This is a genomic window from Aeromicrobium sp. YIM 150415 (genome assembly GCF_016918125.1).
GTDB classification, from domain to species: domain Bacteria; phylum Actinomycetota; class Actinomycetes; order Propionibacteriales; family Nocardioidaceae; genus Aeromicrobium; species Aeromicrobium piscarium.
Map to the genome: position 1 here is coordinate 224,033 of NZ_JAERWM010000010.1, position 113,714 is coordinate 337,746.

Sequence of the window (113,714 nt, forward strand, 5' to 3'; positions counted from 1 at the left end):
CAGCACGAGCATGAGGCCGGCGACTAGCGCCGGGGCGAGGGATCGGGCGATGAGCGCGAGGCCGTGTCCGAGCAGACCGATGAGCACGAGATAGAGGACCGCGCCACCCAATGACTGTGCCTCGTCGGTCCCGATCCGCAGCTCCGCGCCCGTCGCGACGCCGGCGACCAGCCCGGCGGCCAGACTCGTCGCAGCGGTGATCAGCGACGCGCCGGCCGCGACGGCGACCTTGGCCAGAACCAGGGTCCCGCGCCGCGGGACGGCGAGCAGTGTCGTGCACCGCTGACGGCCGGCGTACTCCTGCGCCACCGGCCAGATCCCCATCACCAGCACGCCGACCTGCGCGAAGCGCACCGTCTGCGTGGTGATGTCCACCGCCGAGGAGCTCGCATCGGGCGTCGCCGCGAACGCCGCCGCGAGCAAGGCGACGGCGCCGAGGGTGATGAGGAGTGTCCAGACCGCGGCCGGCAGAGTCCGCAGCTTGACCACTTCCGCACCGACCGCCCTCATGCCGCCACCGCCTGAAAGAAAAACACACTAGGCCGAAGGCGGCATGAGAGACCATTCATCGGTCGCTCGCTGCGCTCGCTCATGCGTCCCGCCGGTTCATTACGATGCCGGCGACGGCGAGCAGGCCGAGCGCCCAGGCCGTCATCACTAACGTTCCCGGCACCATCGCCAGCTGGGCATCGTCGATCGACTGTCCGATGCCGTAGCTCAGGAGGCGGAAGCCGGACGTGTCGGGCAGCCAGAAGGCGAGATCGGTGACGCGGCTCAGCAAGAAGGACGGCGGCAGTACAGCGCTGTTGACGATGAAGAAGACCAGCGGGATGACGCCGTTGCGCGTCAGGACGGTGACCGCGAGAGCCATGATCGAGATGAGGAGCCAGTAGACGACTACGGCGCCCGCGCGGCGCAGCCCCTCGTCGAAGGCGACAGGCGGGCCGGCGGAATCGCCCAACAGCGCGGCGGCGACACCGAGGCAGACCCCGATCGCGATCGCGGCCGATGGCACGACGACGACCACCATCGCGACCGCCTTGGCGACGAGCAGCCGCGTCCGCGAGCCGATCGCGATGAGCGTCGTCGGTATCTGCCGGCCGCCGCCCGCGTCAGGGCTGTTGGCCGTGTACTCGCTGCCGACCAGGACGACCGCGACGACCACCGACCCGACCACGCCGAGCGGTGCACCGTAGAACGCGACATCGAAGGCAGAGTCGGTGGCGTCGTCACCACGCGCCGAGAGCGCGTTCAGCACGGTGAGGGCCACCATGCTCAGCACCATGACGCCGCAGCCCACCAAGGTCGCGGGCAGGGTCACGGCCTTGTGGAGCTCGGCCCGGAGCGCACGGATCATCGCATTCCCTCCGATCCACCGGTGAGCGCGAAGAAGGCGTCCTCCAGGTTCTCGTAGCCTCGCGTCACGTCGGCGAGGGGGCCCCAGGCGACGACCCGGCCACCGGCGATCACCACCAGATCGTCGGCGATGCCCGCGACCTCGCTCATCAGGTGGCTGGACAGCAGCACCGTCCCACCGTCGTCGGCGTGTCCGCGCAACAGGCCGCGGATCCAGCGGATTCCCTCCGGGTCCAGACCGTTCACGGGCTCGTCGAGCACGAGCGCCTCGGGCTCACCGAGCAGCGCCGCCGCCAGACCGAGGCGTTGACCCATGCCGAGCGAGAAACGGCCCACACGCGTCCGTGCGGCGTCGGCGAGCCCGACCTGCTCGAGCACCTCGTCGACGCGGCGCGGGTCGATGCCTCCGGCACGCGCGATCCACGCGAGGTGGTGGCGTGCCCGACGCGAGCGATGGGCGCCGGAGCCGTCGAGCATCGCCCCGATCACGCGGGCCGGATCGGCCAGCTCCCGATAGGGCCGGCCCGCGACGAGCGCCCGGCCGCCGTCGGGACGATCGAGGCCCAGAAGGACGCGCAGGGTGGACGACTTGCCGGCGCCATTGGGGCCGAGGAACGCGGTCACCCGCCCCGGACGGGCTTCGAGGTCGACGCGATCCAGGACGGTGCGCGCTCCGTGGCGTTTGACGAGGTGCTCGATCTGCAGCATCTCTCCATCCCAGCGCGTCGGGACCCGTACCGTCATCGGTCCGACGACCGGACCTGGTGGCGGGGCGTCGGACCACGGTCTCTCGGACCCAGGTCCGATGTCAGGGGTCGGTGCGCGACCTAGAATCAGGCGCGTGGACTCCGCCGACCGGCCGACCTGGCGCTCGCGGGCCTGGCCGGCCGCCCTCGGCACCTTGGGCTTGCTGACCGCCGGCCTGCTCCTGGTCGGTGTGGACAGCAGGGCGGGTGCCGTAACGGTGGCGCTGGTGGCATTCGCCGCCTCCGCGGTCGTCCTGGCATGGGCCCTCATCGCGACTCGTCGCCAGCGCCGGGCCTATGAGGACCGGCTGACCGCGTGGGCACACGAGCGGGCGGCCGCGGCCGAGCGGCTGCGCATCGCCCGTGACCTGCACGATCTCGCGTCCCACGGCCTCGGCCTGATGACCGTGCGTGCGGCCTCCGCGCGCGGACTCGAGGGGCCGGAGGGCGAACACGAACGGGCGCGGGCATTGGCCGATATCGAGCAGGCGGGACACGAAGCGACGACCGAGCTCCGGCGGATGCTGGCGGTGCTCCGCTCCCCCGGCGATGTGGCGCCGTTGCGCCCCGCGGCCACCCTGGCCGACTTACCCGAGCTGATCGAGGGGGCACGGGCATCGGGTGTCCGGGCGCAGCTGGAACCGACGGATGTGGGCCGCGTATCGGCCGGCGTCCAAATAGCGCTATGCGCCGTGGTGCGTGAGGCTCTCGCCAACAGTGCCCGGCACGCGGGGCCGACGACCGCGACCGTCGAAGTGCGCCGCGAGGGTGCCGACATCGTCGCGACCGTGTGCGACGAGGGGCCCGCCGCGGGATGGGTGCCGCACCGAGGGGCCGGGCACGGGCTCACCGGACTGCGCGAACGGGTCGCGGCTCTCGGCGGGCTGCTGATTGCACGGGAGGACGGCGGGGGCTTTCTCGTCACGGCGCGGATCCCCGACAGTCCCGGGCGGACATCGTGACCGCGTCGGTACGGGTGCTCGTCGTCGACGATCAGGCCCTGCTGCGGCACAGCCTGCGCCTGATCGTCGACGGCGCGGACGACCTCGCCGTGGTCGGCGAGGCGGCGACGGGCGAGGAAGCCGTGGTCGAGGCGAGGACGTCGCGGCCCGATGTCGTCCTGATGGACCTGCGAATGCCCGGTGTCGACGGGATCGAGGCGACACGGCGAATCCGGGCCGACCCCGATCTGGACGGGACGCGGGTGCTGGTGCTGAGCATGTTCGAGCTGGACGAGTACGTCAGCGGAGCATTGCGCGCCGGTGCGAGCGGCTTCGTGCTGAAGGACTCCGGACCGGCTCAGCTCGTCGATGCGATCCGCCGGACCCACGACGGGGAGTCGCTGTTCGCGCCGGCGATCCTCGCGCGGATCGTCGGCCACTACCTCGACCGGCCGGCAGCGAGCATCCAGCGAGACCTGCCGGCCGTGACCACGCGCGAGACCGAGGTGCTCACCCTCGTGGCACGCGGCCTGTCCAATGACGAGATCGCCGCCGAGCTGACGATCTCGATCAAGACGGTCAAGACCCATATCGGCAGCCTGTTGTCCAAGCTCGGCGCACGGGACCGCGCGCAACTGGTGATCGCGGCCTACGAGCACGGGCTCGCCGGGGGCTGAGCGTCAGCGCAGCGGCACGAAGCTGAACGTGCCGTGGCGGGTGACGTCGACGTCGCCCTCACGACGCCTCACCCGGAGCATGTCCGCGCCGACGGGTACCACCATCACGCCGTCCTCGGCCAGTTGGCCCACGAGGGTGGACGGCAGCTCGCGCGCGGTGGCGGAGACGAGGATGCGGTCGTAGGGGGCCAGGTCGGGTGCGCCGAGCACCCCGGCCTCGGGCTGGCGGATGCTCGTCCACTCCATGGCGTATCGGACGAGGTTCTCCGAGCCGAAGCGGACCAGCTCCGGTTCGAGCTCGACACCGACGACGAGCCCATCGGGTCCGGCGAGACATCCGAGCAGCGCGGTGGTCCATCCCGATCCGCTGCCGACATCGAGCACGCGGTGACCGGGGCGGACATCCAGAAGCTCCAGCATCACCCGCACGGTGTAGGGCTGGGAGTTGGTCTGCCCCTGACCGATGGCGATGGGTTCGTCACGGCCGGCGTCATCGCGCCGGTCAGGTGGCAGGAAGTCCGCCCGATCGACCTCGGCGAACACCCGGTCGATAGCCGAGTCCTCCATGTCGCGAGCCTACGCGCCCGCGGATCAGATGTGGCCGCTTGTGGCCCGGTCTGCGGCCCCCGGACGGGCCATAGGCGGCCACATATCGAGGGCAGATCCCCAGCCGCCCGGATACCGAGACGATCTCGACATCCGGACTCCTGGCATGAGACCCGCTGGATGTGGCCGGTTGTGGCCCGTCTCGCCGAGGCAAAACGGGCCACAACCGGCCAAAAGCTGGACTCGGAGGGTCAGGCGTTGGTCTGCTGGCCGCGACGCCAGCGAATGCCGGACTCGACGAAGTCGTCGATCTCGCCGTCGAGCACGGCCTGGGTGTTACCGGTCTCGTGCTCGGTACGCAGATCCTTGACCATCTGATACGGGTTGAGCACATAGTTGCGCATCTGGTCGCCCCACGAAGCGGCGACGTCGCCGCGCAGCTCATCGAGCTGGGCACGCTCCTCGGCCTTCTTGAGCGCGAGCAGCTTGGCCTTCAAGATGACCATCGCGCTGGCCTTGTTCTGCAGCTGCGACTTCTCGTTCTGGCAGCTCACCACCACGCCGGTGGGGATATGGGTGAGGCGGACCGCGGAGTCGGTCGTGTTGACGCTCTGCCCGCCCGGACCGCTGGAACGGTAGACGTCGACGCGGATCTCCTCATCGGGGATGTCGATGTCGTCGGTGGCCTCCAGCACCGGCACGACCTCGACCGCCGCGAACGAGGTCTGCCGGCGGCCCTGATTGTCGAACGGGGAGATGCGCACGAGGCGATGCGTGCCGGCCTCGACCGACAGCGTGCCGTAGGCATAAGGCGCCTTGATGGCGAAGGTCGTGGACTTGAGCCCCGCCTCTTCGGCATAGGAGGTGTCATAGATCTCGACCGGATAGTCGTGGCGCTCGGCCCAGCGCACGTACATGCGCTGCAACATCTCCGCGAAGTCGGCGGCGTCGACACCACCGGCACCGGACCGGATCGTCACGAGAGCCTCGCGCTCGTCGAACTCACCGGAGAGCAGGGTGCGCACCTCAAGGCTCTCGATCGCGCTGGCAAGTCGGTTGATCTCCGCCTCCGCCTCCGCACGCGAATCGGCATCCCCCTCCTCGGCCGCGAGTTCGAGGAGCACCTCCACGTCCTCGAGCCGCTGCCGCAGGGAGGTGGTGCGCTCGAGTTCGGCCTGGAGGACGGACAACCGCCCGGTGACTCGTTGTGCATTGGCCTGGTCGTCCCACAGGTCCGGCGCGCCGACCTGCTCCTGCAGTTCGGCGATCTCGGCGCGGATCGCATCGAGATCGAGCACCTTCTCGATCGACGCCATGGTCGCGTCGAGATGCTTCAGACGTTCGGACAGATCAGGAAGAGCCACCCTGGCAGGTTATCGCCTGGCGTGAACCCGCAGCCACTCACGTGGCTTCGGAAGGTCACGGACCGGCGAAGCGTAACTGCGCCGTCGATTCGGCGGCGATGTCCACCTCTCCGTTCCATCCCGGTGGGCGGAGAGGGAGCACATAGCGGCGATCGAGACGGACGGTCACCATGTCGCCCTGCACCACCACGTCCACTCCGGTGTCGAAGGGGACCACCGATCGCGTCAATGCCGATGCCTCACGCAGATCGAGAACGATCGTGGATCCGGCATCCCCACCGAGATACAGCTGATCACGCGCCAGCCCATCGGCCGCGGTGAGCGCCGCCCTGTCAGCGAGGTTCATCAGATCGCGCCGTTCCAGGAACGCGGCCGAGGCGTTGACGACCACGACGGTCAGCAGACCGAGCACCAGCAGCAGGCCGATGGCCAGGACCGTGGTGTTGCCCTCATCGCGCCTCATGGTGCCCCGCGATAGGTGCCGAACGGTTCGGTGTGGGTCGAGCTGATGTCGATACCGGCGAGCGAGCTCCCCCAGGCATCGGGAACCAAGGGCAGCGGCTGCCGCGTCGTCACGACCACCTCGACGCGCCCACCCGGCTCGAAGCACGCCGGAACACAGCGCAGTTCGATCTCCGGCCGCACGTCGACCCCGAAGTCTCGCCAGGTCAGATCCGCCGCGCGATGAGCCAGCTGGTGGGCGGTCGACTCGTCAGGCGCCTGGACGAACGCTCGCGTCGCCGCAGCACTCGCAGTGGAGGCGGCATACGCCGTCCGCTGGGTGTCGAAGACCGCCACGACGGCATAGACGAAGGGGACCAACAACAGCACCACGAGCCAGGTCAGCTCGATGGTCGCGCTCCCCCGCTCCGTCACGGCTCTCCCTGGATGACGGCGTGACCGGTCACCGTGACCGGGACACCCGGGCCGGCCACGCCGAGCGGCGGGACTTCCGCGTGCATCGTGACCTCGACGACGGGGAGCCCGTCGAGCGTGGTGCGAGTCGCAGCGATGTCCTCGGCGAAGCGCGCCGCCAGCGTCGTGTCGGCGAGACGTCGCGCACTCTGCTCGGCATCGGCGACACTGGCTCCGAGCGGCGCCCCGGCACGAGCTCCTTCGGTGGCTGCCGCGGTCAACGTCGAGCGCACATGCGCGACCAAGGCGAGCTGGACGATGCCGATCGCGATCGGCAGTACCAATGCGAGCGCCAGGACGAACTCCGGCACCGCGGCACCGCGCTCACGCGTCATCCCCCGACGGCGCTCAGAGCGCTGTCGAGCATCGCACTGAGCCGCGGCCCGGCGATCGCCGTCAGCGCCGCCACCAAGCCCGCGGTCATGATCGTGACCATGACCCAGCCGGGCACGTCCCCCTGCTCATCGCGGGGCCGGTCGATCCATCGTCGCAGCATCATTCTTCCTCTCTTCGGGGTCAGAAACCGGATGTCAGGGTGAGGCTGACCCACCCGGGGTAGAAGGCGAAGATCACGGTGACGGGCAGGACGAGGAAGACGACCGGGATCATCATCGTGATCTCCCGCCGGCCCGCGGACTCCACGAGCGCGCGTCGCCCGGCATCGCGGACATCGGCGGACTGCGCATGCAGCACGTCCACCAGCGGTGTGCCGCGTTCTACCGCGACGGCCATCGCCTCGGCGAATCGCGCGATGCTCGGAACCCCCGTCCGGCGCCCGAGCGCGGTGAAGGCCTCCGGTACCGGCGTGCCCGAACGTATGTCGGCGAGGAGTCGCGCGAACTCGTCTCCGAGTGGACCGCGCAGCCGCGCGCCGACCCGTTCGACCGCGGCCCGTGGGCTCTCCCCCGCCGCGACGGCCAGGGCGAGCAGATCAGCCGCGACGGGGAACTCCCGCACGAGCCGTTGCTCTCGGTCCCGGACCTGGGCGGTCAGTCGTTGATCGCAGCCGAAGACTCCAGCCAGGCCGCCGGCGAGGCAGAGCACGAGCAGCGGCGCCAGGGTCGCCCCGCGCGCGGACGCCGCCAGCGCGACGGCGAAGGCCACGCCGAAGCCGGCCAACCCCCACTGGGCCTGCCGCATACGGAAGTCCTCGAGATCACCCCGATCCCCCGCACGCACGAGCCTCCTGGAGACGCTCGCCCCGCTGCCGACGATCTCGCCCACCGCGGTCGTGCTCGCGCGCCAGATCGACGTCAGTCGAGGACCGAGGGACTCCACCGCAGGATCGTGCACCCGTAGATCGCGCACATAGGGCCCGACACGTGCCATCAGCGCCGGACGACGGTTCTCGCGCCACGCCACGACCACCAGGACGAGCCCCATGCTGAGCAGCAGGCCGATGACCGCGCCGATCATGCGAGCACCCGGTCTTCCAAGGGGAGCCGGCCGGCGCGCAGCATCAATCGGTAGGCCACCAGACAGCTGAACGCGCCACCGACGAGCACGGCGACGCCCATCGGCTCCCCGAACCGCCCGATCACCTCGCGCTGGCCGCTCATGAACACGAGGACCAGCCATGGAGCGGCGACGGCCAACCTGGCACCGGAGACGGTCCACGATTGACGCGCCTCCAGCTCTCCCCGAGTGCGCTGATCATCGCGGATATATCCCGCGAGTGAGCGGAGCATTCGTCCGAGGTCTCCCCCACCGACCTCGCGGGCGAGTCGGAGCGCCTCGACGACACGATCACCCGTCGGGTCCGCCAAACGGCCCTTGAGCAACTCGAGGCTCTCCACGAAGCGGCCGGAGGACTGATAGTCGCGGGCGAAGGCCGCGAACGGTTCGCGCAGCGGTTCGGGACCGTGCTCGGCCAGGCTGATGACCGACTCAGGAAGCGACATGCCCGCGCGCACCGCTGATGCCAGCTGGTCCACCGCGTCCGGCCAGGCCTGAGCCTGCTCGCGGCGCCGGCGCCGCTCCACGCCGTGGACGATCGTCACCGGCAACACCGCGGCGGCGAGACCGGCTATCGCACCGATCACCAGGACACCGGTGATCGCCGTGACCAGCAGCCCGCTGATCAGCCCGAGCAACGTCCCCACGCCGAGCCAGGTCCAGGGCACTCGTCGGGAACGCGATCGCCGCCGGGTGGCCGCCCCGGGGTCGCTCGCCGTGAGGATGAGCAACAGCCCGATCCCGGCGGTGAAGCCGATCAGTGCACCCATGCCGGCTCCTCGCGTGTTCGTCGGCCCGCCATCGCGTCGTACACCGTCTCGGTCTCGATCACGTCTCCCTCGATCCGGCCGGTGACACGGATGACCTCGCGCACGGCTCGGCGACCGTCCGCGGCGATGGCGGTGTGGACCACGAGATCCACGCACGAGGCGACGGTGGGCACCACGAACCGCGCGGAGATGTTCTCACCGGCGAGCAACGGCAGCGTGCACAGCTTGGTCAGCGCCTGCAGCGCGGAGCTGGCGTGGACGGTGGCCATGCCCGGCAGGCCGGCGTTGAGCGCCAGCAGCAGGTCGAGGGCCTCCGCGGCGCGCACCTCGCCCACGATGATCCGGCTCGGCCGCATCCGCAGAGCCTCTTTGACCAGGGTGCGCAGCGTGATCTCCCCGGTGCCCTCGAGGCCGGCCTGGCGCGTCTGCAGCGCCACCCAGTCCGGGTGAGCGCAGCGCAGTTCGAAGACCTCTTCCACCGAGATCAGTCGCTGGCTTCCCGGGATCGTGCCGGCCAGACAGTTCACCAGGGTGGTCTTGCCGGCTTGGGTGCCGCCGGAGACGACGATGTTGTTGCCGTCCAGGACCGCCTCGCGCAGCAGCGCGGCGAGCTCGGTGTCGATCGTGCCGAGCGAGATGAGGTCTTCGAGTGAGGATGCCTTGGTGACGAACTTGCGGATGTTGACGGCGGTGAAGTCGCGCGCAATGCCGCTCAAGGCGACGTGCAGACGATGCCCGCCGGGCAACATCGCGTCGACGAAAGGCTGACTCAGATCGAGCCGGCGCCCGGTGCTCGAGAGCATCCGCTCGACCAGCTCCCGCACACGCTCGGCGGTGAGCCGGACCGATGTCAACTCGTGTCGGCCGTCGCGAGCGATGAAGACGCGATCCGGTTCGTTGATCCAGATCTCCTCGACGTCGTCGTCATCGAAGAACCGCTGCAGCGGGCCGAAACCGGCCGCATCGGCCACCAGCTGCCCGACCACCACGTCGGGGTCGTCCAGCGAACGAACGGCACCGGTGAGACTCCGGGCCTCGTGCTCCGCCACCACATCGGCAGCCGCCGCACGCACCGCCTCGATGTCATCGGCCGGATCGATACGCCGCTCGCGCACGAGACGACGCACCTGTTGCGCCAAAGCCTGATCCACGGCCCCTTCACCCCCGATGAGAAACGGACCCTCGTGGCCGATCTTGCACGAGATGGTCCGCTTCGGGAAGACCCCACCGCCAGAATGTGGACAACCTCGACGCTCACCGCTTCGCGCCGGCGGGGGGAGACCGGAGGAGCTCAGGTCCAGAGCGTGATGGCGGCGACGATGCCCGCCGCCACCACCCCGGCTCGCAGCAGCGGTGCTGGCATTCGGCGCGCGATCCGCGCACCCGCGTACCCGCCGAAGATCGAGCCGACGGCCAGCAATGCCACCACCGCCCAGTCGATATCGGCCACCACCACGAAGACCGCTCCCGCGACCACATTCGAGGCCATGACCGATGTCGTCCGCAGAGCACCGATGATCCGCAAGTCGATGTCCAGCCCGATCGCGAGGACGGCGATCATCATGACGCCGGCCCCGGCGCCGAAGTAGCCGCCGTAGACACCCGTGAGCACGACGAACACGGTGGTCAGCGGAGAGAGCCGGACTCGAGCGGGCCGGTTCTCTCCCTCGGGATGGCGTGCCGCGAGCCAGCGCGAGATCCGCGGCTGCACTCCCACCAATAGACAGGTGCCGAGGATCAGCCATGGCGCCACCCACTCGAAGACGCTGGACGGCAGACCGAGCAGCAGCGCGGCACCGATACTCCCCGCGAGCCCGGTCAGGACGACCACCCGCACCGCCAGGCCACGCACCTGGCGCAGTTCCTCGCGGTATCCGATGACCCCGCCGGCGCCAGCCGGGATCAGGCCCACCGTGTTGGTCGTATTGGCGACCACCGGGGGAAGTCCGACCGCGAGCAGGATCGGGAAGCTCAGCAGCGACGCGACCCCGACCGATGAGCTGAGGATTCCGGCACCGAACCCGGCCGCGAGAACGAGCGCGATCTCGGCGGCACCCATCGCACCCTCCTCACACATCCTATTGGCTAGGCCACTGAACCACCCTCAGGCTGTTCTCGACAACCCCCGCACCGGCACGACGAGTCGGACGCTCGGCATCGAGAGCTCAGTCGAGCATGCCCTGGCATGCCACGGCTGCGGCAGTGGGGTCGCCGGCGATGATCGCCTCGGCGACGGCATCGAGGGCGCGCAGCAAGTCCGGAGACGCCTGCGGCGCGGGCGCCTGCTCGCTCATCATGTCGTCCAGATCGGCCAACAGCGGCGCATCGGCGAGCTTGCGGATACTCCGCATGGTGTGCTCGAAGGACCGCGGCCGCCCGTCATCGGCCAGCATCGCCAACCGTAGAGAGGACTGCGGGTTCACGGCAGCTGATCTTGCCATTCCAGCTAGAATCGCCTCCCGCGCGACCACGACTTCACGGACCGGACGGCCCTCGAGCCGCACCCCGCTCCCCGCGTCGGGGCTGGCCGGGGCAGGGTCACGCACCATCGCACCCACCCCGTGGCGGACCTCGACGCGACCTCGGGTCTCCAGCGCCGCGAGCGCCTGCGAGACCGTCGCACGGCTGACGCCGAGCTCCTGAGCCAACTGACGCTCCGGAGGAAGACGGTCGCCGCCGACCAGCCCCTGAGCCTCGATGAAGTCCGAGATATGGGCCGCCAGGCTCTCGTACAGGCGTTCGCGACGGACCGGCGAGAGACGGTTGACGGGGTTCTTTGCCACGGCTCCATCATAGATACTTCAGTGGCCGAGTTGCCAAGTGGCCTAGCCACTTGTCATAGTAGACGCCGTTCGCCGTATGACACCGGTCACACGAACCCGATCTGATCCCAACCCTCTGAGAGAAGTCCCATGTCTCACGCACTCATCGCGTTGACGGTTCTCGCCATCGTCTTCCTGGTCGCGACCATCCGCGGCGTCAACATGGGCGCCTTGGCGCTCGTTGCCTCTTTCGTCGTCGGCCTCAGCGTCTACGGCTCCACGACCGATGACGTATTGGCCGGTTTCCCCGCTGACCTCTTCGTGATCCTCGTCGGCGTCACCTATCTGTTCGCGCTGGCCAAGAACAACGGCACCGTGGACTGGCTCGTGCACGGTGCCGTACGCGCGGTCGGAGGGAGGGTGGCGCTCGTCCCCTGGGCCATGTTCACCGTCTGCGCACTCGTCACCGCGATCGGCGCCGTGAGCCCCGCAGCAGTCGCCATCGTGGCCCCCGTGGCGATGGGCTTCGCGCTCCGCTACGAGATCCATCCGGTCATGATGGGCATGATGGTCGTCCAGGGCGCTACCGCCGGCAGCTTCTCCCCCATCGGCATCTTCGGCTCCATCACCAACGGCGTGGTCGACTCCAACGGCCTCCCCGGCAGCCCCGCCTTCCTGTTCGTCGCGACCTTCCTCGCCGCGACGCTGATCGCCGTGATCACCTATCTGGCCTTCGGCGGGCGCGAACTCATCTCCCGGGGCCGTGAACAGGCCACGGTCAACGCGATGGGCGCCGAGGCGGAGGCCGCGAGTCACGAGGCGACGCGTCCCGGCCCGTCGGGCACACCGCACTCGGCGGTCGAAGCCGGCCGCAGCGTCTCCTCCGACGAGTCGGTCGAGGTCGACTTCCGGCTCAACCCGCAGCGGATCGTCACGCTCCTCGGCCTCGTCGCACTCATGGTGGGCGCCCTCGGCTTCGACCTCGATGTCGGCTTCACCGCGCTGACCATCGCGGTCGTCCTGACCCTGGTCTATCCGAAGTCCGCCAAGGGCGCCGTCGAGAAGATCAGCTGGGGCACCGTGCTGCTGATCGGCGGCATCGTCACCTATGTCACGCTGCTGCAGAACCAGGGCGTGGTCGACTGGCTCGGCGACCGTGTGGCCGATGTCGGCAGCCCGCTGGTCGCCGCACTGCTCATCTGCCTCATCGGTGCCGTCGTCTCGGCCTTCGCCTCGACCACCGGCATCATCGGTGCTCTCATCCCCTTGGCCGTGCCCTTCCTGCTCACCGATCAGGTCAACGCGATCGCTCTGATCGCCGCGCTCGGCATCGCGAGCTCGGTCGTCGACTGCAGCCCTTTCTCCACCAATGGCGCACTCGTGGTCGCCAATGCCGAGCCGCGCGATCGCGACATGGTGTTCAAGCGCCTCATGCAGTGGGGCATGTCGATCGTCGTCGTCGCACCTGCGGTCGCCTGGGCCGTTCTCGTGCTGCCCACAGCCTAGGAGGAGCTTCACAGCCGACTCACAACCAACGCATGGCCGGGTGCCACGTCCGGGGGAGATCGTGAGCGCATCAACGCACTCACCTGGCCGGACGGCACCCGGCGGCGCATCCGCGCCGTAGACGACGAAAGAGAACCTGACCCGGCCGCTGGGCACAGGGCCCAGACTTCCGCGGCGCCGCTCCCCGTCAATCCACCGCGCTCCCGTACTAACCTGGCGCAGGCCCCGTGCCCGCACGTACGCGATGCAGCCGGAGTGCGAGGTGGATCTCCAGGACCCGGTCCACGTCCTGCCAGTCGGTGCCGAGGAGCCAACCGACGCGTTCCAGCCGCTGCTGCACCGTGTTGCGGTGGACGTTCAACATCACGGCGGCCTGCTGCAGACTCCGCCCGGAGTCGAGATAGGCCTCCAGCGTCGCCACCAAGACGGTGCCCCGCCGCGCGTCATAGTCGAGGACCGGCTCCAGCACCGAGCCCGCGTAAGCGCTCAGCGAGGAGCCACCGTTCGTGCTCAGCAAGGATCCGATGAAGCCCAGCGATCCTGGTGTTCCCCAGCGGCGGCGGGCGGCGAGACGCTGTACCGCTGTCAGGCAGTCGCTCGCCTCCGCATAGGCCGCGACGAGCCCGTCCGGAGAGGACGCGACGGTACTCCCGCCGACGCGCGGGGCCTCGGGCCCAGCCTCGGCCAGCGCGGTCCACAAGGACTCGGCGACCGCCTCCGGCGAGGTCGACTCCGGACACGGGACGACGACGGTGAGCTGATGGACCGGCCGGCCGGCTCCGGCGAGCCCACCCAGCCTCCGGGCGAACCGCTGAGCCGCACGCAGGAACCCGGCGGCATTCGCGGTGGACTCGGCCCGCAGTACGACACACGGTGTTCGCACGTCCAGCCCGAACCGGCCAGCTCGTGCGACCGCGCGCGCCCCACGCTCACCCCCGGCCACGAGATCGTCGACGACCTCTCCGGCGACCCTCAGCTCGCCCTCGAAGATCGACCGATCCAGCAGGATCCTCAGCGCGCACACCATCGCGGCGCGTTCGAGCGTGCGTTCCTCCAGCGGGTTCAGGTCCGCGCCGGGCTCTCGGGCCGGTCTCACCAGGACGAGAGACCCGAGCACCTCACCACTCGCGACCACCGGGGCCAGCCAGCATCGCGTGTCACCCTCCCCCCAGCGCCTCAGGCGGCCTCCGGGCTCGGACGCCTCTCGCTCGACACGCGGAAGGCTGGCGGCCAGTTCCTCCGGCCCGCCGGCCAATATCGCTCCCTCGGCATCGCGGATGAGCACGCTTCCGCCGATGAGCGAGCACACCGCCTCGGCCACCGATTCCACGTCCGCTCCCTCGAGGAGCAACCGCATCATCCGGTCGTGTGCCGCACTCGACCATTCGAGGAGGTCGTTGTTGTCTCGCACGACGACATTGGCGTGCTGGAGCTCGGCCAGCGCTGTCTCTCGTTCGTCACGCACCTGCGCGCCGCTGAGCGCGAGAGCCGCGAAGGACGCCAGTGCGTTCAGCGTGCCCAAGTGCTCGGTCGAGATCGTCGTCGGGGACCGGTAGCTCGCGACGAGCACGCCGATCACCGTCTCACCTCGGAACAGCGGCGCGCCCACGAGCGTGCGGAGTCGCTCGGCTCCCACCGAATCGTCACCGGTGGGGTCGTGCGTGATGCGAGGATCGACCATGTAGTCCTCGGAGACATACGCGCTCCTGGTCGTCGCGACCAAGCCCGTGATGCCCGACCCGGACGCGGTCCGCTGACGCCGGAACGCCTCGGTGAAGGCACCCACGCACGTGCGGGTGGTGGCCATGCCGTCCTCCCCCAGGATGTTCAGATGGGCGACATCGCAACGCAGCTGCTCGCGTGCCGCCCGCGCGATGACGTCGAGGAGCTCGTCGACGGCCGACACGTTCAGCAACTGCTCGGATGTCCTCACGAGGGCCCGCAGCCCGTCCTCCCGATCACGGCGGGCCGCCGCTTTCCAGGTCAGCTCCGTCACCTCCTGACGCAGGTCCCCGATGGGCTCGCCGATGCGCCGCAGCTCCCGCTCCGCCTCGTCGAGGGCGGGCCCGGGATCGTCGAGACCCTCTACCGCGTTCAGCAGCCGACCGATAGCACCGGCGAGTGACCCAGAGCACATATCGAGGGATTAGATCATGGCCTTGAAGACATGTACACGGTCTCGACGCTTCGGCTTAACTTCTGTGCCATGCCCTCAGCGCCCCAGCCACTCTCGGACATCCGCATCATCGACCTGACACGTGCCCTGGCGGGCCCTTTCTGCACGACCCTGCTGGCCGATCTCGGAGCGGATGTCATCAAGGTCGAGTCCCTCGGCGGCGACATGATCCGGAGCTGGGGACCCTATGACGGCGATATCAGCCTCTACCACCTGTCGGTCAACAGGAACAAGCGCTCGATCGCCGTCGACCTGCACTCCGAGGACGGACGGGAGCTGTTGCACGACCTGGTGCGCGATGCCGACGTGCTGGTCGAGAACTTCCGACCGGGTGTCCTCGACGATTTGGGCTTCGGACCGTCGAGTGTCGCTCGCGACTACCCGGACCTCGTCGTCGCGAGTGTGAGCGGCTTCGGCCCCCGAGGACCACTGCGCGACGATCCCTGCTTCGACCAGATCGCCCAGGGCATGGCCGGCCTGATGTCGGTCACCGGCACCCCGGACGGCGAGCCGATGCGCTCCGGCCTCCCGATCGCCGACCTCCTCTCCGGGATGTTCACCGCGATCGGGGTCGCCGGCGCGCTCTTCGGACGCGAACGCGGTGGCGGTGGCTCACGCGTCGAGACCTCGCTGCTGGAGAGCGTCCTCGGCGTCATGACCTTCCAGGCGCAGCGCTACCTCAATCTCGGCGAGATCCCGCCACGGGTCGGGAACGAACATCCGGTCATCGCGCCCTACGGCGCGTTCCGCACCGAAGACGCCCCGGTCAACCTCGCGGTGGCCACCGACGGGCAGTGGAAGCGGCTCTGCGAGATCCTCCAAGAGCCCTCCCTGCTCACCGACCCGCGATTCGCCGACGGCCGCTCGCGCAGCGCGAATCGCCACGCTCTGAAAGAGGTGATCGAGCAGCGGCTGACCGGGCATCCCAGCGCCCACTGGCTCGAACGCTTCCGTACAGCCGAACTGCCGGCCGGTCCGATCCACGATCTGGCGGGGGTCTTCGACGACATCCAGATCCAGGCCCTCGAGATGGTGGCCGACTTCGACCATCCGCATCTCGGGCCGTCCCGCACGTTGCGCGGTCCCTGGCGGATCGACGACGTCCCCATGTGGATCCGGCGCCCCGCCCCTGGATTCGGCGAGCACACCGTCGAGGTGCTCACCGAGTTCGGGCTGTCCCCCGAGCGCATCGACGCTCTGCTCGCCTCCGACAGGGTGCGAGCCGGCGAACAGGTGAGCGGGCGGGCCGCCCGATGACGGCCACGAAGCCCGTGCGCGGCACCGTCCAGGACGGTATCGGCGTCGTCGTCCTGGACCGCGCGGGGAAGCACAACGCCCTCACCACGGACATGTGGAATCAGCTGCCGACTCTGCTCACCGAGCTGGTCGACCACGGGGCAGCGTGCATCGTGATCACGGGGGCGAACGGCTCCTTCTCCGCCGGGGCCGACCTGCGCGAGGTCTACCGTGCCACCCAGAGCCGTCACGAGGCCGAAGCCTTCTGTCAGGCCGTCGTCGGAGCGCTCACGGCGATCGCGAGCTGCCCGGTTCCCACCATCGCCCGGCTGAGCGGGATCGCCTCGGGCGGCGGCGCCGAGATCGCTCTCGCGGCAGACCTGCGCATCGCCGACGACACCGCGCGGTTCCAGCTACCTCTCGCCGGTCTGGGGGTCGTACCCGACCACTTCACCTACGAGCGCTTGGCGAAACTCGTCGGCAGCTCGACGGCCCGCTACCTTCTTCTCACCGCCGAGACCCTCGACGCGGCGGATTGCCTTCGCACCGGCATCGCCCACGAGGTCACGGCCCCCGAGGAGCTCGACCGCCGCATCGATCGCCTCACGGCACGGTTACGTCACCATTCGGCGTTCGCGCTCACCGGCATCAAGCAGATGGCCCTCGGCCACGAGCTTCGCGACGACCTGCCGCGGCTCTCGGCGCCCATGATCGAGTCGTTCATGGCCGGCGATGTCGCCCGCGGCGCCCAAGCATTCCTCAACTAGCGCCACCCGAGCCCAACCAGGAGACATCATGCGTAGATACACACCATCGGCGATCGTGACGGCGGCCGTCGTGAGCCTCGGGCTCACTCTGGGCGCCTGCGGAAGCGGTGGCGCGGGCGGGTCGGACACCGTCAAGCTCCGGCTGTCGCATCAGTGGCCCGAGGACGACTTCCGAGCCGAACTGGCCAACCGCTTCGCCGAGGAGGCCGCGGAGGAGACCGGCGGTGCCGTCGAGATCACGGTCTACCCGAATGCCAGCCTGATCGGCGCCAACGAGCAGTTCGAGGCGCTGTCCACCGGAGCGATCGACATGTCGGTGTTCCCGCTTTCCTACGCTTCCGGACAGGCGCCGGAGTTCGACATCACGATGATGCCCGGCCTGGTCCGCGACCACGCGCAGGCACGCACGTGGCCCGACTCGCCCATCGGCGAACGGGTCGAGAGCCTCGCGGACGAGCGCGGCGTCCAGATCCTCACCTGGGTCTGGAACTCCGGGGCCTTCGCCACCAAGGGCGATCCGATCGTCACGCCGGACGATATCCGTCGGGGCATGGTGATGCGCGGCGCCGGCACCTCGACCGAGACGGTGCTGCGGGCGGCCGGCGCGGGTGTCTCCAGCCTCCCCTCCAATGAGATCTACAGCGCGATGCAGACCGGCGTCCTGGACGGCGTGACCACCTCGGCGTCGTCGACGGTCTCGTTCAACCTGCAAGAGCAGATCGACTCCTACACGGCGCCGACCGATCACAGCATCTGGTTCATCATGGAGCCGCTGATCATCAGCAACGGCGCCTGGGACAAGCTCACCCCCGAGCAGCAGTCGGCGCTCGAATCGGTCGGCAATTCACTGCAGGAGTTCGCCTTCGACGCCTCCGAGGAGGACGACCGGCAGGCCAGCGAGACGCTCGAAGAGGCCGGCGTTGAAGTGGTGGAGATGGACGCGGCCGCCTTCGAACAGTGGCGTGATCTGAGCGAGCAGAGCGCCTGGGCCGACTTCGCGCAGAAGGTCCCCGCAGGCCAGGAACTGCTCGACCTCGCCCTACAGGCCGGAGAAGACCAGTGAACCCGCGCCCGGAGGAGAGCCCCTCGCCCGCGGCGACGAAGCGCTCGCCCCTGCGCTGGATCTCCGTGCTCACCGACGGCACCGGGTATCTCAGCGCTATCGCGCTCATCGTCGCGACCGGCGCGGTGCTCCACGGCGTCATCATGCGCTACTTCTTCAAGGCGCCCACGCTGTGGCAGACGGAGGCGGCCACCTATCTGCTGATCCTCGTCGCCTTCATCGGCAGCGCCTACGGTCTCAAGCACCGTGCCCACGTGGGCGTGGATCTCTTCGTCGAACTGCTGGAACCGCGCAAGCGTCTGATCGCACGTGTCACGACAGCGGTGCTCTCGGTCGCCGTCATCGCCATCGTCGCCGTCACCGCGACATCGATGTGGTGGCACGCCGCCGCGAACGGACACCACGCCACCACGAGCTGGGGACCTCCGTTGGGCGTCGTCTACGCGATCCTCCCGCTCGGCATGCTCCTCCTCGCGCTCGAATACGTCCGTCAGATCGTCGACGCCATCGACTGCCTGCGCCGGGGCGAGCCCGAGGCCGCCGAACTCGTGCGGCGCTCCGCCGGCCACTAGATCCCACCCAACCACTAAGGATTTCCAGATGGATCAGTCTCTCCTGCACGGGGCCGTCGTCGGCATCATCGCCATCGTCCTGTTCATGACGGGCATGCCGATCGCCTTCGCGCTCGGGCTGACCGCCCTGATCGCCATCGTCCTCTACCTCGACGCCTCACAGCTGGACCTCTTCGGCTCGTTCGTCTTCGAATCGCTGAACGACTTCGGTCTGCTGGCGATCCCGCTCTTCGTGCTGATGGGCAATCTCTTCGGCGGATCGAAAGCGAGCCGGCGCCTCTTCGAGGCCGGCGAGGTGTGGCTGTCGAGAATCCGCGGGGGGATCGGAATGAGCAGCGTCCTCGCCTCCTCGGTATTCGCTGCGCTGACCGGGTCGAGCCCCGCCACCGCAGCGGCCATCGGCCGCGTCGCCGTGCCCGAGATGCTCAAGCGCGGCTACTCGGGCCGGATCGCGGCCGGCGCGATCGCCGCGGGCGGAACGCTCGGCATCCTCATCCCGCCGAGTGTGACCCTGATCCTCTACGGCGTCGCCTCAGGACAGTCGATCGGCCAACTCTTCGCCGCCGGCATCATCCCGGGCATCGTGATCACGATGCTGTTCTGCGTGTGGCTGTACATCGCGAAGTCCCTCGACGACGCACGGCAGCGGAAGTTCGCGCTGGCGACCGTCGGGGGCGGCACGGACGCCGGCCCGCCCCCAGCGGACACCCAGCTCCCCGAGGTCAGCTACTCGTGGAAGGAACGATTCGTCAGCCTCGGCCGCATCATGCCGGTGCTCGCCTTGATCCTCGCGGTCCTCGTCGTCCTGTACGCGGGCATCGCGACCCCCAGCGAGGCCGCCGCGGTCGGCGTCGTGCTGGTCCTGCTGCTCGTCGTCGTGGGCTATCGGGGCCTGACCCCGCGGCAGTTCCGCTCGGTGCTGCTGGAGACCACCAACCAGTCCACGATGATCCTGCTCATCACCGCGTTCTCGGCGGTCATCGCCACGGTCCTCAGCTTCATGGCGGTGCCTCAGGCCCTGGCCCAGTGGGTGACCGGCCTGGACATGAACAAATGGCTGGTGCTCCTGGCGATCAACCTCTTCCTCCTCGTCCTCGGCCTGTTCCTCCCCCCGGTGTCGATCATCGTCATGGTGACGCCCATCATCTTCCCGCTCATCGTCGGGCTCGAGTTCGATCCGATCTGGTTCGGCATCATCATGACGATCAACATGGAGATCGGGCTCATCACGCCACCGGTCGGGCTCAACCTCTTCGTCCTGAAAGGCGTCGCCCCGCAGATCCCCCTCAAGGAGATCCTCATCGGCGCGCTCCCCTATGTCGGTGTCCTGGCCCTCTCGATCCTGTTGTTCACCGTGTTTCCCGGGATCGTGACCTGGCTGCCGCAGCTGCTGTATTGACGCCGCGCGCGCCCCTACCGGGTGATCATCACCGTGTGGTTCTCACATGAGTGACGATCACCCGGTAGGTTCGAATCATCGTCCAGACGAAGGAGTGACCGATGGCTCAGAAGCAGTCCATCCTCGGCCGCGTCGCCCAACTGACCCGCGCCAACATCAACGCGCTGATCGACCGGGCCGAAGACCCCGAGAAGATGCTGGATCAGATGATCCGCGACTACACGAACTCGATCGCGGAGGCCGAGAAGGCCGTCGCGGAGACCATCGGCAACCTGCGTCTCGCCGAGTCCGACCACGCCGAGGACGTGCGGGACGCCAAAGACTGGGGTGCCAAGGCCCTCGCCGCCTCGCAGAAGGCCGACGCGCTGCGTTCCAGCGGGCAGGACGGCGAGGCCTCCCGCTTCGACAACCTCGCCAAGGTCGCACTCGGCAAGCAGATCCAGCACGAGACCGAGGCCAAGCAGGCGGCCCCGATGATCGAGTCGCAGAACGAGGTCGTCGAGAAGCTCAAGACCGGTCTGGTGCAGATGCGCGGCAAGCTCGGCGAATTGCAGGTCAAGCGCGATCAGCTCGTCGCTCGCCAGAAGACCGCGCAAGCTCAGGCGCAGGTGCAGTCGGCAGTTCAGTCGATCGATATCTTGGATCCCACGAGCGAACTGTCGCGATTCGAGGACAAGGTGCGCCGGGTGGAGGCCCAGGTCGCCGGACAGGCCGAGCTCGCGTCCTCGAGCATCGACGCACAGTTCGAGGAACTCGAGCTGGACACCACCCAGCTCGAGGTCGAGGCACGACTGGCCGAACTCAAGCAGCTCGGCGCCGGATCGAGCACCCCGCAGAGCTCCCTCACCAGTCAACCGGACGAAACGGAGAACCCCGCATGAAGCTCAGCGAGAGCTACACCTATCCCGCTGCCATCGAGGAGGTCTATGCGCTGATCGTCGACCCCTCGTTCCGCGAATCCGGCTGTGAGGCCCAGGGATCGACGGACTACGACGTCAACGTCGTAGCCGACGGCGGCGGGCACACCGTCACGATCAAGCGCACCATGCCGGCCGATGACATGCCCGAGTTCGTCAAGAAGCTGACCGGCAACTCCGTCAAGGTCGTCCAGACCGAGGCCTGGGGCCCGGCGGATTCCGCCGGTGGGCGCTCGGCCGATGTGAAGGTCGAGATCCTCGGCCAACCCGCCCAGATGAAGGGCACCGCGACCCTCAACGGCAGCGGGGACGCCACCGAGTTCGTCGTCGATGGCGATGTCAAGGTGTCCATCCCGCTCGTCGGCAAGAAGATCGAACCGGTCGTCGGCAAGGCGATCGTCAAGGCCTTGGAGACCGACGTGGAGCTCGGCACCGCTCGGCTCTGACCCGTCCGGGCCGCAGCCAGGCCGGACGATCTTCGTGGCGTGTCACGCGACCCCCTCCGCGTGGCACGCCACCATCATGTCCGGCGCCTGCGCTCAGGCGAAGTGGCGATGCCCCGTCGAGCCGGTGTAGGGCTCCCCGTCGACGGTGACACCCTCGCCCGCGAAAGCGGCGCCGATGACGGTCCAGCCGGCCGGAACCTTCGCATCGCCGGGGAAGGTGGCGACCAGCGCGAAGTCCTCGCCCCCGCCCAGGACGAAGCCGAGCGGATCGAGACCACCCAGCGCGCTCGCCAGCGTCGCCACGGCCTCCGGGATGTCGAGACGCTCGGCCTGGATATCGATCGCCACGCCGCTGGACCGGGAGATGTGCTCGAGATCGGCCAAGAGACCGTCACTCACGTCGATCATCGACGTGGCTCCGGCAGCAGCCGCCGCCGGACCGGCGGCATACGGCGGGGAGGGCCGCCGATGCCCGTCGACGGCCACCTTGGGCGACCGGAAACCGCGGCTGAGCGCGGCATAACCGGCCGCCGACAGTCCGAGGGTGCCCGCGTACGCCACCACGTCCCCGGCGCGCGCTCCCCCTCGCGTGACCGGACGCTCAGCATCACCGAATGCCGTGACCGAGATGACCACCTGATCGGCGGCCGACACATCTCCACCGACCAGATGGGCGCCGACCGTGGCGCACTCGGTCTCGAAACCCACCACCATGTCGTCGGCCCACTGGGCGGGAAGATCCGCCGGAGCCGCGAAGGCCATGGTCAGCGCCGTGGCCACGCCACCCATGGCGTTGATGTCCGAGAGATTGGCGGCCGCCGCCTTGTGGCCGATGTCCAGGGCCGACGACCAGTCACGACGGAAATGACGGCCCTCGATGAGGATGTCGGTGCTCACGACGAAGGTCCCGTCGGCGGTCGCCACGTGCGCGGCGTCGTCACCGGGGCCGAGCAAGACGTACTCACTCGACCCGATCGACCTCGTCACTCGGTCGATGAGTCCGAACTCCCCGATGGCGGCGATGGTCTGATCGTCGTTGCTCACGCCTTGATTGTCCCAGCCGAGAGGGGCGCGACTGAGCCGTTTGCGATAGCGTGTCGTGGCGGTCTCATAGGAGGGAATACCGATGGCTGTTCAGGCGTACATCCTCGTTCAGACTGAGGTCGGCAGGGCGGCGGAGGTCGCCCGCGCGATCGCCGATGTCGACGGCGTCGTCGTGGCAGACGATGTCACCGGTCCCTACGACGTCATCGCTCGGATCGAAGGACCCAGCGTGGACGAGCTCGGCGCGCTGGTGATCTCGCACATCCAGAAGGTCCCCGGCATCACCCGGACACTCACCTGCCCGGTCGTGCGGATCTAGGTCGACCTCAGCGCAGGCCCGTGCTCCGGCCGAGCGCGAGCGCGAGGAGTCGCTCCACCAGCTCCGGGTACGCGATCCCGCTGGCTTCCCAGGCCTTCGGGAACATCGAGTAGGGCGTGAACCCGGGCATCGTATTGATCTCGTTGATGACCAGGCCTCCGTCGACGGAGTCGGTCAGGAAGAAGTCCACCCGCGCCAGCCCTTCCCCGCCGATCGCGTCGAAGGCCTGCAGGGCGTACGCCCGGATCCGATCGCGTTGCGTGGTGCTGATCTCCGCGGGGATGACGTTCTGGCTGGTGCCGTCGAGGTACTTGGCCTCGAAGTCGTAGTAGGTGTGGCCGATGCTGTCGTCGACGACGATCTCGCCGACCTCGCTCGCGATCGGCATGCCGCCGAGATCCTGGATCACCGCGCACTCGACCTCGCGCTTGTGGCGGGCGGCGGCCTCCACGATCACCTTGGGATCGAGCTTGCGCGCCCCCTCGACGGCATCCTCCAGGTGGCCCCAATCGCTCACCATGGTCACGCCCGAGCTCGACCCTGCCCGCGCCGGCTTCACGAACACGGGCAGCCCGAGGGCGTGGACCCGAGCGACGGTGCGCTCACGCTTGGCATCCCACTCCCACGGCTGGATCGTGACATAGGGCAACTGCGGGAGTCCGGCCGCGGAGAACACCGTCTTGGTGAAGGGCTTGTCCATCGCCACGGCGCTCGCGAGAACGCCAGCGCCGACGTAGGGCACGCCCGCCATCTCCAGCATGCCCTGGATGGTGCCGTCCTCGCCCCAGGGTCCGTGCAGCAGCGGGAAGACGACGTCCACCTCGTGCTGCAACCGATCCCACGAGAAATCGGGCCGATCATCGCGGACATAGGGCAGCGTGCCGGAGGGGAGGTCATCCCAGACCCCGGTCTCCTCGACCCAGTGCCCCGTAGGCGTGATCCCCACGGGAAGCACCTCGTAGCGGGACGAGTCGATCACCGCCATCACCTCACGGGCGGTCGAGCACGAAACCCCGTGCTCACTGGAACGCCCACCGAACACCACTGCCACGCGCACACGCTCTGTACCGGTCATCGAACAGCACACTACCGGTGCGAGGAGAATGGACCCATGACGCCACGCGACCTCTCCCCCGCCTCCATCGCCGTGTCCGCCGGACGGCCCCACGCCCCAGGGGACCCGCTCAGCGCCCCCATCACGCTCGCGAGCGCGCTGGTGCCCGGCGGCGACGCGGAGTACGCGCGCGCCGGGAACCCGGTCTGGGCGCCGCTCGAGACCATCGTCGGCGAGCTCGAGGGCGGGGACGCGCTGGCCTTCGCCTCCGGCATCGCGGCCTCTGCCGCGGTCTTCTCCCTCGTTCCCGCCGGCGGTGTGGTCGTCGCCCCGACACATGGCTACTACGGAACGACGCACCAGCTCCGCCAGCGCGGTGACGTGGAGGTCAGGCTCGTCGACGTGTCGGACACACCCTCCACCGTCGATGCGATGCGCGGCGCCACTCACGTGTGGCTGGAATCGCCGACCAACCCGGCGATGGAGGTCGCCGATCTGCCGACATTGATCGCCGCGGCCCACGATGCCGGGGCCCTCGTCGCGGTCGACAACACCTTCCGGACCCCGCTACGCGAACGCCCCTTGGAGCTCGGCGCCGATATCGTGACCCACTCGGCATCGAAACTGCTCGCGGGGCACAGCGACGTGATCTTGGGCCTCACCATCAGCCGTGACCCCGAGTTGTACGCCGCGCTGCGCGCGCATCGTCACGATCATGGGGCCATCCCGGGAGCCCTCGAGGCCTGGTTGACGACGCGGGGCCTGCGCACGCTGGCGGTGCGCCTGGATCGTGCCGAGAGCAACGCCCGCGAGTTGGCCGAACGGCTGACGGCGAGCCCCCTCGTCGACGAGGTCCGCTATCCCGGGTTCGGCACGATCATCGGCCTGGTGCTCGACGACGATCAGCGCGCTCAGCGAGCGACCGAGTCGAGCCGGCTGGTGCGCTATGCCACGAGCCTCGGCGGTGTCGAATCCACGTGGGAACGCAGACGGCGTCATGCGAACGAGGCTCCCTCGATCCCGGCCGGTCTCATCCGTCTGTCGGTCGGCATCGAGGATGTCGAGGATCTCTGGTCCGATATCGAGGCCGCCCTGGCCTGATCGTGGTCAGGAACGTCGTGACAGCGTGATCGCCGCGACGACGAGGAGCAGGCCCGCGACCGTCAGCAGAGCCGCGAGCAACCGGTGGACGGATCCGGTGATGAGCAGCAGGCCGCCCATCACGATGACGGCGAGCCCCAGCACCGCGCGCCCGAGCCGCAGCGGCGTCACCGGATCTCGGGTTTCGCCTCACGGCTGATGAGCGCGGCGACGAGCTCGTCGGGGGTCATCTCGTCGTTGACCAGTGTTCGCACGTGCTCGACGATCGGCATGTCGACGCCGTGCAGGCTCGCCAGCTCCGCGATCGAGGTGCACGACTTGGCGCCCTCGGCGACCTGCCGGGTCTGCTCGGCGACCTGAGCGGCACTCATGCCCTCGCCGAGCTTCTGCCCGAAGGTGCGATTGCGGGACAACGGCGACGAGCAGGTGGCGACGAGGTCGCCGAGACCGGCCAGGCCCGCGAAGGTCATCGGATCCGCGCCCATCCGCACGCCGAGCCGGGTGGTCTCGGCGAGACCGCGCGTGATGACCGATGCCTTGGAGTTGTCTCCGTAACCGAGACCATCGCAGACGCCGACCGCGAGCGCGATGACGTTCTTGGTGGCGCCGGAGAGCTCGGAGCCGATCACATCGGTATTGGTATAGGGACGGAAGGACTCGGTGTGGCACCACTTCTGCAGGAACCCGGCCACCCCGGCGTCCTCGCAGGCGACGACACTGGCCGCGGGCTCGCGGCGAGCGATCTCCTTGGCCAGGTTCGGCCCGGTGACGACGGCGATCCGTTCAGGACCGGCGCCGGTGATCTCGGCGATCACCTCGGTCATGCGTTTGTGCGTGCCGAGCTCGACGCCTTTCATGAGACTCACCAGCACGGCGTCGTCGCGCAGCATCGGCGCCCATCGCGTCAGGTTCTCGCGCAACTGCTGCGAGGGCACGGCGAGAACCACCACCTGTGCGTCGCGGAGGATCTCAGCCTCGTCGTGTGAGGCGACGACGGTCTCCGGCAACTGGATGCCCGGGAGGTAGTCCGGGTTCTCGTGCGTGCGGTTGATCGCCTCGCAGAGCTCCTCGCGACGGCCCCAGAGGCGCACCTCGTTTCCGGCGTCGGCGACGACGATCGAGAAGGCGGTGCCCCAGGAACCAGCACCCATCACAGCGGTCGTCACCATCAGCGCTCCTCCTCGGGGCGGTATCCGGTGCGCGGCGCACCGAGTGTGTGAATGTCGATGCGTGGGCCGGTGGGGCGTTCGCCGCGAACCTCGGCCAACAGGTCGGTGAGCGCGTCCATCAGACGCCCGGTTGCCGCGACGATCTGTGCCTCGTTCGGGTCAGCGCCCAGATCGTCGAGGTCGACCGGCTCTCCGACCAGCACACGATAGGTCCGTCGCGGGAAGAGTCGTAGGCGCTTGTCGTAGGGAAACAGGATGTCCTGAGGCCCCCATTGCACGATGGGTACGAGGGGTCGTCCCGTGGCGAGCGCCACGCGGACCGCGCCCGTTCGCCCGCTCATCGGCCACACCTCGGGATCACGGGTCATCGTGCCCTCGGGATAGATCGTGACGATGCCGCCGGCCGCCACTGCGTCAACGGCGGCCCGCATCGACTCCGCGGCCCCTTCGGTGCCCCGGTACACCGGGATCTGCTGGGTATTGAGCAGAATCCTCCGGAGCACCGGGACACGGAAGAGCGGATCTTTGGCCAGATAGCGCGGTACGATCCCGTGATCGACCATCCAGTGCCCGAACAGCACCGGGTCGGTCCACGAGAGGTGGTTGGCCGCGATCACATAGCCGGGTTCTGGAAGGCGCTCGGCTCCACGCCAGTCTCGTTTGGTGAGGACCATCAACAAGGGCCTCAGGATCCACACGACGACGCGCAGCGTACGCGGCATGGAACGAGCGGCCATGCCCCGAGACTACCGGTCGCGGACCGGAGCCGGGATCACCCCAGCTCGCGCGTCACCGCCGATAGAGCGTCGTGCAGCAGGATCGCGGCATCCTCGTGAACCAAGAGGCCGTTCTCGCCGGTCTCTGCCGGCTCGATGGCGACCCAGGTGGATGGGGAGTCGAAGTGGCGGATCCGGCGCACGATCAGACCGTCGGCATCGGGCACCGGCGGTTGCTCCATATCGGCCTGCGTGCCGATGATCGCCGGGAAATCGGCGAGGATCTGCTCGTGGTACCGGGCTTCCGGCGGGTCATCGGGTGCGTGCGCCTTCTCGCACCAGAGCGGGAAATGCTGGGATGGGGGTAGGGACGACATGGCTGCTTCCTCCGTCTGCGGGCTGGGTGTGGTTGACCATAGGACGGTGGACAGACAGATCGCGTCATCATCGCGTGGTTGTCCACACCCGAGCAGGTACCTCTTAAACATTGTCTTCTATACAAGGTACAACCTCGCGATGACGCAGACGCAGGAGGGGCCGCCCAGCGCACTGCTGGACGGCCCCTCATCTGCGAAAACGCCTAGAGCGTCGCGGGTTTGAAGCTGAGCCGACGGCCCTCGTAGGTGACGATGTCGTCTTCATGGGACAACGTGATCGCGATATCGTCGAGGCCCTCGAGCAGACGCCACCGCGTGTAGTCGTCGATCGTGAAGGAGTCCTCGATCCGGTCCGGCCCCTCCCCCGCGCTCACCGTGCGCGCCTCGAGATCGACGCTCACCGAAGCGCCCGGGTTGGCCTCGAGGTAGTCCCACAGCGCCGCGACGACCTTGTCGTCGACCTGCGCGGCGAGCAGACCGGCCTTGCCGGAGTTGCCACGGAAGATGTCACCGAAGCGCGGACTGATGACCACCTTGAAGCCGTAGTTCTGCAGCGCCCAGACGGCGTGCTCCCGCGAGGAGCCCGTGCCGAAGTCGGGGCCGGCCACCAGCACCGTCGCGTCGCGGTAGACATCCTGGTTGAGCACGAACTCCGGGTCGCTGCGCCAGGCGGCGAAGAGCCCGTCCTCGAAGCCCGTGCGGGTGACGCGCTTGAGATAGACCGCGGGGATGATCTGGTCGGTGTCGACATTCGAGCGCCGCAGCGGGGCGCCGACACCGGTGTGCTGGGTGAACTTCTCCATGCTCAGGCTCCTGCCTTCTCCAGATCGGCGGGGCTGGCCAGGTGGCCGAGGACCCCGGTGGCGACGGCGACATCCGGCGAGACCAGGTGAGTACGCCCGCCCTTGCCCTGACGGCCCTCGAAGTTGCGGTTGGACGTCGATGCACTGCGCTCACCCGGTGTCAGCTGATCGGGATTCATGCCCAGGCACATCGAGCAGCCGGCACCACGCCATTCGGCTCCGGCATCCTTGAAGACGACGTCCAGGCCCTCCTCCTCGGCCTGCAGACGCACCCGCACCGAGCCGGGCACCACGAGCACGCGAGTGTCGTCGGCGACCTTATGGCCCTTGATGAGCTCGGCGGCGCGACGCAGATCCGAGATCCGGCCATTGGTGCACGAGCCGATGAAGACGGTGTCGACCTTGATGTCGCGCATCGGCGTTCCCGCCTCGAGCCCCATGTAGCGCAGCGCGCTCTCGGCAGCCTCGCGCTGGGTCGGATCGTCGAAGTCGGCCGGGCTGGGCACCGCATCCGACAGCGGCACGCCCTGGCCCGGATTGGTTCCCCATGTCACGAACGGGGTCACCTGCGCGGCGTCGAGCGTCACGACCTTGTCGAAGTGGGCATCGTCATCGGTGACGAGACTGCGCCAGTACTCGACCGCCGCGTCCCACTGCTCGCCCTCGGGAGCGTGCGGGCGGCCCTTGATGTACTCGAAGGTCGTCTCATCGGGGGCGATGAGACCGGCCTTGGCGCCCCACTCGATCGACATATTGCAGACCGTCATGCGCTCTTCCATCGTCAGCGCGCGGATGGCCTCTCCGCGGTACTCGACGATATAGCCCTGCCCGCCGCCGGTGGTCTCCTGCGCGATGAGCGCGAGGATCAGATCCTTGGCGGTGGATCCCTCGGGCAGCTGTCCGGTCACCTCGACGGCCATCATCTTCGGCTTGGCCTGCGGGAGGGTCTGCGTCGCCAGCACATGCTCGACTTCGCTCGTGCCGATGCCGAAGGCGATCGATCCGAAGGCACCGTGCGTGGAGGTGTGCGAGTCGCCGCAGACGATCGTCATGCCCGGCTGCGTCAACCCGAGCTGCGGGCCGACCACGTGGACGATGCCCTGCTCGATGTCGCCCATCGGGTGCAGCCGCACGCCGAACTCCGACGCGTTGCGCCGCAGGGTCTCGACCTGAGTCCGCGAGACCGGGTCCGCGATCGGCTTGTCGAGGTCGGTCGTGGGGATATTGTGGTCCTCGGTGGCGAGGGTGAGCTCGGGGTGACGAACCACGCGCCCGGAGAGGCGGAGCCCGTCGAACGCCTGAGGGCTGGTCACCTCGTGCAGGAGGTGGAGGTCGATGAAGAGCAGGTCGGGCTCTCCCGTCGCCTGGCGGACGACGTGGTCGTCCCAGATCTTCTCAGCGAGTGTCTTCGACATGTGGTGCCTTCCGGATTACTGACTTGCGTCTCAACATGCGATACGGCAGTATCAAGTCATGGACAACTCTAGCGGAGTCGGCGTTCTGGATAAAGCGGCACTCGTGCTGGCCGCCCTGGAACCCGGGCCCGCCACCCTCGCCGGCCTCGTCGCCGCCACGGGACTGGCTCGCCCGACCGCCCATCGCCTCGCGGTAGCGCTCGAGCACCATCGCCTCGTCGCCCGCGACATGCAGGGACGGTTCATCCTCGGACCCCGACTCGGCGAGCTGGCGGCGGCCGCCGGCGAGGATCGCCTGCTCGCCGCTGCCGGGCCCGTCCTCGCCCGTCTCCGTGACATCACCGGCGAGTCCGCCCAGCTGTTCCGCCGGCAGGGCGACTTCCGCGTCTGTGTCGCCGCTGCCGATCGCCCCACCGGCCTGCGCGACTCGATACCGGTGGGTGGGCAGCTGACGATGGCTGCCGGCTCGGCGGCGCAGATCCTCCTCGCCTGGGAGGATCCCGAGCGCATGAACAAGGGCCTCCTCAAGGCCACCTTCGCGGCCTCGGAGCTGTCAGCCGTCCGCCGGCGCGGCTGGGCCCAGAGCGTCGGTGAGCGCGAGCCGGGCGTCGGCTCGGTCTCTGCGCCGGTCCGCTCCCCCTCCGGCAAGGTCGTCGCGGCGGTGTCGGTCTCCGGCCCCCTCGAACGCCTGACCCGCCAACCCGGCCGCATGCACGCCCCGGCCGTGGTCGCCGCCGCCGAGCGACTGTCGCAGAACCTCCGGCGCTGAGCAGTGAGCCTCAGGCCGCGAGGTCGTCGGCCAGCACCACCCTGAGGTAGGCATCGTTCGCGTAGTGCGGGGGCCAGGCGGCGACGCCCCGCCGACGCAGCTCGTCGTCGAGGAGACGCAGCCATGCGCTCTCCTCGGGCCGCATCGGTCCTCGTCCCGGCCGGGTCCACAGCACCGCGATGCTGCCCCGCGGCACGAGCCGGTGGTTCACCGCGGCCAGCACGTCGACGATCTCATCGATGACGTGCTGCTGCGGCATCGGGGCTAGTCCGTCGATCGTGGTCAGCTGAGGCTGCGCCACTCCCCGCTCGTCGATCGCGAGGAAGCTCAGCTGGGCGGAGGGAACCTCGAGGGTCTTACGCACGGCGCGCCAGTAACGAGTGATATCGGCCTCGGTCTGCAACAGTCTCATGGCCACACCCTCGCCCGGAGGCGCGGATCCGTCGAGACCGCCGTCCACAGGCCCCGGTGGCCGAGGCGGCGGTGAGACAGCGGCCGTCTCACACGCACGAACGGACGCCATCCCACCGGAGAACGGCCGGGAATGGACGCTCACTCACCGCCCGGACACATCGCGTGGTCGGCGCCGACCGGTGTCACCGCTTCCCTGATCGATCAGGGCCTCAGAACAGCGCCGGACGCTCCAGCTCCAGCAGTGTCCGCTTACGCTCGATGCCACCCGCGTACCCGGTCAGCTTCCCGCTCGCGCCGATGACGCGATGGCACGGCACGACGATCGGGATCGGGTTCGAGCCGTTGGCAGCGCCGACGGCCCGCGACACCACCGGCAGATAGCCGAGACGGGCGGCGACCTCGCCGTAGCTCGCGGTCTCGCCATAAGGGATCTTGCGCAGCTCGTTCCAGACCTTCTGCTGGAACTCCGTGCCATCATTCGCGAGCGGCAGATCGAAGTCGCGTCGATCACCCGCGAAGTACTCGTTCAGCTGCTCCTCGGCGCGATCGAGGAGATCGTCGTCGATGCGCCGGCCGCGCGGGGTCGCGTCGAACTCGATGCGCGTCAACAACCCGGCCGATGTGTGCAACCGCAGCCCGCCGATCGGTGAGTCCATCCATCGGGTGCTCATGAGTCCATCCTCTCGTCGGTGATGCTCTGCCACAGGTGCAGGGCGGCATAGGAACGCCAGGGCCGCCAGTAGTCGGTTCTCTCCTCGGTCAGCCCGTGCGCCGCCAGGGCGCGGCGCAACACCAGGTCGGTGATGGGCAGGATGTCGGGATCGCTGAGGGCGCGCATGACGATGTAATCCGCGGTCCACGGGCCGACACCCGGCACCTCCAGCAGCCTGCGCCTCGCATCGGCACGATCGACGCCGGTGTCCAGCACGAGCTCGCCTGCCACGAAGGACCGCGCGACCGCCACCAGCGCACGGGCGCGCGACCGCGGCATCGAGAAGCCGGTCTCCGGCGCGTCCACGACACTCTGCGGCGACGGGAACGCGTGACTCAGGCCGAGCTCGGCCGCCATCGGCAGATCGACGGCGGATCCGTGTTTCCGGGCCATCTCGCCCAGCACCGTCCGCGCGCCCGCGACGGAGACCTGCTGGCCGACGATCGCCCGGACCGCGACCTCGAAACCGTCGACCTGGCCGGGCAGCCGCAGCCCGGGGTGGCGATCGACCAGCAGCGCCAGCACCGGGTCGGAGGTGAGCGCGTCGTCGATGGTCGTGGGATCGGCATCGAGGTCGAGCAGACGGCGGCAGCGGTGCACGGCCGTCTGGGTGTCGGCGAGGTCGGTCAGCTCCAACCGAGCCTGCACGGCATCGTCGTGGAGAGTCAGGTCGACGACAGCCGGCCCGTGCGGAAGACTCACGATCCGCGCATAGCGACGTTCCTCCACTCGCTCGACGCCGGCGATCGCCCGGGCGCCGAGGAAAGCGGTGAGAGCCCCGGCCGCGAAGGGCCGCCGCACCGCGAGCCGGATCTCGAGGCGTCCACCCCCGCGAGAAGCACCTCGCCTCAGATCCCGGGGAGCGAGCGCATACGCCGTTCGCATCGTGTCGTTGAACTGCCGAACCGACCCGAAACCGGCGGCGAACGCGATGTCGGCCAGGGGCAGGTCGGTGGACTCGATGAGGGTGCGAGCGAGATGAGCGCGGTTGCTACGAGCGACCGAGAGCGGTCCGACACCGAGCTCGTCGACGAGGGTGCGATGCACCTGCCGCTCGCTGTAGCCGAGTCGTCGCGCCAACCCCGTCACGCCCTCACGCTCGACGACTCCGTCGGCGATCAGGCGCATCGTCCTGGCAGCCAGATCGCCGCGCAGATTCCATTCCGGGGAACCGGGCGTCACATCCGGCCGGCACCTGCGGCACGCGCGATAGCCGGCGGCCTGAGCCGAGGCCGGATCGCGGTAGAAGGTGACATTCTCCCGCTTGGGAGTGACGGCGGGACATGAAGGACGACAGAAGATGCCCGTGGTGCGCACCGCGGTGAAGAAGACGCCGTCGAATCGCGCATCGCGGGCCTGCACGGCGCGGTAGCGGTCGTCATCGGTCATGATCCCATCATGCGCCCCCGCACAGAGGATTTCTGGCGGGAATCAGACATCACCGTCAGCGTGCTGCGGTCCACGAACGACTCGACCCCCGGCCGATGAGGACCGGGGGTCGATCGCTGGTAGCCCCGACGGGATTCGAACCCGCGCTACCGCCTTGAGAGGGCGGCGTGCTAGGCCGCTACACAACGGGGCCAGCGAGGGAAGACTCTACCAGGCGGGCCGAGCAGACAGACACGGGACCTCCTGGCGAGTGGTGCGATCGCGACCGCGAGTGGTACAGATTCGCCCCTCGATGAGCGTTCGGAGGGCGAATCTGCACCACTCGCGGCCCAGCACCGGCACTGAAATGAGAAACTCCCGAACCTGCGATGCAGGTCCGGGAGTCTTCGATGTCTGGAGACATCGCACTGGTAGCCCCGACGGGATTCGAACCCGCGCTACCGCCTTGAGAGGGCGGCGTGCTAGGCCGCTACACAACGGGGCCAGCAGGAGAAGACTCTACCAGCCCGCTGCCGCACCCTTGTCACCCACCCTCGAGCGACCTGCGCGGCGCCAGCACCGCTCCGATGACGGCGACCGCCGCCGCTACCCCGAATGCCGTCGGCAGGCCGGCGAGCTGGGCGACGAGACCGATCAGCGGCGCACCGAGGGCCTGCCCGAGAGCGAAAACGAGAAAGGACAGCCCGACCCCGGCGGCGGGCGTCCGCCCGTAGATCCGACTGCCCCAGATCAGCACGATCCCCGTGAGAGCGATGTAGGCCGCGCCGAACACCGCCAACATCGCCCACGCGCCAGCGATCTCGGGCCAGGCGGCGAGCAGACCGGTCGTCGCGGCCAGAAGCACGGCGACGAACTGCCACGCCCGGCGCAGACCCAGCCGTCCGATGGCATCGCCCGCTGCAGCTCCCGCAAGGCCACAGGCTCCGAGGAGAATCCACGCGACGAGCGAGAAACGTTCGCTCTGCCCGCCTTCGGTCACGAGCATCTCCCGCCCGAAGGTCCAGATCGCCGAGCTGGACAGCCCCATGGTCGCGGCCGCCACGAGCAGGTGCGCGCCACCAGACGGCAGCAGGGGCCGCGGAAGCATCTCCCGCGGCATCGGTTCGCGCGGGGCCGGAGTGCGGACGACGACGGCGGCCCAGATGGTGGCGACAGCGCACATCACCGCGAAGGCGAGCCATCCGATCCGCCATTGGTCCCGGACCAGCAAGGCGACGGGGCCCGCGACAGCGACTCCGGCTCCTGTGCCGGCGTTGACGACGGCTTGGATCCGGTCACGATCCTTCGCCGGCACGGCGTGGGCGACGGCATGCGCCAAAGGAGGTGAGGCGACGCCGGTGCTCGCCCCCGCAACGATCACGCCGACGGCGAGCATCACGCCATGAGGCGCCACCGCGACCAATGCGGTTCCCACCGTGGCCAGGCCGCCGGCGACCGCCACGAGCGGCCGCGACCCCCAGCGTGGGATCAGCACGGTGGTGACGGCGATCGCCACGCAGTAGGAGACATAGGAGCCCGCGGCGATCACGCCGATGACCGTGGCGGTGAGAGCGAATTCGTCCCGGAACGCGGGCACGAAGAGGCCGTAGGCGAAGCGCGCCAGTCCGTAGCAGACGGCGATCAGCGACACCCCCGCCCCGGCCAGGCGCAGGGTCTGGACCTTGGCGGAAGGCGCCCCTTCGTCGAGCGTCGTCACCTCGACGTGAACTTTACAGATCTGTGAACCATGGGTGTCACTGTAGGTACACTGATCGGTGAAGTCAACCGAGAGGGGCGATCATGTCCGCAACGCAGAGTGCACCCGATCCCCTACGCCCGCCTGCCCTGACGCCCGGCGCCACTCGCCTCCTCGATGTCGCCTCGGGCCTGTTCTACGAACGCGGCATCCACGCCATCGGCGTCGACACGATCGCCGAGGAGTCCGGCATCACCAAGCGCACTCTGTATGACCGGTTCGGCTCCAAGGACGGCCTGGTCGTCGCCTATCTGCAAGCCCGACACGCACGCTGGTGGGAACTGCTCGTGCAACGCGTTGACCACGCCGACCGCCCCCGGGCGCTCACCGTCTTCGATGCCTACGTAGCCGACGAGCTCTCCTCTCACCGCGGCTGCGCCTTCCTCAACGCCGCCGGCGAGCTGTCTGTCGACCACCCCGCTCATCGCGTCATCAGGGCCCACAAGCACGCCGTCCGTCATCTGCTGGCCGAGCTGCTGCGCGCCGAGGCATCGAGCGACGCCGATCGCGAGTCCGTCGACACCACGGCCGACCATCTCTTCCTCCTCCTCGAGGGCGCCATCGTCCAGCGTGGGCTCACCGGCGACACCTCCCCCGTCCTTCGAGCCCGTGCGATCGCCGCAGATCTCCTCACCTGACTCCGGGACGGAGCTGGAGCCCGAGGGCCAGCACCGCCACGAGCGCGACCGCCGAGATGGCGATCGGCAACGACGCGACCGTGGCAACGCCGCCGATGGCCGGGCTCAGAGCGATCGTCGCGGTCCGCATCGTCCAACCGATCCAGGTGACACCCGCGTGTGGCCGCAGACCCGGCAGAGCGTCGGCGCGAGCGAAGGCCAGAGGAACGGTGATCGCACACCCGAGGCCCGCTAGGGCCAGGCCGACCAGCGTCAACCAGGCTCCCGGTGACCATGCGGCCGACGTCAGCCCCCCGGCCACCGCGGCGAGGCTGGTGATCAGGGCGGCGCGGTGGCCGACGCGATCGATGAAACGATCACCCAGCAGCCGCCCGATGAACTGAGCGGTGAGCAGCACGCTCAGGCCGATGCCCGCGGACGATGCCGGCACATCGCGCTCGGTGGACAACAGAACCGCCGACCAGTTGTTGCCGACGTCCTCGACCGATATCCCTGCCAGCGCCACCAAGGCCAGCGGTGCCAGCAGCACCATGGCGTGCCGCCCCAGCGGACCGGGCTCCGCCTCCTCCGTGGACGTTCGGCGCGCCTCGGGAAGGAAGAGGCGTGCAGCCGCTGCCATCGCGATCACGCAAAGCGCACCCCACGCCGTGAGGTGGAGCGTCAACGGCACGCCGGCCGATGCCGCGGCGGTGCCCACGACTCCACCGATGGCCGCGCCGATGCTCCACCCTGCGTGCATGGACGTCAACACCGAACGTCCGTAGACCTCCTGCACGCGCAGGCCCTGTGCGTTCTGTGCGACATCGACCACGGCATCACCGAACCCGGCGAGGATCAGCCCGGCCACGAAGACCCCTGCGCTCCCGACCGCCACGCCGGAGCCGGCCACCACGAGCGCCAGCGCGATCCACGCGGTGCCGATCGCGGTCGTCCACCTCATCCCCAGGCGACGCAGCACCACGCCGGGGAGGTGAAATGCCCCTGCCGCACCGATCGTGAACCCCACGACCACGATCCCGAAGACCGCGGCGCTGAGTCCGAGGTCGTCCTTCACCTCGGCGTATCGCGCCAGCAGGGTCGCCGGGAGGGCTCCGTTCGTGGCGAAGGCGACCATCGCCGCGGCACGGGCACGACGAGGAGTGGCGGAATGTTGCACATCGAGCACTCTTGCCGTGGAATCGAACATGTGCAACGTGCGAATCGGCTCAAAACGATCGCCAACGCGGTCCGCGTCCCCGGCGGTGCCCGCGTCGGCGACCTGGCGCGGGCCACCGGCACGTCGCCGATGACCATCCGGCGCGACCTCGCCGAGCTGGAACGCCAGGGCGTGCTGCGCCGTACCCACGGCGGAGCGGTGAGCCTGCCCACGCGCGGCAGCCGCCTGCCGTTCGCGGTCCGCCTCGGCGGACATCTGGAGCAGAAGCAGTCGATCGCCACCGCCACCGTGGAGCTGATCCCCGATGGCTCCAGCGTGATCGTCGACGCCGGCACCACCTGCTCCGCCGTGGCCCACGCGCTGGCCGGACGCGACATCACCGCCCTGGCGCTGTCGGTACCCGTCGCCGCCGCCCTGGGCGAACGGCCAGGCGCTCGCATCGTCACGCCCGGTGGCCAGCTCGACAGCGATGAGCTGGCGTGGTCGGGGCACCGCGCTGTTCGCGAGGTGATCGACTTCCGCGCCGATGTCGCCGTACTCGGGGTCTGCGCATGGGACGAGGCCGGCGGTCTGACCGCATCGTCCCTGCACGATGCCGAGGTGAAGAAGGCACTCCTAGGGTCGGCTCGCCGGACGATCGCGGTGACCACGCCAGAGGCGATCGGCACCTCGGCGACCTTCACCGTGTGCCCGACCGGCCAGGTCGACACCCCCGTGACCACCCCGCTCCCCCAGGAGATGCGCGCCTGGATCACCGTGGCCGGCGTGGAGATCCTGGAGGTCGAGTCACCGGCTCCGTCACGACCCGGTGAGGAATGAGCCCGGTATCGAGCACATCCGTTCGCTCGCGTTGAGGTGCGGGGGCGACGAGGGATGTGACTCGGCGGTTGCCACGACAACCGCGGAAGCACATCTTTCGTCGGAGCCCAGACGGACGATGTGCTTTCAGGGCGGCTATGGCAACCACCGAAGCACATCGTCCGTCCTGGACCGGGTCGGTCGGACGCTGGTCATCGCCGAGAGACCGGGCGGATCGTGGTCAGGAAGACCGCGGTGAGGATGGCGAGAGCGGCGCCGGAGAGGAACATCCAGGACGCACCGCCTCCGAGGCCGCCGATGAGAGTGCCGAGGCCGATACCGACATAGATCCCCGAGGAGTTCAAGGCGACCACCAACGAGGCGTCCTCGGGTGCCGCGGCCATCAGGCGGTGCTGCTGTGGCGGGGTCTGGCACCAGGTACTCGCACCCCACACCCAGGTCAGCAGGGCGACGAGGATCACCGGGCTCGCCCCGGTCAGCACCAGCGCACCGAGCGCGAGCAAGGTGCCGGCCATCGCTGTGTATCCCGTCAGCAGCACGGCGGTGCCGCCGAAGCGATCGGTGAGCCGCCCCGAGGACTGCGCGCCGACGATCGCGCCCACGCCGTAGAGGAAGAGCATCTGCTGGACCGCCCCGCCCGTGACGTCCAGCGCCGCGAAGACCGGCACCGCATAGGCGTAGGCCGTGTACGCCGCGGCCATGCCCAGGACGGTGACCGGCAGGATCAGGCGCACCGATGGGACGCGCAGCACCGCCAGCCGCGTGCCGAGCGGCACGCGCGGACCACCGGGCAACCGCGGCAGGAGCACCATCAGTCCGGCCGCGACCAGCAGACACAGACCGGCGACCAGGCCGAGGGCCGGACGCCAGCCCATGACCCGCGAGGCGAGACCACCCAACGGCACGCCGACGGCGGTCGCGACCGTCAGCCCGCTGACGACGAGGGCGAGTGCCCGCCCGCGCCGCTCCGCCGGCACGAGGGACGACGCGGCCACTCCCGCGTTCGGGGTGTAGGCCGCCGCTCCCGCAGCGGCGAGCACCCGCGATGCCAACAACGCCACGAAGCCCGGCGCGAGCGCGGAACCGAGATTGGCGATCCCGAGCACGAGAAGCGCGGTCACCAGCAGCCGGCGCCGGGGAACCGTGGCCGTGACGGCGGCGAGCACCGGCGAGAGCAGTGCGTAGCCGATCGCGAACACCGTGACCGACAAGCCGGCCGTCGACGTGGAGACATCGAGGTCGTCTGCCAGCTCCGGCAGGAAGCCCGCGACGACGAACGCATCGGTGCCGACCGCGAAGGTGCCGAGCGCCAACAGCGGCACCGGTCCGCCACTCGACGCGGAGGAGCCACGGCCGAGCTTTAATGGGATGTTCAATATCCCGATTCTCCCTTCGCGGAGCCCACCGGGGATGTGGGTATCAGGTGTTCAGAGGCTCACGCGACGCGCTGGACGAATCGCCGGGCCCGCTGCGCCGCGGCCGGTGGAGCAGCGGCCAGCAGATCGGCCACGGTCTGACCGGCGAGCTCGCGCCGCCAGGCCAGCTCCGCCTTGCGCATCGCGACGGAGATGCCGCAAGGATGAGCGAACTCGCCGGCCTCGGCGAGCGTCCCGGCCCCGCGACGACGCACCTCGGTGCAGCGGAACGGGTCGACCCCGCCCTCGATCGCCGCGACGACGTCCATCAGCGTGATCGCCTCGGGCTCGCGGGCGAGGCGATAGCCGCCCCGCGCGCCCGGCTCCGAGGCGAGGATGCCCGCCTTGGCGAGCGGCTGGAGCTGCTTCTTCAGATACTGCGGCGGCAGCTCGAAGACCTCGGCGAGCCGGCCCACCGGCAGCGGCGCGAGGTCATCGAGCCAGGACAGGACCAGACAGCAGTGCAGTCCCCACTCGACCCCCTCGCTCATCCGCATGATCGGGATATTACACCTCCCGATTAAAGTGGCGAGCCCGAGGTGGCTACGAAGGATGTGCTTCTGCGGTTGCTATGGCAACCACCGAGGCACATCCTTCGTAGCCCGTCCCCGAGGCGGTGAGACAGCGTCCACCCGCACCGGCAGACGGACGCACACCCACCGCTCCACGGGAGTCGAGCGGAGCACCGTTATCGCAACTGGTGCAGCACGAGGGTCGCGAGGCCGAGGCACAGGAACACCATGAGCACACCGAGGATGAACACATAGGCCACACGCGCTCGGCCGGGACGGTAGTCGCGCACCAGGGCGGCCAGTCCGGCGGCGCTGTGCGCCAGCGCAGCGAAGAGGAGCGCCCCGTCCCAGACGACCCAGCCGATATCGGCCCAGCGGCGCGCGATGAAGTCCGAACCGGTGTCCGCGACGTCCGTGATGATGTGCGTCAGCGCGAAATGCCCCAGGGCCAAGAACACCAGCAGAATCCCGGTGCCGCGGATCAGCACGTAGTTGGCCCTCGCCGGGCGAAGGATGCCGCCGCTGCGCCGAGTCTCTCGGGTCACAGGACTGGCCATAAGATCACCACACTTCCTGCGATGGTCAGCGCGATGCTGACTGCCATCGTGAGCCAGAGGAGCCGAAGCGCTCCGGTCATGCCGATATCCCAGACGTCGATCGCGATCAGTCTCAAGCCGTTGAAGGCGTGAAAGCACAGCGCGAAGAGCAACCCGCATTCGAAGACCCGCATGAAGGCCGTGCCGTACAGCTCGTGCACGGAGTCATAGACCGGAACGGACCAGACGTATAGGGACACGTCGATCAGGTGGAGCAACAGGAACAACAAGATCGCCACGCCGGTGATGCGGTGCAGGTACGTGGCCCATCGGTTGGCCTCCGTGAGAGAAGGAGGCGTGCGCCCGAGACCGGAGACCGTCGCCAGTGTGGGACTGCCGCCACCGTCGAGTACGCGAGCGCGGCGATACATCACCAGCGTGACGGTGACGATCGCTACCGCGACCAGCATGAAACCGGCCATAAACATGGTCTGAGAGAAGGTCACGACTCAACCGCCTCGCCCGCCGGGGCGCTGTGGCTGAACTCGACGGGCGCCTCCGCGATATCGAAGCCCTCGCCGTCGAGCCGCAGCACCAGATACTTGAGCCACTCGTCGTCGCGCGACTCCGGGTAGTCCGAGCGCGCGTGCGCTCCGCGGGTCTCGGTCCGAAGCATGGCGCCGGTGGCGACGGCCCGGGCGACCAGCAATTGGTTACGCAGATCGAGCGCCTCCTGCCAGGCAGGATTGAAGGCGCGGACGTCCGGCACGCTCACCTGCTCCAGCTCGGCCTCCAGTTCGTCGAGCACCCCGGTGGTGTCGGCCAGACCGTCGGGGCTGCGGACCACGCCGCAACCCACCCACATGGTGTCCTTGAGTCGCCGCGTGATGCCGAAGGGATCGGGACCGTCCGCTCGAGCGGTCGGTGCCAGCGCGGTCTCGACCGCTCGCCGGACCAGCTCCCGATCGGGCTCTGGGGGTGTGCCGCGTTCCGCCGCCAGCCGGGCCGCGGTATCACCGGCGCGAGCACCGTAGACCGTCGACTCGGCGACGCCGTTGCCGCCGAGACGATTGGCCCCGTGCACTCCCCCGGCGTCCTCGCCGGCGACCAGGAGGCCCTCGATCTCGGTGAAGCAGTCCCGATCGATGATCGCGCCGCCCATGTGGAAGTGGGCCGTCGGCGAGACGTTGACCGGCCCGGTGGCGAGGTCGGAGCCGATCAGCCGGGTCCGCTCGACCATGCCGGGGAAACGACGCTCCACCTCATCCTTACCCAGATGGGAGATGTCGATGAGCACGCCGCCCTCGGGAGTCCCGCGACCGGCCATGATCTCCAGGTAGCTGGACCTGGACACGACATCGCGGGTGGAGCGCTCCAGCCGCTCGGGATCGTAGTCGCCCATGTACCGCTCGCCATCGGCGTTGTACAGGTGAGCACCCGCCCCGCGTAGTCCTTCCTCCAGGACGGCCCCGGTCATCCGGGACTCGCCGGCCAGCAGGCCGGTCGGATGGAACTGCATCATCTCCATGTCACGCACGGGCAGTCCCGCGCGCATCAGCATCGCGACGCCATCGCCGGTCTTCTCTCGGGCGGGCGCGGCGATCTTGAACATGGTCGCCGCGCCTCCCGTCGCCACCACGACCACCGAGGCCCGCACGATCAGGAACTCTCCGGTCTGGATGTCCAGACAGCTCAGACCCGCGCAGCTGCCGTCCCGGCCACGGAGGATCTCCAGGGCGCGGGTGTCCTCGAGTTCGCGGACGCCGATCCGGAACATCTGATCGCGCAGTCGCGACATGATCTCGATTCCGGTGAGATCGCCTCGGTGCACCGTGCGGTCGAAGGTCTGCCCGGCGAAGGCCTTCTGCTTGATGGTGCCGTCGGGGTTGCGGTCGAAGAAGCAGCCGACCCGGGTCTCCAGCTCGTGGATGACCCGCGGAGCATCGTTGACCAGGGTCCAGGCCAGCTCCTGGTCGTTGAGGTATTTGCCGCCGGCGAGGGTGTCGCTGAAGTGGGCGTCCAACGAGTCGGCGTCGTTGAGCACCGCGTTGTATCCGCCCTGGACCATCCGGGTGCAGCCCGACCGACCGACGGCACCCTTGCTGACGACGGCGATGGACAGGTCTGGGTTCGCCGTGTGGGCGTGCAGGGCGCACATCAGCCCGGCGCCCCCGCTGCCGACGATGGCGATATCGGTCTCGATCTGCGCCAGAGTGGTGTCATTCATCGGTCCTTCATCCTCCCGGTCCGGGCGGCGCGGATGGCCCGCGCCGGATCGAGGCCCTTCGGGCAGACGCCCGTGCAGCCGTACATGAAGTGACAGCGCCCGACGCCGTCGTGACCCTCGATGATGTCGAGCCGCTCCTGTCCGGCGGTGTCACGGGAGTCGCTGATGAGCACGAAGGCCCGATTGAGCGCGGCGGGCCCGATGAACTGTCCATCGTCGCCCGCGAACCCGCAGCTGGAATAGCAGGCCCCGCACTGGATGCAGTCGAGGGCGGGATCGATGGCCTGGCGCTCTGCCGAGTCCGGTGCCACGACGGCCGGCTCCGGCAGCCGCCCGTCTTCGGGGCTGACATAGGGGACGACCCGCTGCCACTGCTCCCAGAACGGGGAGGTGTCGACGATCAGATCCCGGATGACCGGCATACCGGCCGCTGGCGCGATGTCGATCCGCTGCTCCCCCCGCTCGACGATGCGCTGACAAGCCAGGACCGACCGTCCGTTGACGCGCACCGTGCACGTGCCGCACATCGCGACGCGACAGGAGAACCGGAACCCGAGGGAGTCGTCGTGCTCGCGCTGGATCGCCAGAAGCACGTCCAGCACCGTCATCGGCGTGATCCGGTCGACCGTGAAGCTGCTCGCGGAGTCCTCGGACGATCGGTGGACTCTGACCTCCACCCGTTCTGCTCGGCCTTCGGCCTTCGCAGCGCTCATGACCCTCCTTCTCTCGGGCCGGCTCATTCGGCCAGCTGCCGTATCGCCTCTCGGCGTTCCTCGTCGCTCTTGCGCACCTGCGCGCGAGCCGCGTCGAGCCAGGCGCGTACCGCCGTCGCCCGTTCGCGCGCGTGCGACACATTGGCCGAGACCATGTCGGGTGCGGCGCCACCGTCGCTTCGGTGCGCGGCGACGAAGGACCGGGCGTCGAGGCTGCGGTGGACGTTCTCATCGCTCATCCCCAACCGGTGCCCCAGCGCGAGCTCGGCGGCCTCGTCCACCAGCGCCGCATCGACCTGCTCCGGACCGATGTCGCGCTCGACGGCGAGCCTCACCAGCGTTCCCACCACCTGGTGCGCCGAGCGGAAGTCCAGGTCCGTCGTGCGGTGGATGACCGCTGCCAGCTCCGTGGCCGTCGAGAATCCCGCGGCGGCCGCCTCCGCCATCCGCTCGCGATGGAAACGCATCGAGTCGATGCTGCCGGCGAGCAGCTCCAGCGAGACCGCGGTCTCGTCCAGCAGCCGCAGCACCGGCGGCACCATCTCCTCCTCGACGTCCTTGGTGTCGCCGAAGGTGGTGTTGTGCAGCACCATGAAGACGCCCGACATGTCGCTGACCGCGCGGGCAGCACGCGCCCGGACGTACTCGAAGGGGTAGGCGTTCTTCTTCTGCGGCATCATCGAGCTCGAGCCCGCATAGGAGTCGCCGATCTCCGCGAAGCCGAACTCGACCGTGCACCACAGATAGAGGTCCATGCTCAGCCGGCTGAGGTCGATGCCCACGCCGCTCAGCGCCGCCGCGGTCTCCGTCGCGTAGTCACCCGATCCGACCGCGTCGATGGAGTTCTCGCGGACTCCGTCGAAGCCGAGCAGCCCGGCAACGCGGGCCCGGTCGATCGGATAGGAGGTCCCGGCCAGCGCACCGCAGCCGAGGGTCGAGTGATTCGTCGTCCCATAGGCCGCCTGCAGCCGGCCGGCGTCACGCAGCAGTGCATCGACCATGCCCACGAGGTAGTGGCCGACGGTGCTGGGCTGAGCCGGCTGGAGGTGGGTCCACTGCGGCATCACGGTCTCCCTCTCGGACTCCGCGATGCGTAAGAGCGTGTCGACCAGATCCAGCAGCCGCTCGGCGACGACCGCCGTCCGTGCGCGGATGGCGAGCCGGGTGAGCGGCTCCGGACGGGTCCGGGCGATGTTGATGTCTCCGGCGATCTCCGCTCCGACCAGCTCGGTCAACCGATGTTCCAGATGTGAGTAGAAGTACTCATAGCGCGGATCGAAGGCGGCGAACCGCTCGTCGCCCTCCCGCCGCATGACGGCCAGGCCCTCCGCGACCTGCGCGGCTGCCGCGCGGTCGACGATCCCGCATTCGGCGAGCATGACGATCCACGCCTCGTTGGCATCGAGCAGTCCTTCGAAATAGTGCTCGCGCATGAACTGGTAGCTCGGCTCCAGGATGGTCCGGGTGTAGGTCTCCCCCGGCGCCTCGGACAGGCGATGGCGACTGATCGATCCGGTGTCGTGCTCTGGCATCAGCTTCCTCCTTCTGTTGCGTCGTTCTCGAAGAACAGGTCGCGGGTGGTCAGCTCCTCGCGGATCAGGCCGGTCTCCTCCATGAACGAGGCGAAGAGCCCCAGGCTGACCGGCGTGGTCGTGAACTCGGTGCCCTCGGCCGTCAGCTCTTCAGAGATCTCGGCCGCGTCCATTCCTCCGATGACATCGGTGAGCCGGTCGGCCACCGCGTCGGGGTCGTCGGCGATCTCCTCGTTGGCCGCTTCGAGGGCATCGACCATCGCCGACGCCACATCGGGATTGCACGCGACGAAGTCCTCCATCGCGTAGATCCCGTTGAAGGTGTGCGGTCCGTCGAAGACCTCGTAGCTGTCGAGGAGCACATGGGCCCCTTGGTCAGCCTCCTGTTGTTGGAACGGCGGGGCCGTCAGGTGTGCTTGGAGCTGTCCAGCGACCAACGCCTGCATGCCATCGGGGTGCCCCATCGCGATGATCTGGCTGTCCAGCGCCCGCGGATCGCCCAGCTCTTCCTGTGCGCCCTTGCGCAGCACGATGGATTGGATCGAGTCCGGCCCCGGCATCGCGATGCTGCCGTCTCCCTCGAGCTGTTCGAGGGAACGGACATCTCGATCCATCGTCATCAGCTGCAGGTTCATGGAGTTCAGCGAGGAGATCATCTTCCACTTCATGCCCGCGCCGCGGCCGATGATGAACGGGCCCACACCGCCGGCGGCCATCTGGATCTCCCCGGCGAGCGTGCCGTCGCGGATCGCGGCGCCGGAGTTGAGTTCGCGCCAGGTGATATCGACACCCGGGAGCTCCTCCTCCAGGGTGCCGTCGACCTGCACCAGCAGGAGATTGGCGTAGCCCAGACCGGGCTGATAGGCGATGGTGATCGACGTCTCCTCCTCACAGCTCCCGGTATCGCCCGAGGACGGCGCCAGAGCACAGGAGGCCAGCGAGGCTGTGAGTGCCGCGGCGGTGAGTGCGGACAGGACCCGGCGAGAGGGCCGGGGCCGAAAGGTTCTAGTCATGAGAGCTCCCAGTGATCCGGCGGTCAGGTCGCGTTCTTCATTCCCCAGCGAACGACGGTCCGCCGCTCGACCCAGGTGAAGAAGGACTCCAGCAAGATGCCGATGATCGCGATGGTGATCAGGCCGGCGAAGATCTCCGGAGTCCGCAGGAAGTACCGTGCGTCGTTGATGTAGAACCCGAGACCGCCACCGCCGCCGGCGACGCCGAAGACGAGCTCGGCGGCGATGATCGTCCTCCAGCCGAAGGCCCAACCGGTCTTCAGACCGGTGAGTGCGTAGGGCAGCGCCGCCGGGATGAGCACATTGCGCACCATCCGCCACCCGCGCATCCCCATGTTGCGCCCGACCGATATCAGTGTGGGGTTGACGGTCTTGAAGCCCATGCTCACGTTCATCGCGATCGGCCAGATCACCGAGTTGGCGATCACGATGATCAACGATGTCGTGTTGAGCCCGAACCACAGGATCGCCAGCGGCAGCAGTGCGATGGCCGGCAGCGGGTTGAGCATCGAGGTCAGCAGGACGAGCAGGTCGTCGCCGATCCGAGTCCAGGTCGCCAGGGTGGTCAACACCGCGGCGACCACCATGCCGATCAGCATCGCCGTCAACAGGATGCGCAAGGTGGTGAAGGTCGCGCTGAGCAATGTCCCATCACCGAATCCCGTGACCATGGTCCGTAGCACCTCGAAGGGGCTGGAGACGAGCAGGGAATCGGGAGTGAATGCGGTGATGTAGAGCTGCCAGATCACGACGAAGATCACCAGCAGGGCGATCCGCCGGGGAACCACGGGCAGCCGGCCCCAGACTCCCTTGCCCCCGCGCATGTGCTTCGGGATCTCGATGGTCACGGCCTGGGTCATGGTCTCTTGTGACATCGTTACCTCACTCGAATGCGATCTTCGTGTCGTCATGGCCGAGCAGTGAGCGCAGATGATGCAGCGCCTCGTTGAACGCTGGCTCGTCCGGATCCTCGAGCCCCCTTACGTCGACGACCTCGACGACCTGCGAGGGCGGCTGGCCGAGGACGACCACCCGGTCGCCGAGATAGACGGCCTCCTGGATGCTGTGGGTCACGAAGAGGACCGTCACTCCGGTCCGCCTGGTGACGGTGTGCATCTCCGCCTGCAGGCGTGCGCGAGTCTGGGCATCCAGTGCGCCGAAGGGCTCGTCCATGAGCAGGATCGCCGGGTCCAGGGCCAGAGCGCGGGCGATCGCGACTCGCTGCTTCATGCCGCCGGACAGCTGATAGGGATAACGGTCGGCGGCGTGCCCGAGGTTCATCAGCTCCAGGTACTCGTCGGTTCGACGAGCGGCTTCCTTCTTGTCGCGTCCGTTCTCGATCTGCGGATGACTGATATTGGCGCGGACGGTGAACCAGGGAAAGAGCTGATCGAACTCCTGGAAGACCACCGCACGATCCGGCCCCGGCTCCATCCGGTTCCGTCCCTGCATCGCGATCTCGCCTTTCACGGGGCTCAGAAATCCCGCGATGCACTTGAGCAGGGTGGACTTACCGCAGCCCGAAGGACCGAGCAGCATGATCTTCTCCCCCGACCAGACGTCGAAACTGACGTCGTCGACGGCGATGGTGAGCTTGCCGTCCATGGGGTAGCCCAGTTGGACTTTTGCCACATTCAATAGCGGTTTCGCCGGGTCGATCTGGGGTGTTGGACCGTTTCGGCGTCGTGTACGGCCGTTCGATCTCAACGACGTTGATGACATCAAGCCACCTCCTGAGTGGATAGAGGTCTGGCCACTGACAGTAACCCAGGTCACATGGAGTCGCAAGGAGCCCGCAGGAGAGACGCTGTCCCGCTCAGCCCGAGAGGCCCTGCCACAGACAGGCCAGCGCGGAGGCAGTGATGACACACATGGTCAGACGTCGGAAGGTCGATACCGGCAGGGACGGACCGAGCCGGACCCCCAACAGAGTGCCGCCGACACCGACCGGGACCCACCACAGGAGGAGCGGCGCCACCTCCCCCAGCGGCAGCCGCCCGCCCACGCCGAGCAAGGTCAGGGTGACGAGATTGCCGGCCACGAAGAACACGGCCAGGTCCGCGACGATCTGCCGGGCGTTCGCTCGGCGGCCGGTGAGCAGAAGCGCGGGCGGGACTCCGTTGAGGCTCGTCGTGGAGCCGAGGAAGCCCCCGAGGACGCCGGCGATCCATTCCAGCGGCCGAGCCCTTCGTCCGGACATCGACTCAGCGGCCGCGGAATGCCGGTCACGCGCGATCAATCCCACCACGACGAGGAGCACGAGCGTTCCGGACGCCAGCTGCAGGTCCCTTTCAGGGACGTCGTCGACCAGCCAGAGCCCTGCCGCCGTGCCGGGGAGCGCCCCGAGCACCATCCGTGCCGACCTGGGCCAACTGACGTCTCGCCATCGCACGGCGAGAACGAAGATCCGGGTGAGCAGCGCGATCACCAGGTTCACCACAACCACCTGTTCGAGCGGCAGACCCACCAGCAGGAGCAGGGGCAAGGCGACCAGAGCGTAGGCGAAGCCGACGACACCGCCGAGAAACGCCGCACAGAGGACGACTGCCGCGCCACCGATGACCATCCGCCCACTGTAACGTCCAGCGGTCTTACCTCTGACCACATGGGCGATGCCTGTGGTAACGTGAGCCGCGCAAGGTCAGACCACTGACCTGTTAGGAGGACATTCAACGTGGCACGCGAGAATCCACACTTCCTGGCGCACTGCGACGGTGACGCGGTCGCCGTCGCTGTCTGCGATGTCGAGCCGGGTGATGCCGTGGTCGGATACCTGGACGGCACTCCGACCAGTGCGGTGACCGTGGCGTCGAACATCCCGCTCGGTCACAAAGTGGCACTGCAGGACATCTCATCCGGCGACCAGGTCATCGAGTACACGCTGCCGATCGGAACGGCCAGCACCGACATCACCCAGGGCGACTACGTCCACACCCACAATGTGAGGAGCGCACGATGGCAGAACAGCGTGGCCTGACCGGCTTCCGGCGAGAGAACGGCGCCGTCGGCGTGCGCAATCACGTCGCGATCCTTCCCGTCGACGACTTGTCGAATGCCGCGGCCGAATGTGTCGCCGCACACGTCCCGGGCACCCTGGCCCTCCCCCACGCCTTCGGACGACTGCAGTTCGGCGAGGACCTGGAGCTGACCTTCCGGACCCTGATCGGCATCGGCACGAACCCGAATGTCGCGGCGGTCGTCGTCATCGGCATCGAGCCGAACTGGACCAATCGCGTCGTCGAGGGCATTGCCAAGAGCGGCAAGCAGGTCGAGGGATTCTCGATCGAGGGATTCGGCGATCTCAAGGTCGTCGAGCAGGCCTCTCGCGTCGCGCAGAAGTACCTGCAGACGGCCACGGAGCTCCAACGCGAGCCGGTCGACCGTTCGGAGATCCTCATCACCACCAAGGACGGCGAGTCCGACACCACGACCGGCCTGGGCTCCTGTCGCGCCACCGCCTATCTCATCGACCGCTGGGTCGATGCCGGCGGCACGGTCATCTTCGGCGAGACCAGCGAGCTCACCGGTGGCGAGCATCTGATCGCCGAGCGGTGCATCGACGACACCGTGCGGGCTCGCTTCCAAGAGTTCTACGACGGCTACATCGACATGATCGAGTCGACCGGTGCCAACCTGCTGGGATCACAGCCCACGCAGGGGAACATCGCCGGCGGCCTGTCGACGATCGAGGAGAAGGCCCTCGGCAATATCGTCAAGACGGGATCGAAACCGGTGGTCGGCGCCCTGGCGCCCGCCGAGGCACCCACTCGACAGGGCCTGCACTTCATGGACACGTCGTCCGCCGCAGCGGAGTGCGTGACCCTGATGGCCGCCGGTGGCGGCGTGGTGAACCTGTTCCCGACAGGCCAGGGCAATGTCATCGGCAACCCCGTCCAGCCGGTGGTCAAGATCACCGCCAACCCGAAGACGGCCGAGAGCATGCACGATCACATCGATGTCGACTGCTCACCACTGCTCACCACCGGGCAGTCTCTCGATGAAGCCGGCGAACAGCTCATCGAGCTGGTCGAACGCACCATCAACGGCCGGGTCACCGCGGCGGAGTCCCTCGGGCATCGCGAGTTCACGCTCACGAAGCTGTACCGCAGCGCCTGACGACACGTACCGCGATCTGACGGGGCCGGGGGGGGGGGGGCCCGGGGGCCCCCCCCCCCCCCCCCCCCCCGGGGGGCCCCCCCCCCCCCCCCCCCCGCCCCCCCCCCCCCCCCCCCCCCCCCCGCCCCCCCCCCCGCCCCCCCCCCCCCCCCCCCCCCCCCCCCCCCCCGCGCCCCCCCCCCCCACTTCTCGTCGTGGTGGGCGGTGGGTTACGCACGTCTCGCTCCGTGGGGCGGTGGGTTACGCACGTCTCGACTGCCGCGAGAGGTGCCTATCTCACCGCCCCACCTTGCGAGGGGTGCGCAACTCACCGCCCCACGGGCCGCGTGCGGGGTCACTCGTCGCTCTCGGGTCGCGCGGAGAATGTGAGCAAGAACATGAGGAAAACCTCGCATAAAAGATGAGGAGTTCCTCATGTTTTGCCGTACGATGGCTCTCATGACGACGCTCGACCCCACGCCTGCGCTCACGTCCACCCGCCCCGATGCCACCAGCGGCACCCGGCTCGTGGACCAGCTTCGCTCGACGACCCCCTACGCTCTCGCCTTCGCGGGACAGGGCGGCGAGTGGTTGCCGCCGCTCGCCGAGCTCGTGCGCGACTTCGCGCTCGAGTCCGATCTGGCCGCCGTGACGAGCGAGGTCGACCGGATCCTCGAGCCGGTCGCCGGTGAGCTCGCACGCACCGGCATCGCCTTCACGCCGCTCGCCTGGGTCGACGCGCTCGCCGTCGGCGAATCGGCCGAGGACGACGAGGCGGCGGCAGTGCCGTCCGCCGAGGCGCTGCAGGAGCCGGCCGCCTCCGTGCCCGGCATCGCCCTCACCCAGGTGGCCGCCCTCGCCGCCTTGCGTCGCCAAGGACTCGATCCCGCTGACCACCGACCGGTCGCCGTCATCGGCCACTCGCAGGGTCAGCTCGTCACCGATCTGCTCGGGGGCCTCGACCTCACCACCGCACTCGCGGTGGCCCGCCTCGTCGGTGCCGCCACCCAGATCGTCGGTCGTCGTCGTGGTCTGCTCGGGTCGACGATGCTGAGCGTGAGCAATGTCGATCCCGCGCGTATCGAGGAGATCGTCGCCGATCTGGGCAGCCGCGTCGAATGCCGGATCCGCAACGGCCGTCGCGCGGTCGTCCTCTGCGGCCCGCAGGCCGACCTCGATCGCGCGGTCTCGCGTCTCGAGGCCGTCGCCGCCCAGGAGAAGTCCGAGCGCGACCGCAAGACCACCGGCGGGACCCCCTTCGCCCCGGTCATCGAGCCCCTGCCGGCGCGTGTCGCCTTCCACCACACCGATCTCTCCGAGGTCGCCGACCTCGTCGCCGAGTGGGCCGGACGCGTCGGCCTCGACGCCGCCGTCGCCCGCGACCTCGCGCAGCGTTCGGTCATCGACCCGGTCGACTGGGTCACCGCGCTCGAAGGCGCGCTCGACGCCGGGGCCCAGTGGATCCTCGACCTCGGGCCCGGCGACCTCGCCGCGCGCCTCAGCGCCGCCGAGACCCGGCCTCGCGGTGCGGGCATCGTCTCCACCACCACGCGACGCGGGCACCGTGAGCTGACGGCCGTGGGAGCCGTTCCCGCGCGTCCGACGCCCTGGTCGGCCTTCGCCCCCCGGCTCGTCACTCTGCGCGACGGCCGCACCGTCGCCGAGACCGCCTTCACCCGGCTCACGGGCAAGTCGCCGGTGTTGCTCGCGGGCATGACGCCCACCACGGTCGACGCCGCCATCGTCGCCGCCGCCGCGAATGCCGGCTTCTGGGCCGAGCTCGCCGGAGGCGGTCAGGTCACCGAGGAGATCTTCGCCGACCGGGTCGCCGAGCTCGACGAGTTGCTGACCCCCGGCAGCACCTACCAGTTCAACTCGCTCTTCCTCGACCCCTATCTGTGGAAGCTGCAGCTCGGGCAGAAGCGCCTCGTGCAGCGCGCCCGCGCCAACGGGGCCCCGATCGACGCCGTCATCGTGACCGCCGGCATCCCCGAGCTCGACGAGGCCGTCGATCTGGTCGAGGACCTGCGCTCGGTCGGCATCGCCCATGTCGTGTTCAAGCCCGGCACCGTCGCACAGATCCGTCAGGTCCTGGCGATCGCGCGTGAGCTCGCCCCGCTGCCGGTGATCGTCCAGATCGAAGGCGGTTGCGCCGGAGGCCACCACTCCTGGGAGGACCTCGACGATCTCGTCCTGGCCACCTACGCGGACCTGCGCGCGCAGTCCAATGTGGTCGTGTGCGTCGGTGGCGGCATCGGCACGCCCGAGGCGGCCTCCACCTACCTCACCGGCGAGTGGTCGCGCCGCCACGGGTTCCCGGCGATGCCGCTCGACGGCGTCCTCGTCGGCACCGCCGCGATGGCCACCCTCGAGGCGACGACCTCGCCGGAGGTCAAGCAGCTCCTCGTCGACACCCGCGGCACCGGCGCCTGGGTCGGCGCGGGCACGGCGACCGGCGGCATGGCCTCCGGTCGCAGCCAGCTCGGCGCCGACATCCACGAGATCGACAACACCGCCTCGCGCACCGGCCGTCTGCTCGACGAGGTCGCCGGCGATGCCGAGGCCGTCGCCGCTCGCCGTGACGAGATCGTCGAGGCGATCGATCGCACCGCCAAGCCCTACTTCGGCGATGTCCGCGACATGACCTACGCCCAGTGGCTGCGCCGCTTCGTCGAGCTGTCGGGCACGTCGGCCGATGGCGACCCCGAATGGCTCGATGTCACGCTGCGCGACCGCTTCCATGCGATGGTCCAGCGCGCCGAGGCACGTCTCGCCGACGAGGACCGCGGCCCGATCCCCACCCGTTTCCCCGCGGCGGAGGATGTCGAGGACGGTTTCGCCGCCCTCGCGACGTTGTTCGATGCTCACCCGGCCGCCGAGGACGTCGTCCTGCACCCCGCCGACGAGGCCTTCTTCGTCGAGCTGTGCAAGCGTCCCGGCAAGCCGGTCAACTTCGTGCCCGTCATCGATGCCGACGTGCGCCGTTGGTGGCGTTCGGACTCGCTGTGGCAGGCCCACGACGCCCGGTACAGCGCCGACGAGGTCTGCATCATCCCGGGCACGCGCTCGGTCGCCGGCATCACGCGCGTCGACGAGCCCGTCGCCGATCTGCTCCAGCGCTTCGAGAACGAGGTCATCGACGCTCTCCTCGCGGCCGGCTCCGCACCGGAGCGGGTCGCGGGTCGACGTCGCGTTGAGGTCGACGGCATCGTCGAGTCGCTCGCACTCGTCCTCGCCTCGCCCGATGTCCTCTGGGCGGGCCGTACCGTCGGCAATCCCGTGCACCGGCTCGGCACCGGCTGGGTCGTCACCGGCCCCGATACCGCCGAGCATCCCGAGACGGGTGCTGAGCTCGGCGCCTCGTCGGCCCTCGTCGAGCTGCGGGTGCCGCTGCCCGGCGGCGAGCGGCTGACCCTCCCGATCCGCGTCGAGGACACGGTCGCCTGGGGCGGAAGCCCCGTCGTCACCCAGTCCGATGCCGCGCAGGCGATGCGTGCTCTGGCCGCCCGCGCGGCCGGTGGCTCGGTCCCCGAGGCGGCTGACGGCGTCGCACGCCTCACCGCCGCCTGGACTCCCGACCTGCGCGCCGATCACGCCGCCGTGTCGGGGGCGCCGGTCGAGCCCAGTGCCCATCCGGCCCCCGATGTCCTGGTCGGTCTCGCCTGGCCCGCCGTGTTCGCCGTGATCGGCGACGCGACCGATGACGCGGGTACCCCGGTCGTCGAGGGCATGCTCGATCTCGTCCACCTGGATCACGCGATCGCGATCGGGGAGATCCCGGGCGAGCGCGCCGAGCTGACCATCACCGCGACGCTGCGCGGCGTGGTCGACTCCTCCTACGGTCGCGTGGTGACGGTGGACGTCGACATCGTGGCGGGCTCCGGCGAGGTCGCCGCGCTCACCGAGCGTTTCGCGATCCGCGGCCGGGCCGGACAGGGCGACCTGGCCGATCCCGTGCGCGCCGGCGGCGTGCTCGGCGACGATGTCCGCGACACCCCGCGCCGCAAGCGGGCGACCGCCTCCGTGGCGGCTCCGACCGACCTGCGTGCCTTCGCCGCCGTCACCGGCGACCACAACCCGATCCACACCAGCATCGCCGCGGCGCGCCTGGCCGGACTCGGCGCGCCGATCGTGCACGGCATGTGGACCTCCGCTGCCGCCCAGCAGCAGGTGGTGGCACAGACCGGTCGTCGCCTCGAGGGCTGGACCACCCGATTCATGGCACCGGTCCGCCCGGGTGCCGATGTGGACATCCGTGCCGACCGCGTGGGCCTGGACGCGGGCGCCGAGGTCCTCGACGTCACCGTTCGCGCCGATGGCGAGGTCGTCATGGCCGCCAGCGCCCGGCTGGCTGCCCCGCGCACGGCCTACGCCTTCCCCGGCCAGGGCATCCAGAGCCAGGGCATGGGCATGGCGGGCTACCAGCGCTCCAAGGCTGCCCGCGAGATCTGGGACCGCGCCGACGCGCACACCCGTTCCGCGCTCGGCTTCTCGATCCTCACGGTCGTTCGCGACAACCCGACCGAGCTGACCGCGCACGGTGTCACGCACCGCCACCCCGACGGTGTGCTGTACCTGACCCAGTTCACGCAGGTCGCGATGGCCGTGCTCGGTGCCGCCCAGATGGCCGAGCTCCGGGAGTCCGGCGCCTTCGTCGAGGGTGCGATCCTCGCGGGCCACTCGGTCGGCGAGTACAACGCCCTCGCCGCCGTGTCGGGTGTCATCCCGCTCGAGGCCGTCGTCGAAGTCGTGTTCCAGCGCGGCTCGGTCATGCACACGCTCGTGCCGCGCGATGCGCAGGGACGCAGCGACTACCGGCTCGCGGCCATCCGTCCCTCGCAGATCGGCCTGGCCGATGACGAGGTCACGACCTATGTGGAGAGGATCGCCGAGCAGACCGGTGAGTTCCTGCAGATCGTCAACTACAACCTGCGCGGCTCGCAGTACGCCATCGCGGGCACGGTGGCGGGCCTGGAGGAGCTGGAGCGCGATATCGCCCGCCGCCGCGAGGAGTTCGGCGGCAAGGCCGCGTTCATCCTGGTGCCGGGCATCGACGTGCCCTTCCACTCCCGGGTCCTGCACGGCGGCGTCCCGGACTTCCGCGATCGCCTCGACGAGCTGCTGCCCGCCGATATCGATCCGGCCATCCTCGCCGGCCGGTACATCCCGAACCTGGTGCCGCGTCCGTTCAGCCTCGACCGCGACTTCGTCGTCGAGATCGCCGAACTGGTCGATTCCGCACCGCTGCGCGAGGTGCTCGCCGACTTCGACGCCTGGACGGCGCGTCCCGGTGCGCTGTGCCGGCGCGTGCTGATCGAGCTGCTCGCCTGGCAGTTCGCCAGCCCGGTGCGCTGGATCGAGACCCAGGACCTCATGTTCACGCCGGTCGAGCGCGGTGGCCTCGGAGTCGAGCGCTTCGTGGAGATCGGTGTCGGCTCGGCACCGACCGTCGCCAACCTCGCCTCGTCGACCCTCAAGCTCCCCGAGAGCGAGTACGGGACCGTCGAGGTGGCCAATATCGAGCGCGACGCGTCTGTCGTCTTCGCGACCGATGAGGACCAGCCCGAGGTCGAGGACGACGACATCGACGTGTCGCCGGCGGCCGAGGAGGCTGCACCGTCCTCAGACGCCCGGTCCCTGAGTGCCGCCGAGGAACGAGGCGGTGTATCGAAGGGCGCGGCCCCGGCCGCACCCGCGGGAGGACCGCGCCCGGACGACATCGCCTTCGACGCCGCCGAGGCCACCCGCACCCTCGTGGCCTGGTGGACCAAGCTGCGGCTCGACCAGATCGGTGCCGCCGACTCCATCGAGTCGCTGTGCGACGGCGCATCGAGCCGCCGCAATCAGCTGCTCGTCGATCTCGGCGCCGAGCTCTCGCTCGGTGCGATCGACGGCGCGGCCGATGCGGACCTCGTGACCCTGGGCCAGCAGGTCAAGGGTCTCGCCCGCGGCTACAAGGCCTTCGGCCCGGTGTTGACCGAGACGATCTCGGAGCACCTCAAGAAGGTCCTGGGCCCGGCGGGCAAGAAGCCGGCCTCGGTCACCGATCGGGTCACCGGCACCTGGCAGCTCGGCCCCGGCTGGGCCTCCCACGTGCTCGCCGAGCTCGCGATGTCGACCCGTGAGGGCACGAGCGTCCGCGGTGGGGAGTTCGGCTCCTTCGGCTCGCTGAGCAGCGGTGCCGACGTGGACGCGGCGGTCGATGTCAGCGTCAAGGCCGTGGCCGCGCGTCACGGCGTGAGCGTGGACCTCCCCGCCTCCGGGGGTGGGGGCGGTGCCACCGTGGACGCCGAGGCGCTCGCGGAGTTCACCGACCAGATCACCGGTCGCGACGGCGTGCTGGCCAAGTCCGCGCGGCTCGTGCTCGACGAGCTCGGTCTCAGCGAGATCCCGACGGAGGTCGAGACCGACGAGCAGGCCGCGCGCGTGCTCGAGCGGGTCGAGGCCGAGCTCGGCTCGGACTGGGTCAAATCCACCGCGCCGGCCTTCGATGAGAAGAAGGCCTTCGTGCTCGACGACCGGTGGGCCAGCGCCCGCGAGGATCTCGCACGCATCGCCCACGGTGCCGATGTCACCGGCTCCTTCGTCGGAGCCGGCGCGACGGTGGCCGGGCAGGCACGCTGGTGGGCCGCTCATGCCGGCAACGGTCTGGCTCCGCGCTTCGAGCGGATCGCGGCCGAGGCCGAGGACAGCACCCCGGGTCGCTACGCCGACGAGGTCGCCGTGGTGACCGGTGCCAGCCGCGGCTCGATAGCCGCGGGTGTCGTCGGCGGTCTGCTGGCCGAGGGCGCCACGGTCGTCGCGACCACGTCGGGCGTCGACGGGCGCAAGCTCGCCTTCTTCAAGCAGCTCTACCGCGACTACGCCCGCCAGGGTGCGGCGCTGTGGGTCGTTCCGGCCAATATGGCGTCCTTCGCCGATGTCGACGCGCTCGCCGCGTGGATCGGATCGGAGCAGACCCAGACCGCGGCCGGCGTCACGACGGTGTCCAAGCCGGCGCTGACCCCGACCCTGCTGTTCCCCTTCGCGGCCGGCCGGGTCATGGGCGACACGACCGACGCCGGTCCGCGTGCTGAGCTGGAGATGCGTGTGCTGCTCTGGTCGGTCGAGCGGCTCGTGGGTGTGCTGTCCGAGCACGTCCAGGATCGCGACCTGACCCGGCGTCTGCACGTCGTCCTGCCGGGTTCGCCGAACCGCGGCATGTTCGGTGGCGACGGCGCCTACGCCGAGGCCAAGGCCGCGCTCGACGCGCTCGTGGCCAAGTGGAGCTCGGAGCGCTCCTGGAGCGGTCGCACGACGCTGGCCCACGCCATCATCGGCTGGGTCCGCGGCACCGGCCTCATGGGCGGCAACGATCCGATGGTCGAGGCCGTCGAGGCGCTCGGCGTCCGCACCTGGTCGACCGACGAGATGGCCGAGGCGCTGCTCACTCGCGGTGTCGACGACGCCCGGGAACAGGCTGTCCAGGCGCCGGTCGAGGTCGACCTGACCGCCGGCCTCGGTGATGTCGAGCTCGACCTCGCCGCCATCGCCGAGGACTCCGGTGGTCGAGTAGGCGCGAGGAACGAGGGCCGTATCGAGACCACTGTCACGATCGCGGCGCTGCCGGGCTCGCCCGCCCAGCTCGACGTGGTCGAGACCCCCGAGTGGGGCGAGGTCACCACTTCCCTCGACGACATGATCGTCATCGTCGGGGCCGGTGAGCTCGGTCCCTACGGTTCGGCGCGCACGCGTTTCGAGGTCGAGGTCAGCGATCGGCTGTCCGCGGCCGGGGTGCTGGAGCTCGCCTGGACCACGGGCCTGCTGACCTGGGACGACGTCAATCGCGGCTGGTACGACGCCGAGAGCGGCGATCCCGTGGCCGAGGAGGACATCGCCGACCGTTACGAGGAGGCCGTGCGCGAGCGGGTCGGCGTGCGCCGGTACGCCGACGACGGCTCAATGACCGACAACGCCGCGCCGCTGCTGACCTCGGTCTACCTGGAGGAGGACCTCTCCTTCACCGTGTCCGGTGAGGCCGAGGCGCGGGCGATGCGCGAGGCCGATCCCGAGCGCACGGTGATCTCCCAGGATGCCGACGGCGAGTGGACGGTCACCCGCAAGGCGGGCACCGAGATCCGCGTGCCGCGCAAGATGAAGCTGTCGCGCACCGTGGGCGGCCAGATCCCCACCGGCTTCGACCCGACGGTCTGGGGCATCCCGGCCGAGATGGTCGAGTCCGTGGACCGGGTCGCGCTCTGGAACATCGTCTGCACGGTCGACGCGTTCCTGTCGAATGGCTTCTCGCCTGCCGAGCTGCTGCGCTGGGTGCACCCGACGCTGGTGGCCAACACCCAGGGCACCGGCATGGGCGGCATGAGCTCGATGCACTCGCTGTACATCGACACGCTGCTGGGCGAGTCCAAGGCCAACGACATCCTGCAGGAGGCGCTGCCGAATGTCATCGCGGCGCATGTTGTGCAGTCCTATGTCGGCAGCTACGGCGCGATGATCCACCCGGTCGCCGCCTGCGCCACCACGGCCGTCTCGGTCGAGGAGGGCGCGGACAAGATCAAGCTCGGCAAGGCCGAGTTCGTGGTCGCCGGCGGCTTCGACGATCTGTCGGTCGAGGGCATCGTCGGCTTCGGCGACATGTCCGCGACGGCCGACTCGTCGGTCATGGCCGCCAAGGGTCTCGAGGACCGCTACTTTAGCCGGGCCAACGATCGTCGCTACGGCGGGTTCGTGGAGTCCCAGGGCGGCGGAACGGTGCTGCTGGCCCGTGGCTCCCTCGCGGCCGAGCTGGGACTGCCGGTCCTCGGCGTCCTGGCCTACGCCAGCTCCTTCGCCGATGGCGTGCACACCTCGATCCCGGCGCCGGGCCTCGGTGCCCTCGCCGCGGGCCGCGGTGGTCGCTCGTCGCAGCTGGCGATGTCCCTCGCCGGTCTCGGCGTCGGTGTCGACGACATCGCGGTGCTCAGCAAGCACGACACCTCGACGGGCGTCAACGAGCGCAACGAGTCCGAGCTGCACGAGCGTCTCGCCGGAGCGCTCGGACGCAGCGACGGCAACCCGCTGTACGTGATGAGCCAGAAGACGCTGACCGGTCACGCCAAGGGCGGCGCGGCGGCCTTCCAGCTGATCGGCCTGTGCCAGGTGCTCTCGGCCGGTGTCGTGCCGCCGAACCGTTCGCTGGACTGCGTCATGGACGACCTCGCCGAGCACGAGCACCTGGTGTGGCTGCGCGAGCCGCTGGCCACTGGGCCTCTCAAGGCCGGCCTGGTCACGAGTCTCGGCTTCGGCCACGTGGCGGGTCTGCTGGCCGTCGTGCATCCGCAGGCCTTCGTCGAGGCGCTGCCCGCCGAGGAGCGCGCGGCGTACCTCGATCGGGCCGAGCAGCGTCAGATCGAGGGCCGGATGCGGCTCACCGAGGCCATGTACGGCGGATCTCCGCTCTACCGTCGTCCCGCCGGTCGCCGTCTCGGCGAGGCGGGCGCGCGGGAGCGCGAGGCCGCCATGCTGATCGACCCGGAGGCGCGGCTCGGCGCTGACGGTGTCTACCAGTGCCGGTAATGCGCGATGGGGGTCGTCATCGGCACTGGGGTCGACCTCGTCCACGTTCCGGGATTCGCTGACCAGGTTCAGCGTCCCGGAACGTGGGTCGACCGGGTGTTCACACCCGGCGAGCGGCGCGATGCGCGGAGCTTCCTTGCCGATGCCTCCGCGTCTCGCGCCGCCGAGGTCGCGTCCTTGGCGGCGCGCTGGGCCGCCAAGGAGGCCTTCGTCAAGGCCTGGTCGGAGTCCCTGTGGGGGAGGGCTCCGGTGCTCGGCGAGGAGATCCACCACCTGATCGAGGTCGTCACCGATGCCTGGGGACGGCCCCGGCTGGTGCTGCACGGGGAGGTGCGGGCCGCCCTCGGCGAGGACATCGCCGCCTTCGTCTCCCTCTCGCACGACGGCGACTACGCCATCGCCACCGTCACCCTCACCCGCCCGCCTTCCTAGCGCCGTCGGCTCGCCTGTCGCGTACGCGGCGCTGCGAGGAACGACGGACGATGTGCCTCTGTGGTTGTCATGACGACCACAGAGGCACATCCTTCGTGACCGGGCGACGAAGGATGTGATGTGCGGGTTGCCGGGGCAGCCACCGAGTCACATCCTCCGTCGGTGGACGGGAGGCTCGGGCCCCATGACAGATGTCATCCGCATCCGTGACGCCGTCCCACTGGGCGGGTGGGTCTGGGCCCGGAAGAGTGGAGGCCATGAGCAGAGACATGATGTCGTCCCTTGCATCCAGCTTCGACTCGCTGCCTTTTGCCCTGCAGATCCTCGTGGTCGCGGTGATCGGCGTCGTGCCCTTCCTGGAGAGCTACGTCGGAGCCTTCGTGGGCACGCTCGTCGGTCTGCCCGCTCCCGTCGCCCTCGTCGCGGCCGTGCTCGGCAATGTCCTCGCTGTCGTGGTCGCGGTCGCTCTCGGGAGCCGGATCGCGCAGCGCCGCGAGCGTCAGCGCGAGCAGCCCCGCACTCCTCGACAGGAGAAGGTCATCGCTCGCGTCGACCGATGGGGAGTGCCGATCGCCAGCCTCCTCGCGCCGATGGTGCTCGCGATCTCGCTGACGGCCTTCATCATGACGACGGTGGGCCTGGCGCGGCGGCAGGTCATGGTCTGGCAGATCGCCGCGGTCGTGCTCTGGGGCGGCGTCTTCACGGCCTTCGGCCTCGGCCTGCTGTCGGTGACGGGCTGACATGCTCCGCTCGCCGGGGCAGGAGCGCTTGGCGCGGATCAGCGCGTGGTCGCGCTCGTGGCGTCTGGCAGACATCGGGCCTCGGTCGCCGAGACGCAGCCGGGACATCACGCGCCGACGCAAGCGAGCCCGACATCTACCCGCCGAGATCACCCGCGCGACGTAGCGCTTCGCTGACTCTCCGCGCCGCGGTCGGGGCGTCGACCTGAATCCGGCATTGATGGGCGAGGGCCGCGGACCACGCGCCGTCGCTCGGTAGATCGACGAAATCACCGGACGTCGAGGGCTGGCCGGTCGGTCCCATGCGGACATAGAGATCGAGCGACTCGGCAGTGACATGGCCGGCATCGGCAAGAGCCCAGAGGTCGTAGAGGTCGCGGGGCGCCCTGCGGTCGCGCCATGCGGCGAGCTTCGCCGCGACGAAGGCCGCGGGCGTGAGTACCTTCATCCGCGCCGGTGGAGCGTCACCGTAGCGTTGCTCGAGGTCGACCTCAAGCGTCGGCCACCGCGGATAGTTGATGTATGACAGCAGTTGGATCTGGACCGTGGTGGCGTCCGCCACGCGGAGGACGGCAGGGCCGGAGCCCCGCGTCTGATGCAGCGGCGGGAACCATTCGACGGAACCGTGGCTGCGGGCGAGTCCATCGTCGATGGCTTCCATCATCCGTGGGGCGATGTCCGAGCGGCGAGCGGTCGTGAGGAGATCGATGTCCTCGCTGAGCCGAAGGTCCGGGAGCAGAGTCCGCGACAGCGCGGTCCCTCCGAAGAACACGAGCTCGCCCTGACCCGGCATCTGACTGAGTGCGGCGAGAAGGTGAGAGATCACATGGTCGCGGACGACCTGTGCATCGGCGACGCCGAACTGTTCGCGTACACGGACGAGATCGTTGGCGCGGATCATGTGAGCGCCTCGATCCGTTCGAGGGCAGCGCCCATTCCGTGTTGTTCAGCGGTGATACGTGTCAGACGGTCGTGATCGAGGCGGGGGAGGAGGTTCCGTAGCGCGGCGGCTGCCTCCTCGGGATGACCGCCACGCCCTGGGTGACGAGCGAGGTCGAGCGCCGTCTGCTCGACGGTGGTGACCAACACTCGGCCGGTGTCCAAGGTTTCGAGACGGGCATCGAGAGCAGCGGTCTGCCGTTGAACAATGTGGAGCCTCCCGCCATCGTCGAGAACTAGGGGTCGATGCTGTCGTGGGGCTGCGATGACGACATCTCCGATGGCGCGGGGGAACGCCCCGTGGATCCGGGCGGCGGAGATCCCCATCATGACGATGTGGTCGATGCCGTAGATCGCGGCGGCGATGCCGGCGCCCGCGGTCTCCGGGGATGGCCGCCACCCCGGCTCCGCATCATCCGGTACGGCCATGACATATCCGGCGGCGAGACGTGCGAGGGCACCTGTGCCGAGGTGATGGGAGATGACCGCTCGCGGATTGGCGAAGGCATCGCTGAGATCACGCGGCCGGAGGGTGCGCAGGGGCGCACGCGCGATCAACTGAGGAGCAGTCACGGGAGACCTCCTTTCACTATGCAGATCGTAGCACCAAGGGCTACGATCTGCATAGTGGCTGACCCGCTCGCATGCCTTGCCGGGACCGATGATGATGCGTAACGGCTGTTATAGCCGCCCCGATGCATCATCATCGGTGCGGAGGTCGTCCACTATCTCGGCACCTCGCCGACCGCATCGGTCTCACAGGAGAAGGGCCGGCTAGGCAAGCTCTTCGGCCGCTGACGCGCGTGTCTCAGGCGTGGGGCTGGGAGGCGAGCAGGTAGGCGCTCAGCAGGCGCTTGAGCTCGATGACGGCCTCGGTGTGCTCCTGGCCGTCGCGCACGGAGAAGTTGAGCATCGAGTAGGCGACGTAGACCAGCACCTCGGCCATGATCTGGCGGCGCTCGCGCGGGGTGCCCGGGGTGAGGGGGCCGAGCGCGTAGGCGACATCGGAGGCCAGCTCGCGTTCGGTGACGGCGGCGGTGGCGCGGGTGGCCGGCGTGGACTGCATCGCCATCCAGACCGCTCGACGGGACGGGTCCTCGATCCAGAGCCGGGCCATGTGGTCGACCAGGCGATTGAGCAGGACCAGCCAGTCCAGGGTGGGGAGCGCCGCAGTCAGGCGCCCCAGCTCCTCGCGAACGGCGACGGCGTTCTGGCGGTCGAGCTCGCAGACGATGACGTACTTGTTCTGGAAGAACTGATAGAGCGTCCCGATGGGAAGCCCGGCGCGCTGGGCGACCTCTTCGCAGGTGAAGGACTCGAAGCCGACGTCCAGCAGAAGTTCGCGCGACACCTGCAGCAGATGATCGAACTTGAGCTGGCTGCGCTCCTGGGTGGGGCGCCTCCGGGGCTCGAGGATCTGCGCGGTCACGTCTCTAGGGTACAGAACCGGAGCCGGAGGTCAGTTCTGTGGTGCGACAGCAACGACACGGCCGCCGGAGAATCGCCCTCGCGGGGATCCCTCCGGCGGCCGTCTCGATCACGCCGTGGCGTCGAGGCCGTGCTGCACGAGCGGGAAGATCGAGTCGCCGATGTGGTCGAAGCCCTCGCCGAGCGTCTGCCCGTGGATGTAGCGGTAGTAGATGCCCTCGAGGATGACCGCCAGCTTGAAGTACGCCAGCCCGAGGTGGAAGCCGAGCTCGCCCAGATCGCGCCCGGAGGTCGTGGCGTACCGATCGATGACCGCGTCGACCGACAGATAACCGGGAGCCTTGGGCGCGTCGGTGACCGAGGCGGGAGAGTCGCCACTGTCGTGCAACGCGAGGTTCTGGTACGCCACCATCAGCGCCACATCGGTCAGCGGATCGCCGAGCGTGCTCATCTCCCAGTCCAGCACCGCCGTGATCTGATCGGCATCGTCGACCAACGCGTTGTCGAGCCGGTAGTCGCCGTGCACGATCGTGCCGTCACCGGACTGCGGGATGGACCGCTCCAGCCGTGCGTACAGCTCGTCGATCCCGTCGATCTCCCGGCTCCGTGAGGCGTCGAGCTGCTTCTTCCAACGACGGACCTGACGCTCCAGGTAACCGTCGGGGCGGCCGAACTCCTCGAGCCCCACCGCCGTGTAGTCGACCTCGTGCAGGGCCGCGAGGGTGTCGACGAGCCGCTCGGAGATCGCGCGGGTGCGCTCCTCCCCGAGCTTCTCGAGCTGCTCGGCGCGTTGGAAGGGAGTCCCGGCGACGCTCTCCATCAGATAGAAGGGCGCGCCGATGACGGAGTCGTCCTGGCAGAGCCCGTAGGTGGCCGGCACCGGGACCGAGGTGTCGGCGAGGGCGCTCATCACCCGGTACTCGCGCGACATGTCATGCGCCGTGGCGAGGACATGTCCGAGCGGTGGCCGGCGCGCGATGATCTCGCGCGCGCCGTCACTGACGCGGTAGGTCAGATTGGACTTGCCGCCGGTGATGAGCGTGGCCGTGAGCGGCCCGGAGGTGTCCAGCACCCCGGGCCGCTCGGCGTCGATCCACCGGGCGAGCGCTCCTGTGTCGAGGCCCTCGGTCATGTCAGTCCTTCGGTCCGCCGGCGACGTAGATGACCTGGCCGGAGACGAAGCCCGCGCCCTCGCTGACGAGGAACGCGGCCGTGTGCGCGATGTCCTCGGGCTGGCCGACGCGCTGGACCGGGATCTGCTCGGCGCTGAACTTGATGAAGTCGTCGAAGTCGACGCCGATCCGCTCGGCGGTCGCGGCGGTCATGTCGGTCTGGATGAAGCCGGGGGCGATCGCATTGGCGGTCACGCCGAACTTGCCGAGCTCGATCGCGAGGGTCTTGGTGAAGCCCTGGATGCCGGCCTTGGCGGCGGAGTAGTTGGCCTGGCCGCGGTTGCCGAGGGCCGAGGTGCTCGACAGGTTGACGATGCGACCGAACTTCGCCTCGGTCATGTGCTTCTGCACGGCCTTGGTCATGTTGAACGCGCCACGCAGGTGCACGCCCATGACGGCGTCCCAGTCGTCGACCGTCATCTTGAACAGCAGGTTGTCGCGGATGATGCCGGCATTGTTGACCAGCACGGTGGGAGCGCCCAGTTCGGAGGCGACACGCTCGACGGCGGCCTCGACGCTATCGGCATCGGCGACATTCGCCCCCACGGCGATCGCGATGCCTCCGGCGGAGGTGATGGCCTCGACGGTGTCGGCGCAGGCCGCCTCGTCCAGGTCGAGGACGGCCACCTGGAGGCCGTCGGCGGCGAGGCGCTGGGCGACGCCCCGGCCGATGCCCCGGGCGGCTCCGGTGACGATGGCGGTACGAGTCTCGGACACGATGATCCCTTTCCGTCGGAAGACGATGGTGCGAAGAGGCCACGGACGATAGGGAGATAGTCGGTGGTCGAGTGCGACCGAGGAACGAGGGAGCGTATCGAGACCACGTCGCGTGGGTGATTTCGATATGCCGCTCGTTCCTCGCGGCTACTCAATCACCGAGGGACCGTCGATCCGCGAAACTCTAAGCGCTTGCTTAGTTCGCACTCTAGCACTTGCCGTGGGTGGGGGACATCACATGCCGGATTCGCCAAGAAGATGAGGAATCCCTCATGTTTGCCCTATAGTTGAGGAAACCCTCACGTTTTAGGAGTCGTTGTGACCGACATCGAGCAGGTGGCCGACCACCGCGCGACACTCGCACACCGCCGGGACGAGCGCTTCGCGCGCGTCGAGCCCCGCGGCAAGCGGGTGCACACCGCCCGCGAACGCGTCGAGCTGTTCTTCGACGACGGCACGTTCAACGAGACCACTCCGATGCGTTCGGCCCACGGCGGCGGCAGTGGCGTCGTCACCGGCTGGGGACTCGTCGACGGCCGGCCCGTCGTCGTCGCATCGCACGACGCCGCGGTCGCCTCCGGCGCCATCGGCGAGGTCATGGCCGAGGCGATCATGGCCGCCCAGCGGCTCGCGATCGACCGCGGCTTCCCGATCGTCTACATCAACGACTCCGGCGGCGCCCGCGTGCCCGACGGCATCCTCGCGCTCCACGGCTGCGGCGGCATCTTCGCGCTCAATGTCGAGGCGCAGCGCCGGATCCCGCAGATCTCCCTCATCCTCGGCCCGTGCGCGGGCGCCGCGGCCTATTCGCCGGCGCTCACCGACTGGACGATCATGGTCAAGGGCCAGGGGCACATGTTCCTCACGGGTCCGGACATCGTCAAGGCCGCCACGGGTGAGGACGCGACGGCCGACGAGATCGGCGGCTCGCGCCTGCACACCGAGACCAGCGGCGTCGCCCATCTCGAGGTCGAGTCCGAGGTCGAGGCGCTCGAATCGGCGCGCCTGCTGCTGTCCTTCCTGCCCTCGCACGCCGGTGGCGCCCAGCAGGTCAGCGGAGCCGTCCCCGCCAACCCGCGCGCTGCCGAGGCACTGCCCGACCTCGTGCCGGCCAAGGCCTCGGTCGTCTTCGACATGAACCAGCTCGTCGACGGCGTGCTCGACAACGGTGCCCGCCTCGAGCTGATGCCCGGCCATGCCGGCAGCATCCTCACGCTCTTCGGCCGTCTCGACGGGCGCCCCGTCGGTGTCGTCGCCAACCAGCCGGCCTGCCGGGGCGGCATCCTCGATGCCAAGAGCTCGGTCAAGCTCGCTCGTTTCGTCGAGTTCTGCGGACGGTTCGGCGTGCCCGTGCTCACCTTCGTGGACGTCCCGGGATTCCTCCCGGGCACGGTCGAGGAGGGCCGCGGCGTCATCACGCATGGCGCCAAGGTCCTCAAGGCCTATGTGGATGCCGACTCGCCCAAGCTCACCGTCGTCGTGCGCAAGGCCTACGGCGGCGCCTACATCGCGATGGGTGCCAAGTCGCTCGGCGCGGACATGACGTGGGCGTGGTCGAATTCCGAGATCGCGGTCATGGGCCCTGGCGGCGCGGTCGCGCTGCTGCACCGCCGTGCGCTCGCCGCGGCCGATGACCCGATCGCGCTGCGCGACGAGCTCGCGGCCGAGTACCGCGAGAACGTCGCCCGGCCTTACGGCGCGGCCGAGGCTGGCATCGTCGACGATGTCATCGTGCCCGAGGAGACCCGCGGCCGGATGACCCAGGCGCTGCGCATGCTCACCTACGCGGAGGGCGAGCGGTGACCGTCCCCGCACGGGCCGACATCGTCGGCAATGTCTGGAAGATCGTGGCCCGCGAGGGCGATCCCGTCGGGATCGGCGATACCGTCGCGATCCTGGAGACCATGAAGATGGAGATCCCCGTGGTCGCGCCGGCGGCAGGGCATGTGAGTCGCATCCTGGTCGCCGAGGGGCAGATCGTCCAGGAGGGCGATCCGGTCGCCGAGATCGACGCCACGCTCAGCGCCTGACGGCTCTCTGACAGGATCGGCGGGGTGAACGAGCACCGCCATGAGATCCACATGCGATGGGCCGACATCGATTCGCTGAACCACGTCAACAATGTCGTCTACCTCGAGTACGCCGCGCAGGCCGAGCACGCGCTGATCGCCGATCGGGTCGTGGAGCGGCGCCGGCCCGGTTCGGTGGTGGTCGAGTTCAGCCGCCCCATCCAGCTGAGCCGGCGGCCGGTCGAGGTCGTCACGCAGGTCCGCGAGGACTCGCTCGTGCAGCGGATCGGCGTGCGGGGGAGCGATCGGGTCTTCGCCACGGTCACGTCGTCCTTCGGCGCTCCGGACCGAGTGGAGCCCGCCGCCGGTGTCGCCGAACAGCCGTTGACGCTGCGTCCCTCCGATCTCGATCACGATGGGTCCGTCTCGGTGCCCAGGGTCTTCGAGCTCCTGCAGGAGTCGCGCATCCCGTACATGGCCACGCTCTTGCCGTCCGGTCCAGGTGGCGTCGTGCTCGCCACGGTCGCGGTCGACCTCGTCCGCCCCATCACCGGAGACGACGTCGTCGAGTCGCGCGCCTGGGTGGACCGGCTCGGCACCTCGTCCTATGCGATCGGCGCGCAGTTGGTCGTGGACGGTGCTGTGTCCGTGTCGTCGCTGGCGGTGCTCGTCGGCTTCGACCCGGCGACCCAGCGTTCTCGCGCGCTCTCGGAGGCCGAACGCGAGGGCATCGCCTCGGGTCTGCGCGTCTAGGTTCGTCCCCGCCACCCGCCCGTTGAGATCGGACGCGGAGCTGTCAGATACCGTGTATCGTACTTTTGTGCGGTGGGTTTCAGCCGCCACGGCGGCACCGAGAGCCGTGCAGTCATTCGTCAAAGGAAGACCCGATGAGCGTGCTCGACAAGATCAGCGACCGACCACTCAGTCTGACGGATCGGGTCTATGCGGCGGTGCGCGATGCGATCGTCGCGAACCGCTTCGCCGAGGGGCAGCGCCTGACCGAGGCGGGCCTGGCTCGCGAACTCGGGGTCAGCAAGACACCCGTCCGCGAGGCCCTGTTGCGGCTCGAGTACGTCGGGCTCATCCGTTCGGGGGGACCGGGCGGCGGCCAGCAGGTGGTGACGGCGTCCAAGGACGCGATCATCTCCGCCTACGAGGTGAGAGCCGGCCTGGAGGTCCAGGTCGCCCGCGCCGCGGCGGAACGTGGGGACGCCATGCTGGTGGCCCAGGCCCGGGTGCACGCCGAGGAGGCGAAGGCGGCCGTCGAGGATCACGACCGCTCGGGATTCAAGGCCGGCGATCAGAACTTCCATCTCACGCTCTCCCAAGCCACGCAGAACCACCTCCTGGCCAGATTCACTCGCGATGCCTATGACCTCACCAGTGCCTTGCGCCAGCGCGATGTGCCCGATGCTCCCTTCTCGCTGGAGTGTGCGGAGAACCATCTCGACGTGGTCGAGGCGGTCGAGCGCGGGGACGCCGACGCCGCGGGCTCGCTGATGCGTCAGCACATCGTCACGGTCCGGGATCGGGTGCTGAGGGCCTTCGCCGACAGCATCTGATCCGACAGCAGGCAGCACGAAGGGGCGGTGGCCGCGGCCACCGCCCCTTCGTGCTGTCCGTGGGGACGGGCGACGTCACACAGTAGTAGCGCCGTCGTCACATGGCGGCGAGATCCTGGCAGCACCTCACGACCGACCCCTTCGCGGAAGGGAAGCGGACACCTCTGAACCGTTGACAGATACGCGATGCTGTGTAGCATATACCGCATCCACTATGCGACCGTGATCGTGGGTCGTGACTGGAATCTCGGGCAAGACCGCGGGGGCACCCCGTGAGATGAACCGTCAGTTGAAGTCACGAAGAGGATGAGGGCGTATGCGTCGAAGCATGAAGGCCGTCGGTATCGGAGTTGCGTTAGCTCTGTTCGCCGGATGCGGTGGCACTGACGGCGGAGGAGAGTCCGATGCCGAACGGGTGGACGGCGGCGAGGTCTCCGTCGCCCTGCCGACGACCGAGTCGTTCGACATGAACTCACTCGATCCCAATGTCGGCGGCAACAAGATCTACGCCCACACGATCAGCATGACGATGTTCGACCAGCTCGTCTCGCAGGAGCCCGAGAGCGGCGAGATCATGCCGTGGATCGCCGAATCGTGGGAGGTGAGCGATGACGGCCTCGAGTACACCTTCCACCTGCGCGACGACGTGACCTTCTGGGACGGCGAGCCGCTCACCGCCGACGACGTCACCTTCACCTTCGAGCGCGTCGTGGACCCCCAGTACATGCCGGAGAGCGCCTTCGCGGCCGCGAGTATGTCGGCCTTCGAGTCCGCCGAGGCGGTCGACGACCAGACGGTCGTGGTCCGGCTCAAGCAGCCGCAGGCCGCCTTCCTGGCCAATCTCGCCCGCAACTTCCTGTCGATCGTGCCGAAGCACTACATCGAGGAGGTCGGGGACGACGGGTTCGCCGAGGAGCCGATGGGAAGCGGGCCGTTCACCTTCGTGGAGTGGCAGCGCGACAAGCACCTCACCGTCGAGCGCAATCCGGACTACACCTGGGGCCCGCCCTTCACCGAGACCGCCGGCTCGGCCCCCTCGGTCGAGCGGCTCACCTTCACCTACGTGCCCGAGGACTCGACGCGGACCGCGGCCCTGCAGTCGGGACAGGTGAACGCCATCATGGGCGTCCCGCCGCTCTCGCAGGAGAGCTTCGAGAGCAATGACCAGTTCGAGGTCGTCGAGATCCAGAAGAACGGCCAGCCGGGCGGACTGACCTTCGACACCTCATCGCCCGGCCCGGCCGGCGAGGTCGAGGTCCGCCAGGCCATCTCGCTGGCGATCGACCGTGAGGCGCTCAACTCCGCCGTCTACGACGGCAAGCATCAGCCCGCCTACTTCCTGCTCGAGGAGAGCATGGGCGACTGGGTCAACGACGACGCGCGGTTCCCGGACTTCGATCCGGACGCGGCCGCCGAACTGCTCGACGAGGCCGGTTGGCAGGAGGGCCCGGGCGGGGTCCGGTCCAAGGACGGCGTGGACCTCAGCCTGGATGCGACGACCTCCACCCAGATGCAGCGGACCATGACCTTGATCCAGTCCCAGTTGAAGGACATCGGGATCGAGCTCAATGTCGACGTGGTCTCACCCGCCGAGGCGAGCGCGGTCATCCAGGGCGAGGGCAACTACGAGCTGGCCTGGGGCAACCCGATCGGCTGGACCAATGGCATGCCCGACCTGCTCTATTCGCTCTACCACTCGCGGTTCATCCCGCCGAACGGCACCAGCAACGAGACCCGCACGAACATCCCCGAGGTGGACAGCCTGCTCGAGTCGGCCGTGCAGTCCCTCGACGACGACCAGCGGCGCGAGGACTTCGACCAGGTCCAGTCCATCGTGGGCGACAACGTCTCCTATCTCCCGCTCTTGTCGTTCAACGCCAATATCGCCGTCGCCTCGGGGGTTCACGGGATCATGCCGGAGCGTCGCGGCACCTACGTCTACTTCCACGATGTCTGGGTGAGCGAGAACCTCCAGAAGAGCTGGCCGGGCAACTGACCGCCGCCGTGGACACGCCTCGCGAGTCCGCCCCGGCCGTCGGTTCCCCCGACGTCCCCCTCCACCGCAAGCGATAGGGAATCCATGCCTCTCATGCGCTTCCTCGGTGCCCGCCTCGTGTCGGTCATCCCCGTGATGCTCGGTGTCTCCTTGCTCACCTTCGGGCTGCTGTACCTGATGCCCGGTGACCCGGTGCTGCTGCTGGTCAGCGGTGTCGAGGGTGACGTGGCCTCCGAGCAGATTCAGCAGGTCCGCGAGGAGTTCGGGCTCAACGACCCGCTGCCGATGCAGTACGTGAGCTTCGTGGGAGCCGCGCTGACCGGAGACCTGGGACGCTCGATCCACCAGGGCCGTGAGGTGACGGGCCTCATCCTGGAGGCTCTGCCGAATACCCTCGAGCTGACCGGGATGGCATTGCTCATCGCGGCCATCGTGGGGGTCAGCACCGGCGTCATCGCCAGCCTCTTCCACGGTTGCTGGCCGGACCGGGTGAGCATGTTCGGCTCACTGCTGTGGTTGTCCATGCCGGAGTTCTGGATGGCGATCGTGGCGATCATGGTCTTCGCCAGCTGGCTCGGGTGGTTCCCGGTCTTCGGGGCGGGCGGTATCGAGTTCCTGATCCTGCCGGCGACGATCCTCGGGCTGCGCTCGGCCGCCGCCATCGCGAGGCTGACTCGGTCGAGCATGCTCGAGGTCACGCACGCGCAGTACATCATGACGGCGCGGGCCCGCGGCATCGGCGAGCCCACGATCCTGTGGGTGCACGCTCTGCGCAATGCGATCATCCCGATCGTCACGCTGCTCGGTCTCCAGCTGGGCTATCTGCTGGGCAGCACGGTCGTCGTCGAGGTGGTCTTCTCGAGACCCGGGGTCGGATCGCTGCTGATCGACGCGGTGCTGGACAAGGACGTCCCCGTCATCCGCGGCACGGTCCTCTTCCTCGCCGTCACCTATGTCGTGGTCAACCTCATCGTCGACGCCACCTATGGACTGCTGGACCCGAGGATCAGGGAGGCGGCATGAGAACATCCGGTGAGGGGACGCTGTCCGAGCGGTCCGAACCCAGCGACGTCGGCGATGGCGACACGGTGGAGCCCACGCTGGTGGTCGCCCGCGGCTCGCGCGAGCGGCGCAGGGACGCCTGGCATGCGGTGAAGCGGTTCTTCGCCGATCCGATGGCCTTCGTCGCGGGTCTGGTCATCCTGCTGCTGGTGATCGCGGCCGCCTTGGGTCCCTGGATCGCTCCGTACGATCCCGCCGCGACCGACGCCGCGGCGAGTCTCCAGGGGCCGTCGGGTGCGCACTGGCTCGGCACCGATCAGCTGGGGCGCGACATCTTCAGCCGCATCCTCGCCGGGGCGCGCTTGACTCTCTTCGTGTCGGTGGGGGCCGTGAGTCTCGCCGTGCTCGTGGGCTGCACCGTCGGTCTGGTCGCCGGTTTCGTCCGCGGGTGGTCCGATTCCGTGCTGATGCGGTTGATGGACATCCTGCTGGCCTTTCCGGGGTTGATCCTCGCGATCGTCATGGCGGCCCTGCTCGGGCCGGGGATCACCACGGTGATCATCGCCGTCGGGGTCTCGGGGACACCGACCTTCGCCCGCGTGACGCGTGCCGCGACGATGCGTGCCGCCGTCGAGGAGTACGTCCTCGCGGCCCGGGCCATCGGATGCAGCCGAACCCGCCTGCTGCTGCGTCACATCACCCCCAACATCCTCGGACCCGTCGTCGTGCTGGCGACGCTCTATCTCGCCTACGCCGTCCTGACGGCCGCCGCGCTCAGCTTCCTGGGCGTCGGCGTCAAGCCTCCGGCAGCCGAATGGGGGGCGATGGTCAACGAGGGCCGCGACCTGCTGGCCGTCGGCTGGTGGGTGAGCCTCTTCCCCGGCGTGGCCATCGTGCTGTTCGTCCTCGCCGTCAACATCCTCGGCGATCGTCTACGCGATGTCCTCGACGTCGCCTCGGGAGCCGACGAAGTGCAAGGAGCTGAGAAATGACGAGCACGATCAGCACGCCATCGGTCCAGGACGGGAACGAGTTCCTCCTCGACGTCCAGGGCCTGCAGGCGGAGTTCCGGACCGGCGGCAGCCGATGGGTCCCGGTCACGCACGACGTGTCGCTATCGGTGCGCCGAGGAGAGGTGCTGGGCGTGGTGGGAGAGTCCGGCTCGGGCAAGAGCGTCAGCATGGCGTCCGTGCTCGGGCTGATGCCCTACCAGGGGGGCCGGGTGGCCCAGGGCCGGGCGCTCTTCGACGGCCGGGATCTGCTGACCCTCAAGGAACGGGAGCTGCGGCAGATCCGGGGGAGCAAGATCGGGATGATCTTCCAGGATCCGATGACCTCGCTCAATCCGGTCCGGTCCGTACAGCGGCAGATGGTTGAGACCCTCCGTGCCCATACCGCCCTCACCGCGGCGGAGGCGAAGGAACGAGCGCTGGAGCTGTTGCGTCTCGTTCGCATCCCCGACGCGGCCCGCCGTCTCCGCGCGTACCCTCATGAGCTCTCCGGAGGCATGCGGCAACGTGTCATGATCGCCATCGCGCTGTCGTGCGAGCCGGAGCTCATCATCGCCGACGAGCCGACGACCGCGCTCGACGTCACGGTGCAGGCCGATGTGCTCGCGCTTCTGCGCCAGCGCACGCGGGAGCGCGGGGTGTCGGTGGTGATCATCAGCCACGACGTCGGGGTCATCGCCTCCCTGGCCGACCGGATCGCGGTCATGTACGCCGGCCGTGTGGTGGAGTCGGGCTCTGCCCGAGAGGTGCTCGGCCATCCTCAGCACCCCTACACGCTCGGCCTGCTCGAGTCGATCCCGGGTGTCCACGGACCGCGGACCGAACGACTCCCGTCGATTCCGGGTCTACCGCCGCGTCCGGGGGGCGACCAGAAGGGCTGTTCGTTCCGGGAACGGTGCCGATTCGCCGTCTCACGGTGCGCGACCGAGCGGCCCGCCCTGGCGAAGGTCGCCGACGAGCCCCAGCATCGCGCGGCCTGCCACTTCGCGATCTCCGAGGACGGACGAGCTGTGCTGCGAGAGGACGTGGTGGGCGATGAGTGAGCATCCGGGCCAGGCCACGGCCGTCGCCGAGCACTGGACCGAGGGCGCCCCCCTCTCCTCTCCGTTGCTCAGCTGTCACGACCTGGAGAAGCGATACGGTCGCGGCGCGCATGCGGTCCAGGCTGTCGCGGGAGTGTCGCTGGGGGTCATGGAAGGGGAGACCCTCGGCCTCGTGGGCGAGTCGGGCTGCGGTAAGAGCACCCTCGCCCGGACGCTGTTGCGATTGGAGGCCCCGACCGCGGGCACCATCCGGTTCGCGGGCGACGATCTCACCGGCCTCAAGGGCCGGCGGCTCCGCAGTGCGCGCCGGGACTTCCAGATCATCCTGCAGGACCCGTACACGAGCCTCAATCCGCGCATGACCATCTCGCAGACGGTCCTCGAACCGCTGATCGTCCATGGGATCGGCGATCGTGCGGAACGCCGTGCACAGGTCGCCGAGCTCCTGGAGCGCGTCGGGCTCAATCCCGCCTTCGGCAAGCGCTTCCCGCATGAGCTGTCGGGTGGACAGCGACAGCGCGTCGGGATCGCGCGGGCGCTCGCGCTCAGGCCGCGGTTCATCGTCTGTGACGAGGCGGTCTCCGCGCTCGACGTCAGCATCCAGGCGCAGGTGCTCAACCTGCTGGCCGATCTGCGCGACAGCATGGGGCTGACCTATCTCTTCGTCTCCCACAATCTCGGCGTGGTGCGTCACATCGCCGACCGGGTGGCGGTGATGTATCTGGGCAAGATCGTCGAGGTGGGGCGAAGCGAGGAGTTCTTCGAGGCCCCCCGGCATCCGTACTCGCAGCTGCTGTTGTCAGCGGTGCTGGAGCCCGATCCCGATATCGAACCGCCGGAGTCGGAGTTCGGAGGAGAGGCGCCGAGTCCGTCATCGCCTCCCTCGGGCTGCCGCTTCCGGACACGCTGCCCCTTCGCGAGGGATCTCTGCGCCGCCGAGGAGCCGGAACTGCGCTCCATCGGCGGGTCGCGAGCCGTCGCCTGCCACTTCTGGGACGAGATCGCCGAGGGGCGCGCCGAACCGAAGGGTCGTCGAGCCGTCGACGGCCCCCAACGAGAGAACGGAGTCGACCGTGGATGATGTGCTGCGTCGAGAGGTGAGCACCTTCACGGGGGCCGTGCCCCTGGGAACCCTGCCGCCGATGGGCCAGGTCCCCGACACCATGACCGCGCTCGTGGTGCGCCAGGACCGCTTCGGCTCGCCGACCTCGGCCTTCGTGGTGGAGGAGGACGTCCCGGTGCCGCGGATCGGGCCGGGCGAGGTGCTGATCGCCGTGATGGCGGCGGGCGTCAACTACAACAATGTCTGGGCCGCCCGCGGTTACCCGGTCGATGTCATCGCCCTGCGCCAACGTGCCGGTGAACCCGAGGACTTCCACATCGGCGGCTCCGATGCCTCGGGCATCGTCTACGCCGTCGGTGAAGGGGTCGACGACATCGCGGTCGGCAGCGAGGTCATCATCCACCCGGGTTACTGGGATGCCGACGATCCGTGGATCGCCGCCGGCAAGGATCCGATGATCGCCCCGTCCGCGCGGATCTGGGGTTACGACACCAACTACGGCTCCTTCGCCCAGTTCGCCCGGGTCCAGGCGCACCAGGTGCTGCCCAAGGCCGACCACCTCTCCTGGGCCGAGGCGGCCGCCCCGACGCTCGTCGGCACGACGGCCTATCGGATGCTGCACGGATGGGCGGGCAATGAGATCGCCCAGGACGATGTGGTGCTGGTGTGGGGTGGCTCGGGCGGACTCGGCACCCAGGCGATCCAGCTCGCCCGGCTGGCAGGCGCGCGACCGGTGGCGGTCGTCTCCGATGACGAGCGCGGGGCCTACGCGGTCGAGCGCGGCGCCATCGGCTTCATCAACCGCAGCGACTACGACCACTGGGGGATTCCTCCGCGTGTCGACGATGCCGAGGGTCAGGCGGTCTGGCTGAAGTCGGCTCGGGCCTTCGGCAAGCGGATCTGGGAGATCGTGGGCGAGCGCCGGGATCCGGCCATCGTCTTCGAGCATCCGGGAGCCGCGACGGTGCCGACGAGTGTCATGGTGTGCGAGCCCGGGGGCATGGTCGTGATCTGCGCCGGCACCGCGGGCTTCGACGCGATGGTCGACCTGCGCTACCACTGGACGCGGCAGAAGCGCTTCCAAGGCAGTCACGGCACGAACGACCAGCAGGCGATCGCCTACAACGAGCTGGTGCGCGCCGGGCGGATCGATCCGTGCCTCGGGCGGACCGTCGCCTTCGGCGAACTGCCGCGCGTGCACGAGCAGATGGGGCGCGGCGAGGACGTCTTCGGCAACTCGGTCGCCCTCGTCGGAGCCCAGGACCCCGCGACGACCTGACGCCCTCGGGCTCGGCATTGACGCAGATCACACTCGCATCTAGTATATGGAATATCGTATGGAGGTTCGATATGACGGAGAACCCAGCGGCCTTCGTGCTGGCCGGAAGCCGTGGGCTCGGCTTCGCCAGCGCGGCGGCACTCTCGGCGGCCGGACACCCGGTGGCGATCTGCGGTCGGTCGACCGAAGGCCTCGACGAGGCGATCGCCGCGCTACCCGATGGGGTCCGGGCGATCGGTCTCTCGGCCGATGTCAGCGATGGCGCGGAGCTGGCGTCCGCGGTCAAGGAGGCGCGGAGCGAGCTGGGACCCATCGGGGTGCTGGTGGCGAATGCCGGCGGACCCCCGGCGGGCGGCTTCGATGATCTGACCGATGACGAGTGGGATGTCGCCTACGACCTGACCCTCATGAGCTTCGTGCGGGCCGTGCGGCTCGTGCTCCCTGACATGCGGTCGCTGGGCGGCGGGCGCATCGTGCTGATCGGGTCCTCGAGTATCCGGCGCCCGATCGCCAATCTCACCTTGTCGAACGCCCTGCGTCCCGCGCTGGCCGGTCTGGCCAAGGACCTGGCGGTGACCTACGCGCCGGACAACATCACCGTCAACGTGGTGGCGCCTGGCCGGGTCGACACCGACCGGGTCCGTTCCCTCGACCAGGCGGCGGCCCAGCGGCGAGGTCTCGATGTGGCGGAGATCCGGCGCGTCTCGGAGAGCTCGATCCCGATGGGGCGTTACGGCAAACCCGATGAGTTCGGTGCGGTGGTGGGCTTCCTGGCCTCACCCGAGGCGAGTTATGTGACGGGGCAGTCGATCCTCGTCGACGGCGGGATGACCGCCTCACTGCCCTGAGTCCGTCATCGAGGTCGGCACAGCGGATGTCGATCTCTGTAGTGCAACTGCGAGAACACCTGGAGGAGCGGGAATGACACGAATCAGGTCAGTGGAGGCGAGGACGGTAGCGGTCCCGTTGGCGAAGGCGACGGCGATGGCGCGGCGTTCGGTGAACGTCCGGTACTACGCGCTCGTCCGGGTCACCGATGACGACGGACGGACCGGTATCGGCTTCTGCTACGCCGGCAACTTCGGCGGCTCGGTCGTCTCACACGCCGTGCGCGAGCTCATCGCGCCGCTGGTGGTCGGTCAGCAAGCGGACCGGCATCGGGCGCTGTGGAACGAGGTCTACGCCGAGACCCTGCTGCACGGCCGGGCCGGATCGGTGTCCCGGGCGCTGAGCGCTGTCGACATCGCGCTGTGGGACCTGGCGGCGCGCACCGCCGACAAGCCCCTGTGGCAGTATCTCGGCGCGACCACGACCGAGGACAGCGTCCCCGCCTACGCCAGCGGGGGCTACTACCTCGACGGCAAGACTCCCGACGACCTGGCCGCCGAGATGCGCGGCTACGTCGATGCGGGCTTCGGCGCGGTCAAGCTCAAGGTCGGCCGGGTCGGCGTCACCCCCCAGCACGATGCCGAGCGGCTCGCGGCGGTCCGCGACGCCGTCGGCCCCGATGTCCGCGTCATGCTGGACGCTAATAACGCGTGGAGCGATGTGCCGACCGCGCTCGAGGCCCTGCGGTTGCTGGAGCCCTACAACCCCTTCTGGATCGAGGAGCCCTTCGGTCCCGATGACATCCGCAGCCACGCGACGCTGGCGCAGCGGACGCCGATCACCGTGGCCACCGGCGAGATCGAATACGGCCGGTGGAGGCATCTGGAACTACTGGAGCGTGGTGGCGCCGCGATCCTGCAGACCGACGCCGCCGTCTGCGGAGGCATCACCGAGTTCCAGCGCATCGCCGACTCGGCCGCATCCTTCGGCGTGACGATGTGCCCCCACTGGTTCCACGATCTGCACATCCACCTGGTGGCCTCGATCGCCAATGGTCAGTACGTCGAGTACTTCCCCGACGACCAGGTCCTCAACTTCCGCCGACTCGTGTCCCGCCAGCTCACCGTGCTGCCGGGAGGCCGCCTCGCACTGCCGACGGAGCCGGGACTCGGATTCGACTTCGTGCCCGAGGTCGTCGAGGACGTCGCGACGGATCAGTGGTCCTGAGGCCATGCGATTCGCGACCTTGAAGCTGGACGGCACCGAGCAGGCGGCGGTGCTGTGCCCCGGAGACCGCTGGGCGCCCCTGCACCACGTCGACCCCCGGCTGCGCGGCGATCTGCTCCGGCTCATCGCCGAGGAGCCGAGCCGTGAGGACCTGGCCGACCTGGCGCGGGCGGCCGGATCGCTCGCGGGTGAGCACCTGGTGGAACGAGCGGCGGCTGTCTACACCGTGCCGTATCGCCCGACCGGCAAGATCTGGGGCATCGGCCTGAACTACCGGGACCATGCCGCCGATCTCAGCGAGAGCAGTCCCTCCCAGCCGGCGTCGTTCATGAAGGGCGCGCACACGGTCATCGGCCCCGGGGACTCGATCGTCGTCCCGAAGCAGAGCGAGCGGACCACGTCCGAGGCCGAACTCGGTCTCGTCATCGGCCGGCACACCCGCGGGATCGATCGTCGCGATGCGCTGGACAGCCTCTTCGGCTTCTGCGTCGTCCTCGACCAGACCGCCGAGGACATCCTGCAGCTCAATCCGCGGTATCTGACCAGGTCCAAGAACTTCGAGACCTTCTTCTCCTTCGGCCCGGAGGTCGTGACTCCCGATGAGCTGATCGGTACGGGCAAGCTCGGCGATATCGAGGTGGCCACGGTGCGCAACGGCGAGGTCGTCCGGCACAACACCGTCGACAACATGATGCACTCGCCCGAGGAGATCCTGCGGTTCCACGCCGAGATGATGCCGTTCCTGCCCGGTGACCTCATCTCGACCGGCACGCCGGGTGCCGCCGTGATCGCACCAGGAGACCGGATGGAGGCCCGGGTCGGTCACCTCGAACCTCTGGTCAACGATGTGGTCGGAGCTGGAGAGCGCGCATGATCGACCAGCCCGTCCCCGTCGCCACCCTCGACGTCGTGGCCGAGGTGCCTGCGGCGATGCAGGTGACCGGCCGCGACGCGGGATGGCTCCGTGCGCGACAGGGCGTGCCGGCTCCCCTGGCCTTCCTCGAGGGGCCCGTGCCGGCGCCGGACGGCGGTCTCTATCTCGTGGACGTCGCGTGGGGGCGGCTGCTCCATCTATCCGCGGGCGGGGAGTTCCGTGTGCTGCTCGATTGCGGGGGCGAGCCGAACGGTCTGGCGCTCCGCCCCGACGGTTCCCTGCTGATCGCCGACTACCAGCAGGGGCTGCGGGTCGTGGACGACCCGGCCGCTGCGAGCCCTGAGGCACGGATCCTGGCCGATGCCCACCTGCACGGTTTCATCGGCCTCAACGACGTGATCGTCGACCGGCACGGGGCCGCCTATGTCACCGATCAAGGCGACTCCGGGCTCCACGATCCCTGCGGAAGCGTCCGGCGATGCGATGCCGACGGCCGCGTCTCGACGGTCATCGGCGGACTGCCGAGCCCCAACGGGCTCCTCGTGGACGAGGACGACGACACGTTGTACGTCGCCATGACCCGCGACAACGCGATCTGGCGCATCCCTTTCCGCGATGGGCGGCTCGGGCGCGTCGGGCGGTTCCTCCAGCTCTCGGGCGGCATCGGTCCTGACGGCATGGCGCGGGGTCCGCAGGGGAGCTTCCTCATCGCACACCTGGGCCGTGGCGTCGTGTCGGTCTACGACCGGACCGGCGCGCCGGCGATGGTCCTGCGATCGCCCCGCGGTCTGGCGGTCACGAATCTCTGTCTCCATCCAGACGGTCGTCTCTACGTGACCGAGTCCGAGAGCTCTTCGGTGCTCGGCTTGGAGCTGTCGAGGCTGACCGAGGTCCTCGAAAGGAGGGACCGATGACATCGGTTCTCTTCACCGGCCCGAACGGCCGGATGAACCAGGTGATCCGGCCCGCGCTCGCGGGGGAGTTCGAGCGGGTCGTGCTGTACTCGCGCAGTCCGGTCGACGTGCCGCACGCGGGCGAGAGCGTCGTGCTCGGCGAGCTGGACGATCTCGACCGGCTCGCCGAGGCCATGGACGGTGTCGACGTCGTGGTCCACATGGCCGGCAAGGCCGACGAGGGCGAGTGGGAGGAGATCCTCGCCTCCAATATCCACGGCACCTACTGCGTGCTGGAGGCCGCTCGCCGAGCGGGTGTGCGCCGCGTCGTCTACGCCAGCTCGCACCACATCACGGGCCTCTACCGCGCCGACGAGCCGATCGGCCCCGACGACCCCGTGCGTCCCGACTCCTACTACGGCGTCAGCAAGGCCTTCGGCGAAGCCCTCTGCCGGCTCTACCACGACAAATGGGGGACCGAGATCGTCAGCCTGCGTATCGGGGCATTCCGTCCTCGCCCCGAGGACACCCGGCACCTGAGCGTGTGGCTCAGCGAACCCGACGGTGTCCGGCTCCTGCGGGCGGCGATCCTCGCCGAGGACGTCTCCTTCGCGGTCGTCTACGGAGTCTCGGCCAATCGCCGCTCGTGGTGGGACCCCGCCGTGGCGGCGAAGGCGATCGGCTACCGGCCGCTCGACGATGCCGAGGCCTGGGCCGACCGCGTCGAGGCCACACCCGAGGGACCTGCCTCCACCTACCAGGGCGGTGTCTTCGCCTCCCCGGATTACCGCGGAGGGGTCTGGTAGCCGCCGATCACCCGCCCGGGCGCCGCATCAGACGGCGCTCTCGAACGACAACCTGAAGGGAACAGCATGTCCAGAAATCGCAGAGAACGATTCGATCGGGTGTTCGGCGGGACCTCACCGGTCCTCGGAATGATCCACCTGCAGGCGCTGCCGGGATCGCCCGGCTTCGCAGGAAGCCTCGACGCCGTGATCGAGCACGCGCTGCGCGATGTCGCGACGATGGTCGACGGCGGTGTCGACGCCCTCATCGTCGAGAACCTGCACGATGCCCCCTACTACCCGGAGACGACCGAGCCGGAGACCGTCGCCGCGATGGCGGTGTGCGCGAAGGAGGTGGTCCGGCAGGCCGGGGTGCCGGTGGGCATCAATGTGCTGCGCAACTCCTGGAAGGCCTCGCTCGGCGTCGCCGCCGCCTCGGGTGCGGACTTCATCCGTCTCAACATCCTCACCGATGCCATGGTGACCGATCAGGGCATCATCAACGGGGCAGCCCACCTGGTGACGCGCTACCGCAAGGCGATCGGCGCGGATGACGTGCTGATCATGGCCGACCTGCTCACCAAGCACGCGGCGCCGCTGGTGGAGCGCCCCGTCCCGGTCATCGCCGGAGACATGCTCGACCGTGGGGGCGCCGACGCCATCATCCTGGCCGGGGACGACTCCAGCATGCCCCCGAGTCTCTCGCGGGTTGAGGTCATCAAGGAGGCCTTCCCCGATGCCCCCGTCGTGCTGGGAAGTGGCATGACGTCGGCCGTGGGGGAGGAGTACGCGCGGGTCGCCGACGGTGCGGTCTTCGGCTACGGCTCGAAGGAGGAGTCCGATATGGCGCGGCCCGTGAGTGCCGAGCTGACCGAGGCCTTCGTCCGCGTCTGGGGCAACGGACGGTCCTCGCGGTGACGGCAGGGATGTGCCGATGACCAGGAAGGTCTTCGTCGACAGCGACACGGGCGTCGACGACGCTCTGGCGCTGATGCTGCTCGCGGCCACCCCCGATGTCGAGGTGCTGGCCGTGGGCAGCGTGTTCGGCAACTGCCACGCCGACCGGGCGGCCGACAACGCGCGCTATGTCCTCGACACCTGTGCCCGCCCGGACATCCCGGTCTACCGGGGCAGCGACGCACCGCTGGGTCAGGAGTTGCGGCTCTCGGGCGGCATCCACGGCGAGGACGGGTTCGGCAACACGGGGTTGCGCCCCGCCGAGCCCGTGCCGGACGAGCCGGACGCGGTCTCCGTGCTGCTGGACCTCGTCGCGCGTCATCCCGGTGAGATCCACTACCTGGCGCTGGGCCCGTTGACCAACCTCGCGCGGGCGTTGCAACGAGATCCCCGGCTGGTGGACCGGCTGGCGAGTGTCACGATCGTCGGGAGCCTGGGGCCGGCGTTGCACGGCGACACCGAGCCGTGGGCCGATCGGCGATTCCGGATCTCCCGCGACCCCAATGTCGCCTTCGACTTCGCCGCGGCGCGGATCGTGGCCGACACCCCCGGTCCGATCACCTGGTGCGGGCCCTATGTGACGCGACAGTGCCTCGTGCCGGAGCGGTACTTCGCCGAGATCGCGGAGCGCACGGGACACGAGCCCGCGCGGCTCATCGCCCGGATCAGTGAGTACTACGCGGACTTCTACACGCGCTCGTACCCGCAGCCGGGCGGAACCCGGGTGATGGGCATCAACGACAGCCTCGCGGCGGCGTGTCTGGTGCGCCCGGAGCTGATGTTGGGCGCTCTCGACCGGGTGATGGAGACCTTCGAGACCCCGGAGGGTGACCGGTATCTGGCCGGCGTGCACGCCCGCCCGGATGATCCGCGCCCGGTCCACCGGCTCGTCTTCGACATGGATTTCGATGCCGTGATCTCGCTGGCGGGGGAGACGCTCGAGAGGCCGCTGCCATGGGCCTGACGCTTCGGAGGCGTGAGCGCTGCGACGCCTCTAGTCACCATCCGGAATACGGTATATGGTACATGCACCGTGAGCTCCAAGGGCCGCTCGGGCGGCCGGAACATTCCACGACACGAATCAACGGAAAGGCCGAGCAACAGTGAGCGACTTCACCCACATCGACTACAGCGTCAAGAACCGTGTGGCGACGATCATGATCGACCGCGCGGAGGCGATGAACTCGATCACGCCCGAACTCGAAGCGGAGCTGCACGCGGCACTCGACGTCGCCGACGCGGACCCGGAGGTCCAGGTGGCGATCCTGACCGGGGCGGGCACCACCGCGTTCAGCGCCGGCTACGACATCGGCTCCGAGGGCCCGGACGGCCGGCCCATGGATCCGACCAACAAGGCCGTCGGCGACTACATCAAGTTCTGGTGGAACAGCGACCGGGCAGCGGCCGACAAGCTGATGCACATCTGGAAGCTCGACATCCCCGTGATCGCCGCCGTCAACGGCTGGGCGCTGGGCGGCGGCTTCTGGTACCAGCTGGCCTGCGACATCACCATCGCGGCAGACAACGCCGTCTTCGGCCAGCCGGAGGTGCGCCACATCTCCAATACGACCTTCCTGTTCGCCGCGCTCGCGGGATGGAAGGCCGCGAACCGCTACGGCCTCACCGGCGATCACTTCGACGCCCAAGAGGCCTATCGCCTCGGGATCGTCAACGAGGTGGTCCCGGCGGATGAGCTGATGGACACCACCCGAGCACTCGCCGAGCGCATCGCCATGGTCCCGGCCGCCGCCATCCGGCTGAACAAGGCCATCACGATGATGGGCCTCGAGTCGGCCGGGGTGGGCAGCGGGATGAAGCTCAACGCCGTCCTCTCGGCCATCGCGCACTCATCGCACGGTCCCGAGCGCGAGGAGCTGTTCGATCAGCAGCGCAAGGACGGCATCCGCGGGTTCCTGAAGGCCCGCGACGACAAGTTCCGCCCCGAGCCCTTCGGCCCGAGGAGCCGGTGAGGTCATCGACGCGCGGGCACTGAATCTGACAGGAGTGAAGAGATGAAGAACATCACCGTCCCGATCATCGACATATCGTCCTTCGAGGGCGACGACCCCGCGGCCAGTCGCGCGGTCGAGGCCGCCGTCAAGGACGCCTGCGAGAACATCGGATTCCTCGTGGTCGAGGGCCACGGTGTTCCCGCCGAGCTCATCGACCGGATGCGCGCGATCTCCAGGGCGTTCTTCGACCTCCCCGAGGAGGAGAAGCGGCTCTCCGCCTCGGACCCGGGCAAGACGATGGGCTACGTCCCTCCGCTGAAGGAGAGCCTCGCCGCCACGCGCGAGGAGGAGACACCGCCGGATCTCAAGGAGGTCTTCGACATCCGGCGCCCGGACACGCCCGATGACGACTACTACACGCAGAACGAGATGGGCCGGTACTTCTTCCGCCCGCTCACCTGGCCCGAGCGCCCCGAGTCCTTCCGGGAGACCTGGACGGAGTACTACCGGGCGATGGAGGCCCTGGCGAGCAGGATGATGCGCATCTTCGCCGGGGCGCTGGACCTGCCGCACGACTACTTCGAGAAGACGATGGACCGCAGCGTCGACTACCTGCGGGCGATCAACTATCCGGCGCAGGACACCGCTCCGCTGCCCGGCCAGCTGCGGGCCGGCGCGCACACCGACTACGGGACGCTGACGCTGCTGCTCACCGAGGACGCCCCCGGCGGGTTGCAGGTCCTGGACCAGGAGGGTGAGTGGGTCGACGTCCCGCACATGAGCGGCGCCTATGTGGTCAACATCGGCGACATGATGTCCCACTGGACGAACAACCGGTGGGTGTCGACCGTGCACCGGGTCGTGAACCCCGCGGAGAACGTGCGCACGTCGGCACGGCGTCAGTCCATCCCGTTCTTCCAGAACCCGAACTACGATGCCGTCATCGAGGCCATCCCCACCTGCGTCCCCGAGGGGGAGCAGCCGCTGCACGAGCCCTTCGTCGCCGGCGAGTGGCTCCGGCGAAAGCAGGACAAGTCACGTGTCGCGTGATCTCACCGCAGTGATGCGGCCGCGGGGCATCGCCGTCGTCGGTGCCTCGCGCCGTCGCAGCCGAGGCACTCTGGTCCTCGCCAATCTCCAGCGCTTCGGCTATACGGGCCGGCTGTTCGCGGTCAACCCCGGGTACGACTCGATCGGCGAGATCCCTTGTGTCCCGTCGGTGAACGACCTGCCCGAGGACATCGACGTCGTGGTCGTGGCGGTCGCCGCCGACGCCTCGCTGGAGGTGATGCGCGATGTCGCCGCCGCGGGGATCCCGGCCGCCGTCATGCTGGCCAGCGGTTTCGGCGACGGCGGCGTCGGACGGCACCGGCGCGAGGAGCTCGAGAAGCTGGTGGAGTCGTCCGGGCTGCTGCTGGTGGGCCCGAACTGCTACGGCCTCGCGGACTTCTCCGCGGGGATCGCCGCCTACTCAGGGTCGATCGTCGACCCCCTCGAACGCGGGGGAGTAGCGCTGATCATGCAGTCGGGTGCCCTGACCCACTCGATCACCGATTCCGCGCTCGGCCGTGGTCTCGGGCTCTCGGCGCTCGTGACCACCGGCAATGAGATCGGGCTGGGTGTCGCCGACTACATCGAGTGGTACGCCGACGATCCCGCCACGAGCACCATCGGCGTCTTCCTCGAGGGACTGCGGGATGTCGAGGCGTTCTCGCGTGCCTGCGAACGCGCGCGGAGCGCCGGCAAGCCGGTGGTCGTCCTGGCGACCGGCAAGTCCGCACGAAGCCGTGGCGCGGCGCTCGCGCACACCGGAGCGATCTCGGGCAGCGGCGGTGCTCTGGCCGGCCTGCTCCGTTCGATCGGAGCGGTCCAGGTCGACGACATGGACGAGTTCCGCGAGACGCTCCTCCTCTTCTCCGCTGCCGGGAGACCGACATCCGGTGGTACCGCACTGCTCTCGATCTCCGGCGGAGGGTCCGGCCTGCTGGCCGATCTCGCCGAGGACGTCGGCCTGGAGCTGCCCGACTTCGCGCCGGAGACGATCACCGCTCTCAGCGCGGTCCTCCCGGAGTTCGGCGTGGTCTCCAATCCGCTCGATGCCACGGGAACCGCCGCCGACGATGCCGAGCTTCTCCACGATGTGCTCGTGCGTGCGGGCCAGGATCCGTCGGTGGGCGCGGTCTGCTTCGTACTGAACGTCGGCGCGGCGGGCGAGGCGCAACGCGATCTGTACCGCCGCCAGGCCACCACCCTGGCGCGGTTCGCTACCTCGGCCGATGCCGTTCCGCTGGCCATGAGTCTCACCGCGGGACCCGTCGACCCGGTGGTGCGGGCGACCCTGGACGAGGCCGGTGTGCCGCTGCTCAGCGGTGCGCGCTCGTCGCTGGCCGCGATCGCCCGGTGGTCGTCCTGGCATACGAGCTCAGCCCGCCGCCCGCGCCTTCACACCCTGCCCGAGCGACAGGAGCTCCCTGGCGACCTCGGCGGCCGCTCGTCATTGACGCAGCTGGCCGATGCCGGCGTGCGGGTGCCGCGCTCCGCCCTGGCCGATACCGCCGAGCGGGCCGGCGAGCTGGCCGAGGAGGTCGGCTTCCCGTGCGTGCTCAAGATCGAGTCCGCCGATATCGCGCACAAGACCGATGTCGGCGGTGTGCGGGTGGGACTGAGCTCTCGAGACGAGGTCGTCCGGGCGACCGAGGAGATCCTGGCGGCAGCATCGTCGCAGGTCCCGGACGCCGTGATCGACGGCGTGCTCGTCCAGGAGATGGTCGCGGGGCCAGGACTGGAGTGCCTTCTCGGCGTGGTGCGCGATCCCCAGGTCGGGCTGACACTCTCGCTGGCTCCCGGCGGCGTCCTCGTCGAGCTGATCGGCGAGGTGCCCAGCTGGCCGCTCCCGCTCGGTGCGGAGGAGGTGGCGTGGCTGATCGACCACGGTCCGCTGGCGACGTTGCTCGACGGTTATCGGGGTGGTCCGCGCTACGACCGGGCCGCGCTGATCGAGAATGTCGTCGCCTTCGCCGGCCTCGTCGCCACCTACGGCGAACAGGTCGAGGCCGTCGAGGTCAATCCGCTGATCGTGCTGCCGGAGGGACGCGGGGCGATCGCCGTGGACTGTCTCATCGTGCCCCGCGACCGCGTCGACATCGGTTGAGCCGAGACGGGAGAGCCATGGAGACAGTGCACGAGGCGGCCGCCGCCGCGATCGCCGATCAGCACGGCCCGCTGTTCGGGCTGATCGGCGATGCCAACATGCGGATCGTCGATCGTTACGTCAACGAGCACGGCGGCCGGTTCCTCGGTGCCGTCCACGAGGCGGGCGCTGTCGGGATGGCCGATGGCTGGTCCCGGATCTCGGGGCGCGTGGGCTTCGCCTCGCTGACCCACGGGCCGGGTCTGACCAATGCCCTGACAGCGCTCACCGAGGCGGTGCGTGCCCGCCGTTCGCTCGTGCTGCTCACCGGATCCACGCCGGCGGGTGTCGACCACTTCCAGCGCTTCGACATCGAGGGGTTGGCGCGGCTGGCCGGAGCCGCCTTCCTCCGGCTGGAACCGCAGAGGTCCGCGCGGCACCTGGTCGCAGAGGCGGCTGCCCTCGCACAGGTGGGACGCAGCCCCGTGGTGGTGGACATCCCCGTCGATCTCCTCGATCAATCCTCGGGCGACGAGGACCCGGCGGACTCGACGATGTTCACGACGTCGGCACCGGCGCCCGATGCCGACCAGCTCGACCGGGTGCTCGGCATCCTCGCGACGGCGCGGCGGCCGGTGGTCCTGGCCGGGCGTGGGGCCGTGCAGTCGGGGGCCGGGCCCGCCATCGCGCGGCTGGCAGACCTGATGTCCGCACCGCTCGCCACGACGTTGTTGGCGAAGGGCCTGTTCGCCGGCCATCCGGCCGACCTCGGCGTGATGGGCACGCTGGGGTCCGATGTCGCCACCGAGGTGATCAGCCGGGCCGACTGCATCATCGCCTTCGGCGCCGGCCTCAACCGGTTCACGACGGCCGACGGCGGGCTCGTCGACGGCGCGACGGTCATCCGCTGCGATGACGATCCCGCACGCCTCGGCGGCACCTCGGGCGAGGTCCCGGTCCTCGCCGACGCCGACCGGGCTGCACGCCTCCTCCATGACACGCTGGCCGCCCACGAGATCGAGTTCTCCGGCTATCGCGACGAGCGGATGCTCGCCCGGATCGCCGCGTACGACCCGCGCGCGACCTTCGCCGATCGCGGCGGCGATGGTCGCGTCGACCTGCGGTCGGCGATGCTCGAGCTCGACGACCTGCTGCCGGCCGATCGCCTGGTGGTGTCGGACACCGGCCGGTTCATCTACCCGACCTGGAAGTACCTCGAGGTGGGCCGGGCCGGGCACTTCGTGCACACCCTGAACTTCGCGTCGATCGGCCTCGGCCTGGCGACCGCCATCGGTGCCGCCGTGGCCGAGCCGGAGCGGCTCACCGTTGCCGTCGTGGGCGACGGCGGCGGGCTGATGGGTATCCAGGAGCTGGTCACGGCGGTGCGCCATCGCGTGCCGCTCGTCGTCCTCGTCTGCAATGACGGCGCCTACGGGATGGAGTACCGCTATCTCGACGATGCGGGCCTGGACCCGTCGCTGTCCTTGCTGCCGGGTGCCGACTTCACGCGTATCGCCGAGGCGATGGGCTGCGATGCGGTGCGGATCACCTCGCTCGCGGAGCTCGGTGCGATCCCCGATCTCGTGGCCGGCATGGACCGGCGGCCGCTGATCGTGGAGCTGATGACCGATCCGCGCCACGACCCCGGACGATGAGCCGCTGCTGCCTCGCCCTGTGCCTCTCGAGGACTCCGCTTCGCTTCGTCCAGGGCGGTGCCCACGCTCAACGGGGGACCGCGATGAGCTCAGTCCGGGGTGTTGATCATGAACTGGGCCGCGTGCTGGGCATAGCCCCAGAAACGCGCGTCGTGCTCGGGATCGAGTCCGGCGGCGTCGAGACCGGCCCGGAAATGCTTGAGCCAGTGGTCACGAGCCTCGCTGTCGACCGCGAACGGCGCATGCCGCATCCGCAGCCGAGGATGTCCTCGTTGCTCGGAGTAGGTCGTGGGACCGCCCCAGTACTGCTCGAGGAACATCGTGAACCGCTCGGCGGCCGGCCCGAGGTCCTCCTCGGGGTACATCGGCCGCAGCACCTCGTCCTCCGCGACACCCGCGTAGAACACCTTGACGATGCGCTCGATGGTGGCGCGCCCGCCGATCGCCTCGTAGAAGTTCTCCTCATCGCTCATGCCGGCACCGCCTGAAGAAGGAGCACGGTAGGCCGGTACCGGCATGAGGACGTGCTGATGGTTCGCTCGCTGCGCTCGCTCATGAATAGCCTCCGGGGGGAACGATCGTGACCGGGATCCTGATGCCCGCCGCGTCGAAGCGGTGCTTGACGCGCTGACGCATGGCGCGGGCCACACCCCACTGCTCGAGCGGAGCGGTCTTGAGCACCACGCGCACGACGACACCGTCCTTGTCGAAGCGCTCGACGCCCCACACCTCGGGGGGTTCGATGATGACGCCTTCGAAGGCCTTCTCGGCGTACATCTCGCTCGCGACATCGTGCAGGATGCGCTGCGCCTCGTCCAGATCGGACTCGTAGGCGACGGTGATGTCCAGGACCGTGCGGGCCCAGTTCTGGCTCGAATTGCCGACACGGAGGATCTCGCCGTTGCGCACGTACCAGACGGTGCCGTCGACATCGCGCAGTCGTGTGACGCGCAGTCCCACGGACTCCACGGTCCCGGCGGCCTCGCCGAGGTCCACGACATCGCCGACTCCGTACTGGTCCTCCAGCATCATCGAGATGCCGGCGAGGAAGTCCTTCACGAGGGTCTGCGCGCCGAAGCCGAGCGCGACGCCGACGATGCCGGCGCTGGTCAGCAGGGGAGCGACGGGGATGCCGAAGCTCGCCAGGATGGTGACGACGGCGATGGTGAGGATGATGCCGGTCGCGATGCTCTTGAGCAATGATCCGGTCGCTTCGGCGCGCTGGCGGCGCCGTTGGGCGGCAGGCTCCCCGCGTTCGGCCATCTTGGTGCCGGTCTTCGTCTGGGCGATCGCATTGGGCATCGCCCCCTTGGCGGCTCGGCTGATCAGCCGGTCGATCAGCCGATTGGCCACCCAGCGCAGTACCAGCGCGAAGACGATGATGATGATGGCCCGCAGCGGTACTTCGACGAAGCGGTGGAACCACGGCTCGTTGAGGAAGTCGAGGTCAGGCATGGCTCCCAACGTACCGGCCGATACGATAGGCCCATGAGCCTCGTCCGCGCCTTCACGACCCTGGTGGCTGCTGTGGCCGCCGTCCTCGTCGCCACCGCCGGACCGGCGGCCGCCTCGACCGCCCCCTTCACCTGGGAGCAGGGCGAGTCGCTCAGCACGCTGTACGTCGTCGGCATCTTCGCGGGCGTCCCGCTGGCGCTGTTCGTGGTCATCTGGATCTTCGGTGCCGCGACCGCCCGCAACAACTACGTCCCGCCGGCTCCCTCCACCGAGGTCGAGAAGGCCGACGCCCACCACTGACACGCTCCACGAGAAGGCCCCCCGCCGGATGGCGGGGGGCCTTCTGCATTCCGGCCGTCGTGGGTCGAGGTGATCTCGCTCAGTTGACCGCGCGGGCGCGCAGGGCGCGGGCGAGGTCGTCGCGCCCCTCCCTCACGTAACGCAGCGCCGCCGCCGGGGCCCGGTTGTCGGCGAGCCAGGCATCGACACGATCGAGCGTGTCCTGCGAAGGGTTGGCGAGGGGGAACAAGTAGATCAGCGCGATCTGGCCGATCCACACGCCCTGCTCGTCGATGATCGTCTCGGCCATCTCCAGGTAGCGCTCGACGTACGGAGCCAGCAGCTCGCCCTGTCCATGGACCTGGAAGGACGCCGCGATGCTGCGCCGGGTCTCGTTCGGGGTCGCCGTGTCGACCGCGACCTTCTGCCAGGCATCCTCCTTGGCCTCGGCGACCGGACGGATCGCCAGCGCTCCAGCGCCGCGCTCGCGGCCGGAGTTCGTCGGATCGCGGTCGATCTCCGCGGCGATCGCGGTCTCGTCGAGCGCCCCGAGGCGGGCGAGAGCGGTCACGAAGGTCCACCGCAGGTCGGTGTCGACAGTGAGCCCGTCGATGCCGTCATGGAGCAGCTCGCGGACACGGTCCGGGGTCCTGGCGGCAGCCGCGAGCGCGCGGGCGAAGGCGAGCTGGTGATCGGTGCCAGGCTCCGCGGAGGTCAGCAGCGCCCACAGCCCCTCCTCCCAGGTGCGCGACAGCTCCTCGCGCCGTGCGTCGGAGGTGAAGGAGGAGACCGCGGTGGTGCCCTGGCGCAGCAGCGAGCCGACCGCGGTCAGATCGCTCTCGGTGCCGACCCCGGACAGCACCAGCCGCACGAAGTCGGCCGAGCCGAGCTCGGCGTCGCGGGTCATGTCCCACGCCGCGCCCCAGCACAGCGCACGGGCCAGCGAGTCGTCGATGGCCCCGATGCCGCCGAGGAGGGTCGCGAACGAGCGCTCGTCGAGGCGGATCTTGGCATAGGTGAGATCGGCGTCGTTCAACAGCACGAGATCCGGCTGAGGCTTGCCGACGAGCTCAGGGATCTCGGTCAGCTCGCCGGAGACGTCCACCTCGACGGCGTCGGTGCGCACGATGGCACCGTCGACATCGTCATACAGTCCGATCCCGATGCGGTGACGGCGCAGCGTCGGGAAGTCCGCGTGGGCCGACTGCTCCACCGCGAACGAGGTGAACCGGCCCTCGGCATCGGTCTCGAAGCGGGCGCGCAAGGTGTTGACGCCCGAGGTCTGCAGCCACTCGGCCGACCAGGAGTCCAGCTCGCGTCCGGAGGCGGCCTCCAGCTCGACGAGCAGATCGCGCAGCTCGGTATTGCCGTACGCGTGCTTGGCGAAGTACGCGCGCAGGCCGGCGAAGAAGTCCTCCTCGCCCACCCAGGCGACCAACTGCTTGAGCGCGGAGGCGCCCTTGGCGTAGGTGATGCCGTCGAAGTTCGCCTCGACGGCGTGCAGGTCGTAGTTGTCCGCCGCGATCGGGTGGGTCGAGGGCAGCTGATCCTGCCGGTAGGCCCAGTTCTTGCGGGCATTGGTGAAGCCCGTCCAGGCATCGGTGAAGCGGGTCGCGTTGACCTGTGCGTGATGCGAGGCGAACTCGGCGAAGGACTCGTTGAGCCAGAGATCGTCCCACCACTTCATCGTCACGAGATCGCCGAACCACATGTGGGCCATCTCGTGCAGGATCGTGTTGGCGCGCTGCTCGTAGGCGGCGACCGTCTGGCGGCTGCGGAAGATCAGCTCGTCGCGGAAGGTCACACAGCCCGCGTTCTCCATCGCGCCCATATTGTACTCGGGCACGAAGAGCTGGTCGTACTTGCCGAACGGGTACCCCATCTCGAAGGCCCGCTCGAAGAAGGCGAAGCCCTGACGGGTGACCTCGATGATGTCATCGGCGTCGAGGAACTCGACGAGCGACTGACGGCAGAAGACGCCGAGGGGGATCTCGCCGTGCTCACCGGCGTAGGTGTCGCGCACGACGTGGTACTCGCCGGCGACGAGCGCTGTGATGTAGGTCGACATGCGCGCGGTGGGCGCGAAGTGCCAGACGGCGACGCCCTCGCGGACGGCCTCCGGCTCGGGTGTGGGGGAGTTGCTCACGACCTGCCAGTGCTCGGGAGCCGTGACGTGGAAGGTGAACTCGGCCTTGAGGTCCGGCTGCTCGAAGGTCGCGAAGACCCGCCGGGCGTCCGGTACCTCGAACTGCGTGTAGAGGTAGACGCGCTCGTCGGTCGGGTCGACGAAGCGGTGCAGACCCTCGCCGGAATGCGAGTAGGCGCAGGTCGCCTCGACCGTCACCTCGTTCTCGGCGGCGAGGCCGTCGAGCGGGATCCTGCTGTCGGCGTAGAGCGCGGGGTCCAGGCTGGTGCCGTTGAGGGTGATCGCGCTGATCTCACCGTCGACCAGATCGAGGAAGGTCGAGGCCCCCTCGGTCGCGGTGAACCGGATCGTCGTGGTGGAGCCGAAGCGTTCGCTCGAGTCGAGGGTCAGGTCGAGCGCGACATCGTAGGTCTGGGTCTGGACCACCGATGCGCGGGCGCGGGCTTCTTCGCGGGTGAGATTGGTGCCGGGCATACCCCTACTCTCGCACCAACACCACTGCGCGGCCCCGCAGGGTGACGGCGTATCGGGCAGGATGGTGGACGTGGAGATCGGGTTCGCGACCTCGGAGCGCTCGACCGTCGGCATCGAGTGGGAGCTGGCGCTCGTCGACGCGGACTCCGGTGATCTGCGCCAAGTCGCGCAGACGGTGCTCGATGCCCTCGCGGGCCCGGACGGCCGGGAGCACCCCAATGTCAAACAGGAGCTGCTGCTCAACACGGTGGAGATCGTCACGGATGTCTGTCACACCGTCGGCGAGGCGACCGCGGATCTGGGCCGCAGCCTCGAGCTGCTGCGTCCGATCCTCGACCCGCTGCGGGTCGAGCTGATGTGCGCGGGCACGCACCCGTTCGCCCGCTGGACCCAGCAGAAGGTGACCGACAAGCAGCGGTACGCCACCCTCATCGACCGCACGCAGTGGTGGGGGCGCCAGATGCTCATCTACGGCGTGCACATTCACGTCGGCATCGAGGACCGTGACAAGGTCCTGCCGATCAGTCGCGCGCTCATGGCCTATTACGGACATCTGCAGGCGCTCAGCGCATCCTCTCCCTTCTGGGGCGGTGAGGACACCGGGTACGCCTCGAACCGCGCGCTGATGTTCCAACAGCTGCCGACGGCAGGCCTCCCCTTCGGCTTCGACGAGTGGCCGCAGCTGGAGCGCTATGTCGACGACATGCTGAAGACCGGGGTCATCGACATCTTCGAGGAGATCCGGTGGGATATCCGGCCCTCGCCGAAGTTCGGGACCATCGAGGTCCGGGTCTGCGACGGCATCCCGACGATCGCGGAGCTCGGTGCCATCGCGGCGCTCACCCAGTGCCTCGTCGAGCACTACTCGCGCGAGCTGGACGCAGGGCGGCCGACGCCCACCCTGCCGTCGTGGTTCGCGCAGGAGAACAAGTGGCGTTCCGCGCGCTACGGCATGGACACGATCCTGATCCTCGACGAGGACGGCGATGAGGATCTCGTGACCACCGATCTGACCGAGCGCGTGCTGCCGATGCTGGAGCCCGTCGCCGAGGATCTCGGGTGCGCCACCGAACTCTCGGGAGTGCGCGCCATCATGGAGTCGGGGGCGTCCTATCAACGCCAGCGCCAGGTCGCCGCGCGCGGTGGCGGTGCCTTGGACGCCGTCGTCCGATCGCTCGTCGCGGAGATGCGCGCGGGCCGACCTGTGGAGGTAGAGCTGTGACCGAACAACGCGAGACCGTGGATTTCTGGTTCGACCCGCTGTGCCCGTGGGCGTGGATGACATCGCGCTGGATGCTCGAGGTGGAGCAGGTGCGCGATGTTCACACCCGGTTCCACATCATGAGCCTCGCCGTGCTCAACGAGGACAAGGACATCCCGGAGGACTACCGGGAGATGCTCAAGACCGCGATGGGGCCGGTGCGCGTCTGCCAGGCGGCCGCCGACCAGTCCGGCCCGGAGATCCTGCGCGATCTCTACACGGCACTCGGAAACCGGCGGCATCCCGGCGGTCGCGACTACGATCGCGAGGTCTTCGTCGAGGCGCTGGAGGAGGTCGGCCTGCCCGCGTCGCTCGCCGATGCTGCCGACGACCCGCAGTACGACGACGCGATCCGCGCGTCCCACGCCGAGGGCATCGGGCTGGTGGGCGAGGAGGTCGGCACACCGGTCATCGCGATCGCGGGAGTCGCCTTCTTCGGCCCGGTCCTGAGCCCCGCGCCCACGGGCGAGGATGCCGGCAAGGTCTGGGACGGCGCTCGGCTGCTCGCCGGCTACGAGGGCTTCTTCGAGCTCAAGCGCACTCGGACCCGCGACCCCATCTTCGACTGATCCCGCGGGCACCCGGTGGCGGCGGTAGCTGATCAACCTCTCGTCCCCGGTGGCGGTAGCTGATCAACGTTATCGGGGACGGATGGGGTTGATGGCCTACCTCCACCGGGGGTGACGGTCACGGATGGTTGAGATACTCGCGCCATGGCCCTGCACCCCCAAGCCCGCCGGATGCTCTCCGAGCTGGGCGAGCCGACCGACCCGGCCGAGATCGACCTCGTGGAGCAGCGCCGACAGGCACGTGCGGCTGCTCTCGCCGCCCGCTCCGAGAGTGTGCGCATCGACCATGTCGATGATCTCGACGCCGATGGCGTGCCGGTCCGTCTCTACCGTCCGCGCGGCGGTGCGCCGGTCGCGCTGTACGTGCATGGCGGGGGATGGGTCATGCACGATCTGGAGACCCATGATGCGTTCTGTCGCTATCTCGCCTCCACGACCGGGTGGGCGCTGCTCGCGGTGGACTATCGCCGGGCTCCCGAGCACCCGTATCCCGCTCCGCTGGACGACGTGGTCACCGCGGCACGGTGGCTGCGACGGGAGGCCTCGGGGCACGACATGGATGCCTCCTTCCTGCCCGGCATCGGGGACTCGGCCGGCGGCAATCTCGTGGCGGGGGCCTGTGTGCGCGATCCCACGCTCCTGGACTTCCAGCTGTTGCTGTACCCGGCCACCGACCCGCGTGTGGAGCTGGACCCGGACGATGACAACGCCGCGCTCGATGCGGCCTCCATGAGATGGATGTGGAGTGCGTACGCCGAGGGAGCCTTCGACCATCCCGAGGTGGCTGTGCTCCGGGCACCCGAGCCGGGGCGTCTCCCACCCGCGATGGTCGTCACGGCGGAGCACGACGCCTTGCACGACCAGGGCGAGGCCTACGTCACGCGTCTGGCGGAGGCCGGCGTGCGGGCGACCGGCTGGCGAGCCCAGGGAATGGTGCATTCCTTCTGGCGCCAGCCCCAGACCTTCGACTCCGCGCAGGACCTCGTCGTCATGGCGGGCGCAGTGCTCGACGCCGCCGCCACACTCAACGGGTGACTGCCTCGGTCGGAGGGCGGGTTGGGATACTGGGCCCATGCGCGTTCATGTCGCGGCGGATCACGCCGGCTTCGAGCTCAAGACCCATCTGATCGCCTGGCTGACCGAGCACGGTCACGAGCCGGTGGACCACGGCGCCTTCGCCTACGATGCGGACGACGACTACCCGCCCTTCTGCGTGGCGGCCGCCGAGGCCACCGTGGCCGAGCCGGGGTCGCTCGGCCTCGTCATCGGGGGATCGGGCAATGGCGAGCAGATCGCCGCCAACAAGGTCAAGGGTGCCCGCGCGGCCCTCGCCTGGAGCGTGGAGACGGCCGAGCTGGCACGCCAGCACAACAACGCGCAGATCATCGGCATCGGAGCTCGGCAGCATAGCGTCGAGGAGGTCGAGGCCATCGTCGCCGCCTTCCTCGCGACCCCGTGGAGCGAGGCCGACCGGCACCAACGGCGTATCGACCTGCTCGCGCGCTACGAGGAGACGGGCTCGTTTGCCTGAGGGGCACACTCTCCAGCGCCTCGCCGGAGAGCTGGCCGCCGCCTTCGGGAGCCGGGTGGTCGCCTCAGGGTCGCCACAGGGGCGTTTCGTGGGGGCCGCGATGCTGGACGGCCAGACCCTGGATCACGCCGAGGCGTGGGGCAAGCACCTCTTCGTCGGTTTCGTCGGGGTCGCCGAACAGGTGCACGTCCATCTGGGCCTCTACGGGTCCTTCCGCTTCGCCCCCGGCGTGCCGATGGTCACCGGACAGGTGCGGTGGAGGCTCAGCGACGGCAGCATGACCGCCGATCTGCGCGGTCCCACCGCGTGTGAGGCGCTCACCCCGGACGAGGTCGCGGTGATCCTCGATCGCCTCGGCCCCGATCCGCTGCGCGGTGACGCCGATCGGGACGCCTTCGTGGCTCGGGTGCTGCGGTCGAGGGCGGCCATCGCGACGCTGCTGATGGACCAGTCGGTCATCGCGGGCGTCGGCAATGTGTACCGGGCCGAGGTCCTCTTCCGCCACGGCATCGACCCGCTCACCCCGGGACGGTCGCTCTCGGTACTTGCTCTCGAGGCGATCTGGGCCGATCTCGTGCTGCTCATGCGCGAGGGGGTGCGGACCGGCCGGATCGACACGGTGCGGCCCGAGCACGAGCCGGAGGCGATGGGCCGCCCGCCGCGCCAGGACGATCACGGTGGCGAGGTCTACGTGTATCGACGCGACGGCCAGCCGTGCTGGATCTGCGGCGAGTCGGTGCTCACCCGAGTCGTGGGGGCCCGGAACCTGTTCTGGTGTCCGAGGTGTCAGCCTTCCGGCGATGGCGCGCGGTAGATTGCCAGCATGCCGAAGATCCAGGGACGTACCCTCACGGAGCACCGTGCTCGCGTGCGCCGACAGGTCTTCGAGGCCTTCGCCGAGCTGGTGGCCGATCGTCCCTACGATCAGGTGACCCTGGCGGAGATCGCGAGCGCGGCCGGAGTGAGCCGGACGGCGATCTACAACCACTTCCCCGACAAGGAGTCGATCGTTCTGGCCTTCGCGGCCGATGAGACCGATCGCTATCTCGAGGAGCTCGACGATGCGCTCGACGGCGTGGAGGACCCGATAGCCGGACTGCGCATCTACGTCGAGCATCACCTGCGGATGCGCCAGTCCTTGCATTTCGGTCTCGGACCGGCGCTCTACGGCGTGCTCTCTGCCGATTCGATGGTGGAGATCCGCAAGCATGTGCGGCTCGTGGAGCGGGCGGTGCGCGCGCTGCTGCACCAGGGGATGGCCGCGGGGGTCTTCCAGGTGGAGGATGTCGATACCACCATCGCGCTCATTCACGCGACCCTCCAGGTGGGTCCCGCGGTCGAGGCCGACGCAGCGGCCTCCTTCGTGCTGCGCGCCGTCGGCGTCCGCTGAGCGGCCACGGGTCTGGTGCTGAGGTTAGGCATACCATACAATCGTCGCGTAAGCTGACATGCTGTTGCTATTGACATGACGGAATGTCAGATTAATATGACGTAGTGTCAGTTAATCTTTCGAGGACTCCGGAGACGCCATGACCCTCACCGCGACCGAATCGCTGTCGACCCTGTTGCGCGACGGATCGAAGGCCGAACACACCTCGGCCGAGGGATCGTCCTTCATGTCGGTCATGTTGGAGGGACGGATCAGCCCGGAGGGCTACACCGCCTACCTGCTGCGTCTCCAGCGCGTCTACGCGGCCCTCGAGTCGGTCGCGCGCCGGCTCGCGGACGACCCGATCGCGAGTGCCGTGATCGACCCGGCGCTCGAGCGCAGCGCCTCTCTCGCGGCCGACCTGGACCACTGGGCCGGGGCCGGCTGGCGCGAGATCGTGGTCGAGTCCCCGGCGACGGAGCGCTATGTCGAGCGCGTCGAGGCGTCGGCGAGCTGGGGCGGTCTCTTCGTTGCGCACCACTACACGCGTTACCTCGGTGACCTCTCGGGCGGCCAGGCCATCGGGCGCATCCTGGGACGCGCCTACGAGTTGGAGACCACTGCGGGCGTGGAGTTCTACGCCTTCGATGAGATCCCCAAGCCCAAGCCCTATAAGGACGCCTACCGGGCGCGGCTCGATGCACTGTCTCTCGACAGTGCGGAGCAGCAGCGCATTCTCGACGAGGTCAAGGTCGTCTTCGGCCTCAACGAGGCGATCTTCTCCGAGCTCTCGGCTGACCTCGATCGCTGGTCCCGATGATCCGAGCACGTCCACGAGGACGATACGGACGCTAGAGTTCGTGCGTGGGCAAGATCGAGGGGACCTGGCGGGCGTCGTTGCGTCATGCCGACGACCGCATCGCCGCCTGGCGCGTCGGTAGCGCGCAGGGCCAGTCGGGAGTGCTCTCGCTGCTCATCGCGGCGACCGTGTTGATCTTCTTCGCATCGGTCGCCTGGTATCACATCTTCCCGGCGGTCTCCTTCCTCGTGCCGATCGTGGTCGGCGGGCTCCTGCTCAGGTGGAAGCCACTCGCCACGCTCACAGCGGTGGCGCTCATCGGAGCTGTCGCGGCGGCGGCGATGGAGACGGAGCGTTCGGGTTTCGCCACCGGGCGGATCGCGACGGTAGCGATCGTCGTCCTGGTCGCTCTCCTGCAGTTGTACGTGGCGCGGATCAACCGCAGTGAGCTGCCCGCTCCGCTGGGTCAGCACATGCTGGCCGAGTTGCGTGACCGGCTCCTCGCTCAGGGCCATGTGCCGGAGTTGCCGGCGGGGTGGCGCGCAGAGCAGCAGATCCGCTCGGCGGGAGGTACCAGCTATGCCGGTGACTTCGTGGTCGCCGATCTGTCGCCGGACGGACGTCGGCTGGAGCTCATCCTCGTCGACCTCTGGGGCAAGGGGGTCGAGGCGGGCACCAAGTCGCTGCAGGTAGCCGGGGCTCTCGGTGGGCTCATCGGGTCCCTTCCGCCGCTGGGCCTCGTGGCCGCGGCGAACGACTATCTGCTGCGGCAGCGCTGGAACGACGGCTTCGCGACGGCCGCCTACGTCATCATCGACCTGTCGACGGGTCGCTACTCGATCGTCAATGCGGGGCATCCGCCCGCGCTGCGGTGGTGCTCGCGCACCAATCTCTGGCGCGTGGACGAGGCGACCGGCATGGCGCTCGGGGTCACGTCTCGACCGGAGTTCTCACCGAGCGAGGGCGTGCTCGAGCCGGGTGAGGCGCTGATGCTGTACACCGATGGCGTGGTCGAGACACGCCACCGCGATATCGCGGGTGGGATCGCCTGGCTCCAGGACACCGCCCGCGAGGCCATCCGCCAAGGCTTCCCGGGAGCCGCGGGACGCGTGCTCGATCGCGTGCCGACTCGCGATGACGATCGAGCGCTGCTCATGGTCGAACGCCTGTCCGCGCGCTGATCCCTCGCGTCAGAGAACCGCGATCAGCACCAGGAGAGTGAGCACGAGGACGATCCCGCCGAGGATGCCGAAGACGCCGGCGAGGCCGGGACGCTTCTGTGGCTCGGTGCCGATCGCCCCACGCGAGAACTGGTGGTACGGCGGGGCATAGAACACCGGAACGGAGCCGTGCGCGGGGACCTCGACATCGATACTGGCCTTGCCGTAGGTGAGCATCCACTGGCAGTCGACCTCGATGAAGGCGCGTCCCGGGGGCATCGCCAGCCGGTTGGCGCCGTAGGCGACGCGCATCGGATACCCGTTGACGCGCACCGAAGGCGTGACCGGGGTGGCGGTGACCGCCGACCCTTGCAGGGTCAGCTCGATGAAGCCGGTCGGCGCCGGGGCGGAGGGATCGGACATGACTCCGCAGCGTGGCAGCGATCGGCCTCGGGCACAAGCAGCCGCGCGGTGACGGGGTGAATCTGCGGGTGAGATGTGCCGTCTTGAGCGAGTGGGCGGCACCTGCCGTGGCATCGTCGGAGCCGGCGTCGAGGGAGGCCGAGGGAGAGAGCCATGACGATCGTGCTGGTGGGACTGGCCGTCTTGCTGTCAGTCAACCTCATGGTGTTGCTCGTCCTGGTGCTGCGTTACCGGCGCGAGAACCGACGCTCGTCCTAAGACACCATCCCCTCGGTGCGACCCGATGATCCGGTGTGGTGTTGACTGGCATCCACACCGTCCTCACCCGCGCTGCACCGGAGTCACATGGAGATCAAGTTGCTCGTCCCGACGGTGTTCGCCGCGGTGGCCATGGTGGCGATCGCCTGGACCAACTGGGGTCGCTCCTGGAGGGTGCGGGCTCGGGCCGAGGGAGCTGCGCCGGGCCGGATCGTGGCCGCGACGGTGGTGATCAACCCCAAGCCGATCGCCCGCGCCGATCCGCATCCCACGACGGTGACGCTGCACATCGAGCACGGCGACGACGAGACCTTCTCGACGACCACTAGCTCACGTCACCTGCCGGTGCGCGTGGCCAGGCGCGTCGTCGGGTTCGCGCACGTCTTCCACGCGCCGCGGCTGCCGGTGGCGGACCGCGACGCGGCCCTGGCCCAAGCGCGAGACGGCGGGGTCACCTTCGCGATCGAGCCGCCGATCGCGGTTACCGTCTACCGTGCCGGGAACGCTCTCACCTGGTCGTGAGCGCCGTCGTCCTGCGTTGACGTGGTGGGGAAACCGGATGGCTCGCGTGGACTCCTGAGATGACGAACCCCCGCTCGGCGGTGCCGAACGGGGGAGGTGGAGCGGAAGACGGGACTCGAACCCGCAACATTCTGCTTGGAAGGCAGAGACTCCGCCGACAGAGCCACAGCCGGGGCGGTTCAGTCAGATCCTCGACCCCATTGCAGAGAAGAGCGTGATCAAGGCGTTCGCGCCGCCGATGATCACCGCAGCGACCAGCGACCACATTGCTCCGGTCTTACCCATGTCGGCCATACGGCCGTTCTTCGCGACGCTGCCTACCGCCATGACGATCGCGCTGACCACCAGCCCGATCAGCGAAAACACCAACCCGAACGTCAGCAGGGCACCCCCGATCTCACGCAGCACATCCAAGCCAGGCAGCCCCGTCGTATTCGGTGACACCCCTGGGTCAGCGACAACCAGCCGAGCCGTCACATCAGACATCGCCCGTTCCCTACTATGAGCGGACGCCGCCCTCGCTGGCGGCGCCTCCTACCCACAGATGTCCCCAACGCCGGGCACAGGGGTGACTGCGACGAACGAGCAGTCGAGTACCCTACAGGGACAAAAGAGGATTGATGTGCGCTGAAACGGCCCACGAAAGTAATCACCCGCCATCCGCGCTCGGACGGCGGGTGATTACTTGGTCGCGGCGATAGCGAAGCAGGTAGGAGAATGCCCATCACGACATGAAGCGAGCAGAATGGGCGGAGTTCGAGAAGCCAATGTCGCAGACGAGGTGCGACGTCGGGTGGACAGGCACCTGAGTTCAACACCGGGTGGGAAAGCCGTACGTAGGTCCTGGGCGGTCTTGAGATCGCACCGTCAGTACCAAGAGTTTGCCCGGCAACGAGACCTTGGGCTCTGCACCAGAACTGTCACCCATCGCTGCGCTGGTCGCCGGTGACGTCCTGGGATCAGCGACTATCGGGCGAGCCGTCACGCCAGTTCCAGCCGTGAGCGGACACCTCGATGGCAGCAGCACCTCCTACCCGCAGATGTCTACAGCGCTGGACACGGCAGATCCTTGCCGGGCACAAGGCGACTTTCTCGACAGATCTGGGGGACTGTCGAGAAAGCCGCCGGCCTACAGTGTGTTCCTGAGCCGCCTTGGGCGATGCTGCCGGCTCACGAACACTTGAGGTCAGTAGTTCACCGCGCCAGTGAAACTAGTCCAGCTATCGATCGCGGGGTTGCCACACCAGCCACCGTGGTTCTTGGCCGCCATCCGGAAGTAGGTAGGCGCGTAGTAACCCCAGGCTTTGGTGGTTCCATAGCTTGCGTTTCCGATCTTTAGTGGCCACGTGACCCAGCCGGTGACCCAGTTGCCGTTCGGGGCGTACGTAGCGAAGCCGAAGTTACCCCCAGCGCTGCACGACTCGTTTGTTGTATCGAGTCTGGCGCTCATTGGGAACGTCGCCACTCCGTGGAAGCGGGTGGTGCCGTAGTACGTCACAAGGTTGGCGTCTACGGTACCGCTGATCGGTGAACTAGCGGCGTAGCTGGGTTTCTCGACCGCCACGACGAGTCCAAAGGCCAGAATCGATCCGACCAAGAATCCGACAATCTTTGCCCCAATACTGGGGGAGTTGCTAGTAAACATAAGGTCACCTAAAGACTATGCTGATGCTTGCAGATATGAATTCAGAGTCGAGTCCAAGGAAAGGGCTATCGGCCCGTCGCAGACGGGTCTTAGCTTCGTTCGACTCGGCGAAAAGTGTGGACTACTCCTGCGCGGAATTGCCGGGGTAGCACATGTCCATCAAGGACTGCATCGGCCCGGTGTCACCGTCGAGCGCCGGCTCCAAGATGGTCTTTTCCCACTGCTTCCCGGGGTCGACCACCCACTCCTTGACGGCCTCCAGGTCGTACCAGCCTCGGAGCTGTTCTCCGGCGTCGCGCACGCCCTCCTGGTCGTCGTTCGCTGCGGCGTCAAGCAGCTCGCCCTGCCACGCGCACAGCCACGTCTCGGCGGCCATCACATCCTCGAGTCCGTCCTCGACGTTCGCCTTCCCGGCATCGGCAGGAAGTGCTGCTCCCATCTGTGATCTCGCCTGCAGAACCTCCTGCGTCACAGTTGACTTCGGAAAGTCGCCTTCGAAGTCTTCGAGTGCCTCAGCGTAACGTTGAGGCAGTTCGGCGGAGTTGTAGAAATCTTCCTGCGTCGATTCCGCCCGTTCCGCGCCATCACCTGCGGTCGCAGGTAGGAGGCCCGCTGCGGACAGTCCGCCCGCAGCGGCTCCGAGTGCGGCAAAGGTGGCGACCGACGCCATAACCTTTCTCTTTTGTGACATTGCAATCTTCCTTTCTTGAAGCCTTAGGCTGCCGAGGGGTGCGTGAAGTGAACGACTCGGCACGATGGCTCGGCACCAGCGTTTTCCAATGCCCAGGGGCCCGTTCGGAGCTACTTGGTCCGGCCACCGAAGTTCATATTCCCCAAGGAACTAGTAGTTCAACGTCCACTTCGACGGTAGCCTCCGCTTCGCTTTGTGTCCAGGGTGCCGGGGATATTGCCGGGCCAGGTTGCGTCACGGCTGCCATCCGGTTGCGGAAGGGAGACTGGGTCGGGCGAACGGCGCCGTGCCGCTTGAGCCCCATGTGCGTGCCCTGACGGTTCGCGATCTGGCCTGCTTGCTAATCCGGGCGCTGGGCAGAGCGGACGATGGACATCCAGTTAAGCGGACGGTACCGTCGCGCTGAAGCGTGAGGAGTGCCGCATGGCTATACCCGTCCGATACCCCAGTCGTCGATTCTCTCGGCTGAGGAGGATGCAGGTCTCGTTGATCGCACTGATGGTCGTGCTCTTGGCTGCCTCGTTGGCTGTATCGCCGACGCCAGCGTCGGCAGAGCCCGAGAACGCGGCATCGCCCTCGGAGGACGGCGGTGGAGAGGCCGACCTGGTGCCGCAGTCGGAACGTGCAGAGATACTGGGAGAAGGGTGGGAGTCGAGCGACGACAAGATTATTGTCGGGCGTGGCGACGCCACGGGCTTTCATGTTCTGTTGGCCACCGAGAAGTCCGGATACAAATGGAAGACACTCGCTTCGTTGCGAGAGCCTAGTCTCGAGACAGATCGATGGGTCGGGAACGTCTGTTTGACAGGCGATGGCATGCACGCAGCTGTCGTATATGCCCCGCGGGGATTCACGAACGATGATGCCTTAATGGAGCGTGGCGGCTTCGCTGCCGTGGTCGCTCTTGAGGACGGTGCCGTTACGCGGTTGCCTTTCACATCGACGATGGCTTACTTCAACCCCGGATGTGGCGCAGGTACAGGAGTCGCCTTCAGTCGATTCAAGTCGACGGCGAGCGGTCAAGACGGCGCCGAGAGCGAGATCCGTGTCGTAGATGCCGCCTCTTCGCAGGAGACACTGTCCGCGAGCACAAACGGGCAGTTGACATCGGCGATTCCCGTCGAGGGCGGAGTGGTCGCCGCCGCCGCGGGATCGATCGTGCATGTCGACAGCTCCGGGGCAGTAGAGGAGCTCGCCCACGCCGATGCTGCTGTCGACAGCTTGACCTTGTCGGGTGACGGGGGCCTGGCCTTCATGGCGACCACCGAAGACGAGCGCACCATGATGGAACTGGACGACCTCTCATCGCCGTCTGAGTCCCGAGAGGTCTATCAAGGGGAAAGCGTCAAACTAAAGCCCACGGCTGACAACACACCCCTTCTCGTCGGGCCCGATCTTGAAGGTAAAAAGCTGGCGACGGACGCGCTCCAGGTTCAGACGGAGTCATCCATCGAAACCTCGTGGCGTGGGGGCGCGGTCGTCGTGGAAACGCCCACTCCGGAGCCCTATCTGGAGCCTGGGAAGCCAGAGGTCAACCCTGAGTGGGAAGACGCGATGACGCTCAAGAACTACACACCGGGCGTACCGCGGCCAATAGAACTGAGTCTCCAGATCGCGAAGACCGGAAGGACGATTGACTTCGTCATCGAGCCTGCGGTCGTGCCAGACGGTGCTGACGAGCCCACGGCCGCCGATGTGGGACCGCAGGCGTCTTCGGACACGATCGATACGGCGGCCACGTGCGCGATCCCGCGTAACGATCCGCATACGCAGGTCTATCAACCGACGCCCCGCCAGGTCGAGTGGGCCGCGAACCAGGCTGTCACCGGCAATCTGAACGTCACCCGGTCGGCGAACTGGAAAGAGGCCGGCATGCCCAGCGCATGGAGTCCACAGGGTCTGTTCCCGAGCCAGGGCTTGAGCGGCGGTGGTCGCGTGCCGACCCAGGTGATGCTGGGGATCATGGCTCAGGAGTCCAACCTCTGGCAGGCATCAGGGCATAGTCTGTCGGGGATCCCCGGCAATCCATTGATCGGAAACTACTACGGTCGAGCGATCTACGACGATGAGCCCGAAGACGATTTCGACATCGACTGGGCGGATGCGGACTGTGGATACGGCGTCTCACAGGTCACCGACGGTATGCGCAAAGGTGGCTCCTTCACCGGGACGCAGCAACGTGCCATCGCGGTCGACTACGCATCGAACATCGCTGCCGGCCTCCAGATCTTGCAAAGCAAGTGGAATGAGGCGTATGACGCCGGTGTCATTCACGACGACGGAGACCCAGCCGACCTGGAGAACTGGATCTTCGCAATCTGGGCCTACAACTCAGGCTTCCATCCGGACGAAGGCAATGGGCAACCGTGGGGGCTCGGGTGGGTGAATAACCCGGCGAACCCGATGTATCCCCCCGGCCGGGGCATGTTCGCGGCGAACCCCAACGATCCGGCGCATCCCCAGGATTGGCCGTACACGGAGAAAGTCATCGGCTTCGCCGCCTACTCCATTGCGACGCCCGACGGCCCGGGATTCCGGCCGGCCTGGTGGATATCGGACAACGACCGACAAGCCGCCCAGCCGCCGAGATTCCACTTCTGTACAGATGACAATGACTGTTATCCCGGCCAGTCGATACAGCCGAACCATCCCGATGTGAGCAATGCAAAACCAGGGCCCTGCGGACATCAAGACGGGTCTGGTCTCTATGATCTAAAGTGCTGGTGGAACCAGGAGACTTCATACCACTGGTGTGGCGGCAACTACTGCGGCAACGAGCTTTTGCGATTCAACAGTTCTTATCCTGAGCAGCCCGACGGAACTAACAATCCACCCATGTGCTCCACGGTCGGACTGCCAGCGAATGCGATCGTCGTAGATAACGTGCCAACCTCGGCTCCACCGATCAATACTTCGCAAAGACCCTGCACGCCCAACCATGTGAACTCGGGCACCTTCTCTCTGAACTTCCCAGAGGTCGCGGCAGGCAATAGCCCCGCACGCGTCGACTTCCATCAGAACGGCGCCGGTTTCGGAGGTCATGTCTGGTGGGCACACACTCGCTCAGGGCCACGATCGGGCGTCAACCTCGACGTCACCGGCACGTGGAACTTCGACACAACGCTGAACCAATGGGGCCGAGTTTTGGTTCACATCCCCGACTATGCCGCCCATACCCAACAGGCAAAGTACGTCATCGATAACGGAGCAGGCGTGAAGAAAGAGCGCTACGCCTTGCAACGCACCCGCGAACATCGCTGGGTCTCGCTTGGTGTCATGCAGTTCAACGGCAAACCCAAGATCAGTCTATCCAGCCGCACACACGACGGAGACGGTGTCGATGACATCGCCTGGGACGCCGTAGCCATCCAGCCGTTGGCGGTCAAACCCCAACACTTCGTCGTCGCCCTAGGAGACTCATTCAGCTCCGGCGAAGGCGCCTCCACGAACGGAGGAGGCTACTACTATCCGGAAACCGACTACGGAGGCGAGCTGGCTAATAACGCTGGCAGGAATGCCTGTCATCGATCGACAGCCGCATGGCCCAGAGTGACCAAGGTTTCCGACCGCAACCTGGGGCTTGGTACCCGCTCAGACACGTGGGATGCGAACCTTGACTTCCAATTCCACGCCTGCTCAGGCGCGAAAACACATAATATCAACGCGCTACATTCCACCGCCTCGCCGGCTCAGAACGCTCTCGGGGAGTATCCCGCTGGCCAGTTCGGCGAAGTCACGCAGATAGACAAGGGCTATCTCGATGAGAACACAACCCTCGTGATGCTGTCAGTTGGTGGCAACGACGCTCGTTTCTCGGACGTGATCAAGATGTGCATTACGGGTATTGCGTCATGCCATCAGGATTGGTTCGAGGCTGGTCAGCCGGTTCTTGCCGAGGCAGTCCCGGACCTCATCGAGAACGGAGTCAAGGACTCGCTGACTCAAACGCTCCGACAAATTAACCAAAGAGCACCGAACGCTAAAATTATGCTCATGGGATATCCGCCACTTCTGTCCGGCACCTGCGTCAGCGGTATTAGTGGTCAAGAAATGAACTGGTTGAACGACGTGGCAACGAACGTCATGACGCCCATGATGGAAGGTGTGGTTACCAGCTTGCAAACGGTCTACGGTATTGATGTCACTTATGCTGACCCGACGGGAGTGTTCAGTGGTAAGGCGATATGTGGAACGCCTGAATTAATCCACGGTATTAATGCTGATATTACACCAGGTGACAAGCCGCCCGCGTTGGGACTTTTCCCGCCGTCAACCCAATCCTTCCACCCGAAGGTCGAAGGGGCCCTGGCGTACTCTACCGTCGCAACTAGCACCCTGGCAGCGATGGGCTTCTAGCCTGACCGCTAGACCTACCTTAAGCTTGACGTGCATGGATGAGATTTGATGATCTAAGGGATCGCTGTACTCAGTGGGACTCGAGGTGGAGGGGCTATGGCGGAGAGCCGCGGAACGCCCGTGCATCGGCGATGGCCGGTAGGCTACACCTTCCTCTATATTTTCATCCTTGGCGCGATGGTGGTAGTTCCCCTGCGGATGGAATCGCTCGTCGAAGAGTGGGAGGGAATGGCGGTCGCTGTCATTCTCGGTGCCTCCGTCTATCCGCTCATCGCAATAGCAGTTATAAGTATATTGTCACGTGTGGACAGTCGGCCTCAACCAACCGCATGGCTGGTTTTCCCTGTTCTTGGAGCGGTGCTGACAGCGCCGCTGGCCATCAAGGTCTTGAGCAACGTTATGGCGGCGGTACCGTTGCTGGGCGGGCAAGTTTTTCCGCTGTTTGTCTATTTTGTAATCGCTGCCTTCTCTGCGTTCCGGGTCAATACGAACCAAGAGCCCATCAGTCGGGCGAATCTTCTCGCACCCCTTTTGCTCAGCATTGCGGTGGCTGTCATATTCGCTGGTGCGGTGTTTTTCGTGTGGGCCTCAGTAGCTTAAGGCCAGCGGAACAGGCACCAGCAGGAGCCGCGTCGCTAGGCTGTCAGTAGGTCGGTGGCGCCCAGCCCAGGTAGTTCAGTCGCCACGCCCCGTCAGTCAGCTCGGCCGCCTCGGTGATATGCACGCCGCCTCGCCGTCCGGTCTCGCTGTCGAGAACGTCGTTGCTGATCGCCTGACCTTCGCCCAGGTAGACCGCCACGTGGCCCGCCGAGCTCGCTCCGCTGTAGAACAGTAGGGAGCCCGGCGGGGGCGAGGTGTCGCCCTCGCGGGCGACACCGGTAGCCACATAGTGCTGCCATTGCACGTAGGCAGTGTGATGACCGGATGCAGCCTGTCCGTGGACCACAGCTGCGAGCTCGCCGTACCGGCGATACCACGAGATTATGCCTTTGTGCGGGTCCGGCCGACCCACCGCGGAGCGTGTCAAGTTTTCTGTGTAAGGCCGGTCAGAGGTGGGGGTTGATGCGGTCGGGGTAGGCGATGGTGAGTTGTGCGAGGGCTTGTTTCCAGTTCGTGGTGATTTGGCCCTCGACGTGAAGCGCCCCAGGTTCCCCGCCGTATCCTTGTGAGTTGGAAGGATGCGGTTCATGCCGAAGAAGATCGATCCGAGGGTCCGCGAGCGTTGCGTGCGGCAGGTGGTCGAGCATCTGGCGGAGTACCGTCGCTGACTGCCGCGGCGGAGGCTGTGGCCCGTTGCGAGGGCGTGGGCAAGGAGTCGGTGCGTCGCTGGGTGGTCCAGGCCCAGATCGATGGCGGCCAATGCCAGGGCGCGACGAGTGAGGAGCTGGGAATCCGGCCCTCGATCGGGGCCGTCGCCGACGCCTACGACAACGCCCTGATGGAGTCAGCGATCGGACTGTTCAAGACCGAGTGCATCCGCACCACGATCTTCCATCCCGCCCCCTACCGCACCCTCGGGGACGTCGAGTACGCCACCGCCGGCTGGGTGGACTGGTGGAACAACCGCCGTCTCCACTCCAGCCTTGGCATGATGACCCCAGCCGAGTACGAAGCCGCCCACTACGCGACTCTCAACCGAGAGCCGCAAACCGTTTAGGAGCGGCAGGAAACCTGGGGCGCTCCACTTAGTCCGAGTGCAGCTGTCGCTGCCGAGGTTCGAGTTGACCTGTCCCGGGTTTTCCGGACACCGATGTTGGAGCGAGAATCGCTTCACGAGAGGAGTCTGGATGCCTGCAGCAAAGCCCGAGGAGTTCCGTCGCAGGGCGGTGGAGTTGGCGCGGTCCGGTGACAAGCCGGTGGCGAAGATCGCGAAGGACCTGGGGATCAGCGAGTCCGGTCTGCGCCGGTGGATGGCCCAGGCCGAGATCGAGAACGGTGAGCGTCCCGGATTGACCAAGGACGAGCGGTCCGAGCTGGTCCGGTTGCGTCGGGAGAACCGGGTCCAGGCGATGGAGATCGAGATTCTGAAGCGCGCCTCGGCGTACTTCGCCAAGGAGAACGACCTCCCAAAATAGGGTTCCGGCTGGTCCACGAGCTCGCTGCGGACGGCTTTGCCGTCGCGGTGATCTGCCGGGTCCTGAGGGTCTCGACGTCGGGCTACTACGAGTGGCGCAGCCGGCCGCCATCGGCGCGTGACATCGCCGACGCACACCTGTTGAACACGATCCGCGACATCCATGCCGCGTCGCGGCAGACCTACGGGGTCCGACGGGTCCATGCCGAACTGCGCCTGGGTCGCCGGACCCGGTGCAGTCGCGGCCGAGTCGAACGGCTCATGGTCCTGGGCGGTCTGCAGGGCGTTCACCGCCGCAGATGGCGCCAAGCAGGCGGCAGGTCGCCGGCGGTGTTCGAGGACCACGTCAAACGGGAGTTCGTCGTCGATGCGCCCGACAAGTTGTGGGTCACCGACATCACCCAGCACAGGACCGGTGAAGGGTGGGTCTACTGCGCTGCGGTGATCGACGTCTACTCCCGCCGCTGCGTGGGGTGGTCGATCGCTGACCATCTGCGCACCGAGCTGGTCGTCGACGCGATCGACATGGCCAGGTGGCGTCGCAAACCACCACCGGGAACGGTGGTGCACTCCGATCGCGGAACCCAGTTCACGTCCTGGCTGTTCGGCAACCGCCTCCGCGAGGCCGGGCTGATGGGATCGATGGGCAAGGTCGCTTGCGCCTACGACAACTCCCTCATGGAGTCGTTCTTCGGCTCGATGCAGATCGAGCTGCTGGACCGCACAACCTGGTCGACCAGGGCCGAGCTGGCCAACGGGATCTTCGAGTGGATCGAAGCGTTCTACAACCCGACCCGGCGCCACTCGAGCCTGGACTATCTCAGCCCGATCGACTTCGAAACCCTTCACACCACCGCCGACCAGGCGGCATGATCACCGCAAGAGAACCGTCCGGAAAACTCGGGACAGGTCAGAGTCCTTTTGGTCCGCTACAACGTTTCGCAGACTGCACTCGCACCCGAGCTGGGCATGACGCAGTCGCAGCTCTCCAAGCGGGTCCGAGGCGCCATTCCTTTCACGCTCGATGAAGTCGCGACCATCGCTGCACTGTTTGAGGTGCCTGTGGGGCAGCTTTTCGGTGAGGGTGGTCCCGGATATCGAACCGGACTGCGGCGGTCGGCTCTGGGGCGGGAGACGGCGCGACGCCGGGTCTGGAAGGCCAGGGGCGTTCCAGTGAGATGACGAACCCCCGCTCGGCGGTGCCGAACGGGGGAGGTGGAGCGGAAGACGGGACTCGAACCCGCAACATTCTGCTTGGAAGGCAGAGACTCTAGCCAATTGAGCTACTTCCGCGCGCTGCCGAGGCAGCGGGTTCATTCTGCCATATCCGACCAGGACGCCGTGACATGGGCCAGGGCGGCGTAGCTGAGCGCGTGCGTTTGCCGTCTCGAACACGGAGCCGCATCGGGCCGGACCACGAGAGCGTCGGTGACCATGGCAGGGTTCGAGGATGGAACCGTCCTCGTCCGCCCCGATGCGATGCCCTCGGTGCGCGGGGTCCTCGAACGTGCCGGTGGGGGGAGTGCACGAGCCGGTTCCGGCGATCACGCAGTTCCAGTCGCCCGAACTCATCGAAGCGATCGTCTATCGAGGACTCGACCCCGCGGAGGACCCGCGGTGGCAGGAGTGGGGCGCGCGCACAGCCCAGGAATACGCCTTCTGGTCGCGTCGCGCGTGCGGGATGACCTGTCTGCAGATGATCCTGCGCCATCGCGGCGACGACGTGCCCAGCCTCGGGCAGCTCATGCGGGATGGTCTCGCATGGGGCGCGTACGAGCTCACGGACGATGGCGGGGTGCACGGGATGGTCTACGGGCCCTTCGTCGCCTATGTCCGCGACCGCTTCGGTCTCGATGCTGTCGTCCATCCGCAGCTGAGCGTCGATGAACTCCTTGATGGGTTGGCGCGTGGTCGGATGGGCATCGTCTCGGTGCACAAGGAGATCCGGCGACCGGAGAACCCCTCGCCGGGCCGTGGCGGTCACCTCGCCCTGGCGATCGGCTACGACGGCGAGAGCATCCATCTGCGCAACCCGTCGGGACACACCCCGGATTCGCGTCGGGCGCTGCTGCCCCCGGAGCGCTTGGAGCCGTTCTACGCCTTCCGCGGAGTCACTGTCGGTTTCGGATAGAGGTCCGGCCGCCCGTGTCCCTCTCAGCCGTTGGGGCTCCACGCGGCGGTCGGCGTTCCCATGACGTCAGTCCGTGCGGATGACGATGTCGGCGGCCGACGCGGTCTGTTCGCGGACGAGGTGCTCGTGCTCCTGGGCCGCCCACGTCTCCCACCAGGGCGCATAGGTCGCACCGTCGCGCTCGAGCGCGCGGCTCTTGCGGGTGGCATCGTCCGCCTGGAGCCAGACCAGCAGGCTGAGGAAGGGCCGGATCCTCGCTGCACCCGATCCGACCCCGTCGATGATCAGCAGGGGGCTCGGGGTCACGGTGAGCAGCTCGCCCGGCCGGTCGTCGGCCCAGTCCCAGCGGCGCGCGGTGCCGAGGTCATCGACCGCGAGGGCAGCGAGGATGCCGCGCAGCGAGTGGACCGCGGCCTCCAGGCCGTTCCAGCCGGGATAGAGGTCCTCGAGGGACAGGATCGGCGCGTCGAGCCGATTGGCCAGCTGGTGGGCGAACTCGGTCTTGCCCGCTCCGCTGCGCCCGTCGACCGCCACGACCCGAGTGCGGCCGCACACGGGCTCGCGCAGCATCAGAGTCTCGGCGACATGATCGACGGCATTGCTCACCTCTCGATCGTGCCACGACGGCCGACATCGGCAGGTGCTCACGGGCGGGCCGAGAGCGCTACCCCTCGTGGCGGTAGGATTTGGGCGTCGATGCCGTGGGCGTCGTCCGGGATGTAGCGCAGCTTGGTAGCGCATCCGCTTTGGGAGCGGAGGGTCGCAGGTTCAAATCCTGTCATCCCGACGGTGCTCTGCCGTACGCCGTGGGTCGACACGGCGGCCGGGTGGCGACCCTCTTCGTGGCGAAGGAGGCGCGATGTCACTGCTGCACGAGATCTCCGATGAACTGACCGTCCGTCTGAACGCGCCGGTCGGCATCTCCGACCTGTCCTACGACACCCTGGCGGCCGGCCCGCATCCACTCGACGTGGATTGGGTGCGCCGCGAATCGCTCATCGGCCGGGTCGCTCCACGTACCTCGCAGCAGTACTTCGCCGAGCGCGGTGTCGTGCCCGAGGCGACCGGTCCTGTACGCACCGACGCGGACCCGGCGGCCGGGATCTCGGCACGGTGGATCATCCCGGCGCGCTGGAAGGACCGGACCCAGGGCTATATCTGGGTCATCGACGGCGACGAGCGGCTGACCTATCCGGAGGCCGCCCGGCTGATGGACGAGGCCGGACGTGTCGGCGAGTACCTCTACCGGCGTGCCAGTTGGTTGCGGGACCGGGCCGACAGCGTGCGTCAACTCGTCACCGGCAACCGCGGTGCGCTGCACGACACCGCCGCCCACCTCTACGAGACCGCCGGCTACCGGCCGGGGCCGGTCATGGTCGCCGTCGTGGCGGTCCGTGGCGCCGAGCCCGACCTCCTGCTGCCCGCCGACTTGTTGGACGGGCCGTTCCCCGGCGGCGGGACCGGCGAGGTCTGGCGCTATGTCGACGGGCGCCGCGCCGTCCTGCTCATCGGTCCAGGGAGCGTCGGCACCGACACCGTGGAACGTACCGCCGAGCATGTGCGCGATGTGACCAATCGGCAGCTCGGCGGTCGCGGTTCCGCGGTGGTCGGAATCGGCGGGCTCGCGGAGAGCCTCTTCGCGGTCGACACCGCCTTCCGGCAGGCGCGACTGGCGGCCAGAGCCGCCAGCTATCTCCCGCGGATCGACGACATCGCGTCGTGGGATCGCTTGGGGGCACTGCGGATGGTGCTCAGCATCCCGGACCGGTACCTCCCCGAGACGCTCGATCCCGGCGTGGCGAGCCTGTTCGACGACTCCGCCTTCCTCGCCGAGACGCTGGAGATCTATTTCGCCACGGGGGCGAGTGTCGCCGAGACCTGCCGGGCTCTGTCGATCAGCCGCGGAACCGTGTACTACCGGCTCCAGCGAGCTGAGGCCCTCTCCGGGCTGAGCCTGAAGGACGGGCGGGATCGGCTCACCCTGGAGGTAGGACTCACCGTCAAGCGGATCATCGACGGACTGGCCGGCGACCCCCTGGCCTCGGCCGCCCCTCCCGTGTCGTAGCTCTTCGGCGGGGCACCGCCGATTGGACACCTGTGTGAGCGCCGCCGCGGAGATTCTGCACAGGAGCCTGACGCCAGCGGCGTTCCGGGCTTCCTACGATCAACTACGCCCTGCTGTGACAACCGAGGAGAGCATGACGATGGCCCAATCCGAGGGTGCCCAGCCGCTGGTGAGGATCGACGGCCTCCGCAAGTCCTATGACGAGCACACGGTGCTCGACGGGATCACGCTCGATGTCAACGCCGGGGACGTCGTCGCCCTGATCGGTCCAAGCGGGGCGGGCAAGAGCACACTGCTGCGCTGCATCAACTACCTCGAGATCCCCGACGAGGGCGTCATCGAGCTCGAGGGCAGGCCGACGGCCGTCACGCCGAGCGCACCGACCAAGGCCGAACTGCTCGCCGTGCGCCGCAAGACCGGCATGGTCTTCCAGGGCTTCCACCTCTTCCCGCATCTCTCGGTGCTCCGCAACATCACGTTGGCGCAGGAACTCGTGCTCGGTCGTTCCTCCGAGGAGTCCGAGCACCGGGCACTGCAGCTCCTGGAGAGAGTCGGACTGAAGGAGAAGGCCGGGGCTCGGCCCACGCAGTGTTCGGGCGGCCAGCAACAGCGGATCGCGATCGCTCGTGCCCTCGCCCTGGAACCGGTCGTGATGCTCTTCGACGAGCCGACCTCGGCGCTGGACCCGGAGGTCAGTGTCGACGTCCTTCGCGTGATGCGCGAACTCGCCGATCTCGGTACCACGATGATCGTGGTCACCCATGAGATGGGATTCGCCCGGCGCGTGGCCGATCGCGTCGCCATGCTCGCGGGCGGGTCGCTCGTCGAACAGGGTGAGCCGGCGACGATGTTCGACGATCCGCAGCACGAGGTCACCGCCCGCTTCCTCAACGCGGTGTTCGATCGATGAGCCAGTTCGACCTGGGGCGGGTCCTCGAGGCGATCGGGGCAGGTATCGGCTACACGGTCGGGCT

The 113,714-nt window shown here is 68.4% G+C and carries 113 protein-coding genes, 4 tRNA genes and 1 pseudogene (2 of these 118 running past the window's edge); 62 read left to right on the top strand and 56 right to left on the bottom strand.

Annotation, left to right across the window (positions count from 1 at the left end; translation table 11 throughout):
- The 3 genes from JL108_RS06790 to JL108_RS06800 all read right to left on the bottom strand — a co-directional run.
- Positions 1-510: the 5' portion of a hypothetical protein gene (locus JL108_RS06790; protein ID WP_205197608.1), read on the bottom strand. Its footprint begins 186 nt before the window's first position; the window shows 510 of its 696 coding nt (coding positions 1-510); it begins with the start codon at positions 508-510; its stop codon lies off the left edge, out of view.
- A 79-nt stretch (positions 511-589) separates the two neighbouring features.
- Positions 590-1,357: a hypothetical protein gene (locus JL108_RS06795; RefSeq protein WP_205197609.1), complete on the bottom strand. Its 768-nt coding sequence runs from the start codon at positions 1,355-1,357 to the stop codon at positions 590-592.
- Positions 1,354-2,064, bottom strand: a complete 711-nt coding sequence (locus JL108_RS06800) for an ABC transporter ATP-binding protein (protein ID WP_205197610.1) — start codon at positions 2,062-2,064, stop codon at positions 1,354-1,356. Before JL108_RS06800 ends, JL108_RS06795 begins: the two co-directional genes overlap by 4 nt.
- 133 nt (positions 2,065-2,197) lie before the next feature.
- Between JL108_RS06800 and JL108_RS20185 the strand changes: the two genes are divergently transcribed.
- Together JL108_RS20185 and JL108_RS06805 are read left to right on the top strand one after the other, a co-directional pair.
- Positions 2,198-3,064, top strand: a complete 867-nt coding sequence (locus JL108_RS20185; protein ID WP_307837212.1) for a histidine kinase — start codon at positions 2,198-2,200, stop codon at positions 3,062-3,064.
- Positions 3,061-3,720, top strand: a complete 660-nt coding sequence (locus JL108_RS06805; protein WP_307837213.1) for a response regulator transcription factor — start codon at positions 3,061-3,063, stop codon at positions 3,718-3,720. The genes JL108_RS20185 and JL108_RS06805 overlap by 4 nt, the downstream gene beginning before the upstream one ends.
- Before the next feature lie 3 nt (positions 3,721-3,723).
- Here JL108_RS06805 and JL108_RS06810 read toward each other — a convergent pair whose 3' ends face one another.
- The 11 genes from JL108_RS06810 to JL108_RS06860 all read right to left on the bottom strand — a co-directional run bounded on the left by JL108_RS06810 (position 3,724) and on the right by JL108_RS06860 (position 11,553).
- Positions 3,724-4,287: a protein-L-isoaspartate O-methyltransferase gene (locus JL108_RS06810; RefSeq protein WP_205197612.1), complete on the bottom strand. Its 564-nt coding sequence runs from the start codon at positions 4,285-4,287 to the stop codon at positions 3,724-3,726.
- Positions 4,288-4,517: 230 nt separating this feature from the next.
- Positions 4,518-5,630: a peptide chain release factor 2 gene (prfB, locus tag JL108_RS06815; RefSeq protein WP_205197613.1), complete on the bottom strand. Its 1,113-nt coding sequence runs from the start codon at positions 5,628-5,630 to the stop codon at positions 4,518-4,520.
- A 55-nt stretch (positions 5,631-5,685) separates the two neighbouring features.
- The gene (locus tag JL108_RS06820) at positions 5,686-6,093 is read right to left on the bottom strand and encodes a pilus assembly protein TadG-related protein (RefSeq protein WP_205196347.1); all 408 of its coding nucleotides are present in this window, start codon (positions 6,091-6,093) and stop codon (positions 5,686-5,688) included.
- A complete protein-coding gene (locus JL108_RS06825; protein WP_143914358.1) occupies positions 6,090-6,506 on the bottom strand; it encodes a hypothetical protein in 417 nt (138 codons plus the stop codon). Before JL108_RS06825 ends, JL108_RS06820 begins: the two co-directional genes overlap by 4 nt.
- On the bottom strand, positions 6,503-6,880 hold the full coding sequence (locus JL108_RS06830) for a TadE/TadG family type IV pilus assembly protein (protein ID WP_205196348.1): 378 nt from the start codon (positions 6,878-6,880) through the stop codon (positions 6,503-6,505). Before JL108_RS06830 ends, JL108_RS06825 begins: the two co-directional genes overlap by 4 nt.
- On the bottom strand, positions 6,877-7,044 hold the full coding sequence (locus tag JL108_RS06835) for a hypothetical protein (RefSeq protein ID WP_205196349.1): 168 nt from the start codon (positions 7,042-7,044) through the stop codon (positions 6,877-6,879). Before JL108_RS06835 ends, JL108_RS06830 begins: the two co-directional genes overlap by 4 nt.
- Positions 7,045-7,061: 17 nt before the next feature.
- Complete coding sequence (locus tag JL108_RS06840; protein WP_205196350.1) at positions 7,062-7,961, bottom strand: type II secretion system F family protein; 900 nt, start codon at positions 7,959-7,961, stop codon at positions 7,062-7,064.
- Positions 7,958-8,770, bottom strand: a complete 813-nt coding sequence (locus tag JL108_RS06845; protein WP_205196351.1) for a type II secretion system F family protein — start codon at positions 8,768-8,770, stop codon at positions 7,958-7,960. Before JL108_RS06845 ends, JL108_RS06840 begins: the two co-directional genes overlap by 4 nt.
- The gene (locus tag JL108_RS06850) at positions 8,758-9,921 is read right to left on the bottom strand and encodes an ATPase, T2SS/T4P/T4SS family (protein WP_307837140.1); all 1,164 of its coding nucleotides are present in this window, start codon (positions 9,919-9,921) and stop codon (positions 8,758-8,760) included. Before JL108_RS06850 ends, JL108_RS06845 begins: the two co-directional genes overlap by 13 nt.
- A gap of 140 nt (positions 9,922-10,061) precedes the next feature.
- Positions 10,062-10,829 carry a sulfite exporter TauE/SafE family protein gene (locus JL108_RS06855; protein WP_205196352.1) on the bottom strand — a complete coding sequence of 256 codons (768 nt, stop codon included), beginning with the start codon at positions 10,827-10,829 and terminating at the stop codon, positions 10,062-10,064.
- 106 nt (positions 10,830-10,935) lie between these two features.
- Positions 10,936-11,553 carry a FadR/GntR family transcriptional regulator gene (locus tag JL108_RS06860; RefSeq protein WP_205196353.1) on the bottom strand — a complete coding sequence of 206 codons (618 nt, stop codon included), beginning with the start codon at positions 11,551-11,553 and terminating at the stop codon, positions 10,936-10,938.
- 129 nt (positions 11,554-11,682) lie between these two features.
- On the opposite strand from JL108_RS06860, the gene JL108_RS06865 reads away from it, so the two are divergent.
- Positions 11,683-13,038, top strand: coding sequence for an SLC13 family permease (locus JL108_RS06865; RefSeq protein WP_205196354.1), 1,356 nt, complete (start codon positions 11,683-11,685; stop codon positions 13,036-13,038).
- Between the two features lie 208 nt (positions 13,039-13,246).
- Here the strand turns inward: JL108_RS06865 and JL108_RS06870 are convergent, their stop codons facing one another.
- Positions 13,247-15,175, bottom strand: coding sequence for a helix-turn-helix domain-containing protein (locus JL108_RS06870; protein ID WP_205196355.1), 1,929 nt, complete (start codon positions 15,173-15,175; stop codon positions 13,247-13,249).
- Between the two features lie 69 nt (positions 15,176-15,244).
- Between JL108_RS06870 and JL108_RS06875 the strand changes: the two genes are divergently transcribed.
- The 7 genes from JL108_RS06875 to JL108_RS06905 all read left to right on the top strand — a co-directional run bounded on the left by JL108_RS06875 (position 15,245) and on the right by JL108_RS06905 (position 21,614).
- Entirely contained in the window at positions 15,245-16,471 is a 1,227-nt protein-coding gene (locus tag JL108_RS06875) for a CaiB/BaiF CoA-transferase family protein (RefSeq protein ID WP_205196356.1), read from the top strand.
- The gene (locus JL108_RS06880) at positions 16,468-17,217 is read left to right on the top strand and encodes an enoyl-CoA hydratase/isomerase family protein (protein ID WP_205196357.1); all 750 of its coding nucleotides are present in this window, start codon (positions 16,468-16,470) and stop codon (positions 17,215-17,217) included. The genes JL108_RS06875 and JL108_RS06880 overlap by 4 nt, the downstream gene beginning before the upstream one ends.
- 28 nt (positions 17,218-17,245) lie before the next feature.
- Positions 17,246-18,280, top strand: a complete 1,035-nt coding sequence (dctP, locus tag JL108_RS06885) for a TRAP transporter substrate-binding protein DctP (protein ID WP_205196358.1) — start codon at positions 17,246-17,248, stop codon at positions 18,278-18,280.
- Complete coding sequence (locus JL108_RS06890; RefSeq protein ID WP_205196359.1) at positions 18,277-18,852, top strand: TRAP transporter small permease; 576 nt, start codon at positions 18,277-18,279, stop codon at positions 18,850-18,852. Before dctP ends, JL108_RS06890 begins: the two co-directional genes overlap by 4 nt.
- A 28-nt stretch (positions 18,853-18,880) precedes the next feature.
- Positions 18,881-20,251: a TRAP transporter large permease gene (locus JL108_RS06895; RefSeq protein WP_205196360.1), complete on the top strand. Its 1,371-nt coding sequence runs from the start codon at positions 18,881-18,883 to the stop codon at positions 20,249-20,251.
- Positions 20,252-20,352: 101 nt separating this feature from the next.
- The gene (locus JL108_RS06900) at positions 20,353-21,132 is read left to right on the top strand and encodes a PspA/IM30 family protein (RefSeq protein WP_205196361.1); all 780 of its coding nucleotides are present in this window, start codon (positions 20,353-20,355) and stop codon (positions 21,130-21,132) included.
- Positions 21,129-21,614: a DUF2505 domain-containing protein gene (locus tag JL108_RS06905; RefSeq protein ID WP_143914349.1), complete on the top strand. Its 486-nt coding sequence runs from the start codon at positions 21,129-21,131 to the stop codon at positions 21,612-21,614. The genes JL108_RS06900 and JL108_RS06905 overlap by 4 nt, the downstream gene beginning before the upstream one ends.
- Positions 21,615-21,707: 93 nt before the next feature.
- Here the strand turns inward: JL108_RS06905 and JL108_RS06910 are convergent, their stop codons facing one another.
- Positions 21,708-22,658, bottom strand: coding sequence for a thiamine-phosphate kinase (locus tag JL108_RS06910; protein ID WP_205196362.1), 951 nt, complete (start codon positions 22,656-22,658; stop codon positions 21,708-21,710).
- Between the two features lie 82 nt (positions 22,659-22,740).
- Between JL108_RS06910 and JL108_RS06915 the strand changes: the two genes are divergently transcribed.
- On the top strand, positions 22,741-22,977 hold the full coding sequence (locus tag JL108_RS06915) for an Lrp/AsnC ligand binding domain-containing protein (RefSeq protein WP_143914347.1): 237 nt from the start codon (positions 22,741-22,743) through the stop codon (positions 22,975-22,977).
- Positions 22,978-22,984: 7 nt separating this feature from the next.
- On the opposite strand, the gene JL108_RS06920 is transcribed toward JL108_RS06915, so the two are convergent.
- Complete coding sequence (locus JL108_RS06920; protein WP_143914346.1) at positions 22,985-24,052, bottom strand: D-alanine--D-alanine ligase family protein; 1,068 nt, start codon at positions 24,050-24,052, stop codon at positions 22,985-22,987.
- 36 nt (positions 24,053-24,088) lie between these two features.
- Here JL108_RS06920 and JL108_RS06925 point away from each other — a divergent pair, with 36 nt between their 5' ends.
- Entirely contained in the window at positions 24,089-25,132 is a 1,044-nt protein-coding gene (locus tag JL108_RS06925; RefSeq protein WP_205196363.1) for a PLP-dependent aspartate aminotransferase family protein, read from the top strand.
- 6 nt (positions 25,133-25,138) lie between these two features.
- Here the strand turns inward: JL108_RS06925 and JL108_RS06930 are convergent, their stop codons facing one another.
- The 6 genes from JL108_RS06930 to leuC all read right to left on the bottom strand — a co-directional run bounded on the left by JL108_RS06930 (position 25,139) and on the right by leuC (position 29,612).
- Positions 25,139-25,303, bottom strand: coding sequence for a hypothetical protein (locus JL108_RS06930; RefSeq protein ID WP_205196364.1), 165 nt, complete (start codon positions 25,301-25,303; stop codon positions 25,139-25,141).
- Entirely contained in the window at positions 25,300-26,301 is a 1,002-nt protein-coding gene (locus JL108_RS06935) for an NAD(P)H-dependent glycerol-3-phosphate dehydrogenase (RefSeq protein ID WP_205196365.1), read from the bottom strand. The genes JL108_RS06930 and JL108_RS06935 overlap by 4 nt, the downstream gene beginning before the upstream one ends.
- Complete coding sequence (locus JL108_RS06940) at positions 26,301-27,038, bottom strand: 1-acyl-sn-glycerol-3-phosphate acyltransferase (RefSeq protein ID WP_205196366.1); 738 nt, start codon at positions 27,036-27,038, stop codon at positions 26,301-26,303. The genes JL108_RS06935 and JL108_RS06940 overlap by 1 nt, the downstream gene beginning before the upstream one ends.
- A 35-nt stretch (positions 27,039-27,073) precedes the next feature.
- Positions 27,074-27,394 carry a hypothetical protein gene (locus JL108_RS06945; protein WP_143914342.1) on the bottom strand — a complete coding sequence of 107 codons (321 nt, stop codon included), beginning with the start codon at positions 27,392-27,394 and terminating at the stop codon, positions 27,074-27,076.
- Positions 27,395-27,597: 203 nt separating this feature from the next.
- Positions 27,598-28,197, bottom strand: coding sequence for a 3-isopropylmalate dehydratase small subunit (gene leuD, locus JL108_RS06950; RefSeq protein ID WP_205196367.1), 600 nt, complete (start codon positions 28,195-28,197; stop codon positions 27,598-27,600).
- Positions 28,198-28,199: 2 nt separating this feature from the next.
- Entirely contained in the window at positions 28,200-29,612 is a 1,413-nt protein-coding gene (gene leuC, locus JL108_RS06955) for a 3-isopropylmalate dehydratase large subunit (protein WP_143914340.1), read from the bottom strand.
- Between the two features lie 58 nt (positions 29,613-29,670).
- On the opposite strand from leuC, the gene JL108_RS06960 reads away from it, so the two are divergent.
- Positions 29,671-30,381 (top strand): IclR family transcriptional regulator, encoded by a 711-nt coding sequence (locus JL108_RS06960; RefSeq protein ID WP_087624348.1) that lies wholly within the window; start codon positions 29,671-29,673, stop codon positions 30,379-30,381.
- Positions 30,382-30,391: 10 nt separating this feature from the next.
- On the opposite strand, the gene JL108_RS06965 is transcribed toward JL108_RS06960, so the two are convergent.
- The 6 genes from JL108_RS06965 to JL108_RS06990 form a co-directional block, all read right to left on the bottom strand.
- On the bottom strand, positions 30,392-30,793 hold the full coding sequence (locus tag JL108_RS06965) for a hypothetical protein (protein WP_143914339.1): 402 nt from the start codon (positions 30,791-30,793) through the stop codon (positions 30,392-30,394).
- 211 nt (positions 30,794-31,004) lie between these two features.
- Positions 31,005-31,466 carry a methylated-DNA--[protein]-cysteine S-methyltransferase gene (locus tag JL108_RS06970; RefSeq protein ID WP_143914338.1) on the bottom strand — a complete coding sequence of 154 codons (462 nt, stop codon included), beginning with the start codon at positions 31,464-31,466 and terminating at the stop codon, positions 31,005-31,007.
- Positions 31,463-32,896: a DNA-3-methyladenine glycosylase 2 family protein gene (locus JL108_RS06975; RefSeq protein WP_205196368.1), complete on the bottom strand. Its 1,434-nt coding sequence runs from the start codon at positions 32,894-32,896 to the stop codon at positions 31,463-31,465. The genes JL108_RS06970 and JL108_RS06975 overlap by 4 nt, the downstream gene beginning before the upstream one ends.
- Before the next feature lie 117 nt (positions 32,897-33,013).
- Positions 33,014-33,089: transfer RNA gene (locus JL108_RS06980), tRNA-Glu, on the bottom strand.
- A 215-nt stretch (positions 33,090-33,304) separates the two neighbouring features.
- A tRNA-Glu gene (locus tag JL108_RS06985) sits at positions 33,305-33,380 on the bottom strand.
- 39 nt (positions 33,381-33,419) lie between these two features.
- On the bottom strand, positions 33,420-34,592 hold the full coding sequence (locus JL108_RS06990) for an MFS transporter (protein WP_205196369.1): 1,173 nt from the start codon (positions 34,590-34,592) through the stop codon (positions 33,420-33,422).
- An 83-nt stretch (positions 34,593-34,675) separates the two neighbouring features.
- On the opposite strand from JL108_RS06990, the gene JL108_RS06995 reads away from it, so the two are divergent.
- Positions 34,676-35,269 (top strand): TetR/AcrR family transcriptional regulator, encoded by a 594-nt coding sequence (locus tag JL108_RS06995; protein ID WP_205196370.1) that lies wholly within the window; start codon positions 34,676-34,678, stop codon positions 35,267-35,269.
- Here the strand turns inward: JL108_RS06995 and JL108_RS07000 are convergent.
- Positions 35,262-36,425, bottom strand: a complete 1,164-nt coding sequence (locus JL108_RS07000; RefSeq protein ID WP_205196371.1) for an MFS transporter — start codon at positions 36,423-36,425, stop codon at positions 35,262-35,264. The two genes, JL108_RS06995 and JL108_RS07000, sit on opposite strands and share 8 nt — an antisense overlap.
- A 30-nt stretch (positions 36,426-36,455) precedes the next feature.
- Here JL108_RS07000 and JL108_RS07005 point away from each other — a divergent pair, with 30 nt between their 5' ends.
- On the top strand, positions 36,456-37,244 hold the full coding sequence (locus JL108_RS07005; RefSeq protein ID WP_205196372.1) for a DeoR/GlpR family DNA-binding transcription regulator: 789 nt from the start codon (positions 36,456-36,458) through the stop codon (positions 37,242-37,244).
- A 191-nt stretch (positions 37,245-37,435) separates the two neighbouring features.
- Here the strand turns inward: JL108_RS07005 and JL108_RS07010 are convergent, their stop codons facing one another.
- The 11 genes from JL108_RS07010 to JL108_RS07060 form a co-directional block, all read right to left on the bottom strand.
- Complete coding sequence (locus tag JL108_RS07010) at positions 37,436-38,620, bottom strand: MFS transporter (protein ID WP_205196373.1); 1,185 nt, start codon at positions 38,618-38,620, stop codon at positions 37,436-37,438.
- A gap of 59 nt (positions 38,621-38,679) precedes the next feature.
- Complete coding sequence (locus tag JL108_RS07015) at positions 38,680-39,156, bottom strand: Rrf2 family transcriptional regulator (RefSeq protein WP_205196374.1); 477 nt, start codon at positions 39,154-39,156, stop codon at positions 38,680-38,682.
- A 191-nt stretch (positions 39,157-39,347) separates the two neighbouring features.
- Complete coding sequence (locus tag JL108_RS07020) at positions 39,348-39,716, bottom strand: hypothetical protein (RefSeq protein WP_205196375.1); 369 nt, start codon at positions 39,714-39,716, stop codon at positions 39,348-39,350.
- A complete protein-coding gene (gene sdhC, locus JL108_RS07025; RefSeq protein WP_205196376.1) occupies positions 39,713-40,213 on the bottom strand; it encodes a succinate dehydrogenase, cytochrome b556 subunit in 501 nt (166 codons plus the stop codon). Before sdhC ends, JL108_RS07020 begins: the two co-directional genes overlap by 4 nt.
- On the bottom strand, positions 40,210-41,934 hold the full coding sequence (locus JL108_RS07030) for an FAD-binding protein (protein ID WP_205196377.1): 1,725 nt from the start codon (positions 41,932-41,934) through the stop codon (positions 40,210-40,212). Before JL108_RS07030 ends, sdhC begins: the two co-directional genes overlap by 4 nt.
- On the bottom strand, positions 41,931-42,647 hold the full coding sequence (locus JL108_RS07035) for a succinate dehydrogenase/fumarate reductase iron-sulfur subunit (RefSeq protein ID WP_205196378.1): 717 nt from the start codon (positions 42,645-42,647) through the stop codon (positions 41,931-41,933). The genes JL108_RS07030 and JL108_RS07035 overlap by 4 nt, the downstream gene beginning before the upstream one ends.
- 23 nt (positions 42,648-42,670) lie before the next feature.
- Positions 42,671-44,179 (bottom strand): argininosuccinate lyase, encoded by a 1,509-nt coding sequence (gene argH / locus JL108_RS07040; RefSeq protein WP_205196379.1) that lies wholly within the window; start codon positions 44,177-44,179, stop codon positions 42,671-42,673.
- Complete coding sequence (locus tag JL108_RS07045; RefSeq protein ID WP_205196380.1) at positions 44,179-45,192, bottom strand: ABC transporter substrate-binding protein; 1,014 nt, start codon at positions 45,190-45,192, stop codon at positions 44,179-44,181. The genes argH and JL108_RS07045 overlap by 1 nt, the downstream gene beginning before the upstream one ends.
- A 23-nt stretch (positions 45,193-45,215) precedes the next feature.
- Positions 45,216-46,067: an ABC transporter permease gene (locus tag JL108_RS07050; protein WP_205196381.1), complete on the bottom strand. Its 852-nt coding sequence runs from the start codon at positions 46,065-46,067 to the stop codon at positions 45,216-45,218.
- Between the two features lie 7 nt (positions 46,068-46,074).
- Positions 46,075-46,824, bottom strand: coding sequence for an ABC transporter ATP-binding protein (locus JL108_RS07055; protein ID WP_205196382.1), 750 nt, complete (start codon positions 46,822-46,824; stop codon positions 46,075-46,077).
- A gap of 184 nt (positions 46,825-47,008) precedes the next feature.
- On the bottom strand, positions 47,009-47,758 hold the full coding sequence (locus tag JL108_RS07060; protein ID WP_205196383.1) for a sulfite exporter TauE/SafE family protein: 750 nt from the start codon (positions 47,756-47,758) through the stop codon (positions 47,009-47,011).
- Between the two features lie 108 nt (positions 47,759-47,866).
- Here JL108_RS07060 and JL108_RS07065 point away from each other — a divergent pair, with 108 nt between their 5' ends.
- The 5 genes from JL108_RS07065 to JL108_RS07085 all read left to right on the top strand — a co-directional run bounded on the left by JL108_RS07065 (position 47,867) and on the right by JL108_RS07085 (position 60,011).
- Positions 47,867-48,169: a UxaA family hydrolase gene (locus tag JL108_RS07065; protein ID WP_205196384.1), complete on the top strand. Its 303-nt coding sequence runs from the start codon at positions 47,867-47,869 to the stop codon at positions 48,167-48,169.
- Positions 48,148-49,308 (top strand): UxaA family hydrolase, encoded by a 1,161-nt coding sequence (locus tag JL108_RS07070; RefSeq protein ID WP_205196385.1) that lies wholly within the window; start codon positions 48,148-48,150, stop codon positions 49,306-49,308. Before JL108_RS07065 ends, JL108_RS07070 begins: the two co-directional genes overlap by 22 nt.
- 438 nt (positions 49,309-49,746) lie before the next feature.
- Positions 49,747-58,839, top strand: a complete 9,093-nt coding sequence (locus tag JL108_RS07075; RefSeq protein WP_205197614.1) for a type I polyketide synthase — start codon at positions 49,747-49,749, stop codon at positions 58,837-58,839.
- A 6-nt stretch (positions 58,840-58,845) separates the two neighbouring features.
- Positions 58,846-59,271 (top strand): holo-ACP synthase, encoded by a 426-nt coding sequence (locus tag JL108_RS07080; protein ID WP_205197615.1) that lies wholly within the window; start codon positions 58,846-58,848, stop codon positions 59,269-59,271.
- A gap of 257 nt (positions 59,272-59,528) precedes the next feature.
- Positions 59,529-60,011 (top strand): hypothetical protein, encoded by a 483-nt coding sequence (locus tag JL108_RS07085; RefSeq protein WP_205197616.1) that lies wholly within the window; start codon positions 59,529-59,531, stop codon positions 60,009-60,011.
- A gap of 136 nt (positions 60,012-60,147) precedes the next feature.
- Here the strand turns inward: JL108_RS07085 and JL108_RS07090 are convergent, their stop codons facing one another.
- The 5 genes from JL108_RS07090 to fabG form a co-directional block, all read right to left on the bottom strand.
- Complete coding sequence (locus tag JL108_RS07090; protein WP_205197617.1) at positions 60,148-60,912, bottom strand: nucleotidyl transferase AbiEii/AbiGii toxin family protein; 765 nt, start codon at positions 60,910-60,912, stop codon at positions 60,148-60,150.
- Positions 60,909-61,523, bottom strand: coding sequence for a type IV toxin-antitoxin system AbiEi family antitoxin (locus JL108_RS20425; RefSeq protein ID WP_205197618.1), 615 nt, complete (start codon positions 61,521-61,523; stop codon positions 60,909-60,911). The genes JL108_RS07090 and JL108_RS20425 overlap by 4 nt, the downstream gene beginning before the upstream one ends.
- A 235-nt stretch (positions 61,524-61,758) precedes the next feature.
- Positions 61,759-62,379 carry a TetR/AcrR family transcriptional regulator gene (locus tag JL108_RS07100; protein WP_205197619.1) on the bottom strand — a complete coding sequence of 207 codons (621 nt, stop codon included), beginning with the start codon at positions 62,377-62,379 and terminating at the stop codon, positions 61,759-61,761.
- A 108-nt stretch (positions 62,380-62,487) separates the two neighbouring features.
- Positions 62,488-63,510, bottom strand: coding sequence for a phosphotransferase family protein (locus JL108_RS07105; protein ID WP_205197620.1), 1,023 nt, complete (start codon positions 63,508-63,510; stop codon positions 62,488-62,490).
- A gap of 1 nt (position 63,511) precedes the next feature.
- Complete coding sequence (gene fabG / locus JL108_RS07110) at positions 63,512-64,267, bottom strand: 3-oxoacyl-ACP reductase FabG (protein WP_307837214.1); 756 nt, start codon at positions 64,265-64,267, stop codon at positions 63,512-63,514.
- A 318-nt stretch (positions 64,268-64,585) separates the two neighbouring features.
- Between fabG and JL108_RS07115 the strand changes: the two genes are divergently transcribed.
- The 21 genes from JL108_RS07115 (at position 64,586) to JL108_RS07215 (ending at position 87,532) form a co-directional block, all read left to right on the top strand.
- Positions 64,586-66,070: an acyl-CoA carboxylase subunit beta gene (locus JL108_RS07115; RefSeq protein ID WP_205197621.1), complete on the top strand. Its 1,485-nt coding sequence runs from the start codon at positions 64,586-64,588 to the stop codon at positions 66,068-66,070.
- Positions 66,067-66,297: a biotin/lipoyl-binding carrier protein gene (locus JL108_RS07120; protein ID WP_143912953.1), complete on the top strand. Its 231-nt coding sequence runs from the start codon at positions 66,067-66,069 to the stop codon at positions 66,295-66,297. The genes JL108_RS07115 and JL108_RS07120 overlap by 4 nt, the downstream gene beginning before the upstream one ends.
- Positions 66,298-66,321: 24 nt before the next feature.
- Positions 66,322-67,029, top strand: coding sequence for a hotdog domain-containing protein (locus JL108_RS20430; RefSeq protein ID WP_205197622.1), 708 nt, complete (start codon positions 66,322-66,324; stop codon positions 67,027-67,029).
- A 134-nt stretch (positions 67,030-67,163) separates the two neighbouring features.
- Positions 67,164-67,838, top strand: coding sequence for a GntR family transcriptional regulator (locus JL108_RS07130; protein ID WP_205197623.1), 675 nt, complete (start codon positions 67,164-67,166; stop codon positions 67,836-67,838).
- A gap of 316 nt (positions 67,839-68,154) precedes the next feature.
- On the top strand, positions 68,155-69,834 hold the full coding sequence (locus JL108_RS07135) for an ABC transporter substrate-binding protein (protein ID WP_205197624.1): 1,680 nt from the start codon (positions 68,155-68,157) through the stop codon (positions 69,832-69,834).
- An 84-nt stretch (positions 69,835-69,918) separates the two neighbouring features.
- Positions 69,919-70,857: an ABC transporter permease gene (locus JL108_RS07140; RefSeq protein WP_205197625.1), complete on the top strand. Its 939-nt coding sequence runs from the start codon at positions 69,919-69,921 to the stop codon at positions 70,855-70,857.
- The gene (locus JL108_RS07145) at positions 70,854-71,828 is read left to right on the top strand and encodes an ABC transporter permease (protein ID WP_205197626.1); all 975 of its coding nucleotides are present in this window, start codon (positions 70,854-70,856) and stop codon (positions 71,826-71,828) included. The genes JL108_RS07140 and JL108_RS07145 overlap by 4 nt, the downstream gene beginning before the upstream one ends.
- On the top strand, positions 71,825-72,889 hold the full coding sequence (locus JL108_RS07150; protein WP_205197627.1) for an ABC transporter ATP-binding protein: 1,065 nt from the start codon (positions 71,825-71,827) through the stop codon (positions 72,887-72,889). The genes JL108_RS07145 and JL108_RS07150 overlap by 4 nt, the downstream gene beginning before the upstream one ends.
- Entirely contained in the window at positions 72,882-73,970 is a 1,089-nt protein-coding gene (locus JL108_RS07155) for an ABC transporter ATP-binding protein (RefSeq protein WP_205197628.1), read from the top strand. The genes JL108_RS07150 and JL108_RS07155 overlap by 8 nt, the downstream gene beginning before the upstream one ends.
- Positions 73,963-75,231 carry a crotonyl-CoA carboxylase/reductase gene (gene ccrA / locus JL108_RS07160; protein ID WP_205197629.1) on the top strand — a complete coding sequence of 423 codons (1,269 nt, stop codon included), beginning with the start codon at positions 73,963-73,965 and terminating at the stop codon, positions 75,229-75,231. The genes JL108_RS07155 and ccrA overlap by 8 nt, the downstream gene beginning before the upstream one ends.
- A gap of 71 nt (positions 75,232-75,302) precedes the next feature.
- Positions 75,303-76,079 (top strand): SDR family oxidoreductase, encoded by a 777-nt coding sequence (locus tag JL108_RS07165; RefSeq protein ID WP_205197630.1) that lies wholly within the window; start codon positions 75,303-75,305, stop codon positions 76,077-76,079.
- A 73-nt stretch (positions 76,080-76,152) separates the two neighbouring features.
- Positions 76,153-77,286 (top strand): mandelate racemase/muconate lactonizing enzyme family protein, encoded by a 1,134-nt coding sequence (locus JL108_RS07170; RefSeq protein WP_205197631.1) that lies wholly within the window; start codon positions 76,153-76,155, stop codon positions 77,284-77,286.
- A gap of 4 nt (positions 77,287-77,290) precedes the next feature.
- The gene (locus JL108_RS07175; protein WP_205197632.1) at positions 77,291-78,160 is read left to right on the top strand and encodes a fumarylacetoacetate hydrolase family protein; all 870 of its coding nucleotides are present in this window, start codon (positions 77,291-77,293) and stop codon (positions 78,158-78,160) included.
- Entirely contained in the window at positions 78,157-79,074 is a 918-nt protein-coding gene (locus JL108_RS07180) for an SMP-30/gluconolactonase/LRE family protein (protein WP_205197633.1), read from the top strand. Before JL108_RS07175 ends, JL108_RS07180 begins: the two co-directional genes overlap by 4 nt.
- Entirely contained in the window at positions 79,071-79,859 is a 789-nt protein-coding gene (locus JL108_RS07185) for an NAD(P)-dependent oxidoreductase (RefSeq protein WP_205197634.1), read from the top strand. Before JL108_RS07180 ends, JL108_RS07185 begins: the two co-directional genes overlap by 4 nt.
- Positions 79,860-79,925: 66 nt before the next feature.
- Positions 79,926-80,756 (top strand): BtpA/SgcQ family protein, encoded by an 831-nt coding sequence (locus JL108_RS07190; protein ID WP_205197635.1) that lies wholly within the window; start codon positions 79,926-79,928, stop codon positions 80,754-80,756.
- Positions 80,757-80,772: 16 nt separating this feature from the next.
- Positions 80,773-81,759, top strand: a complete 987-nt coding sequence (locus JL108_RS07195; RefSeq protein WP_205197636.1) for a nucleoside hydrolase — start codon at positions 80,773-80,775, stop codon at positions 81,757-81,759.
- A gap of 139 nt (positions 81,760-81,898) precedes the next feature.
- Positions 81,899-82,765 (top strand): enoyl-CoA hydratase/isomerase family protein, encoded by an 867-nt coding sequence (locus JL108_RS07200; RefSeq protein ID WP_205197637.1) that lies wholly within the window; start codon positions 81,899-81,901, stop codon positions 82,763-82,765.
- A gap of 42 nt (positions 82,766-82,807) precedes the next feature.
- Positions 82,808-83,797: an isopenicillin N synthase family oxygenase gene (locus JL108_RS07205; protein ID WP_205197638.1), complete on the top strand. Its 990-nt coding sequence runs from the start codon at positions 82,808-82,810 to the stop codon at positions 83,795-83,797.
- On the top strand, positions 83,787-85,898 hold the full coding sequence (locus tag JL108_RS07210) for an acetate--CoA ligase family protein (protein ID WP_205197639.1): 2,112 nt from the start codon (positions 83,787-83,789) through the stop codon (positions 85,896-85,898). The genes JL108_RS07205 and JL108_RS07210 overlap by 11 nt, the downstream gene beginning before the upstream one ends.
- 17 nt (positions 85,899-85,915) lie before the next feature.
- Entirely contained in the window at positions 85,916-87,532 is a 1,617-nt protein-coding gene (locus tag JL108_RS07215) for a thiamine pyrophosphate-binding protein (protein ID WP_205197640.1), read from the top strand.
- 89 nt (positions 87,533-87,621) lie between these two features.
- On the opposite strand, the gene JL108_RS07220 is transcribed toward JL108_RS07215, so the two are convergent.
- Positions 87,622-88,005 carry a globin gene (locus tag JL108_RS07220; RefSeq protein ID WP_205197641.1) on the bottom strand — a complete coding sequence of 128 codons (384 nt, stop codon included), beginning with the start codon at positions 88,003-88,005 and terminating at the stop codon, positions 87,622-87,624.
- A gap of 79 nt (positions 88,006-88,084) precedes the next feature.
- A complete protein-coding gene (locus tag JL108_RS07225; RefSeq protein ID WP_205197642.1) occupies positions 88,085-88,987 on the bottom strand; it encodes a mechanosensitive ion channel family protein in 903 nt (300 codons plus the stop codon).
- Positions 88,988-89,020: 33 nt separating this feature from the next.
- On the opposite strand from JL108_RS07225, the gene JL108_RS07230 reads away from it, so the two are divergent.
- A complete protein-coding gene (locus JL108_RS07230) occupies positions 89,021-89,287 on the top strand; it encodes a hypothetical protein (RefSeq protein WP_143912949.1) in 267 nt (88 codons plus the stop codon).
- Between the two features lie 79 nt (positions 89,288-89,366).
- On the opposite strand, the gene pepN is transcribed toward JL108_RS07230, so the two are convergent.
- On the bottom strand, positions 89,367-91,886 hold the full coding sequence (pepN, locus tag JL108_RS07235) for an aminopeptidase N (protein WP_205197643.1): 2,520 nt from the start codon (positions 91,884-91,886) through the stop codon (positions 89,367-89,369).
- 70 nt (positions 91,887-91,956) lie between these two features.
- On the opposite strand from pepN, the gene JL108_RS07240 reads away from it, so the two are divergent.
- From JL108_RS07240 to JL108_RS20435, 8 genes are all read left to right on the top strand, one after another.
- Positions 91,957-93,108 carry a glutamate--cysteine ligase gene (locus JL108_RS07240; RefSeq protein ID WP_221933648.1) on the top strand — a complete coding sequence of 384 codons (1,152 nt, stop codon included), beginning with the start codon at positions 91,957-91,959 and terminating at the stop codon, positions 93,106-93,108.
- Entirely contained in the window at positions 93,105-93,716 is a 612-nt protein-coding gene (locus JL108_RS07245; RefSeq protein WP_205197644.1) for a DsbA family protein, read from the top strand. Before JL108_RS07240 ends, JL108_RS07245 begins: the two co-directional genes overlap by 4 nt.
- Before the next feature lie 144 nt (positions 93,717-93,860).
- Positions 93,861-94,751 carry an alpha/beta hydrolase gene (locus JL108_RS07250; RefSeq protein WP_205197645.1) on the top strand — a complete coding sequence of 297 codons (891 nt, stop codon included), beginning with the start codon at positions 93,861-93,863 and terminating at the stop codon, positions 94,749-94,751.
- Positions 94,752-94,788: 37 nt separating this feature from the next.
- Complete coding sequence (locus tag JL108_RS07255; RefSeq protein ID WP_143912944.1) at positions 94,789-95,247, top strand: ribose-5-phosphate isomerase; 459 nt, start codon at positions 94,789-94,791, stop codon at positions 95,245-95,247.
- Positions 95,240-96,061 carry an Fpg/Nei family DNA glycosylase gene (locus JL108_RS07260; protein ID WP_205197646.1) on the top strand — a complete coding sequence of 274 codons (822 nt, stop codon included), beginning with the start codon at positions 95,240-95,242 and terminating at the stop codon, positions 96,059-96,061. Before JL108_RS07255 ends, JL108_RS07260 begins: the two co-directional genes overlap by 8 nt.
- 9 nt (positions 96,062-96,070) lie before the next feature.
- The gene (locus JL108_RS07265) at positions 96,071-96,637 is read left to right on the top strand and encodes a TetR/AcrR family transcriptional regulator (RefSeq protein ID WP_205197647.1); all 567 of its coding nucleotides are present in this window, start codon (positions 96,071-96,073) and stop codon (positions 96,635-96,637) included.
- Between the two features lie 139 nt (positions 96,638-96,776).
- Entirely contained in the window at positions 96,777-97,436 is a 660-nt protein-coding gene (locus JL108_RS07270; RefSeq protein WP_205197648.1) for a heme oxygenase (biliverdin-producing), read from the top strand.
- A gap of 44 nt (positions 97,437-97,480) precedes the next feature.
- Positions 97,481-98,596 carry a PP2C family protein-serine/threonine phosphatase gene (locus JL108_RS20435; protein ID WP_205197649.1) on the top strand — a complete coding sequence of 372 codons (1,116 nt, stop codon included), beginning with the start codon at positions 97,481-97,483 and terminating at the stop codon, positions 98,594-98,596.
- A 9-nt stretch (positions 98,597-98,605) separates the two neighbouring features.
- Here JL108_RS20435 and JL108_RS07280 read toward each other — a convergent pair whose 3' ends face one another.
- Complete coding sequence (locus tag JL108_RS07280) at positions 98,606-98,998, bottom strand: hypothetical protein (RefSeq protein ID WP_205197650.1); 393 nt, start codon at positions 98,996-98,998, stop codon at positions 98,606-98,608.
- Positions 98,999-99,343: 345 nt separating this feature from the next.
- Between JL108_RS07280 and JL108_RS07285 the strand changes: the two genes are divergently transcribed.
- On the top strand, positions 99,344-99,778 hold the full coding sequence (locus JL108_RS07285; RefSeq protein WP_205197651.1) for a hypothetical protein: 435 nt from the start codon (positions 99,344-99,346) through the stop codon (positions 99,776-99,778).
- 183 nt (positions 99,779-99,961) lie between these two features.
- Here JL108_RS07285 and JL108_RS07290 read toward each other — a convergent pair whose 3' ends face one another.
- The 3 genes from JL108_RS07290 to JL108_RS07300 form a co-directional block, all read right to left on the bottom strand.
- Complete coding sequence (locus JL108_RS07290; protein ID WP_205197652.1) at positions 99,962-100,264, bottom strand: DUF6112 family protein; 303 nt, start codon at positions 100,262-100,264, stop codon at positions 99,962-99,964.
- A gap of 700 nt (positions 100,265-100,964) precedes the next feature.
- On the bottom strand, positions 100,965-101,423 hold the full coding sequence (locus JL108_RS07295) for a hypothetical protein (RefSeq protein ID WP_205197653.1): 459 nt from the start codon (positions 101,421-101,423) through the stop codon (positions 100,965-100,967).
- Between the two features lie 121 nt (positions 101,424-101,544).
- Positions 101,545-102,093, bottom strand: a complete 549-nt coding sequence (locus JL108_RS07300; protein ID WP_205197654.1) for a hypothetical protein — start codon at positions 102,091-102,093, stop codon at positions 101,545-101,547.
- Positions 102,094-102,588: 495 nt separating this feature from the next.
- On the opposite strand from JL108_RS07300, the gene JL108_RS07305 reads away from it, so the two are divergent.
- Both JL108_RS07305 and JL108_RS07310 read left to right on the top strand, forming a co-directional pair.
- Positions 102,589-106,470 carry an SGNH/GDSL hydrolase family protein gene (locus JL108_RS07305; RefSeq protein ID WP_205197655.1) on the top strand — a complete coding sequence of 1,294 codons (3,882 nt, stop codon included), beginning with the start codon at positions 102,589-102,591 and terminating at the stop codon, positions 106,468-106,470.
- A 96-nt stretch (positions 106,471-106,566) separates the two neighbouring features.
- Positions 106,567-107,070, top strand: a complete 504-nt coding sequence (locus JL108_RS07310) for a hypothetical protein (protein ID WP_205197656.1) — start codon at positions 106,567-106,569, stop codon at positions 107,068-107,070.
- 43 nt (positions 107,071-107,113) lie between these two features.
- Here the strand turns inward: JL108_RS07310 and JL108_RS07315 are convergent, their stop codons facing one another.
- Complete coding sequence (locus tag JL108_RS07315; RefSeq protein ID WP_205197657.1) at positions 107,114-107,374, bottom strand: NlpC/P60 family protein; 261 nt, start codon at positions 107,372-107,374, stop codon at positions 107,114-107,116.
- 486 nt (positions 107,375-107,860) lie between these two features.
- Here JL108_RS07315 and JL108_RS07320 point away from each other — a divergent pair.
- The 4 genes and pseudogenes from JL108_RS07320 to JL108_RS20595 all read left to right on the top strand — a co-directional run.
- Positions 107,861-108,127, top strand: a pseudogene (locus tag JL108_RS07320) (integrase core domain-containing protein); the annotation flags it as partial.
- A gap of 130 nt (positions 108,128-108,257) precedes the next feature.
- Positions 108,258-108,545 carry a transposase gene (locus JL108_RS07325; protein WP_205197659.1) on the top strand — a complete coding sequence of 96 codons (288 nt, stop codon included), beginning with the start codon at positions 108,258-108,260 and terminating at the stop codon, positions 108,543-108,545.
- 47 nt (positions 108,546-108,592) lie between these two features.
- On the top strand, positions 108,593-109,417 hold the full coding sequence (locus JL108_RS07330) for an IS3 family transposase (protein WP_205197660.1): 825 nt from the start codon (positions 108,593-108,595) through the stop codon (positions 109,415-109,417).
- 48 nt (positions 109,418-109,465) lie between these two features.
- On the top strand, positions 109,466-109,726 hold the full coding sequence (locus JL108_RS20595) for a helix-turn-helix domain-containing protein (RefSeq protein ID WP_374190843.1): 261 nt from the start codon (positions 109,466-109,468) through the stop codon (positions 109,724-109,726).
- A gap of 34 nt (positions 109,727-109,760) precedes the next feature.
- Here the strand turns inward: JL108_RS20595 and JL108_RS07340 are convergent.
- Positions 109,761-109,837 (bottom strand) — tRNA-Gly (locus JL108_RS07340).
- 214 nt (positions 109,838-110,051) lie between these two features.
- On the opposite strand from JL108_RS07340, the gene JL108_RS07345 reads away from it, so the two are divergent.
- On the top strand, positions 110,052-110,675 hold the full coding sequence (locus tag JL108_RS07345) for a C39 family peptidase (RefSeq protein WP_205197662.1): 624 nt from the start codon (positions 110,052-110,054) through the stop codon (positions 110,673-110,675).
- A gap of 66 nt (positions 110,676-110,741) precedes the next feature.
- Here JL108_RS07345 and JL108_RS07350 read toward each other — a convergent pair whose 3' ends face one another.
- Positions 110,742-111,281, bottom strand: a complete 540-nt coding sequence (locus tag JL108_RS07350; RefSeq protein WP_205197663.1) for a 4-amino-4-deoxy-L-arabinose transferase — start codon at positions 111,279-111,281, stop codon at positions 110,742-110,744.
- A 107-nt stretch (positions 111,282-111,388) separates the two neighbouring features.
- Between JL108_RS07350 and JL108_RS07355 the strand changes: the two genes are divergently transcribed.
- The 4 genes from JL108_RS07355 to JL108_RS07370 form a co-directional block, all read left to right on the top strand.
- Positions 111,389-111,462 (top strand) — tRNA-Pro (locus JL108_RS07355).
- A gap of 72 nt (positions 111,463-111,534) precedes the next feature.
- Positions 111,535-112,740 (top strand): CdaR family transcriptional regulator, encoded by a 1,206-nt coding sequence (locus tag JL108_RS07360; protein ID WP_205197664.1) that lies wholly within the window; start codon positions 111,535-111,537, stop codon positions 112,738-112,740.
- 139 nt (positions 112,741-112,879) lie between these two features.
- Positions 112,880-113,650, top strand: coding sequence for an amino acid ABC transporter ATP-binding protein (locus JL108_RS07365; protein WP_275888585.1), 771 nt, complete (start codon positions 112,880-112,882; stop codon positions 113,648-113,650).
- Positions 113,647-113,714: the beginning of an amino acid ABC transporter permease gene (locus tag JL108_RS07370; RefSeq protein ID WP_205197665.1), read on the top strand. Its footprint extends 586 nt past the window's final position; only the first 68 of its 654 coding nucleotides appear in the window; it begins with the start codon at positions 113,647-113,649; its stop codon lies off the right edge, out of view. Before JL108_RS07365 ends, JL108_RS07370 begins: the two co-directional genes overlap by 4 nt.

Coding starts and splice junctions, on each gene's coding strand:
- JL108_RS07075 (WP_205197614.1), top strand. CDS start 49,747: ATGACGACGCTCGACCCCACGCCTGCGCTCACGTCCACCCGCCCCGAT.
- JL108_RS07360 (WP_205197664.1), top strand. CDS start 111,535: ATGTCACTGCTGCACGAGATCTCCGATGAACTGACCGTCCGTCTGAAC.
- JL108_RS07185 (WP_205197634.1), top strand. CDS start 79,071: ATGACATCGGTTCTCTTCACCGGCCCGAACGGCCGGATGAACCAGGTG.
- JL108_RS07215 (WP_205197640.1), top strand. CDS start 85,916: ATGGAGACAGTGCACGAGGCGGCCGCCGCCGCGATCGCCGATCAGCAC.
- JL108_RS07060 (WP_205196383.1), bottom strand. CDS start 47,758: ATGGTCATCGGTGGCGCGGCAGTCGTCCTCTGTGCGGCGTTTCTCGGC.
- JL108_RS07135 (WP_205197624.1), top strand. CDS start 68,155: ATGCGTCGAAGCATGAAGGCCGTCGGTATCGGAGTTGCGTTAGCTCTG.
- JL108_RS07165 (WP_205197630.1), top strand. CDS start 75,303: ATGACGGAGAACCCAGCGGCCTTCGTGCTGGCCGGAAGCCGTGGGCTC.
- JL108_RS06970 (WP_143914338.1), bottom strand. CDS start 31,466: ATGAGCACCCGATGGATGGACTCACCGATCGGCGGGCTGCGGTTGCAC.
- JL108_RS07305 (WP_205197655.1), top strand. CDS start 102,589: ATGCAGGTCTCGTTGATCGCACTGATGGTCGTGCTCTTGGCTGCCTCG.
- argH (WP_205196379.1), bottom strand. CDS start 44,179: ATGCCAGAGCACGACACCGGATCGATCAGTCGCCATCGCCTGTCCGAG.
- JL108_RS06895 (WP_205196360.1), top strand. CDS start 18,881: ATGGATCAGTCTCTCCTGCACGGGGCCGTCGTCGGCATCATCGCCATC.
- leuD (WP_205196367.1), bottom strand. CDS start 28,197: ATGGAGAAGTTCACCCAGCACACCGGTGTCGGCGCCCCGCTGCGGCGC.
- JL108_RS07140 (WP_205197625.1), top strand. CDS start 69,919: ATGCCTCTCATGCGCTTCCTCGGTGCCCGCCTCGTGTCGGTCATCCCC.
- JL108_RS06855 (WP_205196352.1), bottom strand. CDS start 10,829: ATGGGTGCCGCCGAGATCGCGCTCGTTCTCGCGGCCGGGTTCGGTGCC.
- JL108_RS07180 (WP_205197633.1), top strand. CDS start 78,157: ATGATCGACCAGCCCGTCCCCGTCGCCACCCTCGACGTCGTGGCCGAG.
- JL108_RS07050 (WP_205196381.1), bottom strand. CDS start 46,067: ATGTCACAAGAGACCATGACCCAGGCCGTGACCATCGAGATCCCGAAG.
- JL108_RS07285 (WP_205197651.1), top strand. CDS start 99,344: ATGGAGATCAAGTTGCTCGTCCCGACGGTGTTCGCCGCGGTGGCCATG.
- pepN (WP_205197643.1), bottom strand. CDS start 91,886: ATGCCCGGCACCAATCTCACCCGCGAAGAAGCCCGCGCCCGCGCATCG.
- JL108_RS06920 (WP_143914346.1), bottom strand. CDS start 24,052: ATGACCGGTACAGAGCGTGTGCGCGTGGCAGTGGTGTTCGGTGGGCGT.
- JL108_RS06800 (WP_205197610.1), bottom strand. CDS start 2,064: ATGCTGCAGATCGAGCACCTCGTCAAACGCCACGGAGCGCGCACCGTC.
- JL108_RS07145 (WP_205197626.1), top strand. CDS start 70,854: ATGAGAACATCCGGTGAGGGGACGCTGTCCGAGCGGTCCGAACCCAGC.
- JL108_RS07080 (WP_205197615.1), top strand. CDS start 58,846: ATGGGGGTCGTCATCGGCACTGGGGTCGACCTCGTCCACGTTCCGGGA.
- JL108_RS07250 (WP_205197645.1), top strand. CDS start 93,861: ATGGCCCTGCACCCCCAAGCCCGCCGGATGCTCTCCGAGCTGGGCGAG.
- JL108_RS06795 (WP_205197609.1), bottom strand. CDS start 1,357: ATGATCCGTGCGCTCCGGGCCGAGCTCCACAAGGCCGTGACCCTGCCC.
- JL108_RS07290 (WP_205197652.1), bottom strand. CDS start 100,264: ATGTCTGATGTGACGGCTCGGCTGGTTGTCGCTGACCCAGGGGTGTCA.
- JL108_RS07365 (WP_275888585.1), top strand. CDS start 112,880: ATGGCCCAATCCGAGGGTGCCCAGCCGCTGGTGAGGATCGACGGCCTC.
- JL108_RS06915 (WP_143914347.1), top strand. CDS start 22,741: ATGGCTGTTCAGGCGTACATCCTCGTTCAGACTGAGGTCGGCAGGGCG.
- JL108_RS06975 (WP_205196368.1), bottom strand. CDS start 32,896: ATGACCGATGACGACCGCTACCGCGCCGTGCAGGCCCGCGATGCGCGA.
- JL108_RS07085 (WP_205197616.1), top strand. CDS start 59,529: ATGAGCAGAGACATGATGTCGTCCCTTGCATCCAGCTTCGACTCGCTG.
- JL108_RS07170 (WP_205197631.1), top strand. CDS start 76,153: ATGACACGAATCAGGTCAGTGGAGGCGAGGACGGTAGCGGTCCCGTTG.
- JL108_RS07155 (WP_205197628.1), top strand. CDS start 72,882: ATGAGTGAGCATCCGGGCCAGGCCACGGCCGTCGCCGAGCACTGGACC.
- JL108_RS06810 (WP_205197612.1), bottom strand. CDS start 4,287: ATGGAGGACTCGGCTATCGACCGGGTGTTCGCCGAGGTCGATCGGGCG.
- JL108_RS07300 (WP_205197654.1), bottom strand. CDS start 102,093: ATGGCGTCGGTCGCCACCTTTGCCGCACTCGGAGCCGCTGCGGGCGGA.
- JL108_RS06845 (WP_205196351.1), bottom strand. CDS start 8,770: ATGGGTGCACTGATCGGCTTCACCGCCGGGATCGGGCTGTTGCTCATC.
- JL108_RS06865 (WP_205196354.1), top strand. CDS start 11,683: ATGTCTCACGCACTCATCGCGTTGACGGTTCTCGCCATCGTCTTCCTG.
- JL108_RS07045 (WP_205196380.1), bottom strand. CDS start 45,192: ATGACTAGAACCTTTCGGCCCCGGCCCTCTCGCCGGGTCCTGTCCGCA.
- JL108_RS07105 (WP_205197620.1), bottom strand. CDS start 63,510: ATGACCGAGGGCCTCGACACAGGAGCGCTCGCCCGGTGGATCGACGCC.
- JL108_RS06820 (WP_205196347.1), bottom strand. CDS start 6,093: ATGAGGCGCGATGAGGGCAACACCACGGTCCTGGCCATCGGCCTGCTG.
- JL108_RS07130 (WP_205197623.1), top strand. CDS start 67,164: ATGAGCGTGCTCGACAAGATCAGCGACCGACCACTCAGTCTGACGGAT.
- JL108_RS06900 (WP_205196361.1), top strand. CDS start 20,353: ATGGCTCAGAAGCAGTCCATCCTCGGCCGCGTCGCCCAACTGACCCGC.
- JL108_RS07090 (WP_205197617.1), bottom strand. CDS start 60,912: ATGATCCGCGCCAACGATCTCGTCCGTGTACGCGAACAGTTCGGCGTC.
- JL108_RS07280 (WP_205197650.1), bottom strand. CDS start 98,998: ATGTCCGATCCCTCCGCCCCGGCGCCGACCGGCTTCATCGAGCTGACC.
- JL108_RS07035 (WP_205196378.1), bottom strand. CDS start 42,647: ATGAGCGCTGCGAAGGCCGAAGGCCGAGCAGAACGGGTGGAGGTCAGA.
- JL108_RS07295 (WP_205197653.1), bottom strand. CDS start 101,423: ATGTTTACTAGCAACTCCCCCAGTATTGGGGCAAAGATTGTCGGATTC.
- JL108_RS06945 (WP_143914342.1), bottom strand. CDS start 27,394: ATGTCGTCCCTACCCCCATCCCAGCATTTCCCGCTCTGGTGCGAGAAG.
- leuC (WP_143914340.1), bottom strand. CDS start 29,612: ATGTCGAAGACACTCGCTGAGAAGATCTGGGACGACCACGTCGTCCGC.
- JL108_RS06905 (WP_143914349.1), top strand. CDS start 21,129: ATGAAGCTCAGCGAGAGCTACACCTATCCCGCTGCCATCGAGGAGGTC.
- JL108_RS07265 (WP_205197647.1), top strand. CDS start 96,071: ATGCCGAAGATCCAGGGACGTACCCTCACGGAGCACCGTGCTCGCGTG.
- JL108_RS06935 (WP_205196365.1), bottom strand. CDS start 26,301: ATGGTGACGACCGCTGTGATGGGTGCTGGTTCCTGGGGCACCGCCTTC.
- JL108_RS06870 (WP_205196355.1), bottom strand. CDS start 15,175: ATGTGCTCTGGGTCACTCGCCGGTGCTATCGGTCGGCTGCTGAACGCG.
- JL108_RS06995 (WP_205196370.1), top strand. CDS start 34,676: ATGTCCGCAACGCAGAGTGCACCCGATCCCCTACGCCCGCCTGCCCTG.
- JL108_RS07175 (WP_205197632.1), top strand. CDS start 77,291: ATGCGATTCGCGACCTTGAAGCTGGACGGCACCGAGCAGGCGGCGGTG.
- JL108_RS07230 (WP_143912949.1), top strand. CDS start 89,021: ATGAGCCTCGTCCGCGCCTTCACGACCCTGGTGGCTGCTGTGGCCGCC.
- JL108_RS06965 (WP_143914339.1), bottom strand. CDS start 30,793: ATGAGACTGTTGCAGACCGAGGCCGATATCACTCGTTACTGGCGCGCC.
- JL108_RS07150 (WP_205197627.1), top strand. CDS start 71,825: ATGACGAGCACGATCAGCACGCCATCGGTCCAGGACGGGAACGAGTTC.
- JL108_RS06875 (WP_205196356.1), top strand. CDS start 15,245: ATGCCCTCAGCGCCCCAGCCACTCTCGGACATCCGCATCATCGACCTG.
- JL108_RS07225 (WP_205197642.1), bottom strand. CDS start 88,987: ATGCCTGACCTCGACTTCCTCAACGAGCCGTGGTTCCACCGCTTCGTC.
- JL108_RS07270 (WP_205197648.1), top strand. CDS start 96,777: ATGACCCTCACCGCGACCGAATCGCTGTCGACCCTGTTGCGCGACGGA.
- JL108_RS06960 (WP_087624348.1), top strand. CDS start 29,671: ATGGACAACTCTAGCGGAGTCGGCGTTCTGGATAAAGCGGCACTCGTG.
- JL108_RS07030 (WP_205196377.1), bottom strand. CDS start 41,934: ATGAATGACACCACTCTGGCGCAGATCGAGACCGATATCGCCATCGTC.
- JL108_RS06940 (WP_205196366.1), bottom strand. CDS start 27,038: ATGGCCGCTCGTTCCATGCCGCGTACGCTGCGCGTCGTCGTGTGGATC.
- JL108_RS07325 (WP_205197659.1), top strand. CDS start 108,258: ATGCCTGCAGCAAAGCCCGAGGAGTTCCGTCGCAGGGCGGTGGAGTTG.
- JL108_RS07205 (WP_205197638.1), top strand. CDS start 82,808: ATGAAGAACATCACCGTCCCGATCATCGACATATCGTCCTTCGAGGGC.
- JL108_RS07070 (WP_205196385.1), top strand. CDS start 48,148: ATGGCAGAACAGCGTGGCCTGACCGGCTTCCGGCGAGAGAACGGCGCC.
- JL108_RS06835 (WP_205196349.1), bottom strand. CDS start 7,044: ATGATGCTGCGACGATGGATCGACCGGCCCCGCGATGAGCAGGGGGAC.
- JL108_RS07195 (WP_205197636.1), top strand. CDS start 80,773: ATGACCAGGAAGGTCTTCGTCGACAGCGACACGGGCGTCGACGACGCT.
- JL108_RS07190 (WP_205197635.1), top strand. CDS start 79,926: ATGTCCAGAAATCGCAGAGAACGATTCGATCGGGTGTTCGGCGGGACC.
- JL108_RS07255 (WP_143912944.1), top strand. CDS start 94,789: ATGCGCGTTCATGTCGCGGCGGATCACGCCGGCTTCGAGCTCAAGACC.
- JL108_RS06925 (WP_205196363.1), top strand. CDS start 24,089: ATGACGCCACGCGACCTCTCCCCCGCCTCCATCGCCGTGTCCGCCGGA.
- dctP (WP_205196358.1), top strand. CDS start 17,246: ATGCGTAGATACACACCATCGGCGATCGTGACGGCGGCCGTCGTGAGC.
- JL108_RS07310 (WP_205197656.1), top strand. CDS start 106,567: ATGGCGGAGAGCCGCGGAACGCCCGTGCATCGGCGATGGCCGGTAGGC.
- JL108_RS06840 (WP_205196350.1), bottom strand. CDS start 7,961: ATGATCGGCGCGGTCATCGGCCTGCTGCTCAGCATGGGGCTCGTCCTG.
- JL108_RS06880 (WP_205196357.1), top strand. CDS start 16,468: ATGACGGCCACGAAGCCCGTGCGCGGCACCGTCCAGGACGGTATCGGC.
- JL108_RS06830 (WP_205196348.1), bottom strand. CDS start 6,880: ATGACGCGTGAGCGCGGTGCCGCGGTGCCGGAGTTCGTCCTGGCGCTC.
- JL108_RS07220 (WP_205197641.1), bottom strand. CDS start 88,005: ATGAGCGATGAGGAGAACTTCTACGAGGCGATCGGCGGGCGCGCCACC.
- JL108_RS07015 (WP_205196374.1), bottom strand. CDS start 39,156: ATGCGGATGAGCGAGGGGGTCGAGTGGGGACTGCACTGCTGTCTGGTC.